At 66.8% G+C, this 115,343-nt stretch carries 94 protein-coding genes and 1 riboswitch (1 of these 95 cut by a window edge); of the genes, 60 read left to right on the forward strand and 34 right to left on the reverse strand.

Going from position 1 to position 115,343, the window contains the following annotated elements:
• Nucleotides 1-436, forward strand: the end of a protein-coding gene (locus ASD55_RS00750; RefSeq protein WP_056763006.1) for a serine/threonine-protein kinase. It extends 2,378 nt beyond the left edge of the window; 436 of the gene's 2,814 nt are visible here — the last part of the coding sequence; its start codon lies beyond the left edge, outside the window; it ends in the stop codon at nt 434-436.
• Nucleotides 437-593: 157 nt separating this feature from the next.
• Here the strand turns inward: ASD55_RS00750 and ASD55_RS00755 are convergent, their stop codons facing one another.
• Entirely contained in the window at nt 594-1,391 is a 798-nt protein-coding gene (locus tag ASD55_RS00755) for an undecaprenyl-diphosphate phosphatase (RefSeq protein ID WP_082542595.1), read from the reverse strand.
• 353 nt (nt 1,392-1,744) lie between these two features.
• On the opposite strand from ASD55_RS00755, the gene ASD55_RS00760 reads away from it, so the two are divergent.
• From ASD55_RS00760 to glnA, 4 genes are all read left to right on the forward strand, one after another.
• The gene (locus ASD55_RS00760; RefSeq protein WP_157598715.1) at nt 1,745-2,491 is read left to right on the forward strand and encodes a TorF family putative porin; all 747 of its coding nucleotides are present in this window, start codon (nt 1,745-1,747) and stop codon (nt 2,489-2,491) included.
• A 22-nt stretch (nt 2,492-2,513) separates the two neighbouring features.
• Nucleotides 2,514-2,852, forward strand: coding sequence for a P-II family nitrogen regulator (locus tag ASD55_RS00765; protein WP_056763009.1), 339 nt, complete (start codon nt 2,514-2,516; stop codon nt 2,850-2,852).
• Between the two features lie 22 nt (nt 2,853-2,874).
• Nucleotides 2,875-4,197 (forward strand): ammonium transporter, encoded by a 1,323-nt coding sequence (locus ASD55_RS00770; protein ID WP_056763010.1) that lies wholly within the window; start codon nt 2,875-2,877, stop codon nt 4,195-4,197.
• Between the two features lie 185 nt (nt 4,198-4,382).
• Nucleotides 4,383-5,792: a type I glutamate--ammonia ligase gene (gene glnA, locus ASD55_RS00775; RefSeq protein WP_056763012.1), complete on the forward strand. Its 1,410-nt coding sequence runs from the start codon at nt 4,383-4,385 to the stop codon at nt 5,790-5,792.
• Nucleotides 5,793-5,904: 112 nt separating this feature from the next.
• On the opposite strand, the gene ASD55_RS00780 is transcribed toward glnA, so the two are convergent.
• Entirely contained in the window at nt 5,905-6,516 is a 612-nt protein-coding gene (locus ASD55_RS00780; protein WP_056763014.1) for an NAD(P)-dependent oxidoreductase, read from the reverse strand.
• A gap of 145 nt (nt 6,517-6,661) precedes the next feature.
• Between ASD55_RS00780 and ygiD the strand changes: the two genes are divergently transcribed.
• The gene (ygiD, locus tag ASD55_RS00785; RefSeq protein ID WP_157598717.1) at nt 6,662-7,429 is read left to right on the forward strand and encodes a 4,5-DOPA dioxygenase extradiol; all 768 of its coding nucleotides are present in this window, start codon (nt 6,662-6,664) and stop codon (nt 7,427-7,429) included.
• Between the two features lie 17 nt (nt 7,430-7,446).
• On the opposite strand, the gene ASD55_RS00790 is transcribed toward ygiD, so the two are convergent.
• Entirely contained in the window at nt 7,447-8,730 is a 1,284-nt protein-coding gene (locus tag ASD55_RS00790; RefSeq protein ID WP_056763016.1) for a M20 family metallopeptidase, read from the reverse strand.
• A 118-nt stretch (nt 8,731-8,848) separates the two neighbouring features.
• Between ASD55_RS00790 and ASD55_RS00795 the strand changes: the two genes are divergently transcribed.
• Together ASD55_RS00795 and ntrC are read left to right on the forward strand one after the other, a co-directional pair.
• Nucleotides 8,849-9,859, forward strand: coding sequence for an ATP-binding protein (locus tag ASD55_RS00795; RefSeq protein WP_056763017.1), 1,011 nt, complete (start codon nt 8,849-8,851; stop codon nt 9,857-9,859).
• Between the two features lie 297 nt (nt 9,860-10,156).
• Nucleotides 10,157-11,536 (forward strand): nitrogen regulation protein NR(I), encoded by a 1,380-nt coding sequence (gene ntrC / locus ASD55_RS00800; protein WP_056763019.1) that lies wholly within the window; start codon nt 10,157-10,159, stop codon nt 11,534-11,536.
• Between the two features lie 39 nt (nt 11,537-11,575).
• On the opposite strand, the gene ASD55_RS00805 is transcribed toward ntrC, so the two are convergent.
• Nucleotides 11,576-15,454 carry a glycosyl hydrolase family 65 protein gene (locus ASD55_RS00805; protein WP_056763020.1) on the reverse strand — a complete coding sequence of 1,293 codons (3,879 nt, stop codon included), beginning with the start codon at nt 15,452-15,454 and terminating at the stop codon, nt 11,576-11,578.
• Nucleotides 15,455-15,725: 271 nt separating this feature from the next.
• Here ASD55_RS00805 and ASD55_RS00810 point away from each other — a divergent pair, with 271 nt between their 5' ends.
• The 3 genes from ASD55_RS00810 (at nt 15,726) to gnd (ending at nt 19,559) form a co-directional block, all read left to right on the forward strand.
• Nucleotides 15,726-17,054: a glucoamylase family protein gene (locus tag ASD55_RS00810; RefSeq protein WP_056763022.1), complete on the forward strand. Its 1,329-nt coding sequence runs from the start codon at nt 15,726-15,728 to the stop codon at nt 17,052-17,054.
• The gene (locus ASD55_RS00815; RefSeq protein WP_056763024.1) at nt 17,051-18,580 is read left to right on the forward strand and encodes a mercuric reductase; all 1,530 of its coding nucleotides are present in this window, start codon (nt 17,051-17,053) and stop codon (nt 18,578-18,580) included. Before ASD55_RS00810 ends, ASD55_RS00815 begins: the two co-directional genes overlap by 4 nt.
• 73 nt (nt 18,581-18,653) lie before the next feature.
• Nucleotides 18,654-19,559, forward strand: a complete 906-nt coding sequence (gnd, locus tag ASD55_RS00820) for a phosphogluconate dehydrogenase (NAD(+)-dependent, decarboxylating) (protein ID WP_056763025.1) — start codon at nt 18,654-18,656, stop codon at nt 19,557-19,559.
• Between the two features lie 726 nt (nt 19,560-20,285).
• Here the strand turns inward: gnd and ASD55_RS00825 are convergent.
• Nucleotides 20,286-20,927 carry a TetR/AcrR family transcriptional regulator gene (locus tag ASD55_RS00825; protein ID WP_056763028.1) on the reverse strand — a complete coding sequence of 214 codons (642 nt, stop codon included), beginning with the start codon at nt 20,925-20,927 and terminating at the stop codon, nt 20,286-20,288.
• 265 nt (nt 20,928-21,192) lie between these two features.
• On the opposite strand from ASD55_RS00825, the gene ASD55_RS00830 reads away from it, so the two are divergent.
• The 7 genes from ASD55_RS00830 (at nt 21,193) to ASD55_RS00860 (ending at nt 30,112) form a co-directional block, all read left to right on the forward strand.
• Complete coding sequence (locus ASD55_RS00830; RefSeq protein ID WP_056763030.1) at nt 21,193-22,347, forward strand: acyl-CoA dehydrogenase family protein; 1,155 nt, start codon at nt 21,193-21,195, stop codon at nt 22,345-22,347.
• 49 nt (nt 22,348-22,396) lie between these two features.
• Nucleotides 22,397-23,602, forward strand: a complete 1,206-nt coding sequence (locus tag ASD55_RS00835; RefSeq protein WP_056763032.1) for an acetyl-CoA C-acetyltransferase — start codon at nt 22,397-22,399, stop codon at nt 23,600-23,602.
• A 13-nt stretch (nt 23,603-23,615) separates the two neighbouring features.
• Nucleotides 23,616-25,766, forward strand: a complete 2,151-nt coding sequence (locus tag ASD55_RS00840) for a 3-hydroxyacyl-CoA dehydrogenase NAD-binding domain-containing protein (protein ID WP_056763034.1) — start codon at nt 23,616-23,618, stop codon at nt 25,764-25,766.
• 17 nt (nt 25,767-25,783) lie between these two features.
• Nucleotides 25,784-26,800 (forward strand): CaiB/BaiF CoA-transferase family protein, encoded by a 1,017-nt coding sequence (locus ASD55_RS00845; RefSeq protein ID WP_082542597.1) that lies wholly within the window; start codon nt 25,784-25,786, stop codon nt 26,798-26,800.
• Between the two features lie 31 nt (nt 26,801-26,831).
• On the forward strand, nt 26,832-27,149 hold the full coding sequence (locus tag ASD55_RS00850) for an SCP2 sterol-binding domain-containing protein (RefSeq protein ID WP_056763039.1): 318 nt from the start codon (nt 26,832-26,834) through the stop codon (nt 27,147-27,149).
• An 82-nt stretch (nt 27,150-27,231) separates the two neighbouring features.
• Nucleotides 27,232-28,920, forward strand: a complete 1,689-nt coding sequence (locus ASD55_RS00855; RefSeq protein WP_056763041.1) for an AMP-binding protein — start codon at nt 27,232-27,234, stop codon at nt 28,918-28,920.
• A 724-nt stretch (nt 28,921-29,644) separates the two neighbouring features.
• Entirely contained in the window at nt 29,645-30,112 is a 468-nt protein-coding gene (locus ASD55_RS00860) for a hypothetical protein (RefSeq protein WP_056764378.1), read from the forward strand.
• Between the two features lie 10 nt (nt 30,113-30,122).
• Here the strand turns inward: ASD55_RS00860 and ASD55_RS00865 are convergent, their stop codons facing one another.
• From ASD55_RS00865 to ASD55_RS00890, 6 genes are all read right to left on the reverse strand, one after another.
• Nucleotides 30,123-30,668: a DUF488 domain-containing protein gene (locus ASD55_RS00865; RefSeq protein ID WP_056714080.1), complete on the reverse strand. Its 546-nt coding sequence runs from the start codon at nt 30,666-30,668 to the stop codon at nt 30,123-30,125.
• A gap of 4 nt (nt 30,669-30,672) precedes the next feature.
• On the reverse strand, nt 30,673-30,885 hold the full coding sequence (locus ASD55_RS00870) for a DUF2945 domain-containing protein (RefSeq protein ID WP_056763044.1): 213 nt from the start codon (nt 30,883-30,885) through the stop codon (nt 30,673-30,675).
• Nucleotides 30,886-30,979: 94 nt separating this feature from the next.
• Nucleotides 30,980-31,258, reverse strand: coding sequence for a hypothetical protein (locus ASD55_RS00875; protein WP_056763046.1), 279 nt, complete (start codon nt 31,256-31,258; stop codon nt 30,980-30,982).
• A gap of 50 nt (nt 31,259-31,308) precedes the next feature.
• Nucleotides 31,309-32,016: a LytTR family DNA-binding domain-containing protein gene (locus ASD55_RS00880; protein WP_056714089.1), complete on the reverse strand. Its 708-nt coding sequence runs from the start codon at nt 32,014-32,016 to the stop codon at nt 31,309-31,311.
• Complete coding sequence (locus ASD55_RS00885) at nt 32,013-33,065, reverse strand: histidine kinase (RefSeq protein ID WP_056714091.1); 1,053 nt, start codon at nt 33,063-33,065, stop codon at nt 32,013-32,015. Before ASD55_RS00885 ends, ASD55_RS00880 begins: the two co-directional genes overlap by 4 nt.
• Before the next feature lie 29 nt (nt 33,066-33,094).
• Entirely contained in the window at nt 33,095-33,757 is a 663-nt protein-coding gene (locus ASD55_RS00890; RefSeq protein WP_056763048.1) for a dienelactone hydrolase family protein, read from the reverse strand.
• A gap of 188 nt (nt 33,758-33,945) precedes the next feature.
• Between ASD55_RS00890 and ASD55_RS18625 the strand changes: the two genes are divergently transcribed.
• Nucleotides 33,946-34,266, forward strand: a complete 321-nt coding sequence (locus ASD55_RS18625; protein ID WP_162248769.1) for a hypothetical protein — start codon at nt 33,946-33,948, stop codon at nt 34,264-34,266.
• 29 nt (nt 34,267-34,295) lie between these two features.
• Here the strand turns inward: ASD55_RS18625 and ASD55_RS00895 are convergent, their stop codons facing one another.
• The gene (locus ASD55_RS00895) at nt 34,296-35,114 is read right to left on the reverse strand and encodes a hypothetical protein (RefSeq protein ID WP_157598721.1); all 819 of its coding nucleotides are present in this window, start codon (nt 35,112-35,114) and stop codon (nt 34,296-34,298) included.
• Between the two features lie 255 nt (nt 35,115-35,369).
• Between ASD55_RS00895 and ASD55_RS00900 the strand changes: the two genes are divergently transcribed.
• The 4 genes from ASD55_RS00900 (at nt 35,370) to ASD55_RS00915 (ending at nt 39,750) form a co-directional block, all read left to right on the forward strand.
• Complete coding sequence (locus tag ASD55_RS00900; RefSeq protein WP_056763051.1) at nt 35,370-37,811, forward strand: prolyl oligopeptidase family serine peptidase; 2,442 nt, start codon at nt 35,370-35,372, stop codon at nt 37,809-37,811.
• A gap of 97 nt (nt 37,812-37,908) precedes the next feature.
• Entirely contained in the window at nt 37,909-38,718 is an 810-nt protein-coding gene (locus tag ASD55_RS00905; protein WP_056763053.1) for an SPFH domain-containing protein, read from the forward strand.
• Between the two features lie 55 nt (nt 38,719-38,773).
• The gene (locus ASD55_RS00910; RefSeq protein WP_056763056.1) at nt 38,774-39,367 is read left to right on the forward strand and encodes an HAD family hydrolase; all 594 of its coding nucleotides are present in this window, start codon (nt 38,774-38,776) and stop codon (nt 39,365-39,367) included.
• A 38-nt stretch (nt 39,368-39,405) separates the two neighbouring features.
• Nucleotides 39,406-39,750 (forward strand): hypothetical protein, encoded by a 345-nt coding sequence (locus ASD55_RS00915; protein ID WP_056714113.1) that lies wholly within the window; start codon nt 39,406-39,408, stop codon nt 39,748-39,750.
• Between the two features lie 137 nt (nt 39,751-39,887).
• On the opposite strand, the gene ASD55_RS00920 is transcribed toward ASD55_RS00915, so the two are convergent.
• A complete protein-coding gene (locus ASD55_RS00920) occupies nt 39,888-40,226 on the reverse strand; it encodes a cupredoxin domain-containing protein (protein WP_235577686.1) in 339 nt (112 codons plus the stop codon).
• 19 nt (nt 40,227-40,245) lie between these two features.
• Nucleotides 40,246-40,785, reverse strand: a complete 540-nt coding sequence (locus ASD55_RS00925; protein WP_056763061.1) for a DUF4142 domain-containing protein — start codon at nt 40,783-40,785, stop codon at nt 40,246-40,248.
• A gap of 154 nt (nt 40,786-40,939) precedes the next feature.
• Here ASD55_RS00925 and folE point away from each other — a divergent pair, with 154 nt between their 5' ends.
• Both folE and ASD55_RS00935 read left to right on the forward strand, forming a co-directional pair.
• On the forward strand, nt 40,940-41,566 hold the full coding sequence (gene folE / locus ASD55_RS00930) for a GTP cyclohydrolase I FolE (protein ID WP_056763064.1): 627 nt from the start codon (nt 40,940-40,942) through the stop codon (nt 41,564-41,566).
• A gap of 53 nt (nt 41,567-41,619) precedes the next feature.
• Nucleotides 41,620-42,324 carry an RNA polymerase sigma factor gene (locus ASD55_RS00935; RefSeq protein ID WP_056763069.1) on the forward strand — a complete coding sequence of 235 codons (705 nt, stop codon included), beginning with the start codon at nt 41,620-41,622 and terminating at the stop codon, nt 42,322-42,324.
• Nucleotides 42,325-42,327: 3 nt separating this feature from the next.
• Here ASD55_RS00935 and ASD55_RS00940 read toward each other — a convergent pair whose 3' ends face one another.
• The 6 genes from ASD55_RS00940 to zwf all read right to left on the reverse strand — a co-directional run bounded on the left by ASD55_RS00940 (nt 42,328) and on the right by zwf (nt 48,919).
• Entirely contained in the window at nt 42,328-42,966 is a 639-nt protein-coding gene (locus ASD55_RS00940) for a DUF998 domain-containing protein (RefSeq protein ID WP_056763070.1), read from the reverse strand.
• Nucleotides 42,966-43,793 carry a TlpA disulfide reductase family protein gene (locus tag ASD55_RS00945; RefSeq protein WP_056763071.1) on the reverse strand — a complete coding sequence of 276 codons (828 nt, stop codon included), beginning with the start codon at nt 43,791-43,793 and terminating at the stop codon, nt 42,966-42,968. The genes ASD55_RS00940 and ASD55_RS00945 overlap by 1 nt, the downstream gene beginning before the upstream one ends.
• Before the next feature lie 84 nt (nt 43,794-43,877).
• Nucleotides 43,878-44,525, reverse strand: coding sequence for a bifunctional 4-hydroxy-2-oxoglutarate aldolase/2-dehydro-3-deoxy-phosphogluconate aldolase (locus ASD55_RS00950; RefSeq protein WP_082542598.1), 648 nt, complete (start codon nt 44,523-44,525; stop codon nt 43,878-43,880).
• Between the two features lie 135 nt (nt 44,526-44,660).
• Complete coding sequence (edd, locus tag ASD55_RS00955; RefSeq protein ID WP_056763073.1) at nt 44,661-46,478, reverse strand: phosphogluconate dehydratase; 1,818 nt, start codon at nt 46,476-46,478, stop codon at nt 44,661-44,663.
• Nucleotides 46,479-46,623: 145 nt separating this feature from the next.
• Nucleotides 46,624-47,337: a 6-phosphogluconolactonase gene (gene pgl / locus ASD55_RS00960; RefSeq protein WP_056763075.1), complete on the reverse strand. Its 714-nt coding sequence runs from the start codon at nt 47,335-47,337 to the stop codon at nt 46,624-46,626.
• A gap of 118 nt (nt 47,338-47,455) precedes the next feature.
• Nucleotides 47,456-48,919, reverse strand: coding sequence for a glucose-6-phosphate dehydrogenase (gene zwf, locus ASD55_RS00965; protein ID WP_056714791.1), 1,464 nt, complete (start codon nt 48,917-48,919; stop codon nt 47,456-47,458).
• A 222-nt stretch (nt 48,920-49,141) separates the two neighbouring features.
• Here zwf and ASD55_RS00970 point away from each other — a divergent pair, with 222 nt between their 5' ends.
• From ASD55_RS00970 to nagA, 3 genes are all read left to right on the forward strand, one after another.
• Complete coding sequence (locus tag ASD55_RS00970) at nt 49,142-49,894, forward strand: GntR family transcriptional regulator (protein ID WP_007807125.1); 753 nt, start codon at nt 49,142-49,144, stop codon at nt 49,892-49,894.
• Nucleotides 49,895-49,903: 9 nt separating this feature from the next.
• On the forward strand, nt 49,904-50,935 hold the full coding sequence (locus tag ASD55_RS00975) for an SIS domain-containing protein (protein ID WP_056763077.1): 1,032 nt from the start codon (nt 49,904-49,906) through the stop codon (nt 50,933-50,935).
• Nucleotides 50,936-51,078: 143 nt separating this feature from the next.
• Nucleotides 51,079-52,218 (forward strand): N-acetylglucosamine-6-phosphate deacetylase, encoded by a 1,140-nt coding sequence (nagA, locus tag ASD55_RS00980; RefSeq protein WP_056763079.1) that lies wholly within the window; start codon nt 51,079-51,081, stop codon nt 52,216-52,218.
• Nucleotides 52,219-52,235: 17 nt separating this feature from the next.
• Here the strand turns inward: nagA and ASD55_RS00985 are convergent, their stop codons facing one another.
• Both ASD55_RS00985 and ASD55_RS00990 read right to left on the reverse strand, forming a co-directional pair.
• Nucleotides 52,236-53,870: a sulfotransferase gene (locus ASD55_RS00985; protein ID WP_056763081.1), complete on the reverse strand. Its 1,635-nt coding sequence runs from the start codon at nt 53,868-53,870 to the stop codon at nt 52,236-52,238.
• A 145-nt stretch (nt 53,871-54,015) separates the two neighbouring features.
• Nucleotides 54,016-57,096, reverse strand: a complete 3,081-nt coding sequence (locus ASD55_RS00990; RefSeq protein WP_056714781.1) for a TonB-dependent receptor — start codon at nt 57,094-57,096, stop codon at nt 54,016-54,018.
• A 412-nt stretch (nt 57,097-57,508) separates the two neighbouring features.
• Nucleotides 57,509-57,741: riboswitch (cobalamin riboswitch) on the forward strand.
• A 132-nt stretch (nt 57,742-57,873) separates the two neighbouring features.
• Between ASD55_RS00990 and ASD55_RS00995 the strand changes: the two genes are divergently transcribed.
• From ASD55_RS00995 to ASD55_RS01005, 3 genes are all read left to right on the forward strand, one after another.
• Nucleotides 57,874-59,724 carry a TonB-dependent receptor gene (locus tag ASD55_RS00995; RefSeq protein ID WP_056763083.1) on the forward strand — a complete coding sequence of 617 codons (1,851 nt, stop codon included), beginning with the start codon at nt 57,874-57,876 and terminating at the stop codon, nt 59,722-59,724.
• Nucleotides 59,725-59,945: 221 nt separating this feature from the next.
• Nucleotides 59,946-63,116 carry an efflux RND transporter permease subunit gene (locus ASD55_RS01000; protein WP_056763085.1) on the forward strand — a complete coding sequence of 1,057 codons (3,171 nt, stop codon included), beginning with the start codon at nt 59,946-59,948 and terminating at the stop codon, nt 63,114-63,116.
• A 144-nt stretch (nt 63,117-63,260) separates the two neighbouring features.
• A complete protein-coding gene (locus tag ASD55_RS01005) occupies nt 63,261-66,428 on the forward strand; it encodes an efflux RND transporter permease subunit (RefSeq protein ID WP_056763087.1) in 3,168 nt (1,055 codons plus the stop codon).
• Between the two features lie 86 nt (nt 66,429-66,514).
• Here ASD55_RS01005 and ASD55_RS01010 read toward each other — a convergent pair whose 3' ends face one another.
• Nucleotides 66,515-71,455, reverse strand: coding sequence for an autotransporter-associated beta strand repeat-containing protein (locus tag ASD55_RS01010; RefSeq protein ID WP_162248770.1), 4,941 nt, complete (start codon nt 71,453-71,455; stop codon nt 66,515-66,517).
• 239 nt (nt 71,456-71,694) lie between these two features.
• Between ASD55_RS01010 and ASD55_RS01015 the strand changes: the two genes are divergently transcribed.
• The 7 genes from ASD55_RS01015 (at nt 71,695) to ASD55_RS01040 (ending at nt 79,091) form a co-directional block, all read left to right on the forward strand.
• Nucleotides 71,695-72,408: a transposase gene (locus ASD55_RS01015; RefSeq protein WP_056764382.1), complete on the forward strand. Its 714-nt coding sequence runs from the start codon at nt 71,695-71,697 to the stop codon at nt 72,406-72,408.
• A 199-nt stretch (nt 72,409-72,607) separates the two neighbouring features.
• Nucleotides 72,608-73,294: a hypothetical protein gene (locus ASD55_RS18235; RefSeq protein ID WP_157598723.1), complete on the forward strand. Its 687-nt coding sequence runs from the start codon at nt 72,608-72,610 to the stop codon at nt 73,292-73,294.
• Between the two features lie 826 nt (nt 73,295-74,120).
• Nucleotides 74,121-75,737, forward strand: coding sequence for a sulfotransferase (locus ASD55_RS01020; RefSeq protein ID WP_056763097.1), 1,617 nt, complete (start codon nt 74,121-74,123; stop codon nt 75,735-75,737).
• A gap of 260 nt (nt 75,738-75,997) precedes the next feature.
• On the forward strand, nt 75,998-77,710 hold the full coding sequence (locus tag ASD55_RS01025; protein ID WP_056763099.1) for a lysophospholipid acyltransferase family protein: 1,713 nt from the start codon (nt 75,998-76,000) through the stop codon (nt 77,708-77,710).
• A gap of 267 nt (nt 77,711-77,977) precedes the next feature.
• Complete coding sequence (locus ASD55_RS01030; protein WP_056763101.1) at nt 77,978-78,457, forward strand: helix-turn-helix transcriptional regulator; 480 nt, start codon at nt 77,978-77,980, stop codon at nt 78,455-78,457.
• Nucleotides 78,454-78,879: a VOC family protein gene (locus ASD55_RS01035; RefSeq protein ID WP_056763103.1), complete on the forward strand. Its 426-nt coding sequence runs from the start codon at nt 78,454-78,456 to the stop codon at nt 78,877-78,879. Before ASD55_RS01030 ends, ASD55_RS01035 begins: the two co-directional genes overlap by 4 nt.
• A complete protein-coding gene (locus ASD55_RS01040; protein ID WP_056763105.1) occupies nt 78,876-79,091 on the forward strand; it encodes a hypothetical protein in 216 nt (71 codons plus the stop codon). The genes ASD55_RS01035 and ASD55_RS01040 overlap by 4 nt, the downstream gene beginning before the upstream one ends.
• A 20-nt stretch (nt 79,092-79,111) precedes the next feature.
• On the opposite strand, the gene ASD55_RS01045 is transcribed toward ASD55_RS01040, so the two are convergent.
• Together ASD55_RS01045 and ASD55_RS01050 are read right to left on the reverse strand one after the other, a co-directional pair.
• Nucleotides 79,112-80,404, reverse strand: a complete 1,293-nt coding sequence (locus ASD55_RS01045) for an MFS transporter (RefSeq protein ID WP_056763107.1) — start codon at nt 80,402-80,404, stop codon at nt 79,112-79,114.
• 60 nt (nt 80,405-80,464) lie between these two features.
• Entirely contained in the window at nt 80,465-81,052 is a 588-nt protein-coding gene (locus ASD55_RS01050) for a DUF2239 family protein (protein ID WP_056763109.1), read from the reverse strand.
• Between the two features lie 150 nt (nt 81,053-81,202).
• Here ASD55_RS01050 and ASD55_RS01055 point away from each other — a divergent pair, with 150 nt between their 5' ends.
• The 3 genes from ASD55_RS01055 to ASD55_RS01065 all read left to right on the forward strand — a co-directional run bounded on the left by ASD55_RS01055 (nt 81,203) and on the right by ASD55_RS01065 (nt 84,775).
• On the forward strand, nt 81,203-82,597 hold the full coding sequence (locus tag ASD55_RS01055; protein WP_056763110.1) for a pitrilysin family protein: 1,395 nt from the start codon (nt 81,203-81,205) through the stop codon (nt 82,595-82,597).
• A gap of 8 nt (nt 82,598-82,605) precedes the next feature.
• Nucleotides 82,606-84,069, forward strand: a complete 1,464-nt coding sequence (locus tag ASD55_RS01060; RefSeq protein WP_235577687.1) for a pitrilysin family protein — start codon at nt 82,606-82,608, stop codon at nt 84,067-84,069.
• Between the two features lie 178 nt (nt 84,070-84,247).
• Nucleotides 84,248-84,775, forward strand: coding sequence for an acyloxyacyl hydrolase (locus tag ASD55_RS01065; protein ID WP_056763114.1), 528 nt, complete (start codon nt 84,248-84,250; stop codon nt 84,773-84,775).
• Nucleotides 84,776-84,841: 66 nt separating this feature from the next.
• Here ASD55_RS01065 and ASD55_RS01070 read toward each other — a convergent pair whose 3' ends face one another.
• The 5 genes from ASD55_RS01070 to ASD55_RS01090 form a co-directional block, all read right to left on the reverse strand.
• Nucleotides 84,842-86,368: a DHA2 family efflux MFS transporter permease subunit gene (locus ASD55_RS01070; protein ID WP_056717672.1), complete on the reverse strand. Its 1,527-nt coding sequence runs from the start codon at nt 86,366-86,368 to the stop codon at nt 84,842-84,844.
• Between the two features lie 141 nt (nt 86,369-86,509).
• On the reverse strand, nt 86,510-87,709 hold the full coding sequence (locus ASD55_RS01075) for an HlyD family efflux transporter periplasmic adaptor subunit (protein WP_082542601.1): 1,200 nt from the start codon (nt 87,707-87,709) through the stop codon (nt 86,510-86,512).
• Nucleotides 87,710-87,718: 9 nt separating this feature from the next.
• Nucleotides 87,719-89,185 (reverse strand): efflux transporter outer membrane subunit, encoded by a 1,467-nt coding sequence (locus tag ASD55_RS01080; protein ID WP_056763115.1) that lies wholly within the window; start codon nt 89,183-89,185, stop codon nt 87,719-87,721.
• 40 nt (nt 89,186-89,225) lie between these two features.
• On the reverse strand, nt 89,226-89,705 hold the full coding sequence (locus ASD55_RS01085) for a MarR family transcriptional regulator (RefSeq protein ID WP_056764384.1): 480 nt from the start codon (nt 89,703-89,705) through the stop codon (nt 89,226-89,228).
• Nucleotides 89,706-89,776: 71 nt separating this feature from the next.
• Nucleotides 89,777-90,046, reverse strand: a complete 270-nt coding sequence (locus tag ASD55_RS01090) for a hypothetical protein (RefSeq protein WP_056763117.1) — start codon at nt 90,044-90,046, stop codon at nt 89,777-89,779.
• 118 nt (nt 90,047-90,164) lie between these two features.
• On the opposite strand from ASD55_RS01090, the gene ASD55_RS01095 reads away from it, so the two are divergent.
• From ASD55_RS01095 to ASD55_RS01125, 7 genes are all read left to right on the forward strand, one after another.
• A complete protein-coding gene (locus ASD55_RS01095) occupies nt 90,165-90,995 on the forward strand; it encodes a helix-turn-helix transcriptional regulator (RefSeq protein WP_235577689.1) in 831 nt (276 codons plus the stop codon).
• Nucleotides 90,996-91,137: 142 nt separating this feature from the next.
• Nucleotides 91,138-91,683 carry a DsrE family protein gene (locus ASD55_RS01100; protein WP_056763122.1) on the forward strand — a complete coding sequence of 182 codons (546 nt, stop codon included), beginning with the start codon at nt 91,138-91,140 and terminating at the stop codon, nt 91,681-91,683.
• 24 nt (nt 91,684-91,707) lie between these two features.
• Entirely contained in the window at nt 91,708-92,643 is a 936-nt protein-coding gene (locus tag ASD55_RS01105) for a substrate-binding domain-containing protein (protein WP_056763124.1), read from the forward strand.
• Between the two features lie 10 nt (nt 92,644-92,653).
• Nucleotides 92,654-93,316, forward strand: a complete 663-nt coding sequence (locus tag ASD55_RS01110; protein WP_235577690.1) for a c-type cytochrome — start codon at nt 92,654-92,656, stop codon at nt 93,314-93,316.
• The gene (locus tag ASD55_RS01115) at nt 93,313-94,245 is read left to right on the forward strand and encodes a c-type cytochrome (protein ID WP_056763126.1); all 933 of its coding nucleotides are present in this window, start codon (nt 93,313-93,315) and stop codon (nt 94,243-94,245) included. The genes ASD55_RS01110 and ASD55_RS01115 overlap by 4 nt, the downstream gene beginning before the upstream one ends.
• A gap of 118 nt (nt 94,246-94,363) precedes the next feature.
• Nucleotides 94,364-96,373, forward strand: coding sequence for a M3 family metallopeptidase (locus ASD55_RS01120; RefSeq protein WP_056764388.1), 2,010 nt, complete (start codon nt 94,364-94,366; stop codon nt 96,371-96,373).
• A gap of 128 nt (nt 96,374-96,501) precedes the next feature.
• Nucleotides 96,502-97,290, forward strand: coding sequence for a hypothetical protein (locus ASD55_RS01125; protein WP_056763128.1), 789 nt, complete (start codon nt 96,502-96,504; stop codon nt 97,288-97,290).
• Nucleotides 97,291-97,487: 197 nt separating this feature from the next.
• Here the strand turns inward: ASD55_RS01125 and ASD55_RS01130 are convergent, their stop codons facing one another.
• Entirely contained in the window at nt 97,488-98,018 is a 531-nt protein-coding gene (locus ASD55_RS01130; protein ID WP_056763130.1) for a hypothetical protein, read from the reverse strand.
• Nucleotides 98,019-98,240: 222 nt separating this feature from the next.
• On the opposite strand from ASD55_RS01130, the gene ASD55_RS01135 reads away from it, so the two are divergent.
• The 9 genes from ASD55_RS01135 to ASD55_RS01175 all read left to right on the forward strand — a co-directional run bounded on the left by ASD55_RS01135 (nt 98,241) and on the right by ASD55_RS01175 (nt 105,409).
• Complete coding sequence (locus ASD55_RS01135) at nt 98,241-100,154, forward strand: winged helix-turn-helix domain-containing protein (protein ID WP_056763132.1); 1,914 nt, start codon at nt 98,241-98,243, stop codon at nt 100,152-100,154.
• A 127-nt stretch (nt 100,155-100,281) separates the two neighbouring features.
• Nucleotides 100,282-100,704, forward strand: coding sequence for a hypothetical protein (locus ASD55_RS01140; RefSeq protein ID WP_056763134.1), 423 nt, complete (start codon nt 100,282-100,284; stop codon nt 100,702-100,704).
• 1 nt (nt 100,705) lies between these two features.
• The gene (locus ASD55_RS01145; RefSeq protein ID WP_056763137.1) at nt 100,706-101,122 is read left to right on the forward strand and encodes a DUF6691 family protein; all 417 of its coding nucleotides are present in this window, start codon (nt 100,706-100,708) and stop codon (nt 101,120-101,122) included.
• Nucleotides 101,123-101,133: 11 nt separating this feature from the next.
• Entirely contained in the window at nt 101,134-102,000 is an 867-nt protein-coding gene (locus ASD55_RS01150; protein WP_056763139.1) for an MBL fold metallo-hydrolase, read from the forward strand.
• 33 nt (nt 102,001-102,033) lie between these two features.
• Nucleotides 102,034-102,450 carry a TIGR01244 family sulfur transferase gene (locus ASD55_RS01155; protein WP_056717660.1) on the forward strand — a complete coding sequence of 139 codons (417 nt, stop codon included), beginning with the start codon at nt 102,034-102,036 and terminating at the stop codon, nt 102,448-102,450.
• Nucleotides 102,450-102,800 carry a metalloregulator ArsR/SmtB family transcription factor gene (locus ASD55_RS01160; RefSeq protein ID WP_082542602.1) on the forward strand — a complete coding sequence of 117 codons (351 nt, stop codon included), beginning with the start codon at nt 102,450-102,452 and terminating at the stop codon, nt 102,798-102,800. Before ASD55_RS01155 ends, ASD55_RS01160 begins: the two co-directional genes overlap by 1 nt.
• 36 nt (nt 102,801-102,836) lie before the next feature.
• A complete protein-coding gene (locus ASD55_RS01165) occupies nt 102,837-103,601 on the forward strand; it encodes a sulfite exporter TauE/SafE family protein (protein ID WP_056764392.1) in 765 nt (254 codons plus the stop codon).
• A 70-nt stretch (nt 103,602-103,671) separates the two neighbouring features.
• Nucleotides 103,672-104,529, forward strand: coding sequence for a DMT family transporter (locus ASD55_RS01170; RefSeq protein WP_056764394.1), 858 nt, complete (start codon nt 103,672-103,674; stop codon nt 104,527-104,529).
• Nucleotides 104,530-104,686: 157 nt separating this feature from the next.
• Complete coding sequence (locus ASD55_RS01175) at nt 104,687-105,409, forward strand: hypothetical protein (RefSeq protein ID WP_157598728.1); 723 nt, start codon at nt 104,687-104,689, stop codon at nt 105,407-105,409.
• 174 nt (nt 105,410-105,583) lie between these two features.
• Here ASD55_RS01175 and ASD55_RS01180 read toward each other — a convergent pair whose 3' ends face one another.
• Nucleotides 105,584-106,486 (reverse strand): LysR family transcriptional regulator, encoded by a 903-nt coding sequence (locus ASD55_RS01180; RefSeq protein WP_056763143.1) that lies wholly within the window; start codon nt 106,484-106,486, stop codon nt 105,584-105,586.
• 101 nt (nt 106,487-106,587) lie between these two features.
• Here ASD55_RS01180 and ASD55_RS01185 point away from each other — a divergent pair, with 101 nt between their 5' ends.
• Nucleotides 106,588-107,463, forward strand: coding sequence for an NmrA/HSCARG family protein (locus ASD55_RS01185; RefSeq protein ID WP_056764396.1), 876 nt, complete (start codon nt 106,588-106,590; stop codon nt 107,461-107,463).
• An 840-nt stretch (nt 107,464-108,303) separates the two neighbouring features.
• On the opposite strand, the gene ASD55_RS01190 is transcribed toward ASD55_RS01185, so the two are convergent.
• Together ASD55_RS01190 and ASD55_RS01195 are read right to left on the reverse strand one after the other, a co-directional pair.
• On the reverse strand, nt 108,304-109,383 hold the full coding sequence (locus ASD55_RS01190; protein WP_056764398.1) for a LacI family DNA-binding transcriptional regulator: 1,080 nt from the start codon (nt 109,381-109,383) through the stop codon (nt 108,304-108,306).
• 92 nt (nt 109,384-109,475) lie between these two features.
• Complete coding sequence (locus tag ASD55_RS01195) at nt 109,476-110,780, reverse strand: sugar MFS transporter (protein ID WP_056763144.1); 1,305 nt, start codon at nt 110,778-110,780, stop codon at nt 109,476-109,478.
• Between the two features lie 420 nt (nt 110,781-111,200).
• Between ASD55_RS01195 and ASD55_RS01200 the strand changes: the two genes are divergently transcribed.
• Both ASD55_RS01200 and ASD55_RS01205 read left to right on the forward strand, forming a co-directional pair.
• Nucleotides 111,201-112,298, forward strand: coding sequence for a glucokinase (locus ASD55_RS01200; RefSeq protein ID WP_056763147.1), 1,098 nt, complete (start codon nt 111,201-111,203; stop codon nt 112,296-112,298).
• Nucleotides 112,299-112,409: 111 nt separating this feature from the next.
• On the forward strand, nt 112,410-115,163 hold the full coding sequence (locus ASD55_RS01205) for a TonB-dependent receptor (RefSeq protein ID WP_056763149.1): 2,754 nt from the start codon (nt 112,410-112,412) through the stop codon (nt 115,161-115,163).
• The last annotated feature ends 180 nt before the right edge of the window (nt 115,164-115,343 follow it).

Below are 115,343 nucleotides of genomic sequence, written 5' to 3' on the forward strand. Positions count from 1 at the left end.
CTACCAGAACGTGCTGCTGCTGGATGCGCTGGTCGAGACCCTGGATGCGCGCGACAAGCACGCCGAGGCGATCAGCCTGGCGCGTCGTTCGCTGACGCTGACCGGCAAGACGTATCCATCCATCCATGCGCTGGTCGCCGACCGCAACCAGCGACTGGCCAGCGTGCTGGCCCATGCGCCGGGTGCCGAAGCCCACGCCGAGGCCACCACCCGCTGCGATCAGGCCATCGACATCTACCGGCAGACCGCGCCCTCGCCCGCGGTATACCTCGATGTCCTGCTCAGCTGTGCCGAGGTGAACCTCGCCCTGAAAGACCGCACCGGTGCCCACGGCAAACTGCAGCAGGCGCTGCCCTTGATCAAGGACGAACCGGCCGGCAGCCCGCAACGCAGGCGCGCCGACAAACTGCTGGCCGCCGTGGGTGAGCTGCGCTGAGAGGTTGTGAACTTTTCAACCTCGAAGCCCGACCAAGAATGGTCGGACGCGGATCGGGCACGAGTGCCTGATTCGCGTGAGCACGTCCGGGCATGTACCGGACGTGCGATGGAAGAAAACCACAGGAAGTGGTTTTCTTCACAGGCTCCGAGCCCGCTCAGGCGCCGGCCGGCACCAGCAACAACAGCGCCACGCCGAACGCGATGCGGTAGATCGCGAACGGGGTGAAGGTGTGGCTGCGGATATAGCCGAGCAGCCACTTCACCGCGATGAACGCGACGATGGCCGAGACCACGAAGCCGACCAGCAGGGCGGTCCAGTCCTCGTGCACCGCGCCGCCGTCCTTGACCACCTTCAGCAGTTCGTAGCCGGTGGCCGCGTACATGGTGGGAATGCCGACCAGGAAGGCGAACTCGGTGGCCGCGGCGCGGTTGCTGGTGCCGAACAGCATCGCCGCGAAGATCGTCGCCGCCGAACGCGAGGTGCCGGGGAAGATGCCGGCGATCATCTGCGCGATGCCGACCAGGATCGCCACGCGCCAGGTCACCTCGCTGCGTTCGGGCTGGCGCGCGGCCAGCCGTTCGGCGGCGATCATCCACAGGCCGCCGACCACCAGCGCCCAGGCGATCGGGGTCACCTTCTCCGGCAGCTTGAAACCCAGCTTCACCGCGATGAAGCCGAGCACGGCGGTGATCGCGAAGGCGACGGCCAGCTTCAGCAGGTAGTCGCGGTTGAGCGGATCGCGCCACTGCGTCAGCAGCTGCCAGATCCGCTTCCAGTAAATCAGCGTGACCGCCAGGATCGCGCCGGCCTGGATGCCGATGTTGAACAGGTCCGAGCGGGCGCCCAGCCCGAACTTCTCCGCGATCAGCAGGTGGCCGGTCGAGGAGATCGGCAGGAACTCGGTGATGCCTTCGATGATGCCGAGCAGGATGACGTGGAGCAGATCGATCACGGGTAAGTCCGTTGCGTGGATGGAGTGTGCCGGCCGGCAGCAGGCGCCATAGCTTACGGGTTTTGCCCCCGCGGTGGCGCGCGGCCAGGGGGCGTCGGCATCGAACGCGCAGCGCACTGGAACGGTGCAAAGCCCTCGGGACCGCGCGTGCGACTGGTGCGAATGCCTTATGGCGGAGGGCTCGGCTGCAGCCGGGATCGGGCTGCAGCAAGGCCTGCGCCCGCTGGCACGCGGCTTGCTGAAGCGGCTTGAGGGTCATGCGCGGCGCGACCCGATGAAGATGGATGGACGTCTGGACGTCCATTCGCCGCAAGCCACCAGCGCAAGGGGACGAGTTCATGAGGCGATACGGAATGGCAGTGCGGTTCTTCGCCTCGTCGTGCATGGCGTCGGCCATGGCGCCGGCAGCGGCCGGCGAGGCGCCGGCCAGCCAGTGGGTCGGCAATGCCGGCGTGGTCAGCGACTACCTGTTCCGCGGTATCTCGCAGACCGACCGCAAGCCTGCGCTGCAGGCGGGCGCGGAGTTCGATCACGCCAGTGGCTGGTACGTCGGTGGCTGGGGCAGCAATGTGAGCTGGCTGTCCGATGGCTCGACCACGGCCGCGCCGGTGTCCAGCAGCGTGGAGCTGGATCTCTACGGCGGCTGGCGCGGCAACCTCGGCGGTGACTGGAGCGTCGACCTCGGTGCGTACCGCTACCAGTACCCGGGCAGCTACCCGGCGGGCTACACCCTGCCGAACACCAGCGAGCTGTACGCCGCGCTCGCCTGGAAAAGCCTGTCGCTGAAGTACTCCCACGCACTCACCAACCTGTTCGGCTATGCCGACAGCGAGCACAGCGGCTACGTGGACCTGTCGTGGAACCAGGAGTTCGCGCCGGGCTGGCAGCTCAACGCGCATGCCGGCCACCAGCAGGTGCAGAACGTGCCCGGCGCCTCGTACAGCGACTGGAAGCTGGGCGTGACGCGCAACTTCGCCGGCCACTGGTCGCTGGCGTTGGGCTACTACGACACCAATGCACGCCGCTCCGTCTACACCAACGCACGCGGCCACTACCTGGGCCGCGCCACCACGGTGCTGAGCCTGGCCCGGTCGTTCTGAATCCCGCCACCCGGAGCTGTCCATGAAACTGATCACCAGCATCATCCGCCCGTACAAGCTCGACGAGGTCCGCGATGCGCTGGCGCGCGCTGGCGTGTCGGGCATCACGGTGACCGAGGTCCGCGGCTTCGGCCGCCAGAAGGGTCACACCGAGCTGTATCGGGGCGCCGAGTACGTCGTCGATTTCCTGCCCAAGCTCAAGGTCGAGGTGGTGGTGCCCGACGAACTGCTCGACGCCGTGCTGGAGGAGATCCAGCAGGCCGCGCGCACCGGCAACGTCGGCGACGGCAAGGTCTTCGTCACCGGCGTCGACCAGGTGATCCGCATCCGCACCGGCGAGCTCGACGCCGATGCCCTCTGACCCGCACCGCGTGAGGTTTTCCATGAAAGAAATCAAGTTCCCCCGCGCCCTCGCCGCGGGCCTGGTGCTGGCCCTGCTCGCCCCGATGCTGCATGCCGAGGCCGCCGTGCCGGTGGTCGACAAGGGCGACGTGGCGTGGATGCTCACCTCCACCTTGCTGGTCCTGCTGATGACCGTGCCGGGGCTGGCGCTGTTCTACGGCGGCCTGGTGCGTTCGAAGAACGTGCTGTCGGTGCTGATGCAGGTGATGACAGTGTTCTCGCTGCTGCTGCTGTTGTGGGTGGCCTACGGCTACAGCCTCGCGTTCAGCGGCGGCGGCGCGCTGATCGGCAACTTCGACAAGCTGTTCCTGCACGGCGTCACGAAGGACACGCTGGCCGCCACCTTCAGCGCGGGCGTGGCGTTGCCGGAATACGTGTTCGTGGCGTTCCAGGCCACCTTCGCGGGCATCACCGGTGCGCTGATCGTGGGTTCGTTCGCCGAGCGCATGCGTTTTCGCGCGGTACTGCTGTTCGCGGCGATCTGGTTCACCTTCGCCTACCTGCCGATCGCGCACATGGTCTGGTACGGACCGGACGGCTACCTGTTTGCGAAGGGCGCGCTGGATTTTGCCGGCGGCACGGTGGTGCACATCAACGCGGGCGTGGCCGGTCTGGTCGGCGCCTACCTGGTCGGTCCGCGACTGGGTTTTGGCCGCGAGCCGATGAAGCCGCACAACGTGACCTTCACCATGATCGGCGCGGCGCTGCTGTGGGTGGGCTGGTTCGGCTTCAACGCCGGTTCCAACCTGGAAGCGAACGCGGGCGCGGCGCTGGCCTTCATCAACACCTTGCTGGCCGCGGCGGCGGCGGTGCTGGCGTGGCTGGCGGTGGAGGCGATCATGCGCGGCCACGCCTCGATGGTCGGCGGCGCCTCCGGCGCGGTGGCCGGCCTGGTCGGCATCACCCCGGCCTGCGGCACGGTGGGTCCGATGGGTGCGATCGTGATCGGGGCGCTGGCCAGTGTCTGCTGCGTGTGGGGCGTCACCGGCCTGAAGCGCCTGTTGCGGGCGGATGACGCGCTGGATGTGTTCGGCGTACACGGCATCGGCGGCATCGTGGGCGCGCTGCTGACCGGCGTGTTCACCGCACCGGCGCTGGGCGGCACCGGTGCAGCAGGCTTTTCGATCGCCCACCAGCTCGGCGTGCAGGCGCTGGGCGTGGGCATCACCGTGGCGTGGAGCGGGCTGGTCTCGATACTGGCCTGGTTCGCGGTCAAGGCCGTGTTTGGCCTGCGCGTCCCCGGCGATGCCGAGCGCGAGGGGCTGGACATCACCACCCACGGCGAAAGCGCCTACGATGTCTGAGCTGGCCGGCCGGCCCGGATGAGTGTCAGTATTGGTGCAACAGCCCAAAGCCGTTGCACCAATACGCTGCATCCGGGTGTGCCCGGAATACCAGGGACGCCCGCCAGGCCTTGTCCCGCAAGGATTCCGGCCATTGGCACGGTGCTTGCTCAAATCCGTCCATCATCCATCGCCGAGGTTGTTCCATGTCCGCCAACAAAGTGCTCGACCTGATCCAGGAACACGAGGTCGAGTTCGTCGACTTCCGTTTCGCCGACATGCTCGGCGTGCACCACCACGTCACCTTCCCGGCCCACGCGATCGACGAGTCGACCTTCGAAGACGGCAAGATGTTCGACGGCTCCTCGATCACCGGCTGGAAGGGCATCAACGAATCGGACATGGTGCTGCTGCCCGATCCTGACACCGCCCATCTCGATCCGTTCAGCGCGCACGTGCAGTTGATCCTGCATTGCGACGTGCTGGAGCCGTCGACCATGCAGGCCTACGGCCGCGACCCGCGCTCGATCGCCAAGCGCGGCGAGGCGTTCCTGAAATCCACCGGCATCGCCGACACCGCGTTCTTCGGCCCCGAGCCCGAGTTCTTCATCTTCGACTCCGTGCGCTGGCAGAACGACCCGGGTCGCGTGTTCTACGAGATCGGTTCGGAAGAAGCGGCGTGGTCGTCGCGCTACAAGTACGACGGCAACAACACCGGCCACCGTCCGGGCGTGAAGGGCGGCTACTTCCCGGTCAGCCCGGTCGACTCGCTGGGCGACCTGCGCGCGGACATGTGCAAGGTGCTCGAATCGCTCGGCCAGGTGGTCGAAGTGCATCACCACGAAGTGGCGAACGCGGGCCAGTGCGAGATCGGCGTGAAGTTCAACACGCTGGTAAAGAAGGCCGACGAGCTGATGACGATGAAGTACGTCATCAAGAACGTGGCGCACCAGAACGGCAAGACCGTCACCTTCATGCCCAAGCCGCTTGTCGGCGACAACGGCAGCGGCATGCACGTGCACCAGTCGCTGGCCAAGAACGGCGAGAACCTGTTCGCGGGCGACCTGTACGGCGGGCTGTCGCAGACGGCGCTGTGGTACATCGGCGGCATCTTCAAGCACGCCCGCGCGATCAACGCGTTCGCCAACTCCACCACCAACAGCTACAAGCGCCTGGTGCCGGGCTTCGAGGCGCCGGTGATGCTGGCCTACTCGGCGCGCAATCGTTCCGCGAGCTGCCGCATCCCGTACGTGGCCAGCCCCAAGGGCCGCCGCATCGAGGTGCGTTTCCCCGATCCGATGAACTCCGGCTACCTGGTGTTCACCGCGCTGATGATGGCCGGCCTGGACGGCATCATCAACAAGATCGACCCGGGCGCGCCGGCCGACAAGGACCTCTACGACCTGCCGCCGGAAGAGGAGAAGAACATCCCGCAGGTCTGCTCCAGCCTCGACGCCGCGCTGGAAGCGCTGGACAAGGACCGCGAGTTCCTGAAAGCCGGCGGCGTGTTCACCGACGACTTCATCGACGCCTACATCGAGGTGAAGATGAAGGAAGTCACCAAATACCGCGCCAGCACCCATCCGCTGGAATTCCAGATGTACTACTCGCTCTGAGCGAGGCTGGCGAGTGTCGAAAAAAGCGGGCGCTGCGGCGCCCGTTTTTTTTGGGAACGATGCGGCTGCCCGCGACTGGCCGACCGAGCCTCGTGACGCCGGAGTCCAGCGGTCAGTAGCCCACCGTGAAGCGTCGCCGCGAGTGCTTCGGGGTTTCCAGTTCATCGACGAGGGCGATCGCATAGTCCTCCATCGAGATCCAGCTTTTGCCGTTCGCATCGCTGAGCAACTGGTCGGTGCCGAGGCGGAACCTGCCGGTGCGCTCGCCGGGGGCGAACTCGGCCGACGGCGACAGGAAGGCCCAGTCCAGTTCGTGCTCGCCGCGCAAGGCATCGAGGAAGCGGCGGCCGCCTTCGGCCTCCGGCCGATAGGCCGCGGGAAAACCGGGCGCGTCGAGCAGCATGTGGCCCGGCGCCACCTCCAGCGTGGCGGCGCCGCCGACTACCAGCAGCCGCATGACCCCGGCCTGTTTTACCGTGGCGAGCAACGCGGCAGCGTCGGTGCTGGCGAACTTCAGCGCACTGATCACCGCGTCGTGGCCGGCCAGCAGCGGCGCCAGTTGCGCGGGCTGGCCGGCGTCGGCGTTCTTCAACACCAGACCCGGCTGGCCGGCCAGCTTGCCGGTGTCGCGGGCGATGCCGGTGACGCGATGGCCACGGCGCAGCAGTTCGGTCAGCAGGCGCGAGCCGACGCGTCCGCTGACGCCAAGCAAGACGATGTTCATGATGGTTTTCCTGTGCCGGCCATGCGCGGTTTGCCGATGGCGCCGCGTCGATGATCACGCGAGACTAACGCCGCCAATGTAAGCAATGCGTGGATGACGGACACAGATGGACGCCGCAATGCCAGACCGGAATAGTTCGCCCCGGATGCCGACCATCTTCTTCGGCCACGGCAATCCGATGAACGCGCTGCACGAGAACGACTGGAGCCGCGGCTGGGCCGCGATCGGCCAGCGCCTGCCGCGCCCGCGCGCGGTGCTGTCGGTGTCGGCGCACTGGTACTTGCCGGCCACCTTGCTCACCGCGATGGCCAGGCCGCGCACGATCCACGATTTCGGCGGCTTCCCGCGCGAGCTGTTCGAGGTGCAATATCCGGCGCCGGGCGACCTCGACCTGGTGCATCGCGTGCGCGAACTGCTGCAGCCGCTGGACGTGGAGGAGGACCGCTCATGGGGGCTGGACCACGGCACCTGGTCGGTGCTGCGCCACGTCTATCCCGACGCCGACGTGCCGGTGGTGCAGCTGTCCATCGACGAGTCGCAGCCGCCGGCGTTCCACTACGGCCTGGGCCGATTGCTGCGGCCGCTGCGCGACGAAGGCATCCTGCTGATCGGCAGTGGCGACGTGGTGCACAACCTGCACGCCTATGCGTGGGGCCGGCATCCGGCCGAGCCGTTCGACTGGGCGCTGCGCTTCGAGGCGAAGGCGCGCGAGCTGATGCTGCAGGGCGACCATCACGCGCTGGTGGATTACCCCGCGCTGGGCCGCGATGCCGAACTGTCGATCCCCACGCCGGACCATTACCTGCCGTTGCTGTACGTGCTCGGCGCCAGCGACGAAAGCGATGCGGTGAGCTTTCCGGTCGAAGGCATGGATGGCGGCTCGATCTCGATGCTGAGCGTGCAGTTCGGCTGAGTCGTCCGCCGAGGGGATCAGTCGCCGGCGCCGTTCGCCAGCCACGCCCGCGCGGCCACCATCAGCGTCTGCACGCCGGTTTCCAGGGTTGGATGCAGCACCGGCAGGAAGCGGGGGTTGTGGTTGGTGGGGATCTCGTTGAGGCGATTTTCCGCCTTCGCCTTCGCGTAGATTTCCGGATCGGTGCCGCCGACGAACCAGAACACCGACGGCACGCCCCATTCGGCGCCGAACGAACCGAAGTCCTCGCTGGCCGAGGTCGGGCCGGTCTGGTGGACGCGTTCGGCGCCAAAATGGCGGCGGAAAGCCTCGGCCACCGTGGTGGTCGCTGCCTCGTCGTTGCTCACCAGCGAATAATTGTCGAGCGGGGTGATCTCCGGTGGGCGCGGCGCGCCCGACGCAGCCGCCTCGGCGTTGACGATGCGGGTGATCGCGGCGAGCACGCGCGTGCGCACGCCTTCGTCGAAGGTGCGCACGTTGAGCTTGATCACCGCCTCGTCGGGGATCACGTTTTCCTTGGTGCCGGCCTGCAGCGAACCGATGGTGAGCACCGCCGCCTCGGTCGGCGAGAGCTCGCGCGCCACGATGGTCTGCAGGCGCAGCACGGTGGCCGCCGCCATCACCACCGGATCGATGCTGGCCTGCGGCATCGAGCCGTGCGCGCCGCGGCCGAACAGGCGGATCTGCAGGCTGTCGGCGGCCGAGGTGATCACCCCCTTGCGCCCGCCGATCGCGCCGGCCGGGCCGACCATCACGTGCTGGCCGAGCACCACGGCGGGTTTGGGAAAGCGCTGGAACAGGCCGTCGTCGATCATCGCCTGGGCGCCTTCGGCGGTCTCTTCCGCGGGCTGGAACACCGCCATCAAGGTGCCGCGCCACGTGTCCCGCGTCTGTGCCATCAAGGTGGTGGCGCCGACCAGCCAGGCGACATGCATGTCGTGGCCGCAGGCGTGCATCACCGGCACGGTGTTGCCTTCGTGGTCCGTAGCCGTGAGCCTGCTGGCGTACGCTGCACCGGTCGCTTCCTCGACCGGCAGCGCATCCATGTCCGCGCGCAGCATCACTACCGGTCCGTCGCCGTTGCGCAGCAAGCCGACCACGCCGGTCTTGCCGACGCCGGTGGTCACTTCATAACCGGCCTTGCGCAACTGCTCGGCGGCCAGACCCGCGGTGCGGGTCTCCTGCATCGAGAGTTCGGGATGCGCGTGAATGTCGGTGTACAGCGCTTCCAGTTGCGGCAGCAGATCCTGCAGGTTGCCGGGCAGGGATTCGGTGGCAGGTGTCGTCGGTTTCTCGTTCATGGCCCGGGTTCCTTGGTCGATCGTTGAAAGCTACTCCACGGTGATCCTTCGCAGGTGAGGGCGGCACGCCCTGATCAATGGCATTGCACCAAAGAGGAACATTGTCCATGATGGTGCAATGAACGAACTGGTGTGGCGAACGTGGGCGGAGCAGATGGCGACCGGGCTGGTGCTGGTCGATCCGGAGCTGCGCCTGCGCTGGGTCAATCCGGCGCTGACCGAATGGCTGGAGCTGGGCTTGCGCAGTCCGCTGGGGCAGCCGCTCGACGTGCTGCTTGGTGAGGCGCCGGAAGCCCTGGCGCAGGCAGCCAGGGTGCTGGCCGAGCAGCGGCCGACGCAGTGCCGCGGCGTGCCGCTGACCGCGACCAACGGGCGCGAGATCCGGGCGGACATCGCCCTGCAGCCGTTCGACGACGGCCTGCTGCTGGAAGTGCATGCGCTGGCCGACCCCCCGGCGAGCAGTTCGCCGCTGTCGGCGACCCTGCGTGGTTTCGCCCACGAGGTGAAGAATCCGCTGGCCGGCCTGCGCGGTGCGGCGCAGCTGCTGCAGCGCCGGGTCGACAGCGACGACCTGCGTGCGCTGGCCGGGCTGATCATCGACGAGGCCGACCGACTCGGCGTGCTGGCCAATCGACTGCTGCATCACGACGGCGCGCCCCAGCTCGGCCCGGTCAACATCCATCGCTTGCTGGAACGCCTGTGCGACCTGCTGCAGGCGGAACCCGCGCCGCCCCGGCTGTGTCACGACTACGACCCCAGCGTGCCCGACCTGCTGGGCGACGCCGATCGCCTGCAGCAGCTGCTGTTGAACCTGGCCCGCAACGCGATGGAAGCCGGCGCGCAGACGCTGACCCTGCGCACGCGGATCGAACACGGCCTGCGCGTGGGCGAGCGGATGCTGCGCATGGCCTTGCGCGTGGACGTGATCGACGACGGCGCCGGCGTGCCGACCGCGCTGCGCGACACCCTGTTCCAGCCGCTGGTCTCCGGCCGCGCCGACGGCACCGGCCTGGGCCTGGCGCTGTCGCGCGAGATCGCCCACGAACACGGCGGCGAACTGCGCTGCGCCAGCCGCCCGGGCCACACCGTGTTCTCGCTGTACCTGCCGCTGGAGCGCACCCATGACTGATCCTCGCGCACGCGCTCCGCTCCCTCCCCTGCGCAGCAGGGGAGGGTTGGGGTGGGGTCAGCCCTTGATCTTTCCCGCCCGCCCGAGCAACCCCCTCCCAACCTCCCCCTGCCGGGCAGGGGGAGGAGCACAGCGGACTCGCTGCACGGCTGACGCACGCGTTCCGCTCCCTCCCCTGCGTAGCAGGGGAGGGTTGGGGTGGGGTCAGCTCTTGATCTTCCCCGCCCGCCCGAGCAACCCCCTCCCAACCTCCCCCTGCACGCAGGGGGAGGAGCAAAGCCGCGGCGGAGTAAAGCCATGACAAAAGACATCTGGATCCTCGACGACGACCGCGGCGTGCGCTTCGTGCTGGCCGAGGCCTTGCGCGACGCGGGCCTGGCGGTGCGCGAGTTCGGCGAGGTGGCCGCGGTACGCGCGGCGCTGCAGACGGCACGTCCCGCGCTGCTGCTCACCGACGTGCGCATGCCGGGCGAGGATGGCCTGAGCCTGCTCGGCGAACTGCAGGCGCAGGGCATCGGTCCGGTGATCGTGATGAGCGCGTACACCGACGTGGCCACCACGGCGGCGGCGTATCGCGCCGGTGCGGTCGACTACCTGGCCAAGCCGTTCGACCTCGATCACGCGGTGGCCTCGGTGCAGCGCGCGCTGGCCAGCGTGGCGGCGCCCACCGCGGCCGCCGCCCACACGCTTGCGCCCGGTCATGCGCTGCTGGGCGAAAGCGCGCCGATGCGCGAGGTGTTCCGGCTGATCGGCCGCGTCGCCGCCAGCGACCTCAACGTGCTGGTCACCGGCGAGACCGGCACCGGCAAGGAACTGGTGGCCCGCGCGCTGCACGAGGAAAGCGCGCGCCGCGACCAGGCCTTCGTGGCGTTGAACACCGCGGCGATTCCCAGCGAGCTGCTGGAGAGCGAATTGTTCGGCCACGAGGCCGGCGCATTCACCGGCGCCACCCGCCGCGTCGCCGGCCGCTTCGAGCAGGCCGAGGGCGGCACGCTGTTTCTCGACGAGATCGGCGACATGCCGCTGGTCCTGCAAACCCGGCTCCTGCGCGTGCTGGCCGGCGGCGAGTTCTACCGCGTCGGCGGGCGCGAGCTGATCCGCTGCAACGTGCGCATCGTCGCGGCCACCCACCAGGATCTCGCGGCGCGTGTCGCCGCCGGTGCGTTCCGCGCCGACCTGATGCACCGGCTCGACGTGGTGCGCATCGAGCTGCCGTCGCTGCGCACCCGTCGCGGCGACATCGCGCTGCTGGCCCAGCACTTCCTGGCGGCCACCGCGCAGGAGTTGAAGCTGCCGCCGAAGCGCTTCTCGAAGGCGGCCCTGAAACAGGTCGCCCAGCGCGACTACCCGGGCAACGTGCGCGAGCTGGAAAACCTGTGCCGCCGGCTGGCGGTGATCGCGCCGGGCAGCGAAATCCTGCCGGCCGACCTGGGCACGACGGAAGGCGGCAGCCGCGGCGGCGAATGGACCGACGCGCTGCGCGAGTGGGCCACGCAGGCGCTGGCCGACGGCGAGGCGGACATCCACGCCCGCGCCCGCGAGGCGCTCGACCAGATCCTGCTGCAGGCCGCGCTGCAGGCGCACGAAGGCCATCGGCAGAACGCGGCGCAGGCGCTGGGCGTGGGCCGCAATACGCTGACCCGCAAACTGGGGGCTTCGCGTACGCGGCGGCGCTGAGCCGAATCCCGAACGGGCCCGCTCGCCCGGTGCCGGCTCCTACGCGGCCACCCGTCCCAGGGTGATGCACAGCCGATGCACCGTGCCGTCGGTCGCCAGCGCAATGGGCTCGGCCGCGTCCAGCGTTTGGCCGTCCATTTCAACCTGCAGCACGCCGCGACAGACATGCTCCGGGTTGCGCACTTCGATCTCATGGATCGTGCCGCGATGACGGTAGCTGATGCGGAAGCCGTCCCAGGCCTTCGGGATGCACGGCGCGATGCGCAGCCGGTCGCCGCGCAGGTGGAAGCCCAGCACCGCCTCCAGGCCTGCCCGATACAGCCATGCCGCCGAACCGGTGTACCAGGTCCAGCCGCCGCGGCCGATGTGGGGCGTCACCGAATAGACGTCCGCGCAGACCACGTACGGTTCGACCTTGTAGCGGGCGATGGCTTCGGCGCTGCTGCCGTGGTTGATCGGATTGAGCAGCCTGAACTGGTCGCCCGCGCGGTCGCCGTCGCCCAGCCCGGCCCAGGCGAACACCGACCACGTCGCGCCGTGCGTGTACTGCCCGCCGTTCTCGCGCACGCCGGGCGGATAGCCCTTGATGTAGCCGGGGTCTTCCTTGCCGTCCTGGTCGAAGGGCGGCGTGAACAGCCGCGCGAGTTGATGGGGATGATCGACCAGCAGGCGGTCGACCGAGGCCATCGCCTGGGCCGCGTGCGCATGGTTGTCGGCGCCGGCCAGCACGCTCCAGGACTGCGCGATGGTGTCGATCTGGCATTGCGCGTCCTGCGCCGAACCCAGCGGCGCGCCGTCGTCGTAGTAGCCGCGGCGATACCACGCGCCGTCCCACGCCTGCTCCAGCGCCTGGCGCAGCGTCGCGGCGTGGTCGCGCCAGCGCCGCGCGCGTTCGTGCTCCCCGCGTTGTTCGGCGACCGGCGCCAGCTGCGCGATCGTGGCCAGCAGGAACCAGCCCAGCCAGCTGCTCTCGCCGCGGCCCTGGGCACCCACCGCGTTCATGCCGTCGTTCCAGTCACCGGTGCCGATCAGCGGCAGGCCGTGCGCGCCACGGGTAAGGCTGGTGTCGATCGCCCGCGCGCAGTGCTCGTACACGGTAGCGGTTTCGTCCGATACGCCGGGCTGGAAGAACGCGTCGGTGGCGTCGTCGGGAATGGCCTGGCCGCTGAGGAAGGGCAGCACCTCGTCGAGCACCGCGCGGTCGCCGCTGACCTCGACGTAGTGCATCGTGACGTAGCCCAGCCAGACGCGGTCGTCGCGGATCTTGGTGCGAATGCCCTGGCCCTTCGGCGGCAGCCACCAGTGTTGCACGTCGCCTTCGGCAAACTGGCGGCCGGCGGCGCGCAGCAGGTGTTCGCGGGCAAGGTCGGGGCGCGTCACGCACAGCGCCATCACGTCCTGCAACTGGTCGCGAAAGCCGTACGCCCCGCTGGCCTGGTAGTAGGCGGTGCGCGCCCACAGCCGACAGGCGGTGACCTGGTACAACGCCCAGTCGTTGAGCAGCAGATCCATGCTTCGTTCCGGCGTGCTTACCTGCACGGTGTCGAGCACGCCGTTCCAGCGCGCGGCGACTTCGTCCAGCACCTCATCGATGTCGATGCCGCGATACTTCGCGACCAGCGCCTGCGCCGCCGCGGCATCGCCACCTTCGCCGAGCAGGAAGTGCAGCTCCAGCGACGTGCCCGGCGGCAGTTCGATGCAGGTCTGCAGCGCGCCGCAGGGGTCCAGGCCGGCGCCCACGTGTCCGTCCAGCGACGCCTCGTCCTGCAGCGCAGCCGGGTTGGCGATGCTGCCCAGCGCACCCAGGAAATGCGCGCGGTCGCCACTGATCGACTGCTGCATTCCGCCCATGTCGAAGAACGCCACGCGCTCGCCGAAATCCGCGCGCCAGCGATTGCGGGCGAACAGCGCGCCGGTGTCGTCGTCGCGCGAGGTCACCACGAACGGCGCCAGCGTGCTGCCGTTGGGGCCCAGTGCCCATTCGACGTAACCGGTGATCGCCAGTCGCCGCGTGCGGGCGGAGCGGTTGCACAGACGCAGGCGCGACAGCTTGATCGTGTCGTCGACCGGCACGCACTGGACGAGCTCCAGCGCGATGCCGTGCGCGTCGTTGCGGAAGCGCGTCCAGCCCTTGCCGTGGGTCGTGGTGCAGCGGGCGCCATCGACGCGGATCGGCAACGCGGTGGCCGTCCACAGCGCGCCGTCGTCCGCGTCGCGCAGGTAGATCGCTTCGTGCGGCATGTCGCTGACCGGATCGTTCGGCCACGGCGTCAGCGGGTTCTGCTGGCTGTTGCCCGACCACGCGTAGCCGCCGCCTTCGGCGGTGACCAGGAAGCCGAAGGCCGGGTTCGCGATCACGTTGCTCCACGGCGTCGGCGTGGGGCGTGCCGCATCCAGCTCGATCCGGTAGGCGCGGCCATTCGCCACGAAGCCGCCGTGGCCGTTGGCGAATTCGGGCGTTGCGGCAGCGTCGTCGAAGTCGATCGCCGCGGCGCTGGCGATGATCGGGGAAGGCCGGGAAGCGGTTTCCGGCGGCGGCGAAGGTGACGCCGCGACCGGGTTGTTCAGCACCAGCCGCGCCACGGTCAGCAGGCCGTCGCGCAAGGCGTCGCCGATCTGGTCATCGCGCAGGCAGAACAGTTCGGCCTTGGGCGCGTCGTCCTGTTCCTTCAAGTGCTGCCGTTGCCGATCGACGCGCTGGCTGAGTTCGTCGCGCTGCGTGCCGGCGTCGGCGCCCAGCTGATCGAGCACCACCACGTCCATCGCCAGCTGATGGGCTTGCCACCAGCGCTGGGCCAGCAGCAACTCGTCCAGCTGCGGGACATCCGTGGGAGCGCGCAGGAACAGCAGGGCGATCGGCCGATCGCCCGAGATGCTGGCGCCCCACAGCGTGGGCGGCCCGCCCTGGCCGCGCTCGCGCTGGTCGACATGGGCGCGCTGGCTGGCGTCGCTGACCAGCAAGGCCTGTCGCCACTGCGCAAACTGCCGGGCACGCGTCGCGTCGATACCGAAGCGCTGGCGTTCCTCCTGCGCGTGCCGGGCCGCGGCGGCGAACAACTGCGTGGCCGCGTCGGCATCGTCGAGGCGTGCGCGCAGGTCCGCGGCGCCGTCGCGGGTGTCGGCCAGTTGCGTCCACAGCAACAGGCGGATGCTGCCGCCCGCGGCCAGGGTGAACCCGTGGCGCAAAGCGAACACCGGATCGAGCACGCAGCCGGTGTTGCCGGAAAGTCTTGCCCCGGGCTGCATCGCCATCGCGTTGCGCAACGTGCGGCAGCGGCCCAGGAAGCGGGCGCGATCAGTTTCGTGCGTGGTGGTGATGTGGGCCGCGCCCTCGACCTGCAGCGCCTGCGACGCCCACACCTGGGCCTGGCTGTCGCTGCGCCGGCGGCGTGTCGCCAGCAGCAGCCCGCGTTCGTCGTCCCATTCGGTCTGCACGAACATCTTGGAAAAGGCGGGGTGGGCGTTGTCGTCGCCGATCGGGCCCAGCACCAGTTCGGCGTAGCTGGTCAGCGACAGGTGCCGCGTTCGATCGCCGTGATGAGTCACCGTGAGCCGGCGCAATTCGATGTCGGCATCGGGCGCCACCGCAATTTCCAGCGAGCTCTCGATGTCGCCGTGTCGCTGGCCGAACACGAGACGTCCGGCGTCGTACCCGGCTGCGCGGTTCGTCGCCGTCTCGCCCAGCGGCTGCGTGGTGGCGCCCCACACCGCGCCGTCCTCCTCGTCGCGCAGCAACAGGAAGCTGCCCCAGGGATCGGTCACCGCATCCTCGCGCCAACGCGTCACCGCCAGGCCGCGCCAGCGGACGAAGCCGGCGCCGTGGCTGTCCAGCATGCTGCTCAGCTTGCCGTTGGAGAGCAGCGGCAGCGCCGTGCTGCCGGCATCGGCAGCGAAGGAAACGGGGGAATCGGAAGACATGACGGGCGTGGACTCCTGACGCGATCGTCGCGAGCCTTGCGCGCCGCGATCTCCACCCAGCCTACGGCGACGGCGGGGAAACATCGCGTGAAAGCAGCGCTCTTACACGCCATCCATGCAGTCGCCTGCGCAGACTGGCGGATGGATGGCCGCGCCGCGGCACCGGGCACGAATGCCGGGTGCGGTTGTCCCAAGCCTTGCCCGATGGCCGGACGATGCAGCGCGCGTGGCGCGCCCGTCCTGCCATCAACGAACTACAGGGACCCGCTGGATGCCACCGATGCCGCCGCTGTGCTCGCTTCCCGACGACGCCCTGCTGGAGCGCCTGCAGCGTGCGGCGCTGGGCTATTTCGTGGAGCTGATGAATCCCCGCAACGGACTGGTGCCCGATACCTCGCGCGACAACTCGCCGGTGAGCATCGCCGTGGTCGGCTTTGCCCTGTCGGTGTATCCGCTGGCGGTCGAGCGCGGCTGGATGGATCGCGAGGAGGCGGTGCAGCGCTGCCTGCTGGCGCTGCGCTTCTTCCACGACAGCGACCAGAGTGGCAGCCCCACCGCCACCGGCTACAAGGGCTTCTACTATCACTTCCTCGACATCCACCAGGGTCGGCGCGTGTGGCAGTCGGAGCTGTCGATGATCGACAGCGCCCTGCTGATCGCCGGCATGCTGACCGCGGCCACCTGGTTCCAGGCGGACAACGCCGCCGAAACCGAACTGCGCGCGCTGGCCGACACGCTGTATCGCCGCGTCGACTGGCGCTGGGCGCAGGATGACGCGGGCACCATCCGCCAGGGCTGGAAACCGGAGTGCGGCTACCTGCACTACGGCTGGGAAGGCTACAGCGAGGCGATCGTGCTGTACGCGCTGGCGCTGGGCTCGCCCACCCATCCGGTGTCGCCGGATTGCTACGCGGGGTGGGAGTCCACCTACCAGTGGGAAAACCTGTACGACCAGGATTTCCTGTATGCCGGCCCGCTGTTCGTGCACCAGTTCTCGCACGCCTGGATCGACCTGCGCGGCATCCGCGACGGCTTCATGCGCGAAAAGCAGTCCGACTATTTCGAGAACACCCGGCGTGCGATCAACGTGCAGCGCTGCTACGGCGAACTCAACCCCCACGAGTTCGCCGGTTACGACCGCAACTGCTGGGGCCTGTCCGCCTGCGACGGCCCCACCGACGAACGCCCCGACGTCAACAACGAACGCCGTCGCCTGTTCGGCTATGCGGCGCGCGGCGTGCCCTACGGCCCGGACGACGGCACCTTGTCGCCGCCGGCGGTGCTGGCCTCGGTGGCGTTTGCGCCGGAGCTGGCGCTGTCCGCACTGCGAAACATGCTGCTGCGCTGCCCCGAGATCCTCGATGGCGACCGCCTGGCCACCAGCTTCAACGCCAGCCTGGTCGATGCCAACGGACGGCCGTGGGTGTCGCCCGGCCAGTACGGGCTGGACCAGGGCGTCATCTTCATGATGATCGAGAACCATTGCAGCGGCGGCATCTGGCGTACGTTGCGCCGCTGCCAGCCGCTGGTCGACGGCTTGCGCAAGGCCGGGTTCAGCGGCGGCTGGCTGGATGCGCCGACAGCGGAGGCCGCGGCATGAGTACGAAATTCGACGCCAGCGTCAGCACGCCGGTGGACGCGTGGGAACGCAAGCGCCTGGCCGCGGTGCGCCCCGCGTCGTGGAACAACCCCGAGCCCGCCGCGCCGTACCAGCTGGTGATCATCGGCGCCGGGCCCGCCGGCCTGGCCGCGGCCCGCGAGGCGGCGGCGCTGGGCCTCCGCGTGGCGCTGGTCGAGCGCCACGAGATCGGCGGCACCTGCTTCAACACCGGCTGCGTGCCGTCCAAGGCCTTGCTGCGCACCGCCGCGGTGTACGCGGAAATGCGCGACGCCGCCCGCTACGGCGCCGAGGTGCCGGCCGATATCCGGGTCGACTTCAGCGCCGTGATGGAGCGCCTGCGGCGCATCCGCAGCCACCTCACCAACACCACCTCGGTGCGCCTGCTGGCGGCCAGCGGGGTGGACGTGTTCTTCGGCAGCGCGCAGTTCAGCGGGCCGGACAGCCTCATCGTCAACGACCAGCCGCTGCGGTTCGACAAGGCGCTGATCGCCACCGGCGCGCGCCCGGACATCCCCGACGTGCCGGGGCTGAAGCAGGCCGGCTTCCTCACCAACACCACGATCTTCGAGCTGGCCGAACTGCCGCCGCGGCTGCTGGTGATCGGCGGCGGCCCGCTCGGCTGCGAACTGGCGCAGGCGTTCCAGCGGCTGGGCTCGCGGGTCACCATCGTGCAGAAGCTGCCGCTGTTCCTCGAACGCGAGGAACGCGACGCGGCGCAGACGCTGTCCGACGCATTCGCCCGCGACGGCATCGAAGTGCGCCTGAACACCCTGGCGGTCGCCGTCCGCAGCGACGGCGACGAGAAGGTGGTCGACCTGGTCAGCGACGATTACCACAGCACGATCCGCGTCGACGCCATCCTGACCGGCGTGGGGCGCCTGCCCAACGTGCAGGGGCTGGCGCTGGAAAAGGCCGGCGTCGTGTATGACGACGTCGCCGGCATCCGGGTCGACGACCAGCTGCGCACCGCCAATCCGCGCATCCACGCCGCGGGCGACGTCTGCCTCGACGAAAAGTACACCGACACCGCCGAGGAATCCGCGCGCGTCGCGATCCGCAACGCCGTGCTCGGCGGCTGCGAAAAGATGAGCGAGCTGGTGGTGCCGTGGTGCACGTATACCGACCCGGAGATCGCCCACGTCGGCATGTACGTGCGCGAGGCCAATGCGCGGGGCATCCCGGTGAAGACCTTCACCGTGCCGATGCACCAGGTCGACCGGGCGATGACCGACAGCGAGCAGGGCGGCTTCGTGAAGATCCACGTGCGCGATGGCAGCGACCGCATCCTCGGCGCCACCATCGTGGCGCGCGACGCCGGCGACATGATCAGCCAGGTCACCCTGGCGATGGTGGCCGGCGTAGGCATGCGCACGCTGGCGAAGGTGATCCACGCCTATCCCACCCGCACCTCGGCGATCCGGCTGGCGGCCAAGGCATACAACCAGACGCGGCTGAGCGCGCGCGTGGTGGCGCGCCTCAAGCACTGGCTGGCGCGGCCGCGCTGATGTCGGTCACGCCGGCTTTCCCCGCCAGCGCCTACACTGCTTTCCCTTACTCCACTGACGCAAGGACTCTCCCATGCAACTCGGCATGATCGGCCTCGGCAAGATGGGCGCCAACATGGCCCAGCGACTCATCCAGGGCGGCCACCAGGTGACCGGCTTCGACCCCAGCGCCGAAGCGCGCAAGGGCCTCGAAGGCCACGGCGGCGGCGCGGCCGAGTCGCTGAAGGCGCTGGTGCAGGCGCTGCCCGCGCCCCGCGTGCTGTGGCTGATGGTGCCCTCGGGCAAGATCACCGACGACACCGTCGACGCCTTGCTGGCCCTGCTGGACAAGGGCGACACGATGATCGACGGCGGCAATTCCAACTACAAGGATTCGCTGGGCCACGCGGCCAAGTGCAAGGACAAGGGCGTCAACTACGTCGACTGCGGCACCAGCGGCGGCGTGTGGGGACTGGCCGAGGGCTACAGCATGATGGTCGGCGGCGACGAGCAGGTCGTCGATGGCCTGAAGCCGATCTTCGAGACACTGGCGCCGGGCAAGGACAAGGGCTGGGGCCGCGTCGGCCCGGTCGGTTCCGGCCACTTCACCAAGATGGTCCACAACGGCATCGAATACGGCCTGATGCAGGCCTACGCCGAAGGCTTCTCGATCCTCAAGCACAAGGAGGAATTCGGCCTGGACCTGGCGCAGATCGGCAACATCTGGCGCGACGGCAGCGTGGTGCGTTCATGGCTGCTGGAGCTGGCCACCGACGCGCTGAGCAAGAACCCGACCATGCAGGGCATCGCGCCCTACGTGGTGGATTCCGGCGAGGGCCGCTGGACGGTGAACGCGGCGCTGGAACTCAACGTGTCCGCCCCGGTGATCACCCTGTCGCTGATGGAACGCTTCCGCTCCCGCGACGACGACTCGTTCACCGACAAGCTGCTGGCCTCGCTGCGCAATGAATTTGGCGGGCACGCGATCAAGAAAGAGTAGCCGGCCTTGCTCCCTCCGCTGCCGGCCTTGCTCCCTCCCCTGCTCGCCCCTAAAGGGACTTCCTTCGGTCGCAGAAAGGGTTGGGGTGGGGTTAGCTCTTGATCTTTCTTTTAGTCCACCTGGCCCACCTCGCCTTGCTGACATCAAGAGCGAAAAGCTTTCGTCTGCCTGCGGCAGCCGAGCCACCTTTCTCTGTGTGGCCAGAGAAACGTGGCCCAAAGAGAGGCCACCCCGCTTCCGCGCCTTGCGGACATCGGGCAACCGCTCCTGCGTTGCCTCAACTCCGGCATCCATGCCGTCGCCTGCCTGCGAGGTCCGCGTGCGGTTTGCGGGGTTTGTCGACAGGGCATCCTGCCCTGACGCCAAACTGACCGGCATCCATGCCGGTCACCCTTCGGGCTGATCCTCCACCCGCCCGCCGCTGCAGGGCCCGCACTCTTCAGAAGAGCTGGAGCAGAGCAAAAGCCGCAGCGCAAAGCCGGAGCTACGAACAGATGCCTCGTCATTCTTCGAAGATGAGGCGATGCAGGATCAGGCCTCGGAAGTTGGCTTTCGACCCGTTGCGAACGGTGACGAACGTCTGCTTTCGAGGAGGCTAGTCACGTACATTTGAATTGAGCTGCGTTTGGAGTCGATACGCACAAAGTCAAGAATGCAATGATGACCTTCAGGAGCACGTCAGCTCGAAGGAAGGGTTGGCCGGCACGATAATGCCCGGTATCGACCTCAATCCGCCGACATCGCCCGCCACAGGATATGGAACAGTTCGTCGAACTGATGGGTGATCGGCTGCTTGTCGGCGCGCACGATGTGCATCAGCCCGACGCGGCCGAGGATGCCCATGAACACGTCCAGCAGCACCTTGCTGGAGACGTGGTTGTTGAGCACGCCGCGCGCCTGGCCATCTTTCAGCACGCCGAGGAACGCGCCCATCAGCTCCGGGCTTTCGTAGATGCGGATGTTGCGGTGGCGGGAGGCCGGGATGGCGGTGACCAGCAGCATCATCACCGCCGGGTGCTTGTCCATGTAATCCAGGAACACCCAGCAGGTCTTGCGCAGGCGTTCGCGCGAGTCGTCGATGCCTTGCAGGTGGTCGATCATGCGATCGGCCAGGCGCACCAGCATGACGTCGAGCATGGCGTAGACCAGTACTTCCTTGCTGCCGAAGTATTTGTAGATGGTCTGCAGTGACACGTTCGCCGAGCGGGCCACTTCTTGCAGGCTGACTTCGTGGAAGTCGCGGATGGAAAACAGCTCCAGCACCGCCTTCTCGATGCGGTTGAGCGTGTCGGCGCGCATGCCGCTGAGGATGTCGCGGCGGTCGATGATGGTGGAGGCTGGATCTGGCTTGGCTGGGGTGGTCGTCATGCACGCGTCCTGGGATAGCGGGATTTCCGTGATGGAAATGGATGTTACCAAATAACCGGGAAATAGCCCTTATCCGGTGTGATCTCTTGCCTTTCGTGGGGCAGCTACACACTATGGGATCGTAGCAATTCACCATGATTACGTGATTGTTGGCTTCTTCGACCGGCCAAGCTTGCCACCGTTGCCGAAATGGTAATGATCGTTACCAATACTTTCAGAAGGGCCGCCCGCCGATCCTGCCCGGCCCGTATCGAGGAGACACCCCTTGGCCATACAGAACTTCCCCGCCGCCTGGATGACGGACGAGCACCGCATGCTGCAGGAATCCGCCACCCGCTTTTTCAAGGAGCAGTGGGTGCCGAAGGATGAAGCCTGGCGTGAAGCCGGCATGATGGATCGCGAAGCGTGGGAGCAGGCGGGCGCAAATGGCTTTCTGTGCGCCTCGGTGCCGGAGCAATACGGTGGCGCGGGCGGCGATTTTGGCCACGAGGCGGCGCTTCTGTACGCCCAAGGCGAGGCCGGAATCGCGGGTTTTGGTGGTTCGGTGCATTCGGGCATCGTCGCGCAATACATTCTGCATTGCGGAACCGAAGAACAGAAGCAGCGCTGGTTGCCGCGGATGGCCAGCGGCGAGCTGATCGCCGCCATCGCCATGACCGAGCCGGGTACCGGTTCGGATCTGCAAGGTTTGCGCACGCTGGCGGTTCGCGAAGGCGACCACTATCGCCTCAACGGCAGCAAGACCTTCATCAGCAATGGCCAGCTGGCCAACCTCGTCGTGGTGGCCTGCAAGACCGACAAGGAGCAGGGCGCGCAGGGCATTTCGCTGCTGGTGGTGGAAACCGACGACGCGGAGGGATTTCGACGCGGGCGCAACCTCGAAAAAATCGGCATGGAGTCGCAGGACACCTCCGAGCTGTTCTTCGATGACGTGACGGTGTCGGCGGACAATCTGCTGGGCGGCGAGGAAGGCCTGGGCTTCTTCCAGATGATGCAGGAGCTGCCACAGGAGCGGCTGATCGTGTCGATTGCAGGCATCGCCACGATGGAATTGGCGATGCAGGTCACCCTGGCCTATACCAAGGAGCGCAAGGCGTTCGGCAAGCCGATCTTCGCGTTCCAGAACACCCGCTTCAAGCTGGCCGAATGCCAGGCGCTGTTGCTGGCGTCGCGCGCATTGGTCGACGCGGCGATGGTGGCCCATCTCAAGGGCGAGCTGGGCATTGATCGCGCCGCGCTGACCAAGTACTGGGTCACCGACAACCAGTGCAAGCTGGTCGACGAGTGCCTGCAGTTGTTTGGCGGCTACGGCTACATGAAGGAATACCCGATCGCCCGCCTGTGGGCCGATTCGCGGGTACAGCGCATCTACGGCGGCACCAACGAAATCATGAAGGAACTGGCCTCGCGCTTCCTTTGACGCGCGCGCCTTTCCGTATCAGCCATCGACTCCCAGCGAAGGATTTCCCATGACCGAGGCCTATATCTACGACGCCGTGCGCACCCCGCGTGGCAAAGGCAAGAAGGACGGCAGCCTGCATCAGGCCACGCCAGTGTGGCTGCTGCGCACGCTGTTGCAGGAACTGCAGCGGCGCAACCAGCTCGACACCGCGCTGGTCGACGACGTGGTGCTGGGCTGCGTCACGCCGGTCGGCGAGCAGGGTGCGGATATCGCGCGCACCGCCGTGCTCGACGCCGGTTGGGCGCAGAGCGTGGCGGGGGTGACGTTGTCGCGTTACTGCGGCTCGGGCCTGGAAGCAACCAACATGGCGGCCGCCAAGATCGTTGCCGGTATGGAAGACATGGCGGTCGCCGGTGGCGTTGAATCGATGAGCCGCTGGGCGATGGGCAGCGACGGCGGCGCATGGTTTATGGACCCACGCGTCAACAGCGCGCTGAGCTTCGTGCCGCAGGGTATCAGCGCCGACCTGATCGCCACGCTCGAGGGTTTCAGCCGTCAGGAACTAGATGCTTTCGCTGCCGAATCGCATCGTCGCGCCGCGCTCGCGCAGGGCGAAGGGCGTTTCGGCAAATCCATTGTCGCGGTGAAGGATCTCAACGGCATGCTGCTGCTGGACCGAGACGAGACGATCCGTCCGGGTAGTTCGGTCGAATCGTTGGCCAAGCTCAATCCCTCGTTCGAACAGATGGGCCAGATGGGTTTCGACGCCACCGCGATGGCGAAATACACCACGGTCGAGAAGATCCACCACGTCCACCATGCCGGCAATTCGTCAGGCATCGTCGATGGCGCGGCGCTGCTGCTGCTGGGCAGCAAGGAAGCCGGCATCCGCGCCGGCCTGAAGCCGCGCGCCCGCGTGCGCATGGCATCGGTGATCGGTTCCGAACCCACCATCATGCTGACCGGCCCGACCGCGGCCTGTCGCAAGGCGCTGGGCAAACTCGGCATGACGCCGGCCGACATCGACCTGTGGGAAATCAACGAGGCGTTCGCCACCGTGCCGATGAAAACCGCGCGCGATCTGGGCGTGTCGCTGGATCGGGTCAACGTCAACGGTGGCGCGATTGCGCTGGGTCATCCGCTGGGTGCCACTGGCGCGGCGATTCTCGGCACGGCGCTGGATGAACTCGAACGTCGCGACCAGAGCATCGCGCTGGCCACCTTGTGCATCGGTGCCGGCATGGGCATCGCCACCATCATCGAACGCGTCTGAGGAGGCCCACGCCATGACCGCAAATAACACTGTCACCCTTGCGATCGACGCCGACGGTATCGGCCTGGTCACCTTCGATCAGCCGGGCCGCGCGATGAACGTGCTCAACCCCAACCTGGTCCTGCCGTTCGCCGCCATCGTCGAACGACTGGAGCAAGAAGACGCCATCAAGGGTCTCGTGCTCACTTCCGGCAAGTCGACTTTCATCGTCGGTGCCGACATCGATCAGCTCACCGCAATCAGCACCGCCGAGGAAGCCTTCAAACTCTGCGAAGGCTTGAAGGCGTTGCTGCGCCGGATCGAAAAGTGCGGCAAGCCGGTGGTCGCCGCGCTCAACGGCACCGCACTCGGTGGCGGCCTGGAAGTGGCGCTGGCCTGCCACGCGCGTTTCGCGCTGGATGATGCCGCGCTCAAGCTGGGTCTGCCCGAGGTCAAGCTGGGCCTGCTGCCCGGCGGTGGCGGCACCCAGCGGCTACCGCGCATGGTCGGCATCCAGAAGAGTTTTGAACTGATTACCCAGGGCACCGAACTGCGCGCCGCCGAGGCCAAGGGTCTGGGTCTGGTCAACGACATCGCCGCCAGCCGCGAGGAACTGCTGCAAAAATCGCGCGCGTGGTGCGTGGCCAATCCGCGTGCCGTGCAACCGTGGGACAAGCAGGGCTTCCGCATTCCGGGCGGCGACAGCAAGCATCCGGGCGTGGTGCAGTTGCTGGCGATTGCACCGTCCATCGCCAATGCCAAGGCGCACGGCAACTACCCCGCGATCGGCTACATCATGTCGTGCCTGTTCGAAGGCTGCCTGCTGGATTTTGATTCGGCCTGCCAGGTGGAGTCGCGCTACTTCGCAGCCTGCGTGGTATCGCAGGAATCGAAGAGCATGATCGGCACGCTGTGGCACCAGCTCAACGCGATCAAGAAGGGCCAGTCACGCCCGGCCGGCGTGGAGCCATCCAGGGTGCGCAAAGTCGGCATCCTCGGTGCGGGCATGATGGGCGCCGGCATCGCCTATGTGTCGGCCAAGGTCGGCATCGAAGTGGTTCTGCTCGACACCGCGATCGAGAACGCCGGGAAGGGCAAGGCATATTCGCAAGGCCTGCTCGACAAGGCGATTTCGCGCGGCAGGAGCACGCCGGACAAGCGCGACGCGCTGCTGGCCAAGATCACGCCGACCACGCGCTACGAAGACCTGCAAGGTTGCGACCTGGTGATCGAGGCGGTGTTCGAGGATCGCGAAATCAAGGCGGCATGCACGCAGAAAGCCGAAGCCGTAATCGCTGCGGATGTGGTGTACGCATCCAATACGTCCACCTTGCCGATCACTGGGCTGGCCAAGGCAAGCGTGCGCCCGAAAAACTTCATCGGCCTGCATTTCTTCTCGCCGGTGGACAAGATGCCGCTGGTCGAGATCATCGTCGGCGAGCAGACCTCGGACGACACGCTGGCGCGCGGTTTCGACTACGTCCTGCAGATCGGCAAGACCCCGATCGTGGTCAACGACAGCCGTGGCTTCTACACCTCGCGTGTGTTCGCTACCTACGTGATGGAAGGCCTGGCCATGCTCGGCGAGGGCGTACATCCGCGTTCGATCGAAGCGGCCGGCATCAAGGCCGGCATGCCAATGCCGCCGCTGGCGCTGCAGGACGAAGTCTCGCTGAGCCTGTCGCTACATGTCGCCGACCAGACCCGCAAGGATCTGGCCGCCGAAGGCAAACCACTGCCCGAGCATCCGGGCGAACCGGTGCTGTGCATGATCGGCGGCACGCACCAGCGCCTGGGCAAGAAAACTGGCAAGGGCCTGTACGACTACGACGGTCGGGACAAGCATCTGTGGCCGGAACTGACTCGGCTGTATCCGACCGTGCCCAAGCAGCCCACGCAGCAGGAACTGATCGATCGCCTGATGTTTGTGCAGGCCAACGAAGCCGCGCGCTGCTTCGAGGAGAACGTGGTGCGCTCGGTCGCCGACGCCAACATCGGCTCGATTTTCGGCTGGGGCTTCGCGCCGTTCCACGGTGGCGCGCTGCAATTCATCAACGCGATGGGCGCAGCGCGTTTTGTCGAGCGTTCGCGCGATCTGGCCGAACGCTACGGTCCGCGTTTCACGCCAGCTGAAATCGTGGTGAAGCAGGCCGCCGATGGCGGGCACTTCGAGGGCGCGGCGTGAGCGTCGAGCACGACCCCATGTCAGGCCTGCTCACAGGCCTGCGCGTGGTCGATCTGTCGCGCAACCTGCCGGGACCGTTCTGCACGCGGATGCTGGCCGACCTCGGTGCCACGGTCATCAAGGTCGAGCCGCCGGAAGGCGATCCGACCCGTCCGCTCGGGCCGTTGTTTGACGCGCTGAATCACGACAAGGAAAGCCGCCGCCTTGATTTTCGGCAGCCGACCGACCTCGACCAGTTGCGCGAGTGGCTGGTCGACGCCGATGTCATGGTCGACAGCTTCCGTCCGGGCATCCTGGCGTCGATGGGCCTGGACTTCGAGCGGCTCAAGACGATACATCCGAAGCTGGTGATGGTGTCGATCACCGGCTATGGCCAGCACGGCGACTGGTCGCAACGGGCCGGGCACGACCTGAACTTCATGGCCATGTCCGGCGCGCTCGACCAGATGCGCGCGCCGACCGGTGAACTGGCCTTGTCCAACGTGCAGTGGGGCGACATGGCCGGTGGCAGCTCGATGGCCTGCATCGCGATTCTTGCGGCGGTGTTCGATGCGCAGCGTCGCGGCAGCGGTCGGCACATCGATATCAGCATGACCCACGGCGTGCACGCGCACCTGATACTGCCCAAGGCTACGTCGTCCCTGTTCACCCCGATGCTGGGTCGCGCGCCCGGCGCGGGCGAGGATCTACTCAACGGCGGATTGCCTTGCTACAACCTCTATGCCACCGCTGACGGCCGCCAACTGGCCGTGGCGGCGCTCGAATTCAAGTTCTGGAAAGCGGCGTGCGCGGTATTCGAGCGACCCGACTGGGTCGAGCGACATTGGCAGCGCGGACAGATGCCCGGCACCGAGCAGAACACTGCGTTGCGCGAGGAAGTCGCCACGTTGATCGCCACGCAGCCGCTGGCGGTCTGGGCGGAACGTTTCGAAACCGCCGATGCCTGCGTCACGCCGGTATTGACGATGGCCGAAGCCCAGGCCCATCCCCTGTTTGCCGACGGTTCCCGGGCGCAAGCCTGGGCCACCGTCTGATTCTTTCCATCCCATCAGAGAGACCGATGTCATGAGCGCACTCGAATTGCTGCACAAGTTGCCCCTCGCGATCAACCCGCAGGCCACCGCCGGTGTCGATCGCACCATCCAGTTCAACATCAGCCAGCCGGCCTACGTGGTGATCCGCAACGGCGCCTGCGAAGTGACCGAAGGCAACGCCGACACCGCCGACCTGTCTCTGGCCTTGTCCGACGACGATCTGGTCAGCCTGCTGACCGGCAAGCTCGACGGCATGGCGGCGATGATGACCGGCAAGCTGAAGCTGCAAGGCGACATGGGACTGGCGACGCAACTGGGCCGTTATTTCGACGCCAGCAAATTGCAGTGATCGAATGGTGCGCATGCCGCTGTGCATCGCGTACCACTCGACACATCAGTGAACGTTTGCATCAAGCGAAAGGCGGATCGTGATGGCTGAGATCAGGGCGGCAACGCTGCTACATCAATTCCAGGTGTGGGAGCGCGAACGACCGGATGCGATCTACCTGACCCAGCCGTTTCCCGACGGGCGCGTGATCGACTACAGCTGGGCCGAGGTCGGCGTGCAGGCGCGCTGCGTGGCGGCGTATCTGCGCTCGTTGCAGCTGCCGCCGCTGAGCAGCATCGCGATCCTGGGCAAGAACAGTGCGCACTGGGTCATCGCCGATCTCGCGATCATGATGGCCGGCCACGTCAGCGTGCCGCGGTACCCCACGCTCAGTGCCGAGACAGCGCGCTACGTCATCGACCACAGCGAGGCACGGCTGCTGTTCGTCGGCAAGCTCGACGGCAGCAGCGACAACTGGCCGTCGATCGAGGCGATGCTGCCGCCGGACCTGCCGTTGCTCGGACTGCCGATGACGCCGCGCGCCGACATCCCGCAGTGGGACGACGTCATCGCCCGCCACGCACCGCTACAGCAGGTGCACGATGCCAATCCGGGCGAGTTGTGCACCATCGTGTACACCTCGGGCAGCACCGGGCAGCCCAAGGGTGTGATGCACAGCTACCGCAGCATGATGTCGCCGGGGGCGGCGTTCATCGAGATGATCCCGATCACACCCGCGGACCGTTTGCTGTCTTACCTGCCACTGGCACACGTTGCCGAACGCGCGATCGTGGAAGCCAACTCGCTGTACTTCGGATTGCATGTGTACTTCTGCAACAGCCTGGACAGTTTCGTGCACGACATCCAGCGTGCGCGACCGACAATTTTCTTCTCGGTGCCGCGGCTCTGGACCAAGTTTCAGCACGGTGTCAACGCCAAACTGTCCCCGTCAAAGCAGCGTCTTTTGTTTGCACTGCCGCTGATCTCGGGTCTGGTCAAGCGAAAGATTCTCCGCGGCCTAGGCCTGGATCAGGTGCGCATCGCCATCACCGGTTCGGCACCACTGGCACCCGCCATCATCGCCTGGTATCGCCACCTCGGCCTGAAGCTTCTGGACGGCTACGGCATGAGCGAAAATTTCGCCATCTCGCACGGCTGCCGCCCGGAAGACGTAAAGATCGGCTGCGTCGGCACCTGCCTGCGCGGTGTGCAGGCGCGGATCGCGGACAACGGCGAATTGCAGATCAAAAGCCCGGGACAAATGATGGGTTACTTCAAGCTGCCAGAGTTGACCGCCCAAACCCTGTTGCCCGATGGCTTCTTCTGCACTGGCGATCGCGGCGAGATCGATACCGACGGGCGCCTGCGCATTACCGGTCGGGTCAAGGATCTGTTCAAGACAGCACGCGGCAAATACGTCGCGCCGGCACCGATCGAGAACCGGCTCGGCAATCACCCGGCACTGGAAAACGTCTGCGTCACCGGTCCCGGCCAGCCGCAGCCGTTCGCGTTGCTGCAGCTCTCGGCCGAAGCGCAGCAGGACGTGGATGCCGAGCCCGGCCTGCGCGATGCACTGGACGCCGAGTTCGCCGCCCTTCTGGGCCAGCTCAACGCCAACGCGGAACACCATGAAATGCTCGGTTACGCGGTGGTGATCAAGGCGCCCTGGACCGCCGAGAACGGCATGCTGACCCCGACGCTGAAGATCAAGCGCGCGGCGATCGAGGATCGCTATCTGGGCAACGCCGACGCGTGGCTCGCGATGGGCCGAAAGGTCATCTGGGAAAAGTAGTCGCACTACCAGCCATCCCGGCGGCCGGCCGTCCATCTCGCTGATGCCGGGTTCCACTCCTTTTTGAGCGACCGCTTTGCGGCGTCAATATGCAAAAGTCGACTGACTGGTTCTGGCCGAACTGAGATATTCGCGGTATTGAAAGTCCCGCTCGCAGAGGGAGTTTCTTGTTCTTGGCTCTACGCCTTTCGCAACCGCAACGCGGTTGCGCACCGAGTGTGCGCCATGGCGAGGGCATGGATGCCCGAGTTGAGGCAACGCAGGAGCGGTTGCCCGATGCCTGCGAGGCGCGGAAGCGGGGTGGCCTTCTCTTTGGTTCCTTTCTCTTGGCCACTCAAGAGAAAGGGACTCGCCCTCCGTCAGGAGGACGAAAGCTTTTGCTCTGAACGCTGCATCGGCAGCAAGTTGTCGCTGTTCTGAAGCGAAGATCAAGAGCGAACCCCTCCCCGGCCCTCCCCTGCATGCAGGGGAGGGAGCAAGGCGTACGTGGACCAACTGTCGGCAACGGTGCTGTCGATCGGCATGAGCCGATACGTACTTGCACTCCCTGGAAGACCACGCCGGGCCCGGCGATGCTTACCCCGATCCCGCCTGGACGACTTGTGACGCACGGCGGCAAGACGGCTGGAAACTCCCTGTTAGACTCGCCCGACCGATCCGCGAAGGCGCTGGCGCACGCGGGATCGCCCGGGGTTTTCGACTGTCTTGCTGGGGGTTGGACGTGATGGCCGTGCCGTTGTCTTGGAAGGTGGGAGGTGCGGTGGCGGCGGTCGTCGCTGCTGCGCTGGCGTGGCATGGGGTCTCGCTGTATCTGGCCGCGCGCCACGCCGACGAGCTGACCATGGACGTCGCCCGCAATGCCGAGCTGGAGGCGCAGCAGGCCAGGGCGCAGGCGCAGCAGCGCAGCGCGCAGCTGGCGGCCACCCTGCAACGCCAGCGCGAGGATCTGGCCAATACCTATCGGCAGGTCAGTGAGGATGCCGCGCAGTACCACGCCGAACAGTTGCAGCGCGAGGAACGGCAGCGGCAGGAAGCGCTGCGGATCAAGGCCAGTTATCGGCTGGGGCCGGATCAGCGCTGCGCCGACGGCATCGTGATCAATCGCAAGGGGTCCAGCTTCACCCAGGCGATCGGCAATACGGGCGCGCCGATCAAGTGCAGCGGCGACACGGCGGAAGAGCCGCTGCGCTGACGCGGCGCCGTTACAGCAGTTCGCCCTGCGCGGGCGCGTAGCTGAGCCGGCCGTCGACGATGTGGGCGGGCGAGGTGTACGGATGTTCGGTGGCGTGGCTGGCGTCGATGATGTGGATGACCTCGATGCCGCGCAGTTTCAGCACGTCCGACACGATCGAGCGGTGGCAGCGCCACCAGACCACCTCGGCGCACATCATGGCGGTGCGCTTGCCGGCGGCCAGTTGCAGTAGTTCGGCCAGGCCATCGGCGAATTCCTCGCTGGCGGTGTAGTCGGCGTAGCCCTGGAACGAGGCGTTGCGCCACGCCGTGTTCGGCGAGCCCGGCTGCACCTTGCGGCGGCCGCCGAGTCTGGGAATCCACTGGTAGGCGATGCCGTGCGCGGGCAGCGACCGGGCCAGCGCCTCGCTGGCGAAGTGCGGATGGCGGCGCGAACCGGGGAAGCGGCGCACGTCGGCGATCGCCTCGATCCGGTATTCGTCGAGCAGGCCGAGGAACTCCTCCAGCGTGCGGGTGGAGTGCCCGATGGACCAGATCGTGGCGGGAACGGCGGGCATCGCCTCAGTCGATCCTGTGCAGGGCCGCGCCCTTGTGCATCGCCACGTGGTCGGTCTTGTCGCTCCTGATCTCGTACTGCGGATCGTCCTCGCTGCAATGACGCGTGTGACCCTTGTAGTCGGTGTCGCGGGTGTGCACCTTGATGATCTTTCCGCTGACGTGGCCGGCTTCGGAATTCCAGCGGACGTGGTCGCCGACCTTGAAGGCATGGCTCATCGCGATGTTCCCCGGAGCGTGGACATGCCGATCATTCCAGCACGAGTGCCGTGCACGAAGCGTGGCGACCCGGGGCCGCGCAGCAGCACGACCGTCACCGCGTGCCGACGTTGCGCACGAAGATCAAAAAGAACAACACGTGCATCGCCACGAGCGCGGCAAGCCAGTAGCCGACGACGTCACCGCTCCACACCCGGTACAGCGCCAGCGGATGCACCAGCAGCACGAACCACCAGCACAGGCGGGCCAGCTGGCCCGCCAGCCCGGGGTGTGACTCGCGGAAATGCAGAGTGCCGAAGCCGCCGGGAAAGACCGCCCAGCCGGTGCTGAATACCAGGAAGAAGGTAAAGGCCAACCGCCCCAACACCCACATGCGCGACTCCTTGCGTTGGCGCGTTCCGGCGGGAACGCGTTGTCGTGTGTCTACAGCGGCCGCAGCAGCTTGCGTACCGCGGGCAGGTTGCGCCGGCTGATTTCCGGCGCCAGTTCGGTGCCATCCAGCCGGGCCAGCACGCGGCCGTCGGCGAGGGTCTTCAGGCCCAGCAGCCGCGCCGGCGGCACCAGGCAGTTGCGATGCAGCCGCACCAGTTGCTCGGGGTAGGCCTCTTCCAGCTGGCGCAGCGATTCCTCGATCAGCAGTTCGCCGCGGCGATGATGGACCACCACGTATTTCTCGTCGGCCAGCAGGCAGGTCACTTCGTCCAGCGCGATGCGCACCTGTTCGCTGCCGTGGCGACCGTGCAGCCAGGCGACGGCTTCGCGGGGCGCATCGGCCAAGCGTCGCTGCGCGCGCTGCAGCGCTTCGCGCAGGCGCTCCAGCCGCACCGGTTTCAGCAGGTAGTCCGCGGCGCCCAGGTCGAAGGCCTTCAGCGCGTGCGCTTCGTAGGCGGTGCAGAAGATCACCTGGGGCCGGCTGCGGCCGGCCAGGCGTTGCGCCACGCCCACGCCGTCGATGCCGGGCATGTTGATGTCCAGCAACAGCACGTCCGGCTGCAGTTCGCCGATGGCGACCAGCGCCGCCTCGCCATCGGCCACGTTGCCGACGATCTCGACGCCGCCGCATTCGCCCAGCAGGGCGGCCAGGCGCGCCCGCGCCAGCGGTTCGTCGTCGACGATCAGCACGCGGGTCATGCCGGGCCTCCGGGAAGTTGCAGCAGTACCACGAAGCGATCGCCACGGGGCTCCGCCACCACGCGGGCCTGCGGCCCGTAGCGCCAGCCCACGCGGCGCCGCACATTGTCCAGGCCGTGGCCGTTGCCGCCGACCGCGGGCGTGGCCGGCAACGGATTGATGATCTCGATGCGCACGCCGCGGCCTTCGCGCTGTCCGCGCAGGATCACCTCGCCACCTTCGCGCAGCGGCTGGATGCCGTGGCGCACGGCGTTCTCCACCAGCGGCTGCAGCAGCAGCCGCGGCAGCGGAAAGTCGGCCGGCAGGTCATCGAGTTCGCGGGTCACCCGCAGCCGTGGGCCGAGCCGCAGCTGTTCGATCGCGAGGTAACGCTCGACCAGGGCCAGCTCCTCGCCCAGCGTGCCGTCGGCGCTGTCGTGCTGGCCCAGCGCGGCGCGGAACAGTTCGGACAGATCTTCCACCGTGCGTTCGGCGGCGGCCGGATCGACCCGGATCAGGGCGGCCACGGTATTCATGCTGTTGAACAGGAAGTGCGGGCGGATGCGCGCCTGCAAAGCCTCCACCTGGGCCCGCGTCACCGCGGCCAGCCGCGCCTGCCACTGCGCCAGCACGTAGAAGTAACGCAGCATCGCGGCGCCGAGCAGGGCCGCGATCACCAGGTTGTCGCGGGTATAGGCCAGCGTGCTGCTCTTGATCAGCCGCATCTGCAGGGCGCCATCGAACCAGTGCGCGACCAGGCTGGCCAGCAGCACGATCAGCATGATCAGCAACCACACGCCGACATACGGCAGGTGGCCGGGCAGGCGTTGCAGCGCCGGTCGCAACTTGCACAGCAGCACGCCGACCACCAGCACCAGCCAGGTCACGAACAGCATGCTGACGCTGTACGCCGACCAGACGCGCGGGTCGTCGCCGGCCAGCCACATCACGGTCACCGTCAGCGCGCCGACCACGAACATCGCGAACAGCGCCGGCAGCCGGCAGAAGTCCGGCAGCGGGCTTTGTTCGGCGGGGCCGCGAGGCTTGCGGCTGGGCGTGGATTCGCGCATGCGGCAAGTATGCCGCAGCCAACGCCGGCTTAGGCCAGCCGCTGGCCGAGCCAGTGACGCAGGTCGCCGATCTCCTCGGCGCAGACTGCGTGGGCCATCGGATAGGTGTGCCAGTCCACCGTGTAGCCCAACGCCTGCAGCGCGTTGCGCGAGTCGCTGCCCCGTTGCAGCACGACCACCGGATCGGCGGTGCCGTGGCCCCAGAAGATCGGCGTGGCGGCGTTCGCCGCATGGCGCTCGCTGGCCACCGTGGCGGAGAGCGGCAGGTAGGTGGACAGCGCCACGATGCCGGCCAGTTTCTGCGCATGGCGGACGCCCGCCGAAAGCGCGATCGCGCCGCCCTGCGAAAAGCCGGCCAGGATGATCCGCTCGCTGGGCACGCCGCGCTCGTGCTCGCGGGCGATCAGCGCCTCGGTGGCGGCGACCGAGGCGCTGATGCCGGCCTCGTCCTGGCGCGAGGTGAGGTCGAAGCCAGTGATGTCGTACCAGGCCCGCATCGACATGCCGTTGTTGATCGTCACCGGCCGCACCGGCGCATGGGGAAACACGAAGCGCAGCGCCGGCCATGCCGGATCGACCAGCTCCGGCACGATCGGCGCGAAGTCATGGCCGTCCGCGCCCAGCCCATGCAGCCAAATGATGCTGTGGGTGGGATGGGCGGCGGTTTCGTGTTCGACGGCGGGCAGGGTCATGCGGTGCTCGGTGGGTATCAGGAAGCACGGATGATAGTGGCCACCGCATTGGGACGCAGCAGACGGTCCAGCGCGGCCGTTGTAGCGAGGGAACCGGGCATGTCGATCCAGCCAGCTCGGCGTCGTTCCAGCGCGCCACCTCGCGCACGGTACGAATCTGCTCGGGCGTGAAATCGATACCATCCAGCATGAAGTTGATCGGTATGCGTACCTGCGCGGCCACCGGCTTTCCATCCACAAGCTCGGGCTGGACCCGCCAGTGCCGTGCCGCATTTGCCACCGAGCTCTTGAACCAGCCATGCGGTGGCCAGTCCTCGAAGCGGCTACTCATCCACATCGGCACCGACCGAAAAATACGGCTCGCGCACTTCGGTGGCATACAGCGGCAGCGCGCAGGCCAGCAGCGACGCCGCGCAGAACAACCGGCATTCATTCGTGGCATTGCTGCTGCCGCGATCTACCGCCCCGGTCGCGGCACGAAGCAAGCCGACAGATCAACATCAGCGTGATCAGCGCGTTGCCGACATCTACTGGTCGATCACAGGTGCATGACGATCGGATTGACCATGCGGGGCTGCAGCGCGCTCGAAATACCCGTTCTCCAGGCCCGGTCCGCTGCGATACCCACGAGGAAACCGGTCTGCTCCAGAAAAGCGAGATCCGCAGCCGTCGGTGGCGCCTCGTCACGGTAGTCTTTGGGGGCGGAGCACCAGATCGGTATGGAGTCAGGAGGACCCTTGCAATGGGTCGTGGTGACCTTGCTGCTCCCATTGATGTGGAACGTCATGCGGGTGCGCAAGTGCGCGGGAACCGGTTTGCCGTCCACCGTTTCCGGGATATACCGATCGCGCAGGAGCGCATCGTCCACGGCTTTGGTCAGCAGCCGGCCGCCACGACCCTGGTCCGAAGTGCGCGAATCCTTGAGGGTCAACCTGCCATCCGCCTGAAGTTCGGCCGTAGCTTCGACGCTGCCTTGTGCGTAGATCTGCATGGCATCTGCAGAATAGACGGGCATACTGGATTGCTCCCACTTGGGACCCTGGCTGACGTAGTTGATGGTCAGCGTGTACTTGCCCCCCGTATCGGGTACCACCTGCAGCGTTGCGGTGATGAAAGTATGTGCGGGAACGGCCTTTCCATCTCTCTGCGCTGGCACGAATCGCCAGTGCTTAAACGCCAAGTCCAGCACGGTCGCGATCGGTTTGGTCACGCCGGGCTCGGCATCGGTTCTCGTCACTTCCCCTAGTGCGCTGACGTCGGCACCGATGACGTAGGTCTGCTTCTCGATGTCGGCTGCCCATGCCGAGACTGCATTGGTCAACAGGATGACGCCGACACAAAAAATGACCCCTTTCATTTTCATCCTCCCCCGTGAAAGCAGGCGACGGCGCGCCGCTTGAGTGGACATCATGCCGCAACAATGGCGGCTCCGCCCACCAACCCGAGGCAGTGATGTGGATGGTTTGCGATGGAGCTCAATTCGTGTGCGAAAAGGTCGGTTCGCTCGAGATATCACCAATGCGGCCGGCCGTTCATGTGTGACTTCTGGCATGGTCGGCCGCGCCAAGCGTATGTGCCCGGGTATGCTGACTTTTTTTGCTTGGGGAAATCCATGCGCAGATTGCTACCTGCTGCCTTCGCGGCGCTCACCCTTGCGCCCGTGGCGTTCGCCGCACCGGCATCGACGCCGCTCGACCTGGAAACCATCATGGCCAACCCCGACTGGATCGGCCAGGCGGTGGAGTCGCCGTACTGGAGCGTGGATGGTCGGCATGTCTACTACTCGCTGAAGCGCGACGGCAGCCAGCTGCGCGATCTGTACCGCGTCGATCCGGCGGGTGGCCCGGGCGTGAAGCTGGACCCGGCGGCACTGGCGCAGGCGGACGGCCCGGCGGTGTTCGATCGCGAGCACCGGCACGCGGCGTTCGTCCTGCATGGCGACGTCTTCATGGTCGACCTGGCCAGTGGCCGGCGCAGCCAGGTCACCCGCACGCCGCAGGATGAATCCGCGCCGCGCTTCTCGGCCGATGGCCGCGCGCTGCAGTTCCGCGACGGCAACGACTGGTACAGCCACGACCTGGCCAGCGGCGTCACCGCGCCCGCGGCGGTGCTGAAGTTCGTCGACGATCCGCAGGCAAAGCAGCCCGATGCGCTGGGCGCGCGCCAGCTGGAATTGTTCAAGACCTTGCGCGACATCAGGAACGAACGGCAGGCCCGCCATGAACAGGAGAAGACGCTGGCCGCCGCCGATCCGGGCCGGGTGCCGGCGCCGTTCTTCCTCGGCGACCAGGTCAGCCTGGTCGACAGCGAGCTGTCGCCGGATGGCCGCTGGCTGCTGCTGGTCACCATGCCGAAAGACCACGAGGCGGGCAAGGCGCCCGAACTCACCCACTACGTCACCGACTCCGGCTACTCCGAGCAGCAGGAAACTCGCGCCTACGTGGGTCGCAACGATCCGGCGCCGCAGTCGCTGCTGCTGCTCGACCTGGCCAGTCACCGCTCGTGGCCGCTGGCCAGCGACACGCTGCCGGGCATCAAGGACGATCCCCTGAAAGACTTGCGCGCAAAGGCCATCGCCGCGTTGCAGAAGGCCGGCAAGGACGACCAGGCCAAGGCGCTGAAGGCGCCCGCCGTGCGCGCCGTGCGCATCATCTCCAGCGCCGACGACGGCGGTGGCGGCGGCGTCGTGTGGAGCGACGATGGCCGCAACCTCGCCATCCAGTTGCGCGCGATCGACAACAAGGACCGCTGGATCGCCAGCGTCGATTTTGCGAAACACGCGCTGGTGAACCAGCAGCGGCTCACCGACCCCGCCTGGATCAACTGGAACTTCAACGATTTCGGCTGGCTGAAGGACGGCCGCACGCTGTGGTACCTGAGCGAGCAGGACGGCTACTCGCATCTCTACACCAAGGCGCTGGACGGCAAGCCCAGGGCGCTGACCAGCGGCTCGTTCGAAACCAGTCATCCGCAGCTGAGCGAGGACGGCCGCTGGTTCTACGTGCGCGCCAACCAGGTCGCGCCGTACAGCTACGACGTCTACCGCGTGCCCTCCGCGGGCGGGCAACTGGAGCGCGTCACGAATTACCAGGGCATGGACGACTTCGCGCTGTCGCCCGACGGCACCCGGCTGGCCGTGCTGCATTCCTCGCCCTACGTGCTGTCGCAATTGGCCGTCCAGCCGTCCGCGGGCGGCGCGCCGCGCGAGCTGACCGACACCATGAAGCCGGCGTTCACCGCCCGCGCCTGGATCGCGCCGAAGATCGTCGAGGTGAAGTCCAGCCACGGCGCCGGCAACATCTACGCGAAGTATTACGGTCCGGCCGACGAGAGCGCCGCCTCGAAGCCGGCGGTGATCTTCGTGCATGGCGCGGGCTACCTGCAGAACGTCACGCTGTCGTGGTCGAACTACTTCCGCGAGCAGATGTTCCACAACCTGCTGGTGCAGCAGGGCTACGTGGTGCTGGACATGGACTACCGCGCCTCCGAGGGCTACGGCCGCGCGTGGCGCACCGCGATCTACCGCCAGATGGGCCATCCCGAACTGGAAGACCTGCTGGACGGCAAGGCCTGGCTGGTGCAGAACCACCACGTCGATCCCGAACGCGTGGGCATCTACGGTGGCAGCTACGGCGGCTTCATGACCGAGATGGCCCTGCTGCGCGCGCCTGGCGAATTCGCGGCGGGTGCGGCGCTGCGCCCGGTCAGCGACTGGACGCTGTACAACCACGAGTACACCTCGGACATCCTCAACGACCCGCAGCTCGATCCGGAGGCGTTCAAGACCAGCTCGCCGATCGAGTACGCCGACAAACTGCGCGATCCGCTGCTGATCCAGCACGGCCTGATCGACGACAACGTGCTGGCCGAGGACTCGATCCGCCTGTACCAGCGCCTGATCGAACTGCACAAGAAGAACTTCTGGATCTCGCTTTACCCGATGGAGCGCCACGGCTTCGTCCACGCCGATTCGTGGCATGACGAGTACCGCCGCATCGACGAATTGTTCGAGACGTATGTGAAGCCGGTGAAGGACGCTTCCGTCGCGCACTGAAGGCGGGCGCACCGGGGCCGTCGGCATTCCGGTGCCGGCAGCCTTGTTGCATGATGGCGCCGGGGCAGCGCCACACAACTGGAAATCAGGGGAAGACATGAAGAAGTCGGGTTTCGCCGCGATCGCGGCATCGATGCTGTTGGCGTGCACGGGTTGCACCGTGGTGTCGCCGGATGCCGGCCAGCAGGCCGTGCTGATCGACAAGCCGGTCCTGTTCGGTCACGGTGGCGTGCGCGACCAGCCGGTGACCACCGGCCTGACCTATACGTGGTTCTCCACGAAGCGCATCTACGTCAACATGTTTCCGCAGCAGTACGACGGCAACTTCGGCGACCTGATGTCGAGTGACGGTGTGCCGCTGGATTTCCACGCGATCATCCGCCTGCAGGTGACCGATCCGGTGGTGCTGGTGAAGAACTTCGGCCAGGACTGGTACAAGAACAACGTGGAGCAGGAGTTCTTCAACCGGGTGCGTTCGGCGGTGAAGAAGCACGGCATGAACGAGACGGCGATCCAGACCACCGCCATCGACGAGATCGACAGCGAAGTCAGCCGTGAGATGACCGAATACCTCAACCAGAACAAGCTGCCGATCCGCCTGCTCAAGATCACCGTGGGCAAGGCCAATCCGCCCGACGCGGTGCGCAACCAGCGCGTGGAAACCGCGCAGCAGGAACAGCGCGTGCTGACCGAGCAGAAGCGCGACCTGGCCGAACAATCGCGCAAGGCCGCCGAGCAGAGCCGCGCCGAGGCAGACAACGCCTATCGCCTGGCGATGAACCTCAGCCCGGCCCAGTTCGTCGAGATGGAACGCATCAAGATGCAGACCGAAGTGTGTGCGGTGAAGGATGCGAAGTGCACCTTCATCATCGGCAGCGCGGTCGATCCGGTGGTCAACGTGAAATGAGCCGGCCTCCCGCACGCCGACGCGTGCGCGCCGCATGCCAAGGGAATGGTTGCCGATGAATCTTGCCCTGTTCGATTTCGACGGAACGATCACCCGCCGCGAAATGTTTTCCGACTTCATGCACTTCGCGGTGACCCCGCGGCGGCTGGCTGCCGGCAGGGTGCTGCTGGCGCCGGTGGTGATCGGCTACAAGCTGGGGCTGGTCTCCAGCAACGTCATCCGCTCGCAGGTGGTGCGCTTCGGCTTTCGCGACGAACCGCTGGCGCGGCTGGACCAGGCCGGGGAACGGTTTGCGCGCGAAGTGCTGCCGGGTGTGCTGCGCGCACAGGCGATGGAGCGCATCGCCTGGCACAAGGCGCAGGGCGACGTGGTCGTGGTGGTGTCCGGCGCGCTCGATGTCTACCTGCGGCACTGGTGCGAGCAGCACGGTCTGGCGCTGATCTGTTCGGAGCTGGAGCGGGTCGACGGCCGTTACAGCGGCCGTTATCGTGGTCGCCAGTGCGTGGGTGCGGAGAAGCCGCGCCGGGTGCTGGAGCGGTACAACCGCGGCGATTTCGACTGCGTCTACGCCTATGGCGATACCAGCGAAGACCTTGACCTGCTGCGCATCGCTGACCGAAAGTATTTCAACTGGCGGGAAGTGGCCTGATCACGCAGCGCGGGGCGAATGCCCTGCATGGGGGAAACATGCGCAACAAGGGGATGGGTGTGCTCGTGTCGTGTTGTCTGCTGCTGGCCGCCTGCGCCAAGCCGCTGCCGCCGGAGAAGGCGGCCTACGCCGGCTACTGGCGGGCGCAGAAGATGGCCTTGCTGATCACCGCGGGCGGCAACGTCCAGTACAAGCGCATGCAGGACGGCAGCAGCACCTCGGTCAATGGTCCGCTGCAGAGGTTCGAAGGCGACAACTTCGTGGTCGGCGTCGGCCCGATCAAGACCACCTTCGTGGTGTCGGTGCCGCCGCATCAGGACCAGGGCGCCTGGAAGATGGTGGTCGATGGCGTGGAGCTGACCCGCACTCCGCCGGGCGGCTGAGTCGCGAAAAGAATCCGGCCACGACGGGCCGGGGTGGGGCGCGTGTCATGGCCGGGAAACCGGCGACGCCGCAGGCGGCCAGTGCGGGCCTGCAGCCTCGGGGGGAGCGAGTTTGCCGCCGGATTACCTGACCGCCATTACCTGACCAGCAGGGTGGCGGTCATGGTGGGGTGGAACTTGCAGAAGTATGTGTGGCTGCCGGCGGTGACGGTGAAGCGTCCGCTGGCGCCCGCCTTCAGGTCGAGATCGACGCTGCCGTCGCGCGCGGTGACGCTGTGTTCGAGGATGTCATGATTGGTCCATTCGATGATGTCGCCGGCGCGTACGTCGGTCGGCACCGGGCCGTACTGCATCTTGTCGATCATGATCACGTACACCCGCGGGGCATGCGCCGCGGACGCCGGCGCACCGGCGGCCGTGGCGACAGGTAGCGAGGCGACGGCCAGCAGCCACAGGCCGCACAGCAGTGTCGTCATGCGCAGCATCGCGCTCTCCCTACTTCAGGCTCTGCGCGAGATGCTCGGCATGCATCTGGTGCGACTGGAAAAGCTTCAGCCCGGTTTCCAGCAGCGACTTCAGCTCCGCGTTCTGCGCCGATGGGATCAGGGTGTCCTGCAGGGCCGCGTTGACCGCCTTGTGGTAAGCCACTTCGTTGGCGGCATAGGCCTTGTCGTAGGCGCTGCCACTGAGCGCGGCCAGCTTCTTCTGCTCGGCCGCGGCGTTGCCGGCCAGCGACTGGCTGGTCGGGTTGTCCTGCGGGGTCACGCCCAGCTTCTTCACCAGCGCCAGGGCCTGGTCGTTGACCGCGGCATGGTCGCGGGCCATTTCCTCGGCGAACGCGCGCACCGCCTTGTTGTGCGATTTCTGCAGCGCCTGCTTCGCCGCGGTGACATCGATCACGCCGGCGGTATAGGCGATGTGGGCGATCTGCGCGTCGTTGATCGCGGGGGCTGCGGCCGGTGCCTGCGCGGCGTACGCGCTGGCGAAACTGCCCAGGCCGAGGGTGAGGACGAGGGCGAACAAGGACTTGGTCATGACGAATGCTCCGTGAAGAAGGGGCCGGCATTGCTGCCGGTGCCCATGAGATGCAGCAGCGGGGCACAGGTTCCGGCCGGCGAGGCGGACGCCGCGGGAACCTCGCGCGGGGCGCCTGCATCGGATCAGCTGTCATCCCACCGATACCGCCTGCATGCTCGAACTGGATCAGAACCCCACGCCCGCCGCCGCTGCGCCGTTGCCGATCGCGGATTGCCCGTGCCCCACCCGCGCCGAGGCCGAGGCCGCCGTCCGCACGCTGATCCGCTGGGCCGGCGACGACCCCGCCCGCGAAGGCCTGCTGGCCACGCCCGCCCGCGTGGTGCGGGCGTACGAGGAATGGTTCGCCGGCTACCGGCAGGATCCGGCCGAACTGCTCAGCCGCACCTTCGGCGAGGTCGGTGGTTATGACGAGGTGGTGATCCTGCGTGACATTCCGCTGCAGTCGACCTGCGAGCATCACATGGCGGCGATCACCGGCGTGGTGCACATCGCCTACCTGCCGAGTCGGCGCGTGGTGGGTATTTCCAAGCTGGCGCGGCTGGTCGAGGCGCTGGGTCGCCGTCTGCAGATCCAGGAGCGGCTGACCGCGGAGATCGCCGATACCCTGGCCCGGGTACTGCAGCCGCGGGGCGTGGCGGTGATCGTCGAGGCCAGCCACGCCTGCCTGTCATCGCGCGGGGTGCGCGCGCACGGGGTGTCGATGCAGACCCGGCGCCTGCTCGGCGAATTCGCCCGGGAGCCGCGGCGGCGGGAAATCCTGGCGGCGCTGGCCGGCTGAACGGGAACCCCGGAGCGCCCTGCCGCATCGGATCGGTGTAAAAGGAGAAAACCATGTCAGCCCATGCCCATCTCGCATCCATTGATTACGCCGCGCTGGACGACCATGCGCTGGTGGCGCAGGTCCGCGCCGGCCATCGCGAGGCGTTCCGCCACATCATGCAGCGCTGCAACCAGCGGCTGTTCCGCGTGGCGCGCGCCGTGCTCGGCGAAGACTCGGAAGCGGAAGACGTGCTGCAGGAATCGTATATGCGTGCCTATCACAAGCTGGATTCGTTCCGCGGCGACTCGACCCTGCTGACCTGGCTGACCAGCATCGTGCTGAACGAGGCACGCGGCCGGCTGCGCAAGCGCCACACCATGGTGGGCCTGGAGCAGGTCGACGCGGCGCCCGACGACAGCCACCAGATCATCCAGTTTCCGTCGAAGTTCGGCAGCGAGGACCCGGCCGTGTCCGCCGCCCGCGCGCAGATCCGCCACCTGCTCGAACACGCCATCGACGCACTGCCGCCGGCGTTCCGCACCGTGTACATGATGCGCGACGTGGAAGAGTGTTCGGTGGAGGAAACCGCGACCCTGCTGGCGATCAAGCCGGAGACCGTGAAGACCCGGCTGCATCGCGCCAGGCGCCTGTTGCGCGCCGCGTTGCACGATCAGCTGGCCACCACCATGGGCGAAGCCTTCCCGTTCATGGGCCAGCGCTGCGCCCGCGTCACCGACGCGGTGATGGCGCGACTGGAAAGCGAGTTGGCCGGCTGAGGGTTACAGCGGGAATTCGCGGGCGGCCGCCGTCCGATCACGACACAGCCAACTTGCCGCCAGCAGCAGCCACGCCAGGATCAGCGCGATCACCAGCCGCTGCTCCAGCCCGCGCGGCATGCCATGCCACAGCGCATCCACCCAGATCGCGGCGAAGCCCGCCAGCGCCAGCCCGAAGGCCGGCGCGAACCGCCGGCGCCAGCGTGGATCGACGCGCAGCCGCCACGACTGCAGCAGCGCGGCCACGGTGACGCACAGGAAGGCCGCCTGCGCCGCCACGCCGTGCACGAAACCTTCCAGCGTGGGCGCACGGCCGGGCAGGTTGCTGTGCGCCAGCGCCGTCACGCACAGGCCGAGGCCGGCAGCGGTGAACAGCAGCCACGGCGCCGCGCTGCGCTGGCGCGCGTCGAGCGCCCGGTAATAGCCCGCGCCCAGCGCGTACAGCGCGATGGCCAGCACGACGTAGGCGGCCTGCAGCCAGTGGCCGTACGCATCCAGCAGGTAGAAGCTGAGCGGCGCATCCCGCCAGTCCAGGTCGCCGCGCAGCAGTTGCACCGCCACGGCAACCAGGATGAAGAACAACAGCCCGGCCAGCGCAATGCGGCCGAGCGTGGCGGGCGCCGGTGCGTGCGACCGTTCCATCAGCGTCCCGCGGGGGACGGCGGCATATCCGCCTCGATGCGTTGCAGGCGATCGGCCAGGGTCGCCCGCGACAGTTCGCCCATGTGCGTGTCGCGCAGCCGGCCGCGGGCATCGATGAACAAGGTGGTCGGATAGCCGCGCACGTTGTAGTAGTTCGACAGCTGCAGGTTCTCGTCAGTCAGCACGTGTTGCAGCGTCAGTTGCTGCGCCTGCAGGAACTGCCTCACCGTGGCCGCGGACTCGCCCTGGTCGGCAAACACGAAACGCACCTGCGGCATCGTGCGTTGCGCCTCGGCCAGCACCGGCATCTCGCGGCGGCAGGGGCCGCACCAGGTGGCCCACAAGTTGATCACCGTGGGCTGGCCGCGCAGGCTTTCGACATCCGCCGCGCGCCCGTCGAGATCGCCGAGTTGCAGCGCAGGCAGCGGCGCCTGCGCCTGCGCGGTGAGCTTGTAGGCGAGCAGGCCGGCGAAGCCCGTGGCCGCGATACCGATGACCACGCTGGCGGCCAGCGGACGCCGCAGCGATGGCCGGCGCCAGCCGACCAGCAGCGCGGCCACGATCACGCCCAGCGTGCCCGCGAGCGGATCGAAGCCGTGATCGCGGATGTTCAAAATGCTCAGCGGTTGCTGCGCGTACTGCGGCCACCAGCCGGCCACATAGGCCAGCCGCGCGCCGAGCAGGCCAAGGCCGAGGATCAGGAACAGCGGGTTGCCGGTGTCGGCGTAGCCACGCCGATGCAGGAAGCCGGCCGTGGCCAGCGCGGCGATCACGCCGAACAGCAAGGCCAGCAGGCCGGAGGAAAGAGCGAGTGGTCCGAGATTCACGCGATGAAGTCCTGGTCGAACAGGTGCGCGTGGGCCGCGCCGAGTGCGATCCACCTTAACCGGTTCGGCGCCCGGGGCGGGCGCTCAGGACAGCGCGGCGGCCTCGCGGGCCAGTTGCTCGATCCCGGACCAGTCGCCCGTGGCGAGCTTGTCCGCCGGGGTGAGCCAGGAGCCGCCGACGCAGAGCACGTTGGGCAGGCGCAGGAACTCCGGCGCGCTGGCCAGGCTGATGCCGCCGGTGGGGCAGAAGCGGATCTGCGGCAGCGGGCTGGCCCAGGCGCCGAGCAGCTTATGGCCGCCGGCCGGCACCGCGGGGAAGAATTTCAGGTGGCGATAACCGCGCTCGAGCAGGGCCATCGCCTCGCTGGCGGTGGCCACGCCCGGCAGCAGCGGCAGCTCGCTGTCGTCGGCCGCGTCGAGCAGCCGCGGCGAGGTGCCCGGCGACACGGCGAAGCGGGCGCCAGCCTGCAGCGCGGCCTGCAGGTCACGCGCGGTCAGCGCGGTGCCGCAACCGACCACCGCGCCTTCCACCTCGGCGGCGATCGCGCGGATCGCGTCCAGTGCAGCGGGCGTGCGCAAGGTGACCTCGATGGTGGGGATGCCGCCGGCGACCAGCGCGCGCGCCATCGGCACGGCGTGGCGGGCGTCGTCGATGATCACCACCGGGATCACCGGCGCCAGCCGCATCAGGGATTCGACTTGCTGCTGCTTTTGTTCGATGGAGGTGGTCACGGAAAGCTCCGGTTGTCTTGGCTCCTCCCCCTGCGCGCAGGGGGAGGTCGGGAGGGGGTTGTCCGAGGTGGCGGGGAAGATCAAGAATGACCCCACCCCAACCCTCCCCTGCTTCGCAGGGGAGGGGGCAAAGGTTCACAGCACGCCGGCGCCGAGGTCGGCGTTGGCGGCGGCCTGGCGGAACAGGCCGAACAGTTCGCGGCCCATGCCGCTGTGTTCGCGCGACAGGTCGGCCACGTGCGGCAGGCGGGCGTCCAGTTCGTGCGCTTCCATCAGGACGTCCAGACGTCCATTCGCCGCGTCCAACCGGATCATGTCGCCGTCGCGGATCTTCGCGATGTTGCCGCCGGCCACCGCCTCGGGGGTGACGTGGATCGCCGCCGGCACGCGGCCGGAGGCGCCGGACATGCGGCCGTCGGTGAGCAGGGCGATGCGGTGGCCGCGGTCCTGCAGCAGGGCCAGCGTGGGGGTGAGCTTGTGCAGTTCGGGCATGCCGTTCGCGCGCGGGCCCTGGAAGCGCACCACCGCCACGAAGTCGCGGTTGAGTTCGCCGCGCTTGAAGGCGCCGGCCACGTCGTCCTGGTCGTCGAACACGATCGCCGGCGCCTCGATCAGCAGGCGGTCGTCCGGCACCGAGGACACCTTGATCACCGCGCGGCCGAGGTTGCCTTCGAGCATGCGCAGGCCGCCGTCGGCGCGGAACGGTTCGTCGATGCCGCGCAGCACGCCGCGGTTGCCGCTCTGCTTGTCGACCGGCTCCCAGTGCAGCGCGCCGGCCTCGTCGAGTTGCGGCACCTGCGCGTAGCCGTCCAGGCCGGTGCCGAAGATGGTCTGCACGTCGGCGTGCAGCAGGCCGGCGCCAAGCAGCTGGTCAATCAGGAAGGCCATGCCGCCGGCGTCGTGGAACTGGTTCACGTCGGCGTAGCCGTTCGGGTAGACGCGCGCCAGCAGCGGGACCACGCCGGACAGCGCGTCGAAATCGTCCCAGCGCAACTGGATGCCGGCCGCGTGCGCGATCGCCACCAGATGCAGCAGATGATTGGTCGAGCCGCCGGTGGCGTGCAGGCCGATCACGCCGTTGATGATCGCGCGCTCGTCGACGATGTGGCCCAGCGGCAGGAAGGCGTCACCCAATGCACTGTGCGCGGCGACGCGGCGCACGATCTCGGCGGTGAGCGCGTCGCGCAGCGGCGTGTCCGGTGCGGTGAAGCTGGCGCCGGGCAGGTGCAGGCCCATGATCTCCATCAGCATCTGGTTGGAGTTGGCGGTGCCGTAGAAGGTGCAGGTGCCGGCGGTGTGGTACGAGGCGGCTTCGGCTTCGAGCAGCTCGGCCTTGCTCGCCTTGCCGTCGGCATAGGCCTGGCGCACCTTCGATTTCTGCTCGTTCGGGATGCCGCTGGGCATCGGCCCCGACGGCACGAAGGCGCCGGCCAGGTGGCCGAAGGAGAGCGCGCCGATCAGCAGGCCCGGCACGATCTTGTCGCAGATGCCGAGGAACAGCGCGCCGTCGAACATGTCGTGCGACAGCGCCACCGCGGTGGCCAGCGCCACCACGTCGCGCGAGAACAGCGACAGCTGCATGCCGGGCTGGCCCTGGGTGATGCCGTCGCACATCGCCGGCACGCCGCCGGCGACCTGGGCGGTGAAGCCGGCGTCGCGGGCGATCTGTCGGATCAGCGCGGGATAGCGCTCGTACGGCTGGTGCGCCGAGAGCATGTCGTTGTACGCGGTGACGATCGCGAGGTTGGCGCGCCGGCCGCTGCGCAGCGCGGCCTTGTCGTCCGTGCCGCAGGCGGCGAAGCCATGTGCGAGGTTGCCGCAGGACAGGTGCTCGCGCTGTGGCCCGCTGCGGTCGATCGCGTCGATGCGCTTCAGATACGCCGCGCGCGTCTCGCGACTGCGCTCACGCAGGCGTTCGGTGACTTCGGCGACGACGGGGTGCAGCGTGGTCATGATTCAAATCCGGAAGTGAGTGGGGAGGAGCGAGAAACGAGAGACGAGGAGTGAGAAGTGAGAGAAAGCAGTGCCAAGGCATGGGACAGGAGCTCTGGCTCCGGCTCTCTCTCTTTTCTCACTCCTCTCCACTCACTTCTCGCCATCAAGGGCACCAGTACACCGCCACCGATACGCGCTGCTGGGTCAGCACCGCGCGCACCGGATAGTCCCGCGCCGCGCCGATGCCGAGGCGTGCGTCGGCCAGCAGGTCGCGCTTCTTCTCGCCGGTCACCAGCAGGTACAGCGCCCGTGTCTGCAGCAGGGTCGGCAGGGTCAGCGTGATGCGTGGCTCGCCCGCACCTGCGGCATGCATCGGCAGCACCGGCGCCGATCCATCGGGATCGAGCGCCTCGGCCAGGTGGTCGCCGCCGGGGAAGAACGAGGCGGTGTGACCGTCGTCGCCCATGCCCAACACCACGGCGTCGAACGGCAGCGGCAGCGCCCCGATCCGTGCGCTGGCGGTGGCCAGTCCCGCTTCGGGGCTGGCATCGCCGGTGTACAGCGGAACGAAGGATGCGCCGGCGGCGGCGTGCTGCAACAGCAGCGACTGCACCAGTCGCGCGTTGGAGCGTTCGTCGGTATCGGGCACCCAGCGCTCGTCGACCAGGGTGACCTGCACCTGGCTCCAGTCGAGCTGCTCGCGTGACAGCTGTTCGAACAACTGCTTCGGCGTGCTGCCGCCCGATACCGCCAGCACGGCGTGGCCGCGTTCGGCCAGCCCCGCGCGCAGGCGCTCGGCGATGCGTTCGGCCAGCGCGGTGGCCTGGGCGCGGCAGTCGGTGAAGCTGTGGGTGGTGACGTTGAGTGATGGAGTCATGAGGAATGGTGGCGCCGTGGGCAGTCAGCGGCTGCCGGCGCGCTTCGCGTCGGGAAGGAGGCTGCAGTCTGTGTCACGCGTCGGCATGGCGGGGTGAATCGTGCGGCGCGAGGACGACTTACTCACCGTCTTCGTTCCAGGTTCGGCCGTCGCGTTCGATCAGCGCCACCGCGGCGCTCGGCCCCCAGCTGCCCGCGGTATACGGCCGCGGCGGCTCGCCGCTGTCGGCCCAGGCGGCCAGGATCGGACCGGCCCAGTGCCAGGCCGCTTCCACTTCGTCGCGGCGCATGAACAGGGTCGGGTTGCCGCGCACCACGTCCAGCAGTAGGCGTTCGTACGCGTCCGGCTGCTGCACGCCGAAGGCCTCGGCGAAGCTCATGTCCAGCGGCACATGGCGCAGGCGCAGGCCACCGGGCCCGGGGTGCTTGATGGTCAGCCACAGCTTCACGCCTTCGTCCGGCTGCAGCCGCAGCACCAGCCGGTTCTGCGCCAGCGTGCCGGCGTCGCCGCCGAAGATCGAATGCGGCACCGGCTTGAAGGTCACCGCGATTTCCGACACCCGACTGGGCAGGCGCTTGCCGGTGCGCAGGTAGAACGGCACGCCGGCCCAGCGCCAGTTGGCGATCTCCGCCTTCAGCGCCACGAAGGTCTCGGTGTTGGACTTGTTGTTGCCCAGCTCCTCCGGATAGCCCGGCACGCTGGCGCCGTCGGCCACGCCGGCGCGGTACTGGCCGCGCACGGTGAGCTGGCTGACGTTGCTTTCGTCGATGGGTTTCAGCGAATGCAGCACTTTCAGCTTCTCGTCGCGCACCGCATCGGGCGCCAGCGACGAGGGCGGTTCCATCGCGACCATGCACAGCAGCTGCAGCATGTGGTTCTGCACCATGTCGCGCAGCGCGCCGGCGCGGTCGTAGTAGGAACCGCGGTGGCCCACGCCCAGCGTTTCGGCCACGGTGATCTGCACGTGGTCGATGTGCCCGGCGTTCCACAGCGGCTCGAACAGCGCGTTGCCGAAGCGCAGCACCAGCAGGTTCTGCACGGTCTCCTTGCCCAGGTAGTGGTCGATGCGGAAGGTCTGCGATTCGCTGAACACCTTGCCGACCGCGTCGTTGATCTGGTTCGCGCTGGCCAGGTCGCGGCCGATCGGCTTTTCCAGCACCACCCGCGAGGCGCCTTCGTTGAGCTTGTAGTGGCCGAGCCGGGTGCAGATGTCGACAAAAAGCTCGGGCGAGGTCGACAGGTAGAAAACCCTGACATGTTCCGGTTCGCTGCCGATGAAGGCGGCGAAGTCGTCCCAGCCCTCGTCCTTGCGCGCATCCAGCGGGCGGTAGAACACCTGCTGCAGGAATACGTCGAGCTGGCGCGCATCGCAGATGCCGATCAGCGCCTCGCGCAGCTGGGCGCGGTAGCCCGCGTCGTCCAGCGTCTCGCGGGCGACGCCGACGATGCGGCTGCTGCCGGGGATCTGGCCATCGAGGAAGCGGTGGAAAAGTGCGGGCAGCAGCTTGCGCAGGGCGAGGTCGCCGGTGCCGCCGAAGATCACCAGGTCGAACGGATCAACCGATTGGGTAGAAGCAGTCACGCAGTCACCTCGAACGATGCCGGCTGGCGGGCAAGGCCGAATGGCGCGTCTTGCCCGAAGGAGGGTCGATAGTACCAGTGAAATACCAGAACGACTACGGGGCTGCATACGAATTCATTTGATCCGGCAGGCAGGCCGGTGCGGCGCGATCGGTTGCATCTGAAACGACCGGTTGCCGGCCCGGCCTTGCGGTCAGTGGTTTGCCATTGGTATCTTTACCGGATGGAAATCGCCTTGGCCAACGAATATCGCCGGATCTGCCAGGATCCGGCCACGCACCAGCCGCTGGCCTACCTGCGCCTGCGCCGGGCGATCCGCAACATCGTCGAGCACCGCGACATCGAGCCGGGCCAGGCGCTGCCCAGCGAGCGCGACCTGTCGCAGGTGCTGAAGCTGTCGCGGGTGACCGTGCGCAAGGCGATCGCCGGCCTGGTCGAGGAAGGCCTGCTCACGCAACGCCACGGCGCCGGCACCTTCATCGCCGAACGCATCGTCAAGCCGATGTCGCGACTGACCAGCTTCACCGAGGACCTGCGCGAACGCGGCCTGCGTCCGCGCTCGGAGTTCTTCGAGCGCGGCATCGGCGAGGTGACGCCGGAAGAGGCGATGGCGATGAACCTGTCGCCCGGTTCGCTGGTGGTGCGCCTGCATCGCGTGCGCTACGGCCAGGACGAGCCGCTGGCGATCGAGCGCAGCGTGGTGCCGGCCAGCGTGCTGCCCGATCCGCTGCTGGTGCACGACTCGCTGTACGAGGCGCTGGAGAAACTCGACGCGCGCCCGCGCCGCGCGCTGCAGCGCTTGCGCGCGGTCTCGCTGAATGCGCAACAGGCGCGGCTGCTGCACGTCAGCGTGGGCAGCGCCGGCCTCAGCATCGAACGGCGCAGTTTTCTGGACGACGGCCGCGTGGTCGAGTTCACCTGTTCCTGGTATCGCGGCGACATCTACGACTTCGTCGCCGAACTGCAGACCGACTGAAGGACGCCCATGGCCGCCCGCGACACCTTGATGTACTCCGAAGCCCACGAATCGGCCGACGTGGTCGCGCGCCAGTTCGCCGCGAACGAGGCGGTGGTCGCCGCGCTGGCCGCCGCGCTGCGTGCCGAGCCGCCGCGCTTCATCGTCACCTGCGCGCGCGGCAGTTCCGATCATGCCGCGGCTTATGCCAAGTACGTGTTCGAGACGCGGCTGGGCATCGCCACCGCCTCGGCGTCGCCGTCGGTCACCTCGGTGTACGCGGCCGAGCAGCAGTGGCAGGGCGCGTTGTTCCTGGCCATCTCGCAGTCGGGCAAGAGTCCGGACCTGCTGCGCAACGCCGAGGCCGCGAAACGGGCCGGCGCGCGCGTGGTGGCGCTGGTCAATGTCGAGGATTCGCCGCTGGCGGCGCTGGCCGACACGGTGATCCCGCTGCATGCAGGACCCGAGCGCAGCGTGGCCGCGACCAAGAGCTACATCGCCGCGCTGGCCGCCGTGCTGCACCTGTGCGCGCGCTGGCTGGACGACGCGGAACTCGGCGACGCACTGCAGCGGTTGCCGCAGGCCTTGCGCGACAACTGGAGCGCGGACTGGTCGCCGTTGTGCGACGCGCTCGCCGGTGCCCACAACCTGTTCGTGGTGGGCCGCGGCTACGGCCTGGGCATCGCGCTGGAGGCGGCGCTGAAGTTCAAGGAAACCTGCGGCCTGCACGCCGAGGCGTTCAGCGCGGCCGAGGTGAAGCACGGGCCGATGGCCCTGGTCGGCCCCGACTTCCCGGTGCTGTGTTTCGCCCAGGACGACGACACGCTGGACAGCACGCTGGCCGTGGCGCGCGAGTTTCGTGGCCGCGGCGCCCAGGTGCTGGTGGCCGCGCCGGGCCTGCACGGCGCGGGGATGCTGCCGGTGGCGACGGGCCTGCCGGCCATGCTCACGCCGTTATTGATCATCCAGAGCTTCTATCGGGCGGCCAGTGAACTGTCGCTGCGCCGCGGCTTCAATCCCGACGTGCCGCCGCACCTCAACAAGGTCACCGAGACGGTCTAGGAGCCAGGAGTGAGTGGGGAGGAGTGAGGAGAGAGAAAGCAGTGGCGAGGCCGAATGAGTGCCTTGGCTCCGCTCCGACCCTTGCTCTGGCTTTGCTCTCTCACTCACTCCTCAGTCCTCCCACTCACTCCTCGCCCATGCCCATGCCCATCGCCCTCACCAACGCCCACGTACTCACCCCCGACGGCTGGCGCGACGATCTTGCCGTGCTGCTCGATGGCGAACGCATCGTCGACCTGCTGCCGCCCGCCGATCCCCGCGTGCGCGAGGCGCAGCAGCACGATCTTGACGGTGCGACGCTGCTGCCGGGTTTCATCGACGTGCAGGTCAATGGCGGCGGTGGCGTGCTGTTCAACGAGGCGCCCACGGTGGAAACCCTGCGCCGGATCGGCGCGGCGCATCGCCGGTTCGGCACCACCGGCTTCCTGCCCACGCTGATCAGCGATCGCGTCGAGGTGATGCGCGAAGCGCTGGTGGCGGTGGAGCAGGCGCTGGCCGAAGGCGTGCCCGGCGTGCTGGGCATCCACCTGGAAGGCCCGTACCTGGCGCCGGCGCGCAAGGGCGTGCACGACGCGAAGTATTTCCACGCGCCCGACAGTGACGAGATGGCGCTGCTGTGCGCGCCGCATCGGGGCGTGCGGCTGATCACGCTGGCGCCCGACCAGGTGCCGCTGGCCAGCATCGGCGCCCTGGTCGACGCCGGCCTGGTGGTCTGCGCCGGGCACACCGCCGCCGACTACGCCACCACCCGCGCCGCGCTGGATGCGGGCGTGCGCGGCTTCACCCACCTGTTCAACGCGATGACCCCGTTCGGCAGCCGCGAGCCCGGCGTGGTCGGCGCGGCGCTGGATGACGCGGACAGCTGGTGCGGCATCATCGTCGACGGCCACCACGTGCACCCGGCCAGCCTGCGCGTGGCGATCGCCGCCAAGCGGCGCGGCAGGATGCTGCTGGTCACCGACGCGATGCCGCCGGTGGGCTCCGATAGCCCGGAATACATGCTCAACGGCGAAACCATCATCGTGAAGGACGGCATCTGCCAGACCGCCCAGGGCGTACTGGCCGGCTCCGCGCTGGACATGGCCACGGCCGTGCGCAACGCGGTGCACCTGCTCGGCCTGCCGCTGGACGAGGCGGCGCGCATGGCCAGCACCTATCCGGCGGATTTCCTCGGCCTCGGCGAAAGCCACGGCCGCATCGCAGCGGGCCATCGCGCCGACCTGGTCGTGCTCGACGACGAGTGCCGCGTGCAGCAAGGCTGGGTCGGCGGCGTGGCTTCCTGATGATGTTGCCGTCGTCGTTACCGCGCGGGCGATGACCAGGCCGTGGCGGAGTCGTCTTCGGCGATCGCCCGGCGCAAGGGCTCCAGCTGCTTCGCATAGTGACGCCACTGACCCACCCCGCGGGTATGGATCGACTCGCGCACCTGGGCGCTGCTCGGCGTGGCGACCGGTGAGGCATTGAGTTCGGGACGCAGGCAGCTTGCTTCCAGCGCCAACCCGCAGTGCTCGAGTACCTGGCGCAGCGTGTGCTGCGGGTCGCGCACCAGCGTGGAGTAGGAAACATCGAGCATGGCGCCGGGAAGATGGTCGTGCCAATGTCGGCTCAGACGTGCGTACTGGCGGTAGTAATGCGCCAGTGCCTGGAGGTCGTAACTGTAGGGGGAAACATTGCCGAACATGGCCTTGAAGTTCGAGAAGCAGGTGTCGATCGGGTCGCGCACCATGTGCAGGATCGGCGCGTGCGGCAGGGCCTTGCGGATGAACGCGACCATCTGGATGTTGGCGGGCAGCTTGTCGATGTAGCAGGCGCGACCGTGGGCGCGCCACTGCGTCTGTCGGAGGTAGCGTGCGCCCAGTTCGGCGTAGTCGATATCCGCACTGCGCTGGATCACCTTCAGCTGACCTTGCGCCTTGGCCGGCGGCACGTCCGCCATCCAGTGCAACTGGCGCCAGAAGTCGATGATCTCGCCGGCGGAGGCGACCTGCGAATGGCTGGACAGCATGCGGTCCAGCAAGGTGGTGCCCGAGCGCGGCATGCCGACGATGAAGATCGGCGTGGGGCCCTCGAATGCGGGCGACGATGTCGCCGCGGTGGCGTCGCCGAGTGCCGGCATCCGGATCAATGCCTCGGTGACCGCAGCTTCGCCCTCGGCGTTGTACGGGTTGAGCTCGTGCATGATGGCGTTGCAACGCGCCAGGCAGTCCCATGCCTCCTGCTGGCGTTCGAGATCGTCGAGGATCTTGAATTGCGCGTACTCGAATTCCGCGCGGACAAACCTGGCGCCGGGATCCCGGTCCTGCACGGGCAGCTGGCGCAATTGTTCCTGCACGGCATCCAGCCGGTTGGCATGCGGTGTCTGCTTGCGCAGATTGACCAGCACCATCGCCGCATCGCCGAAATTCGGCCAGCGTCGCAGGCATTCCTCCAGCACCGTGCAGGCGCGCTCGATGTCGCCGCTGAACTGGAGCAGCATCGCATGGAGGTGCAGCTCGCCCGGCGAGTCGACGCCGGCGGCCAGCGCCCGTTCCAGCAAGGTCTTCGCCGGAGCGATCTCGCCGAGGCTGAAGCGCAAGTGCGCCTGGGCCACCAGCAGTTCGGGCGGCGGCTCCGGGGCCTGCGCGAGCAGGTCGAGGCAACCGCGCGCTGCGAGAGTTTCGCCCACGGCGACCAGGCGTTGTGCCACGGTCATGATCAGCTGGGCATCACGCGGAAGTCGGCGCGCCACGTGCAGCAGCAGAGCGGCCGATTCGCGCAGTCGGCCGCGACGGAAGACGACGTTGGCCAGTTCGACCAGCACCCCCGCGTCCTCGGGTACCAGCGTGGCGAGCGACTCCAGGGTTGCCTGCGCCGCCTCCCATTGCTGCGTGTCGATGCACTGCCTGGCCTGCTGGCGCAGGTGGCTTTCCGCGGTGGAGGCGTCGGGCGAATTCATTGGGGCATGGTACGTCACAGTGAAAGCGCCGGGTTCTGCCGACGTGGCCGGGTCGGCACGACGGGCTTGCCGAAGTTCCGGAGCCGGACAAGGAAAAGCCACCGGCCGGAGCCGGTGGCTTTCATGTTTCAGTCAAGCCGTGCGATCAGTAATCGTAGGTGACCGACAGACGCACCGTGCGCGGTGCCTCGTAGAACACGGCGTCGCCGTAGCTGTTGTTGACGTAGACGGTATCGGCCGCCGGATCGCCATTCGCATCCACACCGCCGTTATAGGCCGATTCGCCGATCGGATCCGTCTGGGTGGCCTTCTGCTCGTTGAACACGTTGAAGACATCCAGGTTGAACGCCAGCTTGTGCTGGGCGAACTCCGGCATGTAGTGGATGCCCAGGTTGAGCGGCTTGGTCCACGGGGTATGTCCCGGATCGCCCGGCGATACGCGGGTACCACCGCACCAGTGGTAGTTGCCGCTGCCGCCGGCGTTGTAGCCGCTCGGATCGCCCACGCCATCCGCGCCGTAGTAGCCAAGGCAGGACTTGCCGATGCCGGACTGCGCCAACAGGGTCGCCGAAACCAGCCACTCTGGCGTGATCTGGTAGTTGCCGCGGATGCGGAACTGGTGCTTGCGCGTGTTGGCCAGCGAACCGTTCTGGCCATCCATGAGCTGCCAGGAATCCCAGTCTTCCGTCTTGGAAACGTCACCCTGGCCGAAGTCCGAACGCACCTGACCTTCGGTGTTGCCGAAGCCGCGGCTGTAGGTGTAGTCGATGCGCGCCTGCCACTTGCCGTCGAACGGATGCTCCATGTACAGGTTCAGCGAGCCGACCTTGCGCTTGACGCCCTGGCTGTAGCCCCAGTCCTTCGTGCTCATCGACACGATCGTGTCGCTGGCGCCGCTGCCGGCGTTTGCCCGGATCAGCATGTCGTTGGTCAGACCGGGGTTGATCAGGCGGCAGTAGGCCGGACCGTACAGCGAATCGGAGTAGTCATCCGGGTTCAGGCCATTGGACGCCATCTTGGCAGCGATCTGGCTCGGCGAGCACTCGTCGTCGATCGCGGTCTTGAGGTCACGCCACATGGCCTTGGCGCCGTAGTTCCAGCTCTCGTTGAGCTGCTTGTCGAAGCCCACGATGAACTCGTCCAGGTACTCCGGCTTCAGGTTGCGCGCGGTGACCTGCTCCGGATCCTTCGGCAGACCGTACTCGCCATCGGGCGAGGTGGTCGGGTCGAGCACCTGGAGACCGGTCGGGACACCCGTGGCCGGGTCGATGCCGGTGTAGCTGTAGTGGGTGGTGAGGAAGGTCGAAACGTTCGCGGCGCGCTCGGCCGCGTTGTCCGGCAGGGCGAGATAGTAGCGACCCACGTTGCCGTAGATCTTGAACGTCGAGTCGCCATTCACGTCCCAGCTTGCGCCGATGCGGGGCTCCCACTGGTTCTTCTCGTCGACGAACGCCTTGCCGACATTGTTGTAGTTGGTGAAGTGGTCGTTGCGCAGGCCGATGTTCAGCAGCACGTTGGACGATACCTGCCAGGCGTCCTGCAGGTAGTAGGCCTTCTGCGACATAGTCATGCTGGTCTGCCAGCCGATTTCGCGCGCACGGACGGTGCCGTCGGCGTAGTAACGCCAGTAGTAGTTCAGCGCCGGGTTGTTCGGATTGACCTGCGACGGACCCTGGTTCTGGGCGGCGTTCTTGATGTTGTCGATACCAACGGCCAGGTCGTGGTCACCCAGGCGGTAGTCGAAGTCGACGCGCAGGCCGCGGGTCGAGTTTGAGGCATTCGACGAGTCCCAGCTGGTGTTGGTCTGGTTGTTGCGGATCGGCGAGCCACCCACCCAGTAAGCCGGATTCTGGTTGGTTGCCTGCGAGATGAACGGCAGCGGGCTGGTGTTGCCGTAGATGGTCGGGTTATCGAAGTCCGCCTTGCCGTACAGGACGCTCAGCGTGGCGTTGTCGGTGATGTAGCTGGTGAAGTGACCGATGTAGAACTGGGCGTTGTCCTTGGTCACGTCGTTGGCGGAGGAGAAATCCGTCGCCTGCAGCGTGTCGTAGTCGTAGTTGTAGGTCGAACCCATACCGGTGCTCTTACGGTTGTTCAATGCCGTCAGTTCGAGCACGTTGCTGTCGGTGATGTTCCAGTCCAGCTTGGCGTAGATCTTGGTGTTGCGGTCCTGGTTGTACTGGACCTTGGCGGTGTCCACGTCCTGCACGTTGGTGGACTTGGTCTTGGTGGTTTCCGCGGCCAGGAACATGAACAGCTTGTCCTTGATCAGCGGGCCGCCAAGATAAGCCGAGTAGACCGTCTCCCACTCGGTGTTGTCGTTGCGGTACTGGTGCAACGTGCCGGGCTTGGTGTCATCCGCCAGCTGGTAGTGGGTGAGGCCGTCGATGCTGTTGGGATTGGCTACCGACGCAGGAATGGACGGATTGCCGTAACGGTTGTTCTTCGGGGTGCCTTCGAGGTACTTCGGCTGCCAGGAGACCTGGGCGCCAAAGTGCCATTCGTTGGTGCCACGCTTGCCGAGCTGGTTGATCACGCCGCCGTCGGAGCGGCCGTACTTGGCGCTGTAACCACCGGTCAGCGTTTCCTGCTGGTCGATCGCGCCGTAGGGCAGCTGGAAGCCGCCGATGTTGCGGTACGGTTCGCCGGTGTTGTAACCGTTCACGTAGTACGCGTTCTCGGACACGCTCGATCCGCCGAAGGCAACCGCATTGGCAAAGTAGCTGCTGCCGCTGACGGTGCCCGGGGCCAGCAGCGCGATGGATTCGGCGCTGTGCGTCACTGGCAGCCTACGCAGGTCCGCGGCGGTGATCACGGTGCTGGAGTTGACGCTGGAGACGTCGATGGCCGGCAAGGCATTGGCCTGCACGGTAACCGCACCGAGCGAGGTCGTTTCGGTATTGAACGTGACCGTGCTGCCGGCGCCGGGTGCCAGGGAGACCTTGCGGGAATCGACGACGGCTCCGTCCTTCTTGAGCGAGACCGTGTAGACACCCACCGGCACGTTGCTGATCTGGAAGCGACCGGAACTGTCGACGGCAACTTCGCGGGTCAGGCCGGAGGTGTTGGTGGCAACGACGGTTTCGCCAGCGGCGGCCGGTGCCTGGCCGAAGATCGAGCCGGTGGTGGACTGGGCCATGGCGACACCGCCAAGGCTCATGCTCAAGGCCAGCGCCAGCGCGGTATGGCGCCAGCCCGGATTGCGGTTTTTATTCTGGTTGCTCATTGGTAATGAATCTCCCCGGATGAAAGGCTCGAAAGCCGAGTGACGTAAATCAGTCAAATGATTGAACTGCAAACTGGTTGCGGGCCGGTTGAAGGCAGAGTGGCGATCAACGAATGTTCCGGTCGTTCAGGCAGATAGCCGGGCATCAGCCCCGTATCCTGCGACGTCCAGCAACCTTCTGCCCGAAGGTAAATCCACACAAATGTCGACGTCAACAAAATGTTCAATAAATATTATCTGCCAGTAAAAATTTGCGATATTTTTTCGCATTAATCGCAAGATTTTTCGATTATTGGATCAATACCGACAATTTCTCGCGAAAGCTGACTTGAGCATTAATGGCGGGACTCCCAGCTCCCACAGATGGATCTCCACGCCGCCACGGTTCGATTGCGGCAACCCGGCGCCGGCGCTAAAGTTGCGCGGTTCTGGTGTCCCGCCGGCGTACAAGCCAAGGGATGAAACGGGAAGCCGGTGCGTGGTGTGCGATCACACTGCAAGGCCGGCGCTGCCCCCGCAACGGTAAGCGAGATCCACGAGCGGCGAATGCCACTGTGCAAGGCACGGGAAGGCGTCGTTCGGGGCATGCGCATCACGGCATGCCGCTCGCCAGCCCGGAGACCGGCCCGAACGATTCCTGGTGGCTCGCGGTGGGCGAGGCCGAACCACGTGTCGGTCGTTCCTGCCTGCCCGTCGTTCCGTCTTCCTCCTGCGCGCTCCCGGCCCATGACATTGATGGCGGCGCGCGGGTGCGTCGCCTTGAGGAAACGAACCGACATGAAGAAGACCTTGCTGGCAGCGGCGCTGCTTGGCTGCACCCTGGCGGCGCACGCCGCCGACCAGAGCGAAGCGGCCCATCCGGGCGCCGTGGTGGTCACCGCCACGCGCACCGCGATCACCGTGGACGACGCGCTGTCGTCGGTCAGCGTGATCACCCGCGCCGACATCGAGCGGCTGCAGCCGCTGTCGCTGGCGGACCTGTTGACCGGCCTGCCCGGGGTGAGCTTCGCCAACGTCGGCGGCTATGGCCAGCAGACCTCACTGTTCCTGCGCGGCACCAATTCGGCGCACAGCCTGGTGCTGATCGACGGCGTGCGGATCGGCGGAATTAGCAGCGGTCTGGCCGCGTTCGAGCAGATTCCGGTGGAACAGATCGAGCGGATCGAAGTGGTGCGTGGCCCGCGTTCCAGCCTGTACGGCGCCGACGCGATCGGCGGCGTGATCCAGATCTTCACCCGGCGCGGCTCACAGGACGGTGCCCTGCGGCCCTCGTTCAGCCTGACCACCGGCAGCCAGAACCTGCTGCGTGGCCAGTTCGGCCTGTCCGGCGGCAGCGAGCATGCCTGGTACAACCTCGCGGTGGGCGCGCAGCACACCCGCGGCATCAATTCCTGCCGGGTCGGCGCCGGCACCGTGTTCGCCGGCTGCTACACCGACGAGCCCGACAACGATCCCTATCGCAACGAGAACTTGGTGGCCAATGGCGGCTACCGCTGGGACAACGGCGCCGAACTGCGCGGCAGCTGGCTGCGCAGCCTGGGCGAGATCCACTTCGACGGCAGCTACCAGAACCGCAGCCGCACCGTGCAGCAGACCGCCGGTGCCGCCTTCAGCTTCAATCCGCTGCAGGCGTGGAAGACCACCTTGAGCGCGGGCCAGAACATCGACCGCTACGACAACTACGAGAACGAGAGCTTCGTCGGCTACATCTGGTCGAAGCGCAACCAGGCCTCGTGGCAGAACGACGTCAGCCTCGCCGACAACCAGCTGCTGACGCTGGGCGTGGACTGGCAGGGCGAGAAGATCGAGAGCGACACCGGCTTCCTGGCCACCCGCCGTCACGACACCGGCAGTTTTGTGCAGTACCAGGGCACGTTCGGCCGCAACGAAGTGCAGCTGTCCGCGCGGCGCGACCACAACAGCCAGTACGGCGACCACGACACCGGCGCGGCGGCCTGGGGCTATCGCTTCGATGGCGGGCTGAAGCTGTCGGCCAGCTATGGCAGCGCGTTCCACGCGCCGACCTTCAACGACCTGTATTACCCCTACGGCAGCGGCAACCCGGACCTGAAGCCGGAGAAGTCGCGCAGCGCCGAGCTGGGCCTGAGCCGGCAGCTGGACTCGTGGAACTGGGCGGTGAACGCGTACCAGACCCGCATCGACCAGTTGATCGCGCTGGACAGCAACTACTTCCCGATGAACGTCAGCAGGGCGCGCATCCGCGGTGTCGAGGGTCAGCTGGGCGTGAACCTCGGTGGCTGGCAACTGCAGGGTTATGCCAGCTGGCTGCAGCCGCGCAACGACGACGGCGGCGTGAACGACGGCAGGGTGCTGCAGCGGCGTCCGGAACACACGGCGCGGATCGATCTGGATCGCCGCATCGGCGAGTGGGGCATCGGCGCCACCGTCAACGGCGCCGGGCGCGCCTTCGACGATGCGGCCAACCGTCATGCGCTTGGCGGCTACTCGACCACCGACCTGCGCGCCAGCTGGCACTTCGCACCGGGCTGGCAGCTGGAGGCTCGCATCGCCAACGTGTTCGACCGCCAGTACGAAACGGTCTGGTACTACAACCAGCCCAGGCGCAGCGGCTTCCTGACCCTGCGCTACAGCCCCGCGACACGCTGAGTCGGCCGGCGAAGTTCGAGCCGGCAGGGAAGCCGGCGCTTCGGCGCCATCGACGGAACGGAGGCGGAACGAACGAGGATGTTCGCGTCTTTGCGGTGTGCATTGCCGGCGCCGGTACGCCATAGCAATCGGTTCTCGCCGACCGCCTTGCTCCGCCTGGGCCACCGCGGTTGTCGATCGGCAGCGCGCTCCCGTTATGCTTGCGCATCAGGGAGGGCCATTTGAATATTTTCGCACCGTTGATCCGCCGCCCCGTCGGCACCTCGTTGCTAGCCATCGGGTTGATGCTGGCCGGCTTGTGGGCGTACCTGTTGCTGGGCGTGGCCGCGTTTCCGTCGATCGAGTTTCCCGGCGTGGCGGTCTTCGCCCAGATGCCCGGCGCCAGCGCGCAGACCATGGCGTCGACCGTGGTGGCGCCGCTGGAGCGTCATCTGGGTCGCATCCCCGGGGTCAAGCAGATGTTCTCCAGCGCCAGCGAAGGCGGCGCCCAGATCCAGGTGCTGTTCGACTTCGGCCGCACCACCGATGCCGCGGCGCGCGACGTGCAGGCGGCGATCAACGCCGCGGCCGCCGACCTGCCGCCCGGCCTGCCCAGTCCGCCGGGCTTCTTCAAGTTCGACACTTCCCAGGTGCCGGTGCTGCTGGTCTCGCTGACCTCGACCAGCCTGCCGCCCGACCGCCTGTTCGACCTCACCGACACCTTGCTGAAGCCGGCAGTGGCGCAGATACCGGGCGTGGCCCAGGTGCAGGTCAGCGGCGGTACGCCCCATGCCGTGCGCATCGCGCTGAACGCCTCGTCGCTGGCGGTCAAGGGGCTGACCACCAACGACGTCGCCAACGCCTTGCGCGCGGCCAACGTCACCTCGCCGCAGGGCATGCTGAGCAACGGCGTCACCCGCATGACGGTGACCGCCAACGACGCGCTGCACACCCCGCAGGACTTCGCCTCGCTGATCATCTCCAGCCGCAACGGCGTACCGGTGCGGCTGTCCGACGTGGCCACGATCAGCAGCGGCCAGCAGGACCAGTACACCGCGGCGTGGTTCAACGGCACCCGCGCGGTGACCATGCAGATCAGCAAGCGGCCGGAAGCGAACGCGGTGGCCACCGTCACCGCGATCCGCGCGCAGTTGCCCGTGCTGCGCAACCTGCTGCCCGCCGACGTGACGATCACCCCGATCTTCGACCTCACCCCGACCACCGAATCGGCGCTGCACGAGGTCGAGGTGGCCCTGCTGATGAGCATCGTGATGGTGGCGATGGTGATGCTGGTGTTCCTGCGCCGGCTGCGGCCCACCCTGATCGCGATGCTCAGCGTGCCGCTGTCGCTGGCCGGCGCGCTGGTGGTGATGTGGATGATGGGCTTCACCCTGAACATCTTCTCGCTGGTGGCGCTGGTGCTGTGCGTCGGCTTCGTGGTCGACGACGCGATCGTGGTGATCGAGAACATCGTGCGCCACATCGAGCGCGGCATGGCGCCGCTGCAGGCGGCGCTGACCGGCGTGCGCGAGATCGGCTTCACCGTCATTTCGATCACGCTGTCGCTGGTGGCGGTGTTCGGACCGATGGTGTTCGGCAACAACATCTTCACCGTGCTGATGCGCGAATTCGCGGTGACCCTGGTGGCGACCATCGTGATCTCCGCGGTGGTCTCGCTGACGCTGACCCCGGCGCTGTGCGGCCGCAGCCTGCTGCAGGAGCGGCCCGACGAGCACGCGCCGGGCCGGCTGGAACGATGGGCCGAACGTTTCGACCGCTGGATGCTAGGCGTCTACGAGCGCGCGCTGGACTGGGCCATGCACCACCGTCGGGTGATGCGCTGGCAGCCGCCGATCCTGCTGGTGCTGACCGTGGTGCTGGCGATCGCCGTCGGCATCACCGCCGGCGGCGGGCTGATGCCGAAGGAAGACACCGGCCTGTTGCGGGCGCGGATCAGCGCGGCGGCGAACATCTCGCCCGCCGAGCTGGCCAGCCGCACGCGGGCGATGGCGGCGATCATCCAGGCCGATCCGGCCGTGCTGGACGTCTCGACCATCCTGGGCGGCGGCAACAGCGGCGGCGCGGTCGGCAATCACTCGGTCCTGTTCGTCGACCTCAAGCCGGTGGGCGAGCGCAACGTCAGCGGGCAGCAGGTGGTCGACCGTCTGGCCGTCCACTTCAAGAACGTCAGCGACCTCGACGTGTCGCTGTCCGCGGTGCAGTTCTTCGGCGGTGGTGGTGGCGGCGGTGGGGATGGCGGCGTCGGTCAGTATTCGTTCCAGCTCAACAGCACCGACGGCACGCCGCTGCAGGAGCCCACCCTGCGACTGGCGCGGGTGATGCGCGGGATGACGCAGTTCAAGGATGTCAGCAGCAGCTTCGATGGCATCGGCAAGCAGCAGATGGTGCAGGTCGACCGCGATGCCGCCGCGCGGCTGCAGGTGGGCATGGGCCAGATCGACTCGGCGCTGTACAACGCGTTCGGCCAGAACCAGGTCTCCATCATCTATTCGGACATCAACCAGTACCGGGTCGTGCTCACCGCCGACCAGGCCGGCGAACTGAGCCCGCAGGCCCTGCTGGGCGTCTACGTGCGCAACAGCCAGGGAAAAATGATTCCGCTGTCCGCGCTGGCGAAGATCGAGCCGCACCTGGCGCCGGTCACGGTCAGCCACTTCGACCAGCTGGAGTCCGCCTCGATCAGCTACAACCTGGGCAAGGGCATCAGCCAGGCCGACGGCCTGAAACTGGTCGACCAGGCGATCTTCGCCGCACAGCTGCCGCCCGGCGTGCAGAAGAAGTACACCGGCGACAACCAGAACCTGCTGGACGCCCTGAACAACGCGCTGCTGATGCTGCTGGCGGTGATCCTGGTGATGTATGTGGTGCTGGGCGTGCTGTACGAAAGCCTGATCCATCCGCTGACCATCCTGTCCACCCTGCCGGCGGCGGGCATGGGCGCATTCCTGGCCATGCTGGTCACCCACACCCAGCTGACCCTGATGTCGATCATCGCGGTGCTGATGCTGATCGGCATCGTCAAGAAGAACGCGATCCTGATGGTCGATTTCGCTCTGGTCGCCGAACGCGAGCGCGGGTTGTCGCCGCCCGCGGCGATCCGCGAGGCGGCGCTGGTGCGCTTCCGCCCGATCACCATGACCACCCTGGTGGCGATGGGCGCGGCGCTGCCGCTGGCGATCGGCTTCGGCTATGGCTCGGAGCTGCGCCAGCCGCTGGGCATCGCCATCCTCGGCGGCCTGCTGGTGTCGCAGCTGCTGACGCTGCTGAGCACGCCGGCGATCTACCTGTGGCAGCACGACCGCCGCGAGCGCAAGGCGGCGCGGCAGAAGCTGCGCGCCGAAATCCGGCGCCAGCGGGCGCTGCAGCAGCAGATGCCAGCCCTGCCACGATGATCCCCGCCACCCCTGCCTTCCGGCAGGGTGTGGACTTCAGGCACATTCGCCGCGCCCCCCGGGCGGGCATAAAGCCCACATGAACGGAACTCTCGCCTTGCACGTCGCCACCTTGCTTCGCCGCCGCCTGCGGGGGCCGGCGCGATGAATGTCTTTGCGCCACTGATCCGCCGCCCGGTCGGCACCTCGCTGCTGGCCATCGGCCTGATGCTGGCCGGCCTGTGGGCCTACCTGCTGCTCGGCGTGGCCGCGCTGCCGTCGCTGGATTTCCCCGGCGTCTACGTGGTGGCCAACCAGCCCGGCGCCAGCGCGCAAACCATGGCCAACACCGTGCTGGCGCCGCTGGAGCGGCACCTGGGGCGGATTCCCGGCATCGACGAGATGTACGGCAACGCCAGCGAGGGCTCGGCCTCGGTGATGGTGCGCTTCACCATGGACCGCACCGCCGACAGCGCCGCCCGCGACGTGCAGGCGGCGATCAACGCCGCCGCGGTCGACCTGCCCAGCGGGATGCCTTCGCCGCCGCAGTATTTCAAGTTCGACACCTCGCAGATCCCGATCCTGTTCATCACGCTGACCTCCAGCGGGATGCCGCAGGACCAGCTGTTCGACCTGGCCGACACCTTGCTGAAACCCGCGGTGGCGCAGATCGATGGCGTGGCCCAGGTGCAGGTGTTCGGCGGTACCCCGCATGCGGTGCGGATCGAACTGGACACCGCCGCGCTGGCGGCCAAGAACCTCACCGCCAACGATGTGGCCAACGCGCTGCGCGCGGCCAACGTCACCTCGCCGCAGGGCATGCTCAGCGACGGCCGCACCCGGATGACGGTCAGCGCCACCGACGGCCTGCAGTCTCCGGCCGAGTTCGCGCACCTGCTGATCTCGGTGAAGAACGGCACGCCGGTGCGGCTGTCCGACGTGGCGAAGGTGTACAGCGGCCAGCAGGACGAATACCAGGCCGCCTGGTTCAACGACCAGCACACCGTGGGCCTGCAGATCAGCAAGCGGCCGGAAGCGAACGCGGTGGCCACGGTGGAGGCGATCCGCGCCCGCCTGCCGCAGTTGCGCGCGTCGCTGCCCTCGAACATCGAGATGTCGCCGGTGTTCGACCTCACCCAGACCACCAAGTCGGCGCTGCACGAGGTGCAGGTGGCGCTGCTGATCTCGATCGTGATGGTGGTGCTGGTGATGCTGCTGTTCCTGCGTCGGCTGCGGCCGACCCTGATCGCCACGCTCAGCGTGCCGCTGTCGCTGGCCGGCGCCTTCGTGGTGATGTGGACGCTGGGCTACACGCTGAACACCTTGTCGCTGGTGGCGCTGGTGCTGTGCATCGGCTTCGTGGTGGACGACGCGATCGTGGTGATCGAGAACATCGTGCGCCACATGGAACGGGGCGAGCCGCCGATGGCGGCGGCGCTGACCGGCGTGCGCGAGATCGGTTTCACGGTGATTTCGATCACCCTGTCGCTGGTGGCGGTGTTCGCGCCGCTGCTGTTCGGCAACAACATGCTGGTGATGCTGCTGCGCGAGTTCTCGGTGACGCTGACCGCGGCGGTGGTGATCTCGGCGCTGGTCTCGCTGACCCTGACGCCGGCCCTTTGCGCGTGGATGCTGGAACACGAACCGGCCACCCGCAAGCCGCCGGGCCGGATCGAACGGGCGGTGGAGAGCTTCGATCGCCGCTTGTCGCGGGCCTATGAAAGCGCGCTGGACTGGGCGATGCACCATCGCCGCATCATGCGTTGGCAGCCGCTGCTGCTGCTGTTCCTCACCTTCGCGCTCGGTTTCGCCGTGGCCAAGACCGCCGGCGGCACCTTCATGCCCGACGAGGACACCGGCCAGCTGCAGGTCGACGTCAACGCCGACGCCAACATCTCGCCGGCGCAGATGACCGAGCGCACGCTGGCGGTGGCGAAGATCATGCAGGCCGACCCGGCCGTGCTCGACCAGCTGACCATGCTGGGCGGCAACAACGCCGGCGGCGCGGTGGGCAACAGCGCGCAGATGTTCGTCGACCTGAAGCCCCGCGGCCACGGCCCCGGCCAGCGCGAGGAAGGCATCAAGCAGGTGGTCGAGCGGCTGTCGAAGCAGTACGACCAACTGGCCGGCGTGAAAGTCTCGGTCAGCGCGGCGCAGTTCCTGGGCGGCGGTGGCAGCGGCGACGGCGGCGGCCAGTACGAATTCCAGCTGGTCAGCAACAACGGCGAGGACCTGCAGCCGTGGGTGCTGAAGATGGTGCGGCAGATGCGGTCCATCAAGGAATTCCGCGACGTCGGCAGCAACTTCGACCAGGTCGGCAAGCAGCAGCTGCTGAAGATCGACCGCGAGGCGGCGGCGCGCCTGCACGTGGGCGTGGGCACGATCGACTCGGCGCTGTACAACTCGTTTGGCCAGCGCCAGGTCTCGCAGATCTATTCCGACATCAACCAGTACGCGGTGGTGCTCAGCGCCGCCGCGGCGCAGACGGTGAGCCCGGAGTCGCTGCTGAACATCCGCGTGCGCAACGAGCAGGGCCTGATGATCCCGCTGTCCGCGCTGGCCACCATCGCGCCGAACATCGCCCCGCTGCGGGTGCGCCATCACAACCAGCTGGAAGCGTCCACCATCACCTACAACCTGGCCAAGGACGTGCCGCAGGACCGCGGCGTGAAACTGGTCGAGCAGGCCGCCTTCGCGGTGGGCCTGCCGAACGGCATGAAGGTCGAGTACACCGGCGCCAACGAGCGCCTGCAGAAGTTCCAGTCCAACGGCATGGTGCTGCTGTTCGGCTCGATCCTGGCGATGTACATCGTGCTGGGCATTCTCTACGAAAGCCTCGGCCACCCGCTGACCATCCTGTCCACCCTTCCCGCCGCGGGCGCCGGTGCCTTCCTCGCGATGCTGGTGACCCAGACGCAGATCTCGATGATGGCGATCATCGCGATCCTGATGCTCATAGGCATCGTCAAGAAAAACGCGATCCTGATGGTCGATTTCGCCCTCGTTGCCGAACGCGAACGCGGCCTGTCCGCGCCCGAGGCGATCCGCGAAGCGGCACTGGTGCGCTTCCGCCCGATCACCATGACCACCCTGGTCGCGATGGGCGCCGCGCTGCCGCTGGCGATCGGCTTCGGCATCGGCTCGGAAATGCGCCAGCCGCTGGGCATCGCCATCGTCGGCGGCCTGCTGGTGTCACAGCTGCTGACCTTGCTGAGCACCCCGGCGATCTACCTGTGGAATCACGACCGCAAGATCCGCAAGGCAGCGCGCAAGGCGCGCCGGGCGGAGAAGAAGCGGCTCAAGGCGCTCGGTGGGACGCAGACGGCGAGTTGATCCGCCTGTGTCATGACAGTCGATCGCCGTGCACCCGGGCCTGCCGGAGCAATGCCCGGGTCTGGTCCACGCCGAGCGTTGCGGTCTTAAAACGCCATGCTCAGACGTGCCGACAGCATCTGCGCATGGTTGCGCTGGCCGGTTTCATAGTCGTAGCCGAACTTCAGCGCCGTACGAGCCGACAGCTTCGCATCCAGCCCCACGCCGAACAGGCCGCTGTAGCGCGACAGGCCAATACCTGCCAGAGGTTGCCATTGCTGCAGGCCAACGAAGCTGGCATTGAACACTTCGCCGCGTGCAGCCAGGGTGCGCTGCCACTGTGCGCGCGCGTTGAAATCCACGCTGCGGCCATCCTGGAGATCCCAGTGATGGCCGGCGCGCAAGCCGAGGCCGGCTTGCCAACGATCCAGCGTCTGCGCGTTGCTGCGCAAACCAAAACCGCCCGCGCCCTGTTCGGAGAAGCCATCGCGATCGATGCGCGCGTACTGCACATTGACGAACGGCGTGACGTGGCTGTCGCCGCGGCCGAAATGCAGGCCGCTCTCGCCATAGGCCACGTCGTAGCGGCCGTTGTACTGGGTCCGCACGCCCTGCGCGCTCTCGCCCAGCAAGACCTGCCGGCTGACATCCTGCTGGAAACGGCCGAAGCCGACGCGACCCTGCGTGTACCAGTTTCCGTTGAGCCAGCCCGCATACATCATGCCTTCGGTGCTGCGGCTGATGTCGTGGTCGAAACTCTGGTCCAGCCGTTGCTGGCCACGGCTCTGGCCAAACGCGTAACCGGCCACGCCGGAGCGGCCAATCGGGCGGTCGCTGCCGACCAGCCAGCCGTTCAACTGGAAGCCGACGCTGTCGAAGCCGGTGCGCGCCATGTCGCCACCGACGTTGAGGTTGTGCATCCACATGCCAAAGCCGGTGCCCTTGTCGAGCAGGTTGTCGAAGCGATCCGACAACGCGCGACTGGACGCATCGATGGCCTGGAAGGTCATCGCCGCGCTGGCCGCATGCAACTGGCCGGACAGGCTTTGCAGCGAGGCCTGCGCAGCCTGCAGGGTGGGCGCCTGCTGGAACTGGCCGGCGGCATGCACGAAGTCGCTCGACGCGCTGGCGGTTTCCCCCGCCGCGATCTCGTGGTTCAGCTGTTCGAAAGCACCTTGCACGCGCCGCGCGCTGCCCATCGAGGCCGCGGTATAGCTCACCCCATGACCAGCGGCTGCCTTGGTCACATCAAGGCCGGTGGTGTCCAGCCATACACTGTTGGCGTCGTAATTGAGGGTCGTCGCCGTAAACACCACGCCAGCGTCCTTGACCAACTGGTCGAAGGTGCCGCTGACGCCACCGGCTGCCGTAAGGACATTGGTGTGCGTGTTGCTGACATAGCCACTGTCGGCAACAGTCACCTCCAGCGTTCCCCCATTGAGGGTGGTGGTGCCGGTTACATCGAGCTTGCTGCCCAGGCTGACGGCCAAGGTGCCGGTGGATGACTGGGTGTAGTTACCGCCGACTGTGGAGTCACCGTCGTGAACGGCTATCTTGCCGGCATTGGAGAGATTGCCTGCCACACCCGGTACGCCACGGCTCGTGCCGCCACTTGCGTAACCGTCGAGTACCGCGCCTTCTCCCACCGTGACATTGCCAGGCAGGATTTCTGCCGTTTGCAGGGTGCCATCATTGACTGTGGTACCTCCGGTGTACGTGTTGGCGGTTTTCAAAATCAACTTGTACGCACCGCGTTTCACCAGGGATCCCGATCCCGTCATTGCCCCGCTAAAGACCAAGTCGTTGCCTGCGTCAAACACCAATGCGCCGTTGTCGACAATGTCTACATTCATCTCATGGGAGGAGGCAAGCAGCCCACCGTTGCCGAGTTTCACGGTGCCGCGTTGAATTTCGATCGTACCGCCGAAAGTTCCCGTCTGCCCGCCCGTAAGTGTCAGCGTGCCCGTACCCGCTTGAACGAGCGAGCCGTAGATGCCATTCACCACCTCTTGCGTGAACAGTACATCGCCCGAAAACACTACGTCATCGCTCCGATTGAACACGAGCGAGGAGTACTGTCCAATCGTGACAAGGGCTGGGCCAAGAGTGCCGCGTGTTCCTCCATTCCCAACTTGCAGGGTACCGCCCTTCGATACGGAAATTCCGCCGGTATACGTATTGGTACCCGTTAACGTCAACGTGCCCTGGCCAATCTGATAAACGAAGGCAGGCCCGCTGATGACGCCTCCATACTCCAGGTTGTCGCTGCGATCGAATAACAGCGTTCCATTGGCCGATACATCGCCAACGATTGACCCCGTCGTACCGCCGTCACCAATCTTCAATTGTCCATAGAGGATCTCGGTGCCCCCGGTGTAGGTATTGGCGCCAGTCAAGACCAGTCGGTTGCGTGCACCCTGTACAACCAGCTTGCCGTTGCCACTGATCACCCCCCCATACGTACCCGTGTACATGCTGAAAGCTTCGTGATCAAACACGAGCGTTCCGTTGTTCGTGACGTTTCCAACGATCGATCCAATCGCACCACCATTTCCAATCTGCAATGTGCCTTGGCTGATCGTCGTGCCACCGGTGTAGGTGTTGGCACCTGTCAGGGTCAACCTCCCTGTTCCGGCCTGCATCAACGAACCACTACCGCTGACGATGCCGTTGAAGATGATGTCATCGCTGCGGTTGAACAGCAGGGCCCCGTTATTTGTTACGTCACCGGTGATCGAACCAGTCGTGCCGCCATTGCCGATCTGCAACGTGCCGCTGCTGAGCGTAGTGCCGCCGGTGTACGTGTTGGTGCCACCCAGCACCAGCGTGCCGGCGTCGGTCTTGACCAGTGTTGAGTCGCCAGCGAGCGAACTGTTGATGGTGGCCTTGTAGCCTGCACCAGCAGTCGTACCGTCACCGACGCGGATGATCGAGTGCGTAGGGTCGTCAACGCTGCCGACGAGATAGATCGCATCGCCCTGAACCACATAGCCATCGCTGGCGAACTGCATGCCGGCCGTGTCGATGTCGCCGTTGCTGTCGTCCACGGTTACCGTACCCGGCGTGGACTGAAACACGGCAAAGGAGTGGTCACCAAAGGAGGCATTGATTGCACCGCTGGCGTCGGTCCAGTTGTTTGCCGTGAGCGAACTGCCACTCTCCCAGATGCCGCTGCCACCGTCGATCGCGTTGTTCCCTTTGGGGCCGGCGTCGCCGTCCCAGAAACTGAAGGTCATCCCTTGGGTGTTGACCAGGTTGATCTGCTGCGCCAGCCCGGTCTGCACCAGCAGGTTGGAGGATGGGAGGCTGCCCAGGGTCAAGCCGTTGTTGGTCAGCGTGCCGGCGTAGTTGAACAAGCGGTAGACGCCTGGATCGAACTCGCCGCCCGGCGCGACACCAACGTTGAGGGAGCCGTCCAGCACAAGGTTGCCACGGACGTTGATGAGATCGCCCAGCTGGCCCCCGGCCGTGGTGGAAAGGTCAAAGTCGTAGTCGAGCCTCGAGTCGGCAGACAGCCGAAGGTCGCCATCGACGGTAAGCGTGCCGATGGCACCTTTGCTGCCCGGCGCCAGGATGGCTCCATCGGACAGGGTGACGTTGCCGCCCAAGGTGCCCATGCCGCCCAGGATGGCGCCGTTGGATACGGTGGTCGCGCCGGTGGCGGCCGACTGGTCGCCGTCAATATACAAACTGCCGGCGGTGACCTGGGTGGTACCGATGTAGCCGTTGGTGCCGGTGAGAGTGAGTGCGCCGTTGCCGGCCTTGATCAGGCCACCGGTACCTGTGATCTTGCCGGCGAAGCCGTGATCGTCGGAGCGATCGAAGGCCAGCAGACCGTCGTTGTTGACATCGCCGACGATGCTACCGGTCGTGCCACCGTTCCCTAGCTGCAAGATGCCGTTGCTGATCGTGGTGCCGCCGGTGTACGTGTTGGCGCCCGACAGGATCAATGTCCCTGTGCCGGCCTGCAGCAGCGAGCCACTGCCGCTGGCGATGCCGTCGAAGCTCACATCATCGCTGCGGTTGAACACCAGCGAGCCGTTATTCGTCACATTGCCGGTGATCGAGCCTGTGGTGCCGCCATTGCCGAGCTGCAAGGTGCCGTTGCTGATCGTGGTTCCGCCGGTGTAGGTGTTGGCACCGGTCAGACCCAGCGTCCCCGCGCCGGCTTGAAGCAACGAGCCACTGCCGCTGATGAGGCCGTTGAAGCTCACGTCGTCGCTGCGGTTGAACACCAGCGATCCGTCATTCGTCACATTGCCGATGATCGAACCGGTGGTGCCGCCGTTGCCGAGCTGCAAGGTGCCGTTCCTGATCGTGGTTCCGCCGGCGTATGTGTTGGCACCGGTCAGAACTAGCGTCCCCGCGCCGGCTTGAAGCAACGAGCCACTGCCGCTGATGAGGCCGTTGAAGGTCACGTCGTCGCTGCGGTTGAACACCAGCGAGCCGTTATTCGTCACATTGCCGATGATCGAACCGGTGGTGCCGCCATTGCCGAGCTGCAAGGTGCCGGTGCTGATCGTGGTGCCGCCGGTGTAGGTGTTGGGCCCGGTCAGAATCAGCGTCCTCGCGCCTGCCTGCAGTAGCGAACCGCTGCCGCTGACGATGCCGTTGAAAGTCACGTCGTCGCTGCGGTCGAACACGAGCGACGCATTGTTCGTTACATCGCCGGTGATCGAACCGGTGGTGCCGCCGTTGCCGATCTGCAGCGTGCCCAGGTTGATTCTGGTACCGCCGGTATAAGTGTCCGTGCCGGTCAACACCAGCGTGCCGGTGCCACTTTTAATGAGGTTGACCGCGCCGCCGATGTCGTCTGACAAGACGGTGACGTCGTCGGAACCGACGACGATCTCGCCACCGTTAAAACCCGTGCCACCTGTCGGTGGGGGTACGGGTGGTGTGGGCCTGACGTTGGTGCCACCTCCGCCTCCGCCGCCACAGCCCGAAAGTCCAAGTGCCAGCGTCACGGCTAAAGCCATCGCACACGGCTTAAGCCAGAAGCCACCGATCTCGCGAGTCGGCGCGCCCATCCCCTGCAAGTTTTCCATGTGCTTCCCCCTGAAGTCGCAATATCCTGCCTCAAGAATCATCTGAGGGCCATGTGCGCTGCGGCAGATCGGATTCAGGGGCAAGGGAAAAGCTCAGGGATGGAATTTGGGTTGCAAGGGCAAAAGGGGGCAAAAGGGGTCAATGACATTATTCGACGAGGAGTGGTGGTCTGAGCTGATGATGGGGCTTGGTTCGGGCTGCGAGGATGGGGCTGGTCAGAAGATGGCGGGAGGCCGTCATGCCACGTCAGCGCCGTCTGGACTTGCCCGGGGTTCCGCAACACGTCATCCAGCGCGGGAACAATCGCCAGCCGTGCTTCCTGCGCGTGCAGGACTACCGGTGCTACCTGAGTCAGCTCGGTGAGGCAGCGCTGGCACAGGGTTGTCGAGTCCACGCTTATGTATTGATGACCAACCACGTGCACCTGCTGATGACACCGGAGGTGACCGGTGCCGTCGCGCGAACGATGCAAGCTCTCGGTCGCCGCTATGTGAGTTACTTCAATGCGACCTATCGGCGCAGCGGCACGCTTTGGGAGGGGCGCTACAAGTCCTGCCTGATCGACAGCGAGCGCTACCTGCTCACTTGCTACCGCTACATCGAGCTCAGCCCCGTGCGCGCCGCGATGGTGGAGGCGCCGAGCGACTACGCCTGGTCAAGCTACCGCGCCAACGCGGAGGGCGTGACCGACCGTCTCGTTCACCCGCACGACGAGTATGCTCAGTTGGGTGCGACAGTTGATGAGCGGTGCGCTGCCTATCGTGCCTTGTTTCTTGAAGCGATCGGGGAGGATCGAATGAGCGAGATTCGCGCTTACGTGCAACAGCAGCGCGCCCTGGGAAGCAGCCGGTTTCAAGACGCCATTGAAGCAGAACTGCGACGCGTCGCGACAATAAGGCCGCGAGGCTGGCCGCCAGGGAAGGCCCGAGCTACCGGGATCGGTCGTGAATAATGTCTCTGACCCCTTTTGCCCTACCCCTTTTGCCCTCTTTTGCCCTTGAGTGCCAATAACTCGTTACTCTTCATTACCGAGCATGAGTTCGTGCATATAAACCTTCATTCTGCCAACGGCCCAGAAGGAGAGGGTGTTGCAAATTTTTGGGCGAGTAAGGCGGTAAATTTATATATACGTAATGGAGGGCACTGATCACATGACACACATCATATCTTCCAAGTCGATTTTGGTAGCTTCAGCGCGAAAATCGTGGGCTGTACCGCTATTTTTTATTGCACTTATGGGATGGATGACTACTCCGACTGCCTCCGCCGGTCAATTCAATCAGCTTGCTCACGCAAAGTATATGTTCATTGGGGTTGTCACTGAAGCGAAGGTGGAGGCTCGGGCCGATTCTGCCTCAGGAGTGGCTGAAGGATCAAAGCGTTCATCGCGAGGAACATACTACGTAAAAGCCTTGGTGTCGCCGCAGCGAACATTGACAGACGCACCGAAAGGTCCCATGGGCAGCCAAAATGTATATGTCTGCGCAGCTGATATATCTGTCAGAGCTACTTATCTCTTTATTCTCGGCGATCCTGATGAAAAGAGGGGGTGCTTCCATTCCGTACCTTTCTTGCTTGGTGCGTTACCAGGTAAGTCGTCAAACAGCAGTATTGTTTTAACGGCGGACACTATTTTCATGATGCCCGAATCGCCAAATTTGGATCAGTTTCCCATTGCAATGCCGGATGCTAACGTTAGCGGGGACTTCTGCAAACGAAAAATTGTGGTGTTGCATAGCTACATGGACCTTCATGTCTTCTTGCGCTTGCTTAAAGAAGAAAGAGCAAAAGGAACGAACAAAAACCAATCAAAGGCAATCAAAGGGGACGGAGCCTGAGGTTTCCCTACGAATCCCCTCGATCAATCAACACGTTGCACGCGGACTGAAGGAACAGTGCGCGCATGATGCGGTCATTCCTCACGGGTTACGAAGCCAGAGCGGAAACCTTGGGGTCACCATTTCGCCGCCAAGGTCAATAGGCACGCAAAAACCCGTCTCCGTCCTGCGTCGGAGATGGTGATGTCCCGTCTTGCCGCTGACCACCAGCCGCTGTATTTCATGCGGCGCGAAGATCGCGCCAGTCACCGTTCTGGTTAGAGCCGTGTCAGCGGCCCTTGCAGCTTGCCAAACACTCATCGGTCATCGCTGTCCTCAAAGGCATGGCAATCAAAGGAGACGGAGTTAGTTAAGTCTCGCTCGTTGATCCTGGTCGCCCGCACGGACGGCAGACAGCGGGCCGCCCGAGGGTCATTTCCGCCATGCGCTTAAACCGCTCTTCGCCCAGTGCGCCCCCTGACTCACGTGTTGCGGGATGCGCGCAAGGTCATCTCCCCTCATGCCTTCCCGCAACCACGTCGATAGTCTTCCCCTGCTCTTCGGAGCTGCAGCCCGCGCCAGGCAGGGCGCGCAGCGCAACCAGCGTCATGGGATTTGCCCGAGATGCGCGTGAACGCCTGACCAGCTATAGCCTTGCGCGCCTGCGGTGATGGCGGCACAAACAGGATCCAGTCCGATGGTTGTAGGCTGATGCGGTTTGCCGGCGATGGTGCCGGTCATTGGCGGGCAGGGGCATTCAATTGCCCCGTCTTCTGGATGGGAGTCGGGTTGTCATGGTCGTGAAGGTTTGGTGCGGGATGTGTGCGAGCGCCGCGGGGCATGTCTCATGAGACAGGCGGACAACGAAAAGGGCGCACATGAGCGGCCATCGTCCTTCACCTTGAATGTCGGCGAGCAGTTGCGCGAGGTGGATCGACTGGCCCAGCTGGGCGAACTTGCGGAAGCGTCGCGATTGATCGACGGGCTGCTGGCGGGACAGCCAGGGCGAGCGGAGCTTCTTCAGCGCAAGGCCAGGTACAGCATCCAGCAGGGAAGGCCGAAAGACGCGATTCCCGCTTTGCGTTCGCTGTTGCTGCAATTCCCGGATGTCGCGGCCCTGCATAACAGTCTGGGGGCGGCTTATGCCGGATGCTCGGATCACCGGGAGGCGATCGGCTGTTTCGACCGTGCGTGTGCGCTCGCACCGCAACGCTCGGACTACTGGTACAACCTGGCACGTGCGCATGACGCCGTGGGAGATGCGGAGGCGGTGAAGAAGGCCTGCGACCAAGCCATCGCACTCGTGCCGGAGCCGGAGACCTGCACTCTTCGTGGCAACAACCTGCGCATCCTGGGTCAGCTGGATGCCGCCGAGGCCGACTTCAGGGCGGCCCTGCAGCTTCGCCCCGGCCTGCTCGCCGCCTGGGTCGGACTGCTCGGCTTGAAGTCGGTGCGCCTGGATGACGCGGAACTCGAGCTTATCGGCGAGCTGTATCGTCAATCCGCCCCGGGCACTGCGGAGCACGCGGGCTGGGGCTTCATTTATGGTCAGGCGCTGGAGGCCGCGAAACGTTACCCCGAGGCATTTCCGATCCTGGTCGAAGCGAATGCCTCGAAAGCGGCCCTGGTGCGCTGGCAGCCCGCCGAGCTGTCGACGTTTGTCGACGCTGCGGTGGCAGGCTTCTCCGGGGCCATCGGGCAGGCGTCGGATGCCTCGCTGGGACGGGAAGTCATCTTCGTGGTGGGCATGGCGCGGTCCGGCTCGACCCTCACCGAACAGATTCTCGGCGCGCATCCGCAGGTCGAAGGCGCCGGCGAGCTGCTGGATGTCCATGCCGTGCTGGCGGGCGAATCGGAGCGGCGGGGGGAGGCCATGCCGGGGTGGGCGGCCAAGGCCACCGGGGACGACTGGGCCCGCCTGGGACGGGAATATCTCGCGAGAACCGCCGCATGGCGCCGGTCGAAACCGGTGTTCACCGACAAGCAACTGGACAACTGGCGCTACGTGGGGGCCATCCGCGCGATGCTGCCTTCGGCAAGGTTCGTCTATTGTCGCCGTGATCCCGTCGAGACCTGCTGGAGCTGCTTCAAGCACTCCTTTCTTGGAAGCGAGGCGGCGTATACCTACGACCTTCGCCATCTGGCAGCCTACAGTGCCGACATGTCGAGATTGATGCGCTTCTGGGAACAGCGGCATGCCGGGTCGATCCACGAGCAGGTGCATGAAACCTTCCTGGCCGATTCGGAGGCCGGGATCCGCGCATTGCTCGATCATTGCCGGCTGCCGTTCGATGCCGCGTGCCTGAGCTTTGACCGCTCCACGCGCGCCGTGCGCACGGCGAGCGCAGGTCAGGTGCGCCGGCCGCTCAGTGCCGCGACGAAGGTCTCCGCGTGTTACGGCCCGTTGCTCGATCCGTTGCGCACCGCGCTGCGCGACAGCGGCGTGGCATTTGCGGACGCCTGACGGCCAAGGCGGCCAGGGGATCGGCTTCATTTGCCGAGCATCAGGTCGCAGGTTCACGGTGGCGCCTTCCTGCACGCAGTGACGTGGCCAGCCTCCGCAAGTTCGCCGCCTTAGAATGGCGTTGGCGTCGTGAACCGGCATGCAGGTAACGCTGGCCGTTCGGCCTGATGAAGCCAGGCGGTGCCATGCCCCGGCGGCGTCACCGACCGATTGTCACAATCCCCCTGCACGATGGCGGCAGTCGATTCGAGGACACCGTCATGCTGAGTATCGAGCAGTCACTGGTCGAGCGCCTGCCGTGGCTCGCGCAGTATCCGGCCATCCGTCGCCCGGTGTCGGGCATGCTGGGGCGGTTGGCCGACGAGGACGGTTTCAATCGCGTGTTGAGCCGGGTCGGCGCGGCCGAGGGTTTCGATTTTGTCGAGCGCGTGCTGGATGTGCTGGGCACCAGCTATCAGCTCAACCTGCGCGAACGCGAACACATCCCGCTGGAGGGTCCCCTGCTGGTGGTGGCCAATCATCCGCTGGGCATGCAGGACGCGCTGGCGCTGCTGCAGCTGATCGGTTCGGTGCGACCGGATGTGCGCATCCTCGGCAACGACTGGCTGGCGACGGTGCCGCAGCTGGGCCGGCTGCTGCTGCCGGTGGACGTGTTCGGCAAGGGCGCGGCATCGCAGCTGCGCGGGATCTACCGCGCACTCGACGACGGCCAGGCGCTGATCATCTTTCCCGCCGGCGAGGTCTCGCGGATGCGCCCCGACGGCGTGCGTGACGGGCGCTGGTCGGACGGCTTTGCGCGGCTGGCACTGCGGCGAAATGTACCGGTGTTGCCGGTGCACGTGGCCGCGCGCAATTCGACGATGTTCTACGGCATGTCGATGCTGGCCAAGCCGCTGAGCACGGCGATGCTGCCGCGCGAGGCGGTGGCGCCGGGCAGCCGGCGCATCGGTTTCAGCATCGGCGCGCTGGTGGCGGCGAACGAGCTTGCACAGCGCAGCGGTGGCTCGCCGACGCAGGCGGCCAGGTTGATGCGACGGCATGTGTATCGGGTCGGCCGGCGTCGTGGGCTGATCTTCGGTGGCCAGGCGCCGTTGGCGCATCCGGAGCCGGCCGGGCAGGTGGCGGCCGAATTGGCGCGTGCCGAGCTGCTGGCCGAACTCAACGATGGCAAGCAACTGCTGTTGCTCAAGGGCGGTGCCGACAGCGCGGTGCTGCGCGAGATCGGCCGCCTGCGCGAGCTGACCTTCCGCAAGGTCGGCGAGGGCGTGGGCGCGCGTCGCGACCTGGATGCGTTCGATCCGCACTACGAGCATCTGGTGTTGTGGGATGGCAAGGAGTTGCGCATCGCCGGGTCGTACCGGTTTGGCCACGGCGGCAAGCTGCTGGCCGAACGGGGCATGCAGGGCCTGTATACCTCCGGCCTGTTCGACTATTCGCCGGCGCTGGAATCGCGGCTGGCGCAGGGGCTGGAACTGGGGCGCAGTTTCATTGCGCCGGCGTACTGGCGCTCGCGCGCGCTGGACCAGTTGTGGCAGGGCATCGGCCTGTACCTGCAACGCCACCCCGGGCTGCGTTACCTGTTCGGTCCGGTGAGCATGTCGGTCAGCCTGCCGCGCGAGGCACGCGAATGGATCGCCGCCGCGCACCAGCATTATTTCGGCGCGCCGGGGCTGGCCGCGGCCAGGCAGCCGTTCGTGATTTCCGCGGAGGTCCGCCAGGGCGTGCGACAGGCGCTGGAAGGACTGGACGCACCCGCCGGTCTGGGCAAGCTGAAACATCATCTGGATGCGCTGGGCGTGAGCCTGCCGGTGCTGTACCGACAGTATGTCGACCTGGTCGAGCCGTCGGGCGCGCAGTTTCTGGACTTCGGCGAAGACCCCGGCTTCTCCGGCTGCGTCGACGGACTGGTGATGCTGGACCTGGCGGCACTCAAGCCCGCCAAGCGGGCGCGCTATCTGGGCAAGGCGGCCTGACGCCGACATCCGGAAACGCCCCTGAAATCGGGACGCCCCGGTCATCGCCGGGGCGTCGTCGTCAGAATGACAGGCTGAAGCGCGCGACATCATCTGCGCCTGATCGCGCTGGCCCATCTCTCAGTCGGCCGCCATGGCTGCCGGCCGACGGAACTGGCATGGCGCGACACGAGGACTTGCGCAATTCGTGCCCAGGGTCTGGTTCCGCCACCTTGCCAGACCTGGTCCGCGTTGTAGGCTCTGCGTTCACGAGATTGGCGAGGGCACATGGGCCAGAGTCCCGAACTGTTGCGGCGCTTGCTGCGGGCGAAGGACCGGATGGACGGGGCGCCCCACGAGGAGTGGCCGGTGCGCCGGCTGGCGCAGGTAAGCGCGGTGTCGGCGGCGCATTTTGCGCGCTCGTTCCGGGATGCGTTCGGCATGCCGCCGCACCGCTACCTGCTCACCCGCCGCATCGAGCGCGCCACGGCGCTGCTGCGCGATACCGATCTGGCGATCACCGAGGTCGCGCTGCAGACCGGCTGGAACAGCATTGGCACCTTCGGGCGGATTTTCCGCGACATCACCGGCGAGAGCCCGGGGGAGTTCCGCGCGCGCCAGCGGGTGATGCCGCATGGGCGCGGGCGCGTCCCGGAGTGCATCGTGCGCGCCGCGCATCGGCCCGATCTCAAGAGCGCAGTTTCGGAGAAGCGGCGCAGTGCGGTGACCGGTAAAAAGGCACTCCAATCCACGGAGGTTCCACCATGACCCAAGGTGTCGATGTAGCCGGACTGTATGTCCGCGATCAGGATGAAGCGCTCGCGTTCTATGTCGGGAAGCTGGGCTTTGTCGTCCATGCCGATGCGCGCAACGGCGACTATCGCTGGCTGACCGTGCGGCACCCGGAGCAGCCCTCGTTCCAGCTCGGCCTGTTCCGGCCGGGGCCGCCGATCCACGACGCGGCGACCGCGCAGACGCTCTGCGAAATGGTGGCCAAGGGCGCGATGCCGCCGCTGGTGCTGGTGGTGGACGATTGCCGGGCAGCCTGCGAACGGCTGCAGGCGCTCGGCGTGGAATTCACCCAGGAGCCGATCAGCCGCTATGGCACCGTCGACGCGGGCTTTCGCGACCCCTCGGGCAATGGCTGGAAGATGATCGAGGCGAAGGCGTCTGCGCAGGGGGCGTCGTGAGCGCGAGCCAGTGGATCCGGCAGAGCCACCGCTGGCTGTCGATCGTGTTCACGCTGACCGTGATCGCGAACTTCGCATGGCGCTGGACGAGCCCGCACGAACCGCCGGCGTGGCTGACCTACTCGCCGCTGCCACCGCTGTTCGCGCAGTTGTTCAGCGGTCTGTACCTGTTCGCGCTGCCGTATGTCGCGGGACGGCGTATCAAGGCGTGAGGCCGTAGCACGCCGCCGCTTCAGCCGGCCGCCACCGGCGCGGGTCGCTCCGTCCCGATGCTGCGCAGCGCCGGGCTGCGCATGCAGGTCAGGGCGATCGCGGTGAGCAGCAGGCCGGTGCCGGCGAACAGGTCGGTGAGCGAGATCAGCTGGAGCAGGCTGCCGGCGATCGCGGCCGAGATCGGGCCCAGGCCGAGGAAGGTGAACATCAGCACGCTCATGGCGCGGCCCATCATTTCCGGCGCCACCCGGCGCTGGATCCAGCTGACGATGGCAATCTGCGCGATGCCGGCGAGCACGCCGGTGGCGGCCAGCAGCACCGCGCCGGTGACCGTCGCATGCACCAGCGCCAACGTGGCCAGGGCCAGGCCGGCGAGGCTGTCGATGGTCAGCACCATCAGGCCGAGGCGGCCGCGCACGATGCGGCTGGCCGGGCCGGACAGGAAACTGCCTAGCAGCATGCCGCCGCCGTTGGCGGTCATCAGGATGCCCAGCGAGGCGGCACCCAGATCCATCCGCGTATCGGCCAGCACCGGCAAGCCCACCTGCAGCGGGCCGCCGACGAACACCGAGACCACCGCCGCGTAGAGCATGAACGCGCGCAGCGGCAGGTCGGCCCAGATCATCCGCACGCCGCTGGCCACGTTGGCCAGCACGCCGCCCGCGGCGGGTTTCGGATCGAAGTCGCTGTGCACGCGGATCAACAGCAGCGATGCCAGCGAAAAGGCGAAGCTGACCGCGTCGACGGCGAACGCCAGGCCCAGCCCTTCGGCATCCTGCATTGCCTGCGGCTGTGCGCCGTGCGCGCCGAGGCTGATCACCACGCCGGCCAGCGCCGGGCCGACGAACATGCTGAGCTGGCGCATGCCCATCACCAGCGCGTTGGCCGGTTGCAGCTGATCCTTGCGCACCAGTTGCGGCAGGATTGCCGAGCCGGCCGGGTAGGCGAACGCGGTGGACAGGCCGATGCCCAGCGCGATCAGGTACACCAGCCACATGCGGATGTCGCCCAGCAGCACCAGCGTGGCCAGCAGCGCCACCAGCAGCGCATTCACCCCGCGCGCGGCCAGCAGCACGCGGCGCGGCGACAGCCGGTCCACCACCGCGCCGCCGATCAGCATGAACAGCGCGCGCGGCAGCGCCATCGCCGCCAGCACCAAGCCCAGCGCAGCCGGGTTGCCGGTGAGTTTCAGCACCAGCCAGGGCAGCGCCACCAAGGTGAACTGGTCGCCCAGCATCGAGATCGTGCTGCCGCCGAACAGCAGGCGGAAGTTGTGGTTGGCAAAAACGGAGTCGCGGTGGGCGGTGGCCATCAGTGGGTTCGCAGGTCGGGTGGCTGAGCGGGATGAAAATGCCATGGGCTGCCGCCCGGCTCAGCCGGCGTCTTCGCGCTCGTCCCAGGCGATCGCAGCCAGCTGTCGCAGGTGTGCGCTCACGTCCGCCGGCCACGCGGCGATCAGCGCGCCGAAGCGCTCGCGGTCGCCGCGGTAGAAGGCGCGCGAGGCTTCCTCGTAACCCGGTTCGTCGCCGGCCATCACGCGCATGAAGCGGTCGACCGATTCGATCGCCTGGCGTGCGCGTTCCTTCGCGCCACCCTGGCGGATGGAGTGCTCGACCAGTCGCCGCAGCACCGCCGAGGCGCCGCCGGGTTGCTGGCCCAGCCAGTCCCAGTGTCGCGGCAGCAGGGTGACTTCGCGCGGCACCACGCCCAGTTTCGGGCGACCCGGGCCGCGGCTGGCCGGTTCGGCGGGCGTGGCGGACGGCAGGCGGGCCAGCACGTCTTCGACGCTGCCGCGCAAGTCGATCTCGATTGGCCGGCTGTCGCGCTCGTCGAACACCAGCAGCGGCCCGGTGGCACCCGCGTCCAGGCGCTGTTTCGCGGCGCGGGCGACATCGGCCAGAGCGCCCTGGGCGATCCGTTGCGGGCCGTCGAAGGCGATGCATGAGGTGGTCGGCGACATGTTTTGTCCGGGTAAATTCGTCCGGCAGATTTTATACGGGTCAAATCCTTTGTCAATACTGCCCGGGTAAAAATATGAGGTGCGGCCAGGCATTCCCGCCGGCCGCGTGCGCCTTGTATGGTTGGGGCTTTCCACCCGAAAGGACTACGGATGACCAAGCGTCTGCGCACGGCCAGCTTGCTGGTTTCACTCGGTGTACTTGCCGCCACCGCGATTCCCCTGCCGGCAGCGGCTGCGGAACTCGCCGTGCCGCCGATCGCCTACCACCAGCGCACCTTGCCGAACGGCTTGCAGGTGCTCAGCGTGGAGGATCACGCCAGCCCCAACGTGGCGGTGCAGATGTGGTACCACGTCGGCTCGAAGGACGACCCGCAGGGGCGCTCCGGTTTCGCGCACCTGTTCGAGCACCTGATGTTCAAGAGCACGAAGCACATGCACGCCGAGCAGTTCGACCGGCTGACCGAGGACGTGGGCGGCGCCAACAACGCCTCCACCGGCGACGACGTCACCAACTATTTCGAGATCGTGCCCAGCAACCACCTGCAGACCCTGCTGTGGGCCGAGGCGGAACGGCTGTCCAACCTCAACGTGGACGAGAAGAACTTCAAGTCCGAGCGTGCCGTGGTGGAAGAGGAATACCGCCAGAGCGTGCTGGCCAATCCCTACGGCAAGCTGTTCAACGCGATCGATCCGAAGTCGTACATGGTGCACCCGTACCAGCGCCCGACCATCGGCAGCATCGAGGACCTGGAAGCGGCGTCGCTGCAGAACGTGATCGACTTCCACGGCACCTTCTACCGCCCCGACAACGCCACCCTGATCGTCGCCGGCGACTTCGACCCGAAGCAGCTCGATGCCTGGGTCGACCAGTATTTCGACGGGATCGCGAAACCGGCCACGCCGATTCCGCAGGTCACCGCGAAGGAACCCGCGCGCAGGAAGGACCAGCACTACACCATCACCAGCGAGACCGCGCCGCTGCCCGGCGTGGCGATCACCTGGCTGATTCCGCCGGCGTCCGACAGCGCCGACAGCACGGCCCTGAAGGTGGCCGCGGCGCTGCTGTCGCAGGGCGAATCCTCGCGCCTGTACCAGTCGCTGGTGTATCGCCACCAGGTTGCCCAGGAAGCGGGCGCCGATGCCGACAGCCGCGTCGGCCCGGGCCTGTTCACCGCCTATGCGATCCTCGCCAGCGGCCATCAGCCGGCCGAGGCGGCCAAGTTGCTGCATGAAGAGATCATCTGGCTGGCGACCCAGCCGATTCCCGATGCCGAGCTGGACAAGGTGAAGACCCAGTTGCTCACCTCCGCGCTGAAACAGCGCCAGACCGCCCAGGGCCTGGCCTTCGCCCTGGGCCAGGCCAGCCTGATCGACGGCAACGTGGAGCGCGTCAACACCGACCTGGATGCCTTGCAGAAGGTCAGCGAGAAAGACGTGCACCGGGTGCTGCAGAAATACGTCACCGGCGCGCACAGCGTCACCATCGACTACCTGCCGCAGGCTGCCGCAGCCAAGCCGGCCGCCGCACAGGGAGCAGTGAAATGAGCCGTCCGATGAAGCCTCTCCGCCTGACCGTGCTGGCCGCTGCGCTGATTGCCAGCGGCAACCTGCTCGCTGCCGACTTCCCGGCCACGCCGCCGGCACCGGGCCCGGCGCCCACGCTGAGCGTACCCACGCCGTCGTCCCAGACGCTGGCCAACGGCCTGCAGGTGATCAGCGTGCGCCGCGCCGGCCTGCCGCTGGTCACCGCGCAACTGGTGGTGCGCAGCGGCGGCGAGATGGATCCGCCGACCCTGGCCGGGCTGGCCGACCTCACTGCCAACCTGCTGACCAAGGGCGCTGCTGGAAAGACCGCGCCGCAGATCGCGGCGGCGGCGGAGGCGCTGGGCGGCTCGCTCGGCGCCTCCGCCGGCTGGGACGAAAGCGCGGTGGGCATCACCGTGACCACGCCGAAAGTGCCGCAGGCGCTGCAGCTGCTTTCCGAGGTGGTGCGCCAGCCGGACTTCAGCGAAGCCGAGCTGAAGCGCTCGAAGGCGCAGGCGCTGGACGACCTGCACCTGATGCTGAGCCAGCCCACCACGCTGGCCTCGTTCGCGGCCAGTCGCGGCGTGTTCGGCGATGGTGCCTACGGCCATTCGCGCAGCGGCACGCCCGCTTCGATCCCGCGCGTCACGCGGGCCAGCGTGCAGCAGCTGCACGCGGCGCTGTATCGCCCGGACAACGCGATGCTGATCCTCACCGGTGACATCACGCCGGCGCAGGCTCAGCAACTGGCTCAGGCCAGCTTCGGCGACTGGGCCAGGCCGGCCACGCCGCTGCCGGCGCGACCGACCGGCCGCCACGCCGGCCGGCTTCCCGCGGTGTTGCTGATCGACCAGCACGGCGCCGGCCAGGCTGGCGTGGTCGCCGCGCATCCGGCGCCATCGCGGGCCGATCACGGCTACTACGTGGGCACGGTGGCCAATGCGGTGCTTGGCGGTTCGTACTCGGCACGCCTCAACGAGGAGATCCGCATCAAGCGCGGTCTGTCCTACGGCGCCAACAGCCGCCTGATGCCGCTGCACGACGCCGGCATGTGGCTGGCCGCGGCGCAGACCAAGAACCCGTCCGCGCCCCAGGTGGTCGAACTGATGCTGGGCGAGTTCAAGCGGCTCGGCGGCACGCGGGTTTCCGCCGACGAACTGGCCGCGCGCAAGGCCACCCTGATCGGCAGCTACGGCCGCAGCCTGGAAACCACCGCCGGACTGGCCAGCGAAGTCGGTGACCTGGCCGTCTACGGCGTGCCGCTGGACGAGATCGGCAAGTACATCGCCCAGGTGCAGGCGGTGACCCCGAAGCAGATCGAGAAGTACGCCGACAAATACCTCACCGCCGACGCCGGCACCGTGGTGGTGGTGGGCGACGCCTCGAAATTCGCCGCGGACATCCGCAAGACGCATCCGCAGGCCGTGCTGCTGGAGTCGACCGCGCTGGATCTGGACAGCCCGACCCTGCAAGCCGGCTCCGCCGCGAAATAGCCGTCTCGACAGGACCGTCTCAACCCGACGTTCACCCGACCCCGGCCATCGTGCCGGGGTTTTTCATGTCTGGCGAAACACCGTGTTGCCGAAATCACCCAAAAGGATGAGTCGGAAGCCTGCGACATTTGGTAAACTGCGAGGTACATTAATTCACTTCCCCTCCCCGGAATCCCCCATGTCCCTGCGCAACCTTGCTCGACACGCCATCGCCCTCGGCCTGATCGCCGCCGCCATACCCGCCACGGCCGCCACCCGCATCGAGATCCAGGGCGGGCGCAGTTACATGGACAGCTACGGCAGCAATGCCACCTTCGTCGAGGCGGTATTCCCGGCGCAACCGCTCGGCGGCACCCGCTACAGCTGGTCGCCCGACGTGTCGCTGGGCTGGATCGATGGCCGCGACGTGCACCGCTACGACTACAGCCCCTACACCACGCGCCCGTCGGTGGCGCTGCTGGCCGCTGGCGTGCGCGTCCACCGCGGTGACGCCGGCGACTGGTACCAGCCCCTGTTCGCCAGTTTTCAGGTGGCTGCCACCAATCACACCACCCAGGCGCTGTCCAGCCACTACCAGTTCGTCAGCACGCTGGGTTGGCAGGCGAAACACTTCACCCTGGCGATCCGCCATGTCTCCAACGGCAGCCTGAGCGGCCCGAACCGCGGCGAGACGATGGCCGTGGTCGGCGTGGCCTTCGATATCTGAGTCATCTGAAACACGACGGCCCCGTTCGAGGCCGTCGTGCTGTTGCCGGTTGCGCGGGCGACCCGCTCAGTGGCCGCCGGCGGCCGGGCCTGCCTTGGCGCCGAACGGCGGCTTGGCCAGCCAGATCACCAGCACCAGTCCCAGGAAGATCCAGCCCAGCGCATGGAACACCTCGTTGAACGAGATCTGGTAGCCCTGCTGGGTGATCATGTTGTTGATCAGGCTGCTGGCGCCTTGCGCGTCGCCGTGGCCGAGCTGGCTGATGGCTGCCTGTGAGGTGGGGTCGTAGGCGGTGATGTGTTCGGCCAGCTGCTCATGGTGGCTGACCGCGCGGCGCTCCCACAGCAAGGTGGTGATCGAGGCCGAGAAGCTGCCGCCCAGCGTACGCAGGAAGGTGGCCAGCCCCGATCCCGAGGCGATCTCGTTCTGCTGCAGGTCCGACAGCAGGATGGTCAGGATCGGCATGAAGAACAGCGCCACGCCGAGACCCTGCCACAGCTGCACCATCGCCACGTGGTAGAAGTCGATGCCGATGAAGAAGTCCGAGCGCATGAAGCAGGTCATGCCCATCACCACGAACGCCACCGAGGCCAGCAGCCGCAGGTCGACCTTGGTGGCGTACTTGCCCACGAAGAAGGTGAGCAGCACCGGGATGACGCCCAGCGGCGCGGTGGCGTAGCCGGCCCAGGTCGAGGTGTAGCCCAGGTTGCGCTGCAGCCACAACGGCACCAGCAGGCCGATCGAGAAGAACGCGGCGTAGGCCAGGATCAGCGCGATGGTGCCCGCGGTGAAGTTGCGGTGCCGGAACAGCTTGAGGTCGACGATCGGGTCCTTGTCGGTCAGTTCCCAGATCAGGAAGATCGCGATGCTGATCGCCGAAACGATACTGGTGACGATGATGAAGGTGGAGTTGAACCAGTCCTCGTCATTGCCTTTGTCCAGCACGATCTGCAACGCGCCCACGCCGATGATCAGGGTGATCAGGCCGACGTAGTCGATCTTCGGACGCTCGGTCTTCTCGACCTTGCCACGCAGCTGGCTGGCCACCACCATGCTGGCGAAGATGCCGATCGGCACGTTGATGAAGAAGATCCACGGCCACGAATAGTTGTCGGTGATCAGGCCGCCCAGGATCGGGCCGGCGATCGGCGCCACCACCGTGACCATCGCCAGCAGCGCCAGCGCCATGCCGCGCTTGGCCGGCGGGTAGATGCCGATCAGCAGGCTCTGCGTGATCGGGTACATCGGCCCGGCCACCGCGCCCTGCAGCGCGCGGAACAGGATCAGCATGCCCATGCTCTGCGAGACCCCGCACAGGAACGAGGTCAGCGCGAACAGCAGCGTGCAGGCGGTGAACAGCCGCACCTCGCCGAAGCGGCGGGTGAGGAAGCCGGTCAGCGGCAGCGAGATCGCCATGCTCACCGCGAACGAGGTGATCACCCAGGTGCTCTGGTTGTTGCTGACGCCGAGGTTGCCGGCGATCGTCGGCAACGACACGTTGGCGATCGTGGTGTCCAGCACCTGCATGAAGGTCGCCAGCGACAGACCGATCGTGCTCAGTGCCAGATTGGGTGGACGGAATTGGGTGGTCATCGGCGTCGGTCAGTGATGGGGCTGAATTGCTCCTCCCTCTGCGAGCAGGGGGAGGTTGGGAGGGGGGCGCGCAGGGTCGCGCAGATCAAGGGCACCCCACCCCAACCCTCCCCTGCGGTGCAGGGGAGGGAGTCGATCGGGTTATTTCCCGCGAGCCATGTTGGCGTGGATGATCTGGTTGATCGTCGCGTCCGCGGTGACCAACTGCTGCTTGTAGACGTCGGTGCTGAAGGCCGGCTGGGTGGGCGACTTCTGGGCCAGGGTCGGGCCGTTCTGGTCGTGCAGGCTCACGTCCACCGTCACCGACATGCCCAGCCGCAGCGGGTGCTTTTCCAGCATCGCCGGATCGTCGAACACCACGCGCACGGGAATGCGCTGCACGATCTTGATCCAGTTGCCGGTGGCGTTCTGCGCGGGCAGCAGCGAGAACGCGCTGCCGGTGCCGACGCCCAGGCTCTGCACCTTGCCCTTGTATTTCACCGAGCCGCCGTAGACGTCCGACTCGATCTCCACCGGCTGGCCGATGCGCATTTTCGTCAGCTGGGTTTCCTTGAAGTTCGCGTCCACCCACACGCCGTGCAGCGGCACCACGGCCATCAGCGCGGCGCCGGGCAGCACGCGCTGGCCGACCTGCACCGAGCGTTTGGCCACATAGCCGTCCACCGGCGCCACCAGGCTGGCGCGGGCGTCGTCCAGATAGGCCGCCCGCAACCTGGCTGCGGCAACCTGCACGTCCGGGTGCGAGGCGACCACGGTGTCGTCGACCAGCACCTTGCTGGTCTGGTACTGCTGCTGCGAGGTGATCAACGCGCTCTCCGCGGTGGTCAGCGCGTCGCTGGCGTGTGCCAGTTCCTCGGCCGAGATCGCCCCGGACTTGGCCAGCGCCACGCGGCGCTTGTAGTCGGCGCGGGCCTTGTCGACTGCGGTCTTGCGCGCGGCCACGTCGGCCTGGGCGCCGTTCACGCTGGAATACAGGCCGCGCACCTTGCGCACGGTGTTGGCCAGGTTGGCCTTCGCCTCGGCCAGCGCCACGTCGGCGTCGCTGGGATCGAGCTGCACCAGCACGTCGCCGGCGTGCACCAGGTCGCCGTCGTCGGCGCCGATGCTGACCACGGTGCCGGGCACCTGCGGGGTGATCTGCACCACGTTGCCGTTGACGTAGGCATCGTCGGTGCCTTCGTACCAGCGGCCGTCGAGGAAGTACCACAAGGCCCAGGCGATGATGCCGAGCAGCACCACCAGGCCGAGCAGGCGCAGCATGAAGCCGCGCGGATTCTTCTTCGGGGCGGCGGGAGTCGTGGCGGCCGTGCTATCGGCCGGAGTGGAGGTCGGGCTGGACATGGGGCTGCCTCAGGAACGTGAGATGGGGGAAGAAGAGGAAGAGGCGGGCGCGTCGGCCTGCGGCTGGAAGCCACCGCCGAGCGCCTCGATCAGCTGTACGGAAAGGTCGACCTGCTGCGCTTCCAGCGCGGCCACGCCGCGGTTGGCCGTCAGCAATTGCTGGCGCACCACGAGCGCTTCGAGATAGCTGCCGATGCCGGCCTTGTAACGCTGCTCGGCCAGCTGCCAGGCCTGCCGCGCCGCGGTCTGCGCCCGCCGCTGCGCGTCCAGCTGCAGTTGCACGGCATGCGCGGCGGAGAGCTCGTCGGCCACTTCGTTCAGTGCGCCGACCAGGGTCTGGTTGTACTGCGCCACGGCCAGGTCGTACTGCGCATCCTTGCCGGAAAGGTTGGCGCGCAGGCGGCCGCCGTCGAAGATCGGCAGGCTCAGCGTCGGGCCGAACTGGTAGAAGCGCGCAGGCAGGGTGAACGGATTGCCGCCACCCAGCGTGATCACGCCGGCCATCGCGCCCAGGCTGATGTTGGGCAGGAACTCGGTCTTTGCGGCCTTGATGTCCTTGCCGGCCGCTTCGACACGCCAGCGCGCGGCGACCAGGTCGGCACGGTGGCCGAGCAGGTCCAGCGGCAGGTTGTCGGGCACCGCGAGCTGGGCCGGGGTGAGCAGGTGCGGGCGACCGATCTGCAGGCCGCGATCCGGACCCTTGCCCAGCAGCACCGACAGCGACGAACGGGCGGCGTCCACTGCGCGATCGGCCAGTGCGGCGTCCTGCTGCGCCACGGCCACTTCGCCATCGGACTGCTTCAGCGCGATCTGGTTGTCGATGCCGGCGGCGACCCGCTGGCTGGTCAGCGTGCGGGCCTGGCTGGCGCGTTCCAGCTCGCCCCGGGCCAGGTCCTGCTGGGTGAACGCATAGCCGAGCTGCGCATACGCGCGCGCCACGTTGCCGGACAGCTCGATGCGCGCGGCGCGGGCGTCGATCTCGGCGGCGCGGGCGGAACCCAGCGCGGCTTCCCACGCGGCGCGCTTGCCGCCCCACAGGTCGATGCCCCACTTGAAGCTCACGTCGGCGTACTTGGCCAGGGCGAAATGGCCGCCACCGGAATCCGCCGGCATCACCGTGGTGGGGATGCGTGCGCCGGACACGCTGGCGCCGGCGTTGATGCTGGGCTTGCGCGCCGCGTCGGCACGGCCGGCCTCGGCCTGGGCTGCGCGGGCGCGCGCGTCGGCTACACCAAGGCCGGGATTGTCGTGCAGCGCCTCATCGATCAGCGCGTCCAGCTGGCTGTCGCCCAGCGCGTGCCACCAGTCCTGCGCGGGCCACGCGGCCGGCGTCAGGTCCAGCCGCGCGAGGCTGCGCTCGGCTTTCAGCGAGGCGGCATCGATCGGCGTGCCATCCGGCTGCAGGCCACCGCTGCTGGCGCAGCCGGCCAATGCCAGGGTCAGGGCGGTCGCAGCCGCCAGTAAGTGCAGACGCATGGGTGGAAGTCCGGGGAAGAGAGGGAGATTGGGGGAGGGATCAGTTCTTGTCGCGAAGCGCGCTCAGCACGCGCCCCAGGTAGTCATGCAACCGGGCCTGTTCGGTCGACGTCATCGAGCGCTGCGCCGCCGTCATCACCCGTTCGCTGCACAGCGAGGCGGAGTTCTGCCAGACCGCGTTGCCGGCGCTGGTCAGCTCGATGCGCAGGGCGCGGCGATCCTGTGCGTGCGGCGTGCGGCGCAGCAGGCCCTTGCGTTCGAGCTGGTCGAGCTGGCGCGTCATTGCGCCACCGTCGAGCTCCACCGCGCGGGCCAGCTCGGTGGCCGATACCGCGCCCAGTTGATGTGCCTTTTTCAGGATCAGGAACTGGGTGAAGCTCAGGTCCAGATCCTGCTTGGCCAGTTCCGCCTCGACCGCACGCACGATTTCGGAGCGCACCATGTTCAGCAACATGCCCAGGCTCGGCGGGTGTGCCGGGTCGGCGGGGGGCGAGTGCAAAAGCGGAGCTTCGGTCTTCATGCCGCGCATTCTATTGCCAAAACTATAGTTGTCAAGGCAAATATGTCTGTGTTGATGCTTGCGCAGGCAAATTACGTTCGAACGCCGCCCCCGCCCAGTTCCGCCAGCTCGTCGGCCAGCCAGGCGCGCAAGGCGGGGTCGCGCAATTCGAACAGGTCGAACACGCCCAGCGCCCGCAAGGTGGGCAACTGGGCCAGCAGCCGCGGTTCGACTTCGCGGCGCAGGGCTTCGGGGGTGGCGGGATCGAGCATCAGCTGCGCCGCGGCGACGAAGGTGACGCAGGCTTCGTTGGCGTCGAGCGTGGGCCGGGTTCGCAGCAAGGTGGGGGTATTCACGGGCATCGGTTTCCTCCGGGATCAGATGGAAGACGTTTCTGCCGGCAGGGAATGGACAGAGCGCCAGAGGGACGTGCTGGATGGGTCGACCCAGTGTAGTTTTCCGCCCGCCTGGCCTGATAACGTGAATAAGTCAAAAAGTGTCGAGAACCCGCCAATGGGACACCAGGAACAATTTCTGCGCATCGAGCAGGCGGACGGCCCAGGCCTGATTGCCTTCGTCGTGAACGACCTGGCGCCGGAGCGGGAGAGCGTGTGGCACAGCCACCTGCGCGGCCAGTTCATGTACGTGGAAAGCGGCCTGGTGTGCGTCCGCACCCGGCTCGGCCTGTGGACGCTGACGCCGCATCGGGTCGGCTGGATGCCGCCGGGCGAGGAACACACCGTCAGCGTGATCCAGAGCACCCACGGCTGGGGCGTGTTCGTGGCGCCACAGGCCGCCGTCGGCATGCCGGACGAGCCCAGCGTGCTGGGCGCCAACGAACTGATGCGGGCGCTGGTGCATCGCGCTTCCGCCTGGGCCGACAGCGATCGGCTGGACGACGGGCAGCAACGCATCATGGACGTGCTGATGGACGAGATGCGCCGCGCGCGGATCGCCGACCATCCGCTGCACCTGCCGATGCCGGATGACCGGCGCCTGCTGCGCATCTCGCGCAAGCTGCTGGCCGAGCCGCACGACAACCGCAGCCTGGAGGCCTGGGCCGACTGGGCCGGGCTTTCGGCGCGCAGCCTGAGCCGGCTCTTTCGCAGCGAAACCGGCTGCAGCTTCGCCCAGTGGCGACAGCAGGCGCGGCTCAGCCGGGCGCTGGAACGCCTGGCCGCCGGCGAGCAGGTGGGCGAGGTCGCCGATGCGCTGGGCTACGTCAGCGTCAGCGCCTTCGTGGCCATGTTCCGGCGCCAGTTCGGGCGGCCGCCGGCGCGCTACTTCGCCCAGCGCTCCGCTCCGGTGTGATGGGCCGGTGTGATGCGCCTGGCGGGCATCGATAAGCCAGGCTTATCGGCCTGATCACAAATCCATCCTTGGTCGACGAAGCGGTGCGGGCATAGCATGATCCGGCGCCATTTCGCGCTGCCGGAAAGTCAGCGAGGTCATCATGATCCGTTCGTTCGCGCCCGCGTTGCTTGCGCTGGCCCTGTTTTCCACCGGCGCCGTCGCCGGCAACGACTTCTGGCAGACCCCGACCATCCACGGCGCCGGCCGGATTCATCCGATGCCGCAGGCGGCCTACCAGCCCGATCGCCAGGCCACCTACAAGGTCGTGTTCAGCCTGGGCAAGGCCGGCGACAAGCCGACCGCGGTGAGTCCGTCGCTGGATCACGTGGCGCGGGCAGTGAACCTCTACGTCAACGCCGGCGTGCCGCTGTCGCATCTGAAATTCGTGGCGATCGCGGCCGGGCCGGCCACGCCGATCGTGTTGAACGACGCGCAATACCGCAAGAAGTACGGCGTGGCCAATCCCAACCTGCCGCTGATCGCCCAGCTGCGCAAGGCCGGGGTGGATGTCGCCGTGTGCGCCCAGGCCGTGGCCGAACACGACTTCCAGTACGACTGGGTCGATCCGCAGGTCACCGTGGCGCTGTCAGGGCTGACCACGGTGATCGACCTGCAGCAGCAGGGTTATGCGTTGAGCCCGCAGTAAATCCATCCGCAGGAGCAGATCGTCATGCGCCATCCGATTCCCCGGCTGTTGCTGGCCGCCGCCGCATGCGTGCTGAGCGTTGCCGCCAGCGCCGCCGACCAAACCGACTACCTGCCGCCGTGGAATCCGCCGCCGGCCGGCCTGCAGTTCAGCGTGCCGCCGTTCGACGCGATCGCCGACCTGCACGGCGACATCGTCGATCCGCAGCTGGTGGTGTTCTTCGCCGGCAACCAGTTCATGGTGGTGCACGACCTGATGGATGCATTCCGGCAGGCGCATCCCGCCTACCAGCGGATCTTCGTGGAAACCCTGCCGCCGGGCATCCTGGCCAAGCAGATCGAAAGCGGCTCGCTGGTCATGGGCAACCTGCGCATCACCCATCGTCCGGACGTCTATACGGCCGGCAAGGGCGCCATCGCCGACCGTCAGAAGGAGCACGGCTGGTTCGCCGAGACGCATGACTACGCGCGCAATCCGCTGGCGATCCTGGTCGCCCGGGGCAACCCGAAGCACATCACGGGGCTGGCCGACCTGGGTCGCGGCGACGTGCGGGTCAGCATGCCGAACCCGGCCTGGGAAGGCATCGCGAAGCAGATCGAGGCGAGCTATCGCAAGGCCGGTGGCGAGGCGCTCGACCACACCATCATGCAGGCCAAGGTGGCCGACGGCACCACCTTCCTCACCCGCATCCATCATCGCCAGTCGCCGCTGCGCGTGCTGCAGGGCGCATCGGACGCGGCGCCGGTGTGGTCGACCGAGGCGTATTTCCAGCAGCAGATCCTGCATCACCCGGTAGAAACCGTGGCCATTCCCGAGGCGCAGAACGCGGTCGCCACGTATACCGCGGCGCGCATGAAGAACGCGCCGCACGAGCAGGCGGCGAAGGACTTCATGGCCTTCATGCAGAGCCCCGCCGCGGCCGCGGTGTATCGCAAGTACGGCTTCCTTCCCGCTCACTGAGGTGCACGCCATGTTCCGGCCGGCCATACGTCGTTTGTTCGGGATCGCCGCGCTGGCCGGCATCGGCATGCCGCCTGCTGCGCTGGCCATCGATGCCGCCGCCATCGCCAACGCGGGCAACGGTCGGGGCGCTGCGCCGTGCATGGCCTGCCACGGCGCGGACGGCGCCGGCCAGGCGGCCGCGGGCAATCCGCGACTGGCGGGTCTGGATGCCGCGTACCTGCAGAAGCAGCTGGACGACTTCGTCAGCGGCGCGCGCAGCAACCCGGTGATGCAATCGACGGCAACCGCGCTGAGCGAAGACGAACGCCACGCGATGGCGACCTACTACAGCCAGCTGCCGCTGGCGGCGAAATCAGCGACGGCGCTGCCCGCGCCCGACAGCGCCGGTGCGCTGCTCGCCACGCGGGGCGACTGGAGCCGCGGCGTGCCCGGCTGTGTGCAATGCCACGGCCCGGGCGGCAGCGGCGTGGGTGCGAACTTTCCGCCCCTGGCCGGCCAGCCCGCCAGCTACATCGAGGCCCAGTTGAAAGCCTGGCAGCAAGGCACGCGACACAACGATCCGCTGCAACTGATGCAGCATCTGTCCGCGGCCCTCAGCGCGCAGGACATCGAGACGGTGGCGGCATGGTTCGCGGCCCAACCCGTTCCGGCTGCGGAGGCTGTGCCATGAAGTTCGTGCTTGCAGGTTTCGCGTTCGTCTGTGTCCTGACCGCTTGCACTCAGAAGCCTGCGCCCGCGCCTGCTCCGGCGACCGCCGCCTCGGTGCCGAAAGCGGTGACCGCCGCGCCCGCGTCGACGACGTTCTCGCCGCCGGCCGAGTCGGCGATTCCCGCCGGGCCGCTGGGCGACGTGATTCGCCAGGGGCGCGACATCTTCACCGACACGCCCACGCACGCGAAGGCGTATGTCGGCAACGGGCTGAGCTGCAGCAACTGCCATCTCGATGCCGGTCGCCAGGCGAACTCGGCGCCGCTGTGGGGCGCCTATGGCGTGTACCCGCAGTACCGCAAGAAGAACGGCAAGGTGAACACCTTCGGCGAACGCCTGCAGGGCTGTTTCCGCTTCAGCATGAACGGCAAGGCGCCGCCGCTGGACAGTGCCGAGATGGTGGCGCTGGAAACCTACGCCTGGTGGATGGCCGGGGGCGCGCCGGTGGGGAAGAAGTTGCCTGGCGCGGGCTATCCGAAGGCTGGCTTCAAGCCGCCGCAACCACCGGACTACGCGCGTGGCGAAACCGTGTTCAAGAACAACTGCGCGCTCTGCCACGGCGACGACGGCCAGGGCCAGCAGGTTGCCGGGCGCAACGTGTTTCCGCCGCTGTGGGGGCCGCAATCGTTCAACTGGGGCGCCGGCATGCACCAGCTGGACAACGCCGCCGCCTTCATCAAGGCGAACATGCCGTTCAGTCGCGGCAACACGCTGAGCGACCAGGATGCGTGGGACGTCGCGATGTACATGGACGCCCACGAGCGTCCGCAGGACCCGCGCTTCGACGGCAGCGTCGGCGAGACGCGCAAGAAGTACCATGACACGCCGATGTCGCTGTACGGCACCGAGGTGCAGGGACATCTGCTTGGGGCGCCGACGGGCAGGCACTGAGTTCCCGCGAGCCCGCGGTATCCAGCGGGCGTGCGCCAAGAGTAGAGTTCGCCAACGGTGAGGCTGCCGTGGACACTCGCCGCAAGGGCGCGGGTCACCATCCAGCGGGGACATGCAGATGCGGTTGATGATTTCGGTGATTTTCGCCGCGGGCCTGTTTGGCTGCGCCGTTGCGGCACAGGCGGCCACCACGCCGCAGCAGGTCGCGTCGTTCCTGCAGAGTCCCTTGCTGGCCCCCGCTTCGGTCGCTGCCGTCCATCAACGTTGCGCCACTTCGTTGCAGCTCGATGATTCGCTGCGCGCGGCACTGGAAGCACGCACCGGCCCGGCCAGCATGGCGCAGGACTTCCAGGCCTACGACGAGCTGAGCAACGTGCTGATGATGGGCGGCCTGGAACTGGACCTGGTCGATTCCACAAATCCGGACCAGGCAATCCGCGACGCCGCCCGGGCCTGCGCCAGCAAGCTGGCCGAGAAGGTGGCCGGCGTGTCGCTGTCCCGACCGATCTACGACCGGCTGGCGGCGATTCCTTCAACGGGGCTGGAGCCATCGGTGGCTTACGCGCTGGAAAAGATCCTGCGCAATTACCGCCTGGCCGGCGTGGACAAGGATGCGGCGACCCGCGCCAAGGTCGCGGCGCTGAAACAGCAGATCACCGACGCCGGCCTGGCGTTCCAGCGCAACCTTGCCGAGGACAAGAGCGAGGTCACGCTGGCGTCGGTGGACGACCTGGCCGGCATGCCGCAGGACTACATCGACGCGCACAAACCGGCCGCCGATGGCCTGATCCATATCCGCACGGTGGCGCTGGACGCCAATCCGCTGATCGAATTCGCCGACAAGGAGTCGGTGCGCAAGCAGATGTACCTGCGCTTCGCCAACCGCGCCTGGCCCGCCAACGAGGCCACGCTGAAAACCCTGCTGGCCAGGCGCGCCGAGCTGGCCCACCTGCTGGGCTACCCGAGCTTCGCCGCGCTGGACATGGCCGACAAGATGGTCGGCACGCCGCAGCACGTGAAGGCCTTCCTCGACAGCATCGCGGCCGCCGCGATCGACGGTTCAAAACGCGACAACGCGACCCTGCTGGCCGAGCAGCAGCGGCTGATCCCCGGCGAATCCACCCTGCAGGCATGGAACGTCAGCTACCTCACCAACATCGTGAAGAAGCGTGACTATGGATTCGACGAGGCGCAGGTGCGGCAGTACTTCACCTATGCGAAGACCCGCGACGGCGTGTTCGCGCTGATGCATGACCTGTTCGGTGCCGACATCCGGCCATGGAAAGGTGCGCACTTCTGGTCGAGCGATGTCGAGGGCTATGAGCTGTATGACCACGGCAAGCTGGTCGGCCGGTTCTTCCTCGACATGCATCCGCGTGCGGGGAAATTCCAGCATGCGAAAACCGCCGCGGTGCGGATGGGCCTGGCCAACGGGCAGATCCCGCTGGCGGGTCTGGTCTGCAATCTGCCGGCCACCGGGCCGATGGACCATGCCGGCGTCAAGACCTTCCTGCACGAGTTCGGCCACCTGCTGCACGTGCTGTATTCGGGCCACCAGCAGTACGTCTCGCAAAGCATGATGACCCTGCAATGGGACTTCATCGAGGCGCCTTCGCAGTTGCTGGAGGAGTGGATCTGGAACGCCGACACCTTGCGGCGGTTTGCCACCAACGCCAAGGGCGAACCGATTCCAGCGGCGCTGGTGGCCAAGATGAATGCCGCCCGTCACTTCGGCGAAGCGAGCTACTGGCGCCGCCAGCTCGGCTTGGCCAACGTGTCGCTGGGCTTCCACGAGCAGCCCGCCGGCTTCGATCTGGAGCCGATGTGGCTCAAGCTCTACGACCCGTACGGGCCGGTGCCCACGCCCGATGGCGCGCACGTCTACGCGGCGTTTGGCGCCCTGGAAGACTACGGCGCGTTCTACTACACCTACGTCTGGTCCAAGGCGATCGCGCTGGACCTGTTCACCCGCTTCAAGGCCGCAGGCATGCGCAACCCGCAGGTGGCGATGGCCTACCGCAAGGCCGTGCTCGACCCCGGTGGCTCGGAAAGCGCCGAAGATCTGATCGAGCACTTCCTGGGACGACCGATGAGCACGGCGGCGTTCCGGCAGATGTTGCAGAAGTAGGCGCGGGACGCGGCGGACGACGGCGTATTCGCTTAACCCGAGATTTACGTCATCGCGCGCAGCCTGCAACGAGGCACCGCAGGGCCACAGTGCCTGTGCCGGGATTCGGGCCCCTTCTGGAGGAATCAATGAAAAAGCTGATCATCGCGAGCTTCGCGCTCGCGCTGCTGGTCCCTGCGTGCGTGTTTGCGCAAGACGCATTCAATGGCACGTGGAAAACGGATGCCAGCTCGATGCACGAGACCGGCGGCAAGCCGGTGATCATGACGCTCAAGGACGGCATGTTCACCGACAACACCACGCCACCCATCAGCATCAAGGCCGATGGCGAGGACCACACGGTCAGCGGTCATCCCAATTTCGACAGCATCGCGGTCAAGGTGATCGACGACCACACGGTCCAGCGCACGACCAGGATGGATGGCAAGACGCTGGCCACCTCGACCTTCACGGTAGCGGCGGACGGCACGACCGCCACGGCCATGTCCACCTCGAACCGCGATGGATCCGAATCCACCTCGAAAGCGATGTTCCACCGGGTGGGCAAGGCGCCCGCCGGATCGAATTCCGTGGCCGGTTCGTGGCGGTTCGACCACCTGGCCGACGTAAGCGGGCCTGCCAGGACCGACACCTACAAGGTCGATGGCAACAAGGTCGATTACAACAGCGGCAACGGCGGCTCGTACGCCGGCGTGATCGGCGGCAAGGCGGTGCCGTTCATGCAGAATGGCAAGCAGAGTGGCACGGTGTCCGTGAAGCGCATCGGCAAGAACGCCTTGCGCGAAACCTATTTCATGGATGGCAAGCCGCGGCTCACCAGCACCATGACCATCTCGGCGGACGGCAAGAGCATGAAGACCGCCAATCACTCGATGGATTCCGGAAGCACCCAAACCTGGAACTCCACAAAGGAGTAAACCGGTTGCTCGCCGGGCGGCCGGAGTCGCGCCGTTGAAACGAGGGAAAGGCCTGGTTAGCCAGGCCTTTTCGTTTGATCGTGGTACGAAACCGGAACACCGGCGCAGGGCATCGGTCATCCCGAATCCCGGCCGGTCCGTGCCCGGTGCATGCGCGGCGCCGGAACGAATCCCCGCGCCACGCCTGCTTGCTGCACTTACGGCGACGCGATCCGCGTGCCGCTTTCGCGGGCGCAGAACGGCGCGCCCTGCGGCGCACCCTCCGGGAAATAGTCCTGCACCGAGACCGTGCCGGTGAGGCTGTTGCCATGATTCGACAAGGTGATGTCCCGGGTCATCACGCGAAAGCCAGTGAAGGTTTCCAGCGGCGGCTGGAACAGGTTCAGGCGCATCCGCGCGCGGAACCGGTTGCCGCCGGCATGGCGCCACTGGCCGAGCGTCATGCCCATCACGGTGGGCGGCGCATTGTTGGTGGCGACGAGGGCGCCACCATGCAGGAACAGGTTGGTGCCGCGCCCGATCGGATGCAGCGGTGCGCCGCTGTGGCAGTCGACCTGCTCCACCTGCTCGTCCCATAAGCCCTCGATCCGCTGCGAGGGGAGCAGGGCAGCCGCCGCGATATCCGCCGATCCGACCGCCTTGTTCAGCGGTATCGACTGGGCCGGCGCCAGCAGCGGCGCGGCCGCGAAGACAAGCATCAGTGCGGATTTCATCATCACGTGTTTCATCTCGGTCACCTCGGAATCATCGGGTCTGGATGCCCTCGCAGCGACGCTGTCGCGCAGGTCGCCGGGCGACGCGTACACTCACCCCGTGTCCCGCTGAAAGTCGTTGGCAAACCGGCTGAAGATTGCTGAATTCTTCTGAAGCCCGCTCGCCAGGCGGCCTGACGGCCGGGTGGTTCGTTCGACAGCCGGTGCCAGGTACGCGATCCCCGGTCGGGAGGTGACGTGAGCGAGCCTCGACAGCCTGATTACGCCTTCGGCGATTTCCGCATCGACGTCGCCGCGCGGCAGTTGTGCCGCGACGACGGCACGCCGGTCCCGCTGACGCCCAAGGTGTTCGATACCTTGCTGCTGCTGGTGGAGAACGGCGGCAAGGTGCTCGGCAAGGAGGCGCTGATGGCGGCGATCTGGCCGAACCGGATCGTCGAGGAGAACAACCTCACGCAGAACATCTCCGCGCTGCGCCGCGTGTTGGGAGCGAGCGCGGGCGACCATCGCTTCATCCTCACCGAGCCGGGGCAGGGCTATCGTTTCGTCGAGCCGGTGCGGCGGATGGCCGACCCGGAGCCGGCGGGCGCCGCGCCGGTTCCGGCGCAAGGAGTGCCCGCGCAGGAAGACGTGTTGCCCGTGCCGCCAGCCCCCGGACGTTCGTCACGCCGCATCGGCCTCGTCGCCGTGCTGGCCCTGCTGGCGATCGTCATCGCGGCAGGCTGGTTCTGGCACGCGCGCGCCGCCGCGCCGGTGCCGGTTCCCAGCCTCGCGGTGCTGCCATTCAAGCCGCTGCCGGCAGATGCCCACGATGCGGTGCTGGAACTGGGCATGGCCGACACCCTGATCACCAAGCTGAGCACCAATCCGCACGTGGTGGTGCGCTCGCTGGACGCGGTGCGTCGGTATGCCGGCGCAGGCCACGATGCGATCGCCGCCGGGCAGGCGCTGGGCGTCAATTCGGTGCTGGAAGGTTATGTGCAGCGGCGCGGCGATCGGGTGCGGGTGAATGCGCGGCTGCTGGCGATTCCCGGCGGCGCGGCGTTGTGGACGGGCAGTTTCGACGAGAACTTCGACGACGTCTTCGCGATGCAGGACGCGATCACGCAGAAAGTGGCCACGGCGCTGTCGCTCAAGCTTGATCGCGACGAACGCCTGCGCATGCAGCAGAACTACACCAGCAACGTCGCCGCCTATCAGCTGTATCTCGAAGGGCGCCTGCACCTGCAGAACGCCACGCCGCCGGAACTGGTCCGCAGCATCGAGGCCTTCCAGCGCGCGTTGAAGATCGATCCCAACTACGCGCTGGCCTACGTGGGATTGGCCGAAGGCTATCGGCGCCAGGCGATCATCAGCGACGCCGACCCGCAGATCGTGCTGCCGCTGGCCAGGGCCGCCGCGCTGCACGCGCTGAAAATCGATGACACGTTGGCCGAAGCGTATGTGCCGCTCGGTTTCGTCCACTTCTGGTACGACTGGGACTGGGCTGCGGCGGAAGCCGCTTTCCGGCGCGGGATCGCACTGCAGCCGAACTTCGCCGACCTGCATTTCGGCTACGCGGCGTTGCTGTCCAACCTCGGTCGCAACGACGAGGCATTGCACGAGAGCCAGCGCGCGCGCGAACTGGATCCGACCTCGCCGCTCTACGTCGCACTGGAGGCCAGTTTCGTGGCCTATGCCGGCCGCCCGGACGAGGCGCGCATGCAGGCCGAAGGGGTGCGCCGTGCGCACCCGGACTTCTGGATCGCCCATCTCGTGCTCGGCTGGCTCGACAGCAACGCAGGGCGCTACGCCGCGGCGGTCGACGACTTCGCCGCGGCCAGCAAACTGTCCGGCGGCAGCCAGCAGGCGGTCTCGATGCTCGGCTTCGCGCTGGCCCGCGCTGGCCGCACAGCGCAGGCGCAGGCCGTGCTCGATGACCTGCTGCAGCGCGCGCAGCAGGCGTACCTGCCGCCCACCAGCATCGCCACGATCTATTGCGGCCTGGGCGACAACGCGCACGCGCTCGACTGGCTTGAACGCGGCTATGCCGCGCACGACGTGCGGATGACCTTCCTCCGGGTGGATCGCCGCTGGGATGCGTTGCGCGCCGACCCGCGCTTCGTCGCGCTGCTGCGAAAGATGCACCTGGCCCGGGAAGGCCACGGGTAACTTGCCATCGCGTGAAGCTTCAGGCAGGCCGTCATCCGGACGAACGGGACGATGCGGTCTGCCATTGCGGTAGCCGGCGATGGCATGATATATAAATTCATTAATTAGAATATACGAAACAACAATTATGCATCCATACCTGCTTTCCGTCCTTGGCGGTGTCCTGATCGGCGTGGCGGCCGTGCTGCTGATGGCGGCGCTGGGCCGGATCGCCGGCATCAGCGGGATTGCCGGCAGCCTGATCCGTCGCGGCGTCGGCGATCGCGGCTGGCGGATCGCCTTCGTGGCGGGCCTGGTCATCGCGCCATGGCTGCTCTGGCTGATTCGCGGCGACAGCGGCATCGGCGCGCCGCAAACAGGTTTGCCGTGGATGCTGCTGGCCGGCCTGCTGGTGGGCTTCGGCACGGGCATCGGCAGCGGCTGCACCAGCGGCCACGGCGTCTGCGGCATCGCGCGCCTGTCGCCCCGTTCCCTGCTGGCCACCGCGGTCTTCATGGTCTTCGGCATCGCCACGGTCTACGTGGTCCGCCACCTGCCCGGAGGGCTGTGACATGAAGCTGCTACTCGGCCTGCTGGCCGGCCTGCTGTTCGGACTGGGCCTGAGCCTCGGCGGCATGACCCAGCCGGCGGTGGTGCTGGGTTTCCTCGACATCTTCGGCCAGTGGGACCCACGCCTGGCGTTCGTGATGGCCGGTGCGGTGCTGACCACGGCGATCGGCTACCGGCTGGTGCTGCGGCGTGCGCGTCCGCTGCTGGCGGACGCCTTCCAGTTACCCACCTCGCGGCGGTTCGATATGCGGTTGGTGGGCGGCGCGGCGCTGTTCGGCATCGGCTGGGGCATCGCGGGATACTGTCCCGGTCCTGCGCTGGCCTCGCTGGGCGCGACCGATCCGTCCCTGCTGGCGCTGGTGGCAAGCATGGTCGTAGGCTGGCGGCTGGCATCGCGGTTGCCGGCGGCCCGGCGTTGAGGGAGCACGTCATGCAACGTCCCGAAGTGAAGTCGTTCTTCCACGAACCGAGCAACACCTTCAGCCACGTGGCGTGGGACCCGGCCACGATGAAGGCGGCGGTGTTCGACGTGGTGCTCGACTACGACGCGGCGTCCGGGTGCACCGGCCACGCGTCGGCTGACGCGGTGATCGCCTTCGTGCAGGCGCAGCGGCTCGACGTCGAATGGCTCATCGAGACGCATGCCCATGCCGATCACCTGTCCGCGGCGCCGTACGTGCGCGAGCGGCTGGGTGGCCGACTTGCCATCGGCGAGCACATCCGCGAGGTGCAAGCGACCTTCGCCACGCTGTTCAATGCCGGCGCCGGCTTCGCCCGTGACGGCAGCCAGTTCGATCACCTGTTCGCCGACGGCGAGCGCTACCTGCTGGGCGGCATCGAGGCGCAGGCGCTGCACACGCCCGGCCACACGCCGGCGTGCATGGTGCACGTGATCGGCGACGCCGCCTTCGTCGGCGACACCTTGTTCATGCCCGACTACGGCACCGCCCGCTGCGATTTCCCCGGCGGCGACGCGGCCACGCTGTACCGTTCGATCCGCAGGATTTTCGCGCTGCCGGACGCGACGCGGCTGTTCCTGTGCCACGACTACCAGGTGCCGGGACGCGACGGGTTCGTCTGCGAAACCACCGTGGCCGCGCAGCGCACGGGCAACGTCCACGTGCGCGACGGCATCGATGAGGCGGCCTTCGTGGCCATGCGCCGCGCCCGCGACGCCACCCTGAAAGTGCCGCAGTTGCTGTTGCCCGCGGTACAGGTGAACATGCGCGCCGGCCACCTGCCGCCGGCTGAGGACAATGGCGTGCGCTATCTGAAAATTCCGCTGGATGCGATCTGATCGCCGGCGCGGCTTCACCCTGGAGGGAAACCCATGCAACCCCGTCAACTCACCGAGCAGCTCAGCGTCGCCCCGCAGATCGCCGCGGCGGACATGCCGGCGATCGTCGCGCAGGGCTTTCGCAGCGTCGTCAACAACCGGCCCGACGGCGAAGAGCCGGGCCAGCCGGACAACGCCGGGCTGGAAGCGGCGGCACTCGCGGCGGGCCTGGAATGGCGGCATATCCCGGTGGTGTCGGGCAAGGTCAACGATGACCAGGTGCGCAGCTTCAGCGAGGCGCTGGCGCAACTGCCCGGGCCGGTGCTGGCGTTCTGCCGCAGCGGCACGCGCTGCAGCGCGCTGTGGGCGCTGTCGTCCGACGACACCGTCGACAACATCCTGGCCACCACCGAGGCGGCCGGTTACGACTTGTCGATCCTGCGCGGCTGGCTGGAAATGAGCCGCCGCTGATGGCCGCCGTCACCCGGCGCAAGCCTCGGGCGCGGCAGGCCGCCGCGCCGGCCCTGCCGGCGCAGCTGCATCGCCACGCCGACGAGGCGGTCGCGGTGCTGAAGGCGATGGCCAGCCACAACCGGCTGATGCTGCTGTGCGAGCTGGTGCAGGGCGAACGCTCGGTCGGCGAGCTGGCGCAGGCGCTGGGGCTGGCCCAGGCCACCGTGTCCCAGCACCTGTCGCTGTTGCGTCGCGACGGCGTGGTCAGCGGCCGGCGCGAAGCGCAGACGATCCACTATCGCATCAGCGACCCGCGCGTGCAGGCGCTGATGACCACCTTGTTCAGGCAGTTCTGTGTCGACGACTGACCTTCCACCTGGATGGAAACCGCGATGACGCATCTGCTGACCATGCAGGCCCTGCTGGCGATCGCCTGCGGTTCGGCCGTGGGTTTCTCGCTGGCCCTGATCGGCGGTGGCGGCTCGATCCTGGCGGTGCCGTTGCTGCTGTATGTGGTCGGCGTGCACGACCCGCACCTGGCGATCGGCACCAGTGCGCTGGCGGTGTCGTTCAACGCGTTCGCCAACCTGATCCCCCATGCGCGTGCCGGCCACGTGCGCTGGAAGGTGGCCTTCACCTTCGCCGCCACCGGCGTGCTTGGCGCCTTCATCGGCTCCAGCATCGGCAAGGCGATCAACGGCCAGCACCTGCTGGTGCTGTTCGCGCTGCTGATGATGGTGGTGGCCGGCTTCATGCTGCGCGGACGGCGCGGCGGCGTGGATCGCTATCCGCTGCCGGGCATGTATCCGCGGCTGGGCGCGGTGGGCCTGGGCACCGGCAGCCTGGCCGGCTTCTTCGGCATCGGCGGCGGGTTCCTGATCGTGCCCGGGCTGATGTTCGCCAGTGGCATGGAGATCATCTACGCGATCGGCACCTCGCTGTTCGCGGTCGGCTCGTTCGGCCTCACCGCGGCGATCAATTACGCGATCTCCGGCCTGGTCGACTGGCCGGTGGCGGCCGAGTTCATCGGCGGCGGCATTGTCGGCGGCTGGTTGGGAGCGATGGGTGCAAAGCGGCTGGCGAAGACGCGCGGCGCGCTCAACATCATCTTCGCGCTGGCGATCATTGCGGTGGCGATCCTGATGCTGGTGAAGAGCCTGCGCGGCTGATGCCCGACCGCACCGATGACTTTGGCCGGTGCTGCGGCACAATGCGCCCTGGTCGCGCTGGAATGCCCCGATGATTTTCGTGTTGCTGAGCGTGCTGTGCAGCGTGCTGGTGTCGGTGTTGCTGAAACTGGCGCGCCGATTCCGGCTCGACGTGGGCCAGGCGATCGCCTGGAACTACCTGGTGGCCAGCGTGCTCACCGCGCTGCTGCTGCAACCCGCTCCGGCCAGCCTGCGCGAACCGGGCGTGCCGTGGCTGGCGCTGGTCGCGCTGGGCATCCTGCTGCCGACCATCTTCCTCGCGTTGGCCGCCGCGGTGCGCCACGCCGGCATCGTGCGCAGCGACGCGGCGCAGCGGCTGTCCCTGCTGCTCTCGCTGCTGGCTGCGTTCGTGCTGTTCGGCGAGCAGCTCTCCGCCTTCAAGCTGGGCGGCATCGCGCTGGGCCTGCTGGCGCTCTCGTGCATGGTCTGGCGCAGCGGCCACGCACCGACGAACGAAGGCGCCGCCGGCTGGCTGTATCCGCTGCTGGTGTTCGCCGGCTTCGGCGTGATCGACATCCTGTTCAAGCGGGTGGCCCAGGCCGGCGTGTCGCTGGGCACCTCGCTGCAGGCGATGTTCGCGCTGGCGCTGCTGGTCGCGTTCGCGATGCAGCTGTGGCGCCGCGTCCACGGCAGCACCCGCTTCACCGCCCGCAGCGCCGTCGCCGGACTGCTGCTGGGCCTGGCCAACTTCGGCAACATCCTGTTCTACCTGCGCGGCCACCGCGCCCTGCCGCAGCACCCGGCGCTGGTCTTCGCCAGCATGAATATCGGCGTGGTGGCGCTGGGTGCGGTGGTGGGACTGGTGCTGTTCCGGGAGCGCTTGAGTCGGCTCAATCTGACTGGCGTGGCGTTGGCGGTGGTGGCTATTGGTGTGATCGCACGCGGTTGAGTTCATTTCGCCGGACTTGATCAGGCGAACACCACCGCTTGATGGAAGGTTTGGTGCGAGACAATGTGGCAAACAAGACCTGACCCTGGGGCTCCTGACCCTGGGCTCCGCGATCCCCGCGCTGCTACAGTCCCCGAGCACTGAAGGGGAGACGGGAATGGATGTCGAATGGTTCGTAGTGCTGGTCGGTTTTCTCGATCCTGTTTTTTGGATCGTCGGCGCTCTGGCGGCCTGGCTCATTCCGCATCGGTGGGGCGCCCCCGCCGTCGCGGCGGGTGTCGGATTGGCGCTCACCGAACTCCTGCGTCGCCACGCACACGCACCGGTCTGGTTCGCCGCCGCGCTGGTCCCGGCAGTCATCGCCTTCGCCATCGTCTCCTGGCGCCTTCATCGCCGCCGGCCGCAAGCGGCCCCGGCGGCCCCAGCCCCATCAGAACCGACGCGCTTAACGCCGAGGCGAGTCGATGGGCATGTGCAGTTGCTCACCGCCCACAAAATGACCGGGCCCATTAAGCAGAACATCCTCGCCGCCTTCCGCATGCCCCGTGCATCGAAGATGTTCGATCTGGATTTTGACGATCTAGCTGGTGAAGTGATCGCCCACCTGGCCGCCTTCCACGCCTCCCTTGTGCTCGCCCAGCCCAGCCCGCTCCCGATGGCGGCCTTTGCATTGGGCCGGGCCGTGGCGGAGGTCTACAACGACTCGGGCGAGGACTCGGAACAACGGGCCTGCGCCATCGCGCTGGGCGAGATACTGAAGGTCGCGATGACTAGGCGTTGGCCCGATACGGACCAAGACCTCTTAACCTCCGCCACCGAAGCGTTCACCGCCTGGGATCAGCGCCCGAGCCGCATGAACTTAGGTCCACTCTTCGATTGACGTTGCCCACATGCCCACCGGGCGACCTGGGGATTGCTGATCGGCCGAAAAACCTCTGGAAGTTTAAAGGGACGGAGGTAATTAAACGCCATTGCCCAATACTAGCGGGACGGGTGGCCAGTGTCGTCTTTCTCCAAGTTGTTACCTCCGTCCAGGACGTTGCCACCCAGTGTGCTACCAAGCACCCGCGAGCCGCGCGAACGCCTTGGGCGATGCGTTTTCAAAGCGATCCAGCAGCAGTTTCACGAAGGCGGCCACTCGGGCGCTCACATGTCGATGTGAGGGATACAGTGCCCACACTTCGACCGGGTGGTCGGCGAGCACGCCCCAGTCGAGCAGCCGGCCGGCGTCGATGTCGGCCTGGACCAGCGAACGCGGCATGGCGGCGGCGCCCACCCCGGCGGTCACCGCATCGTGGATCATCGCCATCGACGACAGGCGCAGCACGGTGCGCGTCGCGATGTGGCGCACGCTGCGCGCGCGCGTGAGCTGCCAGGTGACATCGGCGGGCGTGCGCGACAACGTGATGGCGGGTACCGCGGCGCCATTTCTTCCCGCTGACCGCGGTAGTGACGGTGCGGCCACGACCACCATCACGTCGCGCAGGAAGCAACGGCCGGACAGGTCGGTCGAGGGATCGGGATTGGCGCGGATGATCAGGTCGAAATCGTCATCCACCGGATCGACGAAGCGATCCTCGGTGACCACTTCCAACTGCACCTGGGGATAGGCGAGCGCGTAGTCCGCGGCGATGCGGCCCAGGCCGCGCTGGCCGAACAGCACCGGCGCGCTGATGCGCAGCCTGCCGCGTGGCGTGCCGATGCCCCCGCGCAATACCTCGCCCACTTCATCGATGTGTTCCAGCAGCGACTGCGTCCGTTCCTGCAGCTCGCGGCCTTCCGGCGTCAGGCGCAGGGTGTGGCCGCCGCGCTCGAACAGGCGCACGCCCAGCGCATCTTCCAGCTGACGTACCCGCCGCGACATCGTGGCCTTGGGTCGGCCAGTGGCTCGCGCGGCGCGGCCGAAGCCGCCATGTCGCGCCACGTCGTTGAAATCGGCCAGCGCGAGCAGATCCACGGCTGTTCCATGAGTGAGACGGGATGTCCAGATTATGCGGCTATCGGGACGCTTCATGAAACAGCAGGATGGCGTTGTCCACCACTTCGAAGGAGATTCCCATGAACATTCTCGTCACCGGCAGCACCGGCACCATCGGCAGCCTCGTCGTTCGCGGGCTGGCCGCGCAGGGCGCCAGCGTCCGCGCGTTGACGCGCGACCCGGCCAAGGCGTCGTTTCCCGAGGGCGTCATCGCGGTCAAGGGCGACATGACCGACGTTCCCTCGATGCGTGCGGCGCTGCAGGACGTCGACACGCTGTTTCTGCTCAATGCCGTGGTCGCCGATGAAGTGACCCAGGCGATCGGCACGCTGAGCCTGGCGCGCGAGGCGGGCATCCAGCGCGTCGTGTATCTGTCGGTACTCAACAGCGATGCCTACACCGACGTACCGCATTTCACCGGCAAGTACACGGTTGAACGGATGATCGAGCAGTTCGACCTGCCGGTGACCGTGCTGCGCCCGTCCTACTTCATGCAGAACGATGCGGCGCTCAAGGACGGCCTGCTGCAGGGGCGTTACGGCATGCCCATCGGCAACGTCGGCGTGGCGATGGTCGACGTGCGCGATATCGCCGAGATCGCGGTGGCCGCGCTGCTCCGCCGCGCGCGGTCCGCGACGCCGCTGCCGCGCGAGGTGATCGAGATCACCGGCCCGGACGTGTTGACCGGTGATGCGCTGGCGACGATCTGGTCCGGCGTGCTGGGCAAGCCGGTGACGCCAGCGGGCAACGACCTCGATGCCTGGGAGACCGCCATGGCCGGCTTCATGCCGTCGTGGTCGGCTTACGATTTGCGCCTGATGCTGGCGCGCTTCCACGTCGACGGCATGCTCGGCAAATCGAATGCGGTGGAGCTGCTCACCGGCCTGCTTGGCCATCCGCCGCGCCGTTATCGCGACCTTGCCGGGGAGCTGGCGAAGGCGTGGGAGGCGGCTTGAGGGAGCATAGGGAGGGCAGAGACATTATCTGTCGTAGGACACTGGGTCGCCCCAAATTCCAAGGCATTCAATAATGTCTCTGACCCTTTACGATTAAATTTGTCCCTTAATGTTGCTTTGGTAAGTTAGCCGTCATGACGAATGAAGTTGGGCGGTCGAAGTGGGAATGCTGATGCAAGCGATCCTAATGCTGAGATCACGTCTGGGTAGAGCTCTGGCAGATTTGAAAAAGATTCCCCCTCAATCTTGTATAGATGGACCTTCGGGGCCGAGATATTTTGCTCGGCCCATTTACTCGCATGGTAAAGGACGGTAGGGATAAGTTGCTCTGCGCGAGAAACCTCTGCAGCTGTCCTCCCCAAGGCAACAAGCATGAGCCTGGTTTGCGTTGGTAGATGACAAGAACATAGTGAAACCCCGTACACGCGGGTGCCAGAGAATTCTATGCCGCCAAGCATTTCCCTAATTGCGGGCCGAATTTTGAGTTCGTACAGCTCGTTAAGTGCGGTCGTTGCGAACCATGACCCCATGAAAGCGCAGATTCCGATAAAGCCTTGGAACGCAGTTAGAGAAGCTTGCGGATGAGAGCTAACTTCCCAAAGCGTTTTGTCAGTATCCGTGACGACTAGCGCCTCAGGTTCCCTAGACAAGTAGTCCGCCAAATCTCCGAACGGCCCGACGACAGCTCGTATAAACCTAGAGCCTCCAAAAACTATCAAACTGTCTGAAACACTGATGTCGGCATGATTCATGGTGTCGACTCCCCGCGAAATTCGATCTAGACATACCCCGTGATAGTCATGAGTTGGCAGTCGATATGATGACCGTGTGCAGTCGATGTTATGCCGCAGGCTTGCGCCGCCCACCACCACCCCGCGGCGCCTGCGCCACATGCCTTGGCGCCGTCGACCCGCGCACCACCAGCTCGGGGCTGAAGCCTTCGTTCGCATGCTGCGCCGGTTCGCCGTTGGCTTCGCGCTGCAGGTCGCCGATCAGGCGCTGGGCGGCATGCCGCGCGATTTCCTCGGTGGCCTGGCGGGCGGTGGTCAATGCCGGCCAGGACTGCTTGGAGAACGGGCTGTCCTCGAAGCCGGCGATCGACAGTTCGTAGGGCACGTTGATGCCGTCGGAGTGGGCGGCGGCGAGCACGCCGGCGGCGATTTCGTCGTTGGAACCGAAGATCGCGGTGGGGCGGTCCTTCAGCGCCAGCAGTTTGCGGGCGCCGCGGAAGCCGTCGTCGAAGGTGTAGTCGCCGGCGAGGATCAGCTTGCGGTCGAGTGGGATGCCGTAGTCCTTCAGCGCGTCCTCGTAACCCTGGTAGCGCTCGGGGCTGGAACGGTGTTCGCGGCCGCCCCACAGGAAGCCGATGCGCTGGTGGCCGAGCTGGATCAGGTGCTCGGTGATCGCGTAGGCGGCGTCGCGGTCGTCGACGTAGACGCAGGGAAAGCCGTCCTGCGGGTCCTTGCGCGCGGAGATGATCCGGATGAACGGGATCTTCGCCTCGACCAGGCTGCGGATCAGCTCCGGCTGTTCGGACATCGGCGGCGCCAGCACCAGGCCGGCCAGGCGCGAGCGCTGCACCAGGGTGCGCAGCTCGTCGGCCAGTTTCGGCGAGCTTGAATCGCAGGGATGGATCTGCAGGCCGAAGCCGCTGGAGCGGCACACCGACAGCACGCCGCGCTGCAGGTTGATGATGTAGTGCGCGTTCGGGTTGTCGTAGACCAGTCCGATCGCGTAGGCGCGGGTGCTGCGCAAGCTGCGCGCGGAGGGGTCGGGCTGGTAGCCGAGCGCGTCGATCTCGCGCTGCACCTTCTCGCGGGTGCGGGCATGCACGGACGGTTCGTTGTTGATCACTCGCGAAACGGTCTTCAGCGAGACGCCGGCCCGTTCCGCGACATCCTTGATGGTGGCACTGCGCACCCGTTGAACCTCATGCATCGTGATTGGTGACGCCGCTGCCGTCGAACCGAAGCGGGCGCCGCCGGATTGCGCGGCGGCGCATGCATCCTAGCTCAAGTGCCTTGTGCCGCGCTGCTGGCGGCGGCCTGGCCGATGTGGTGCCCGGCCAGGCCGTAGTAGAGGATGTACAGGTAGCACGGCACCATCACGCACAGGAAGGCCAGCTGGAAGTCGATCAGCTGCTTCAGGTGCACGAAGACCTGCGGGATCAGCGCGCCGCCGACGATGCCCATGATCAGCAGCGCGGAGGCCGCCTCGGTGTGCCGGCCCAGCCCCTTGATCGCGAGCGGGAAGATCGCCGGCCACATCATCGCGTTGGCGAAGCCCAGCGCGGCGACGAAACCCACCGACACGTAGCCCCGGGTGACGTACGCGCCGATCGCGAACAGCACGCCCAGCACCGCCGACACGGCCAGGTAACGCTGCTGCGAGATGTAGCGCGGGATCACCAGCAGGCCCACGACGTAGCCGGCCAGCATGCCGAGCATGGTGTACGAGGTGAAATGCTTGGTGGCGTCCAGCGGCAGGCCGAAACCCTGGCCGTAGATGCCGATCGCGTCGCCCGCCATCACCTCCACGCCGACGTAGAGGAACAGGCACAGCACGCCCAGCCACATGTGCGGAAAGCTGTAGATGCTGCGGCCGGCATGGCCGATCGCCCTTTCGTCGTTCGCGCCGGCGGGCTTGATCTCCGGCAGCGACGAGCGCACCACCCAGATCGCCAGCAACACCAGCAGCGCCGCCATCGCCATGTACGGCCAGTACACGCGCGCCGCGAAACCGTTGAGCAGGGCCTCGCGCGCCGCCGCGGTGGGCGCGTCCTTCACCTGCTGGTCCAGCGTGTCGATGCCGCTGAGCACCAGCGCGCCGAACACCAGCGGCGCCAGCGCGCCGGCCACCTTGTTGCAGATGCCCATGAAGGCGATCCGCTGCGCCGCGCTGTCGATCGGCCCCAGGATGCTGATGTAGGGATTGGACGCGGTCTGCAGCAGCGACAGCCCGGCGCCGATCACGAACAGCCCGACCAGGGCGCCGTGGTAGATGCGGATGTTGATGAATTCGCCGAACAGCACCGCGCCGATCGCCATCACGAACAGGCCCAGCGCCATGCCCTTCTTCATGCCGGTGCGTCGCAGCACCACCGACGAGGGCAGGGCCAGGCAGAAGTACGACAGGTAGAACGCCACCGGGATCAGGAAGGCGCTGACGTCGTCGAGGTTGAAGGCGAGCTTCACGAAGATCGTCAGTGGACCGTTCAGCCAGGTGACGAAGCCGAAGATGAAGAACAGCACGCCGATGATCAGCATCGGACCGAAATAGCCGCGTTGGGACGGTGCCGCCGTCAGCGTCGTTGCCATGGATGTTTTCCCCGAGTCGCCGCGTGCGCCGATCGGATGACCGGGCTGGCTGGAATGTCTCTTTATTCGCTGAAAAGTGCAACGTTGTCAATTATGGCCGGACGCGAGCGGCCGGATCCCGCTCCAGGTGCAGCCGTCCAGACGTCCGAAACCGGTGTTTGTGTGGCGTTGCGTCAGCACCTGGCCGGAGGATCGAATCAGGTGCTTTCGCTATGCAACAGCGCTGCGCCGCACAAAGTTGGACGCCGACGCAGGAGTGTCATGACAGCTATGTTGCGGCGCCACAGAGGGCTTTGGAAAAATCGTACCGAACCCTGTTGACAACGTTGTCATTTTGACAGCAGACTCGGCCCTCATCAGTCCCGGCCGGGTGCGTCCATCGCATCGCCGACGCCAGCGGGCCAGACACGGGAGAGGGCAGTGGGGGAACGCGCCAACCAGCGCCATGCATCCGCGGCAACCGGCACGCCGCTGGGCGACGGCCTGTCGTCGACAGGCGTCGGTCGTGCCGGCCCCGTTGCGGCGCAGCCGTTCCTGGCCGCCGATGTGGGCGGCACGCACGCGCGCATCGGCCTGGTGGTCGCGGCGCCGGGTGGCCAGTCGGTCAAGGTGCTGCATTACCACCGCTACAGCTGCGCGGACTGGTCCGGCCTGCCCGCGATGCTCGGCGACTTCGTGGCGCAGCTCGAAGCATCACCGCATGCGGCCCTGTGCAGCCAGCTCAGCGATTGCGCGGTGGCCTGCGCCGGCTACGTGCTGGACGATGCCATCGTCAACGAGAACCTGCCGTGGCCGGTGTCGATCGGCGAGATCCGCGCCGCGCTCGGCATCCGCCAGCTGGCCGTGATCAACGACTTCGAGGCGGTCGCCTACGCTACCCAGTTCATCGGCGCCGACGACGCGATGTCGATCATCGAAAGCAGCCGGCCCGCCACCCGCGGACCGGTGCTGGTGATGGGCCCGGGTACCGGCCTGGGTTCGGCGGTGTTGCTGCCGGGCCAGCCGCGCGCCCAGGTGCTGGCCACCGAGGCGGGCCAGATTTCGCTGGCGCCGGGCACCGAGCGCGAGATCGAGATCCTGCGCCTGTTCCGCCGCGAGCGCTCGCACGTGTCGTTCGAGGACGCGCTGTCCGGCCCTGGCCTGCTCAAGCTTTACGGCGCGCTGTGCGAGTTGCGCGGCTGCATCGAGCGCCAGCTGACCCCGGCCGAGATCACCGCCGCCGCACTGGCCGGCAACGATGCCGCCGCGGTCGAGGCGCTGCAGGTCTTCTGCGGACTGCTGGGCAGTTTCGTGGGCGACCTGGTGCTGCTGTACGGCGCCCGCGCGGTGTACCTGGCCGGCGGCATCCTGCCGCAGATCCAGCCGTTCCTGCTGGCCAGCACGTTTGCCGAACGCTATTTCAACAAGGGCGTGATGCGCGCCTGGCTGCAACAGGTTCCGGTTCGACTGATCGAGCACGGCCAGCTTGGTGTCATTGGCGCCGCCGGCTGGTTTCTGGATGAGCACAAGGGAGATTGAGATGAGATTCCGTCCGCCATCCGGCGACACGGCGCCAAGCAAGTCACAACCAACGTCCGCGACCGTCATCAGCCGGTCCTGATTCAAGCCAGCCTCTGAGGGGAGGAGATCATGAATTACCGCAAGACATTGCTAGCAGCGAGCATCATCACCAGTCTGTGCGTATCCGGCGTGGCGTTTGCGCAGGACGCACAATCGACCGGCAACACGACCAGCACGACCCGGCAGAAGGACAAGGACGCCACCCAGCTTGGCACCGTCACCGTGGTGGGTATCCGCGACAGCGAGGCGGAGTCGCTGAACCTCAAGAAGGCCGCGGCGTCGCACGTGGAAATCGTCACCGCCGAAGACATCGGCAAGCTGCCGGCCAAGAACGTGGCCGATACGCTGCAGCGCCTGCCCGGCGTCAACATCAGCTCGTCCAGCGCTGCCGAAGGCGGCTTCGACGAGAACGATCGCGTCAGCCTGCGCGGCACCAACCCCAGCCTGACCCAGACCCTGGTCAACGGCCACACCGTGGGCACCGGTGACTGGTTCGTGCTGAGCCAGGTGCAGACCGTGGGCCGCAGCGTCAGCTACAGCCTGCTGCCGTCGGAAATCGTCAGCCAGGTCGTGGTGCACAAGACCTCCGAGGCGAAGATCGTCGAGGGTGGCGCGGCCGGCTCGGTCGACATCATCTCGCGCAAGCCGCTCGAGTTCGCCAAGAACATCACCGCCGAAGCGTCGATCGGCGGCGTCTACTCCGACCTGCCCAGCAACACCAAGCCGCAGTTCAGCGGGATGTTCAACTGGAAGAACGACAGCAACACCGTCGGCCTGCTGGTGCAGGGCTTCTACGAGAAGCGCAGCCTGCAGCGCAATGGCCAGGAAGTGGTTGGCGGTTACCAGCAGATTACCGCGGCCTCGGCACCGAACACCGTCGCGGCGCATCCCGAACTGGCCGGCATGTACTACCCGAACGAGATCGGCGCAGTGCTGTTCACCCAGACGCGCGAGCGCAAGGGCGGCGTGGTCGACCTGCAGTTCAAGCCCACCGAAAACCTCACGCTCGACCTGAACGGGTTCTACTCCAAGCTCAAGGCCGACAACTACAACCGCAACTACATGATGTGGGCCAGCAGCGCGCTGGGCGGTGCGGGCGGCGGCGTGCTCACCCCGGGCGCGGTCAACAACAACGTGGTCACCAACGGCACGATCAGCGGCGGCACCAACGCCTATGGCGTCTATGACCAGATCTCCCGTCCGGGCGCCGCCTCCGAATCGAAGTTCCTCACCCTCGACGCCAACTGGCGGGTCTCCGATCACCTGACCCTGAAGGGCCAGGTGGGCAGCACCCGCGGCACCGGCAGCAGCCCGACCCAGGACGTGATCGAACTGGGTACCGCGGGCGGCGCGGGCGCCAGCTGGGACATGCGCGGCACCGGCAAGCCGATCAACTGGACGCTGGGCGGCGACAACGCCTCGCCGTCCGGCATCCTGCCCGGTTCCGGCTGGATCTTCGGCGGCCAGGGCATCAAGGTCACCGACAAGGAGAAGTGGGGCCAGCTCGACGGCGAGCTCGCGTTCGACGATGGCGCGTTCTCCTCGCTTGAGTTTGGCGTGCGCTACGCCGATCACACCCGCGAAAACCCGTTCGAAGTGGCGCAGGGGCCGAACTGGGCCACCGACTGGACCAATCCGGCGCTGTATCCGACCTCGCACCAGAACTATCCCGGCGATTTCGGCAACTCGGTGGGCGGCAGCTTCCCCGGCAACATCTGGTACTACACGCCGGGCCAGCTGGCGCAGATCGACTCGCAGTTCGCCAATCGTGATCCGGTCGGGCGGTTCTACTTCAACGACATCTATCGGGTGAAGGAGAAGGACACCGCCGCCTATCTGCAGATGAACTTCGAAACCGGCGCGGTCGCCGGCAACTTCGGCGTGCGCTACGTGCAGACCAAGGAAAATATCGGCTACAGCAGTACCGCGCCCGATGGCGACGCCAATACCGTGGAAGGTCCGATCACTGGCTCCGCCTTCGGCGACTACTACTGGAACACCTACAAGAAGACCCACAGCAAGTTCCTGCCCAGCGCGAACCTGCGTTACAGCATCAACGACGACCTGCTGCTGCGCGTGGCCGCCTCGCAGACGATGACCCGTCCGGACTACTCGGCGCTGGCCGGCTACGTCTCCGCCGACGATCTCACCCACACTGGCAGTGGCGGCAATCCGAAGCTCGATCCGCTGATCTCCAGCAACTTCGATGCGTCGCTGGAATGGTATTTCGCGCCGCGCGGCCTGCTGTCCGCCGGCGTGTACGCGATGAACCTGAAGGACTACATCAACTTCGGCAACGAGACACGCACGTTCAAGGACATGCAGGCCTCCCAGGCGGCTGGCCACGACGTGTTCAACGACTACCTGATCAGCGTGCCGCGCAACGTCAACGGCCAGGTGCGTGGCGTGGAGCTGAACTACATCCAGCCGGTCGGCGAGCACTTCGGCGTGCAGGGCAACTACACCTATGCCGATGGCCATGCCACGGGTGACGAGCCGTTGCAGGGCACCTCGAAGAACACCTACAACGTGTCTGGTTACTTCGAGAACAAGCTGCTGAACGCCCGCGTCAGCTACACCTATCGTTCGGAGTTCTACGCCGGTGTCAGCCGCACCGACACCTACTTCCAGCAAGGCATCGGCAGCCTGTCCGCTTCGCTGGGCGTGAACCTCACCGACTGGATGTCGCTGTCGCTGGACGCGATGAACCTCAATAACCCGAAGCTGAAGTACTACACCAAAAACGACGCCTACGGAAAACAGCCGTATGCGTTCTATGTGAACGGTCGCCAGTACTACCTGAACCTCCGCTTCAAGCTCTGATCTGCGTGCTCTGATTTGCATGCAGAAAACGCGAGCCATGGATGGCGCAGCATCCTCCCCGAACGGGCCCGGGCAAGTCTTTCCGGGCCCGTTTTTTTGAGCAGGCCTTGCGTCCACGTCCATGGCATCTTGCGTGGACCATCCTGCGGAGACCGCCGATGACCTTGTCGACTACGCGCC

The sequence above is a fragment of the Rhodanobacter sp. Root561 genome (genome assembly GCF_001427365.1).
Lineage (GTDB): Bacteria > Pseudomonadota > Gammaproteobacteria > Xanthomonadales > Rhodanobacteraceae > Rhodanobacter.

Bases quoted from the DNA above. Each gene is read 5' to 3' on its own strand.
- ASD55_RS00780 (WP_056763014.1), bottom strand. From the start codon at position 6,516: ATGAACATCGTCTTGCTTGGCGTCAGCGGACGCGTCGGCTCGCGCCTG.
- ASD55_RS00925 (WP_056763061.1), bottom strand. From the start codon at position 40,785: ATGACCAAGTCCTTGTTCGCCCTCGTCCTCACCCTCGGCCTGGGCAGT.
- ASD55_RS00875 (WP_056763046.1), bottom strand. From the start codon at position 31,258: ATGTGGGTGTTGGGGCGGTTGGCCTTTACCTTCTTCCTGGTATTCAGC.
- ntrC (WP_056763019.1), top strand. From the start codon at position 10,157: ATGACAAAAGACATCTGGATCCTCGACGACGACCGCGGCGTGCGCTTC.
- ASD55_RS01185 (WP_056764396.1), top strand. From the start codon at position 106,588: ATGAACATTCTCGTCACCGGCAGCACCGGCACCATCGGCAGCCTCGTC.
- folE (WP_056763064.1), top strand. From the start codon at position 40,940: ATGCTCGAACTGGATCAGAACCCCACGCCCGCCGCCGCTGCGCCGTTG.
- ASD55_RS01105 (WP_056763124.1), top strand. From the start codon at position 91,708: ATGCGCCATCCGATTCCCCGGCTGTTGCTGGCCGCCGCCGCATGCGTG.
- ASD55_RS00760 (WP_157598715.1), top strand. From the start codon at position 1,745: ATGGCAGTGCGGTTCTTCGCCTCGTCGTGCATGGCGTCGGCCATGGCG.
- ASD55_RS00815 (WP_056763024.1), top strand. From the start codon at position 17,051: ATGAGTACGAAATTCGACGCCAGCGTCAGCACGCCGGTGGACGCGTGG.
- ASD55_RS00825 (WP_056763028.1), bottom strand. From the start codon at position 20,927: ATGACGACCACCCCAGCCAAGCCAGATCCAGCCTCCACCATCATCGAC.
- glnA (WP_056763012.1), top strand. From the start codon at position 4,383: ATGTCCGCCAACAAAGTGCTCGACCTGATCCAGGAACACGAGGTCGAG.
- ASD55_RS00805 (WP_056763020.1), bottom strand. From the start codon at position 15,454: ATGTCTTCCGATTCCCCCGTTTCCTTCGCTGCCGATGCCGGCAGCACG.
- ASD55_RS01055 (WP_056763110.1), top strand. From the start codon at position 81,203: ATGACCAAGCGTCTGCGCACGGCCAGCTTGCTGGTTTCACTCGGTGTA.
- ASD55_RS01100 (WP_056763122.1), top strand. From the start codon at position 91,138: ATGATCCGTTCGTTCGCGCCCGCGTTGCTTGCGCTGGCCCTGTTTTCC.
- ASD55_RS01140 (WP_056763134.1), top strand. From the start codon at position 100,282: ATGCATCCATACCTGCTTTCCGTCCTTGGCGGTGTCCTGATCGGCGTG.
- ASD55_RS00905 (WP_056763053.1), top strand. From the start codon at position 37,909: ATGAAGAAGTCGGGTTTCGCCGCGATCGCGGCATCGATGCTGTTGGCG.
- ASD55_RS00970 (WP_007807125.1), top strand. From the start codon at position 49,142: ATGGAAATCGCCTTGGCCAACGAATATCGCCGGATCTGCCAGGATCCG.
- ASD55_RS01020 (WP_056763097.1), top strand. From the start codon at position 74,121: ATGAGACAGGCGGACAACGAAAAGGGCGCACATGAGCGGCCATCGTCC.
- ASD55_RS00920 (WP_235577686.1), bottom strand. From the start codon at position 40,226: ATGACGACACTGCTGTGCGGCCTGTGGCTGCTGGCCGTCGCCTCGCTA.
- ASD55_RS00810 (WP_056763022.1), top strand. From the start codon at position 15,726: ATGCCACCGATGCCGCCGCTGTGCTCGCTTCCCGACGACGCCCTGCTG.
- ASD55_RS01050 (WP_056763109.1), bottom strand. From the start codon at position 81,052: ATGTCGCCGACCACCTCATGCATCGCCTTCGACGGCCCGCAACGGATC.
- ygiD (WP_157598717.1), top strand. From the start codon at position 6,662: ATGCCGACCATCTTCTTCGGCCACGGCAATCCGATGAACGCGCTGCAC.
- ASD55_RS00910 (WP_056763056.1), top strand. From the start codon at position 38,774: ATGAATCTTGCCCTGTTCGATTTCGACGGAACGATCACCCGCCGCGAA.
- ASD55_RS01125 (WP_056763128.1), top strand. From the start codon at position 96,502: ATGAAAAAGCTGATCATCGCGAGCTTCGCGCTCGCGCTGCTGGTCCCT.
- gnd (WP_056763025.1), top strand. From the start codon at position 18,654: ATGCAACTCGGCATGATCGGCCTCGGCAAGATGGGCGCCAACATGGCC.
- ASD55_RS01010 (WP_162248770.1), bottom strand. From the start codon at position 71,455: ATGGAAAACTTGCAGGGGATGGGCGCGCCGACTCGCGAGATCGGTGGC.
- ASD55_RS00895 (WP_157598721.1), bottom strand. From the start codon at position 35,114: ATGAAAGGGGTCATTTTTTGTGTCGGCGTCATCCTGTTGACCAATGCA.
- ASD55_RS01085 (WP_056764384.1), bottom strand. From the start codon at position 89,705: ATGAAGACCGAAGCTCCGCTTTTGCACTCGCCCCCCGCCGACCCGGCA.
- ASD55_RS01160 (WP_082542602.1), top strand. From the start codon at position 102,450: ATGGCCGCCGTCACCCGGCGCAAGCCTCGGGCGCGGCAGGCCGCCGCG.
- ASD55_RS01110 (WP_235577690.1), top strand. From the start codon at position 92,654: ATGTTCCGGCCGGCCATACGTCGTTTGTTCGGGATCGCCGCGCTGGCC.
- ASD55_RS01130 (WP_056763130.1), bottom strand. From the start codon at position 98,018: ATGAAACACGTGATGATGAAATCCGCACTGATGCTTGTCTTCGCGGCC.
- ASD55_RS01060 (WP_235577687.1), top strand. From the start codon at position 82,606: ATGAAGCCTCTCCGCCTGACCGTGCTGGCCGCTGCGCTGATTGCCAGC.
- ASD55_RS00880 (WP_056714089.1), bottom strand. From the start codon at position 32,016: ATGACCCGCGTGCTGATCGTCGACGACGAACCGCTGGCGCGGGCGCGC.
- ASD55_RS01090 (WP_056763117.1), bottom strand. From the start codon at position 90,046: ATGCCCGTGAATACCCCCACCTTGCTGCGAACCCGGCCCACGCTCGAC.
- ASD55_RS00765 (WP_056763009.1), top strand. From the start codon at position 2,514: ATGAAACTGATCACCAGCATCATCCGCCCGTACAAGCTCGACGAGGTC.
- nagA (WP_056763079.1), top strand. From the start codon at position 51,079: ATGCCCATCGCCCTCACCAACGCCCACGTACTCACCCCCGACGGCTGG.
- ASD55_RS00865 (WP_056714080.1), bottom strand. From the start codon at position 30,668: ATGCCCGCCGTTCCCGCCACGATCTGGTCCATCGGGCACTCCACCCGC.
- ASD55_RS00885 (WP_056714091.1), bottom strand. From the start codon at position 33,065: ATGCGCGAATCCACGCCCAGCCGCAAGCCTCGCGGCCCCGCCGAACAA.
- ASD55_RS01115 (WP_056763126.1), top strand. From the start codon at position 93,313: ATGAAGTTCGTGCTTGCAGGTTTCGCGTTCGTCTGTGTCCTGACCGCT.
- ASD55_RS00870 (WP_056763044.1), bottom strand. From the start codon at position 30,885: ATGAGCCATGCCTTCAAGGTCGGCGACCACGTCCGCTGGAATTCCGAA.
- ASD55_RS01080 (WP_056763115.1), bottom strand. From the start codon at position 89,185: ATGCGTCTGCACTTACTGGCGGCTGCGACCGCCCTGACCCTGGCATTG.
- pgl (WP_056763075.1), bottom strand. From the start codon at position 47,337: ATGACTCCATCACTCAACGTCACCACCCACAGCTTCACCGACTGCCGC.
- ASD55_RS18625 (WP_162248769.1), top strand. From the start codon at position 33,946: ATGAAGTTGATCGGTATGCGTACCTGCGCGGCCACCGGCTTTCCATCC.
- ASD55_RS00845 (WP_082542597.1), top strand. From the start codon at position 25,784: ATGTCAGGCCTGCTCACAGGCCTGCGCGTGGTCGATCTGTCGCGCAAC.
- ASD55_RS01205 (WP_056763149.1), top strand. From the start codon at position 112,410: ATGAATTACCGCAAGACATTGCTAGCAGCGAGCATCATCACCAGTCTG.
- ASD55_RS01015 (WP_056764382.1), top strand. From the start codon at position 71,695: ATGCCACGTCAGCGCCGTCTGGACTTGCCCGGGGTTCCGCAACACGTC.
- ASD55_RS00850 (WP_056763039.1), top strand. From the start codon at position 26,832: ATGAGCGCACTCGAATTGCTGCACAAGTTGCCCCTCGCGATCAACCCG.
- ASD55_RS01120 (WP_056764388.1), top strand. From the start codon at position 94,364: ATGCGGTTGATGATTTCGGTGATTTTCGCCGCGGGCCTGTTTGGCTGC.
- ASD55_RS00790 (WP_056763016.1), bottom strand. From the start codon at position 8,730: ATGAACGAGAAACCGACGACACCTGCCACCGAATCCCTGCCCGGCAAC.
- ASD55_RS01035 (WP_056763103.1), top strand. From the start codon at position 78,454: ATGACCCAAGGTGTCGATGTAGCCGGACTGTATGTCCGCGATCAGGAT.
- ASD55_RS00915 (WP_056714113.1), top strand. From the start codon at position 39,406: ATGCGCAACAAGGGGATGGGTGTGCTCGTGTCGTGTTGTCTGCTGCTG.
- ASD55_RS00855 (WP_056763041.1), top strand. From the start codon at position 27,232: ATGGCTGAGATCAGGGCGGCAACGCTGCTACATCAATTCCAGGTGTGG.
- ASD55_RS00890 (WP_056763048.1), bottom strand. From the start codon at position 33,757: ATGACCCTGCCCGCCGTCGAACACGAAACCGCCGCCCATCCCACCCAC.
- ASD55_RS01145 (WP_056763137.1), top strand. From the start codon at position 100,706: ATGAAGCTGCTACTCGGCCTGCTGGCCGGCCTGCTGTTCGGACTGGGC.
- ASD55_RS00840 (WP_056763034.1), top strand. From the start codon at position 23,616: ATGACCGCAAATAACACTGTCACCCTTGCGATCGACGCCGACGGTATC.
- ASD55_RS18235 (WP_157598723.1), top strand. From the start codon at position 72,608: ATGACACACATCATATCTTCCAAGTCGATTTTGGTAGCTTCAGCGCGA.
- ASD55_RS01025 (WP_056763099.1), top strand. From the start codon at position 75,998: ATGCTGAGTATCGAGCAGTCACTGGTCGAGCGCCTGCCGTGGCTCGCG.
- ASD55_RS01075 (WP_082542601.1), bottom strand. From the start codon at position 87,709: ATGTCCAGCCCGACCTCCACTCCGGCCGATAGCACGGCCGCCACGACT.
- ASD55_RS01150 (WP_056763139.1), top strand. From the start codon at position 101,134: ATGCAACGTCCCGAAGTGAAGTCGTTCTTCCACGAACCGAGCAACACC.
- ASD55_RS00795 (WP_056763017.1), top strand. From the start codon at position 8,849: ATGAACGAACTGGTGTGGCGAACGTGGGCGGAGCAGATGGCGACCGGG.
- ASD55_RS00900 (WP_056763051.1), top strand. From the start codon at position 35,370: ATGCGCAGATTGCTACCTGCTGCCTTCGCGGCGCTCACCCTTGCGCCC.
- ASD55_RS00995 (WP_056763083.1), top strand. From the start codon at position 57,874: ATGAAGAAGACCTTGCTGGCAGCGGCGCTGCTTGGCTGCACCCTGGCG.
- ASD55_RS01045 (WP_056763107.1), bottom strand. From the start codon at position 80,404: ATGGCCACCGCCCACCGCGACTCCGTTTTTGCCAACCACAACTTCCGC.
- ASD55_RS00860 (WP_056764378.1), top strand. From the start codon at position 29,645: ATGGCCGTGCCGTTGTCTTGGAAGGTGGGAGGTGCGGTGGCGGCGGTC.
- ASD55_RS00835 (WP_056763032.1), top strand. From the start codon at position 22,397: ATGACCGAGGCCTATATCTACGACGCCGTGCGCACCCCGCGTGGCAAA.
- ASD55_RS01170 (WP_056764394.1), top strand. From the start codon at position 103,672: ATGATTTTCGTGTTGCTGAGCGTGCTGTGCAGCGTGCTGGTGTCGGTG.
- ASD55_RS01175 (WP_157598728.1), top strand. From the start codon at position 104,687: ATGGATGTCGAATGGTTCGTAGTGCTGGTCGGTTTTCTCGATCCTGTT.
- ASD55_RS00990 (WP_056714781.1), bottom strand. From the start codon at position 57,096: ATGAGCAACCAGAATAAAAACCGCAATCCGGGCTGGCGCCATACCGCG.
- ASD55_RS01155 (WP_056717660.1), top strand. From the start codon at position 102,034: ATGCAACCCCGTCAACTCACCGAGCAGCTCAGCGTCGCCCCGCAGATC.
- ASD55_RS00770 (WP_056763010.1), top strand. From the start codon at position 2,875: ATGAAAGAAATCAAGTTCCCCCGCGCCCTCGCCGCGGGCCTGGTGCTG.
- ASD55_RS01030 (WP_056763101.1), top strand. From the start codon at position 77,978: ATGGGCCAGAGTCCCGAACTGTTGCGGCGCTTGCTGCGGGCGAAGGAC.
- ASD55_RS01065 (WP_056763114.1), top strand. From the start codon at position 84,248: ATGTCCCTGCGCAACCTTGCTCGACACGCCATCGCCCTCGGCCTGATC.
- ASD55_RS01195 (WP_056763144.1), bottom strand. From the start codon at position 110,780: ATGGCAACGACGCTGACGGCGGCACCGTCCCAACGCGGCTATTTCGGT.
- ASD55_RS01070 (WP_056717672.1), bottom strand. From the start codon at position 86,368: ATGACCACCCAATTCCGTCCACCCAATCTGGCACTGAGCACGATCGGT.
- edd (WP_056763073.1), bottom strand. From the start codon at position 46,478: ATGACCACGCTGCACCCCGTCGTCGCCGAAGTCACCGAACGCCTGCGT.
- ASD55_RS01005 (WP_056763087.1), top strand. From the start codon at position 63,261: ATGAATGTCTTTGCGCCACTGATCCGCCGCCCGGTCGGCACCTCGCTG.
- ASD55_RS00985 (WP_056763081.1), bottom strand. From the start codon at position 53,870: ATGAATTCGCCCGACGCCTCCACCGCGGAAAGCCACCTGCGCCAGCAG.
- ASD55_RS00935 (WP_056763069.1), top strand. From the start codon at position 41,620: ATGTCAGCCCATGCCCATCTCGCATCCATTGATTACGCCGCGCTGGAC.
- ASD55_RS00940 (WP_056763070.1), bottom strand. From the start codon at position 42,966: ATGGAACGGTCGCACGCACCGGCGCCCGCCACGCTCGGCCGCATTGCG.
- ASD55_RS00975 (WP_056763077.1), top strand. From the start codon at position 49,904: ATGGCCGCCCGCGACACCTTGATGTACTCCGAAGCCCACGAATCGGCC.